115 protein-coding genes, 1 tRNA gene, 1 other RNA gene and 1 riboswitch (1 of these 118 cut by a window edge) are annotated in these 112,693 nt (G+C 56.0%); of the genes, 57 read left to right on the top strand and 60 right to left on the bottom strand.

Annotated features, from left to right (window positions below; translation table 11 throughout):
* From H7848_RS03610 to mdh, 3 genes are all read right to left on the bottom strand, one after another.
* Window positions 1-577 carry the 5' portion of a hypothetical protein gene (locus H7848_RS03610; RefSeq protein WP_208348044.1) on the bottom strand. Its footprint begins 14 nt before the window's first position, so only the first 577 of its 591 coding nucleotides appear in the window; the start codon lies at window positions 575-577; its stop codon lies off the left edge, out of view.
* A 34-nt stretch (window positions 578-611) separates the two neighbouring features.
* Window positions 612-1,805, bottom strand: coding sequence for an ADP-forming succinate--CoA ligase subunit beta (sucC, locus tag H7848_RS03605; protein ID WP_208348043.1), 1,194 nt, complete (start codon window positions 1,803-1,805; stop codon window positions 612-614).
* 292 nt (window positions 1,806-2,097) lie between these two features.
* Window positions 2,098-3,060, bottom strand: coding sequence for a malate dehydrogenase (gene mdh / locus H7848_RS03600; protein ID WP_208348042.1), 963 nt, complete (start codon window positions 3,058-3,060; stop codon window positions 2,098-2,100).
* Window positions 3,061-3,221: 161 nt separating this feature from the next.
* Between mdh and H7848_RS03595 the strand changes: the two genes are divergently transcribed.
* The 10 genes from H7848_RS03595 to moaE all read left to right on the top strand — a co-directional run bounded on the left by H7848_RS03595 (window position 3,222) and on the right by moaE (window position 12,117).
* Window positions 3,222-3,989 carry a sulfite exporter TauE/SafE family protein gene (locus H7848_RS03595; protein ID WP_208348041.1) on the top strand — a complete coding sequence of 256 codons (768 nt, stop codon included), beginning with the start codon at window positions 3,222-3,224 and terminating at the stop codon, window positions 3,987-3,989.
* A gap of 96 nt (window positions 3,990-4,085) precedes the next feature.
* Window positions 4,086-5,012, top strand: coding sequence for an ABC transporter ATP-binding protein (locus H7848_RS03590; protein WP_208348039.1), 927 nt, complete (start codon window positions 4,086-4,088; stop codon window positions 5,010-5,012).
* On the top strand, window positions 5,009-5,770 hold the full coding sequence (locus H7848_RS03585) for an ABC transporter permease (RefSeq protein ID WP_208348038.1): 762 nt from the start codon (window positions 5,009-5,011) through the stop codon (window positions 5,768-5,770). Before H7848_RS03590 ends, H7848_RS03585 begins: the two co-directional genes overlap by 4 nt.
* A gap of 108 nt (window positions 5,771-5,878) precedes the next feature.
* Window positions 5,879-6,673, top strand: a complete 795-nt coding sequence (locus tag H7848_RS03580) for a S49 family peptidase (protein WP_208348037.1) — start codon at window positions 5,879-5,881, stop codon at window positions 6,671-6,673.
* Between the two features lie 165 nt (window positions 6,674-6,838).
* On the top strand, window positions 6,839-7,804 hold the full coding sequence (locus H7848_RS03575; RefSeq protein WP_237072561.1) for a calcium/sodium antiporter: 966 nt from the start codon (window positions 6,839-6,841) through the stop codon (window positions 7,802-7,804).
* 11 nt (window positions 7,805-7,815) lie between these two features.
* Entirely contained in the window at window positions 7,816-8,592 is a 777-nt protein-coding gene (locus H7848_RS03570; RefSeq protein ID WP_208348036.1) for an SDR family oxidoreductase, read from the top strand.
* A gap of 287 nt (window positions 8,593-8,879) precedes the next feature.
* Window positions 8,880-10,742, top strand: coding sequence for an excinuclease ABC subunit UvrC (gene uvrC / locus H7848_RS03565; protein ID WP_208348260.1), 1,863 nt, complete (start codon window positions 8,880-8,882; stop codon window positions 10,740-10,742).
* A gap of 18 nt (window positions 10,743-10,760) precedes the next feature.
* The gene (pgsA, locus tag H7848_RS03560; protein WP_208348035.1) at window positions 10,761-11,426 is read left to right on the top strand and encodes a CDP-diacylglycerol--glycerol-3-phosphate 3-phosphatidyltransferase; all 666 of its coding nucleotides are present in this window, start codon (window positions 10,761-10,763) and stop codon (window positions 11,424-11,426) included.
* The gene (gene moaD, locus H7848_RS03555; RefSeq protein WP_208348034.1) at window positions 11,423-11,671 is read left to right on the top strand and encodes a molybdopterin converting factor subunit 1; all 249 of its coding nucleotides are present in this window, start codon (window positions 11,423-11,425) and stop codon (window positions 11,669-11,671) included. Before pgsA ends, moaD begins: the two co-directional genes overlap by 4 nt.
* A gap of 2 nt (window positions 11,672-11,673) precedes the next feature.
* A complete protein-coding gene (gene moaE / locus H7848_RS03550; RefSeq protein ID WP_208348032.1) occupies window positions 11,674-12,117 on the top strand; it encodes a molybdopterin synthase catalytic subunit MoaE in 444 nt (147 codons plus the stop codon).
* Here moaE and murJ read toward each other — a convergent pair whose 3' ends face one another.
* Genes murJ through H7848_RS03535 form a run of 3 tightly spaced genes read right to left on the bottom strand, consistent with a single transcriptional unit; the run spans window position 12,118 to window position 17,613 of the window.
* Window positions 12,118-13,668 (bottom strand): murein biosynthesis integral membrane protein MurJ, encoded by a 1,551-nt coding sequence (gene murJ / locus H7848_RS03545; protein ID WP_208348029.1) that lies wholly within the window; start codon window positions 13,666-13,668, stop codon window positions 12,118-12,120.
* Complete coding sequence (locus H7848_RS03540) at window positions 13,665-16,475, bottom strand: [protein-PII] uridylyltransferase (protein ID WP_208348026.1); 2,811 nt, start codon at window positions 16,473-16,475, stop codon at window positions 13,665-13,667. Before H7848_RS03540 ends, murJ begins: the two co-directional genes overlap by 4 nt.
* Window positions 16,435-17,613 (bottom strand): penicillin-binding protein activator, encoded by a 1,179-nt coding sequence (locus tag H7848_RS03535; protein WP_208348023.1) that lies wholly within the window; start codon window positions 17,611-17,613, stop codon window positions 16,435-16,437. Before H7848_RS03535 ends, H7848_RS03540 begins: the two co-directional genes overlap by 41 nt.
* Window positions 17,614-17,702: 89 nt before the next feature.
* Between H7848_RS03535 and rsmI the strand changes: the two genes are divergently transcribed.
* From rsmI to gshB, 3 genes are read left to right on the top strand one after another with little or no spacing between them, the layout of a single operon-like run.
* A complete protein-coding gene (gene rsmI, locus H7848_RS03530) occupies window positions 17,703-18,563 on the top strand; it encodes a 16S rRNA (cytidine(1402)-2'-O)-methyltransferase (protein WP_237072558.1) in 861 nt (286 codons plus the stop codon).
* Complete coding sequence (locus H7848_RS03525) at window positions 18,560-18,916, top strand: YraN family protein (protein ID WP_208348020.1); 357 nt, start codon at window positions 18,560-18,562, stop codon at window positions 18,914-18,916. The genes rsmI and H7848_RS03525 overlap by 4 nt, the downstream gene beginning before the upstream one ends.
* A 60-nt stretch (window positions 18,917-18,976) precedes the next feature.
* Window positions 18,977-19,918 (top strand): glutathione synthase, encoded by a 942-nt coding sequence (gene gshB, locus H7848_RS03520; RefSeq protein WP_208348018.1) that lies wholly within the window; start codon window positions 18,977-18,979, stop codon window positions 19,916-19,918.
* On the opposite strand, the gene recF is transcribed toward gshB, so the two are convergent.
* The 5 genes from recF to H7848_RS03495 form a co-directional block, all read right to left on the bottom strand.
* A complete protein-coding gene (recF, locus tag H7848_RS03515) occupies window positions 19,915-21,000 on the bottom strand; it encodes a DNA replication/repair protein RecF (RefSeq protein WP_208348016.1) in 1,086 nt (361 codons plus the stop codon). The genes gshB and recF overlap by 4 nt on opposite strands.
* A 25-nt stretch (window positions 21,001-21,025) precedes the next feature.
* On the bottom strand, window positions 21,026-22,144 hold the full coding sequence (gene dnaN / locus H7848_RS03510; protein WP_208348015.1) for a DNA polymerase III subunit beta: 1,119 nt from the start codon (window positions 22,142-22,144) through the stop codon (window positions 21,026-21,028).
* A gap of 116 nt (window positions 22,145-22,260) precedes the next feature.
* On the bottom strand, window positions 22,261-23,610 hold the full coding sequence (gene dnaA, locus H7848_RS03505; RefSeq protein WP_208348013.1) for a chromosomal replication initiator protein DnaA: 1,350 nt from the start codon (window positions 23,608-23,610) through the stop codon (window positions 22,261-22,263).
* 568 nt (window positions 23,611-24,178) lie between these two features.
* Window positions 24,179-24,442 carry a 30S ribosomal protein S20 gene (gene rpsT, locus H7848_RS03500; RefSeq protein WP_208348012.1) on the bottom strand — a complete coding sequence of 88 codons (264 nt, stop codon included), beginning with the start codon at window positions 24,440-24,442 and terminating at the stop codon, window positions 24,179-24,181.
* Between the two features lie 122 nt (window positions 24,443-24,564).
* Window positions 24,565-25,032 carry a hypothetical protein gene (locus H7848_RS03495; protein ID WP_208348011.1) on the bottom strand — a complete coding sequence of 156 codons (468 nt, stop codon included), beginning with the start codon at window positions 25,030-25,032 and terminating at the stop codon, window positions 24,565-24,567.
* A 235-nt stretch (window positions 25,033-25,267) separates the two neighbouring features.
* Between H7848_RS03495 and H7848_RS03490 the strand changes: the two genes are divergently transcribed.
* Window positions 25,268-26,233 carry a KpsF/GutQ family sugar-phosphate isomerase gene (locus H7848_RS03490; protein WP_208348010.1) on the top strand — a complete coding sequence of 322 codons (966 nt, stop codon included), beginning with the start codon at window positions 25,268-25,270 and terminating at the stop codon, window positions 26,231-26,233.
* A gap of 3 nt (window positions 26,234-26,236) precedes the next feature.
* Here H7848_RS03490 and H7848_RS03485 read toward each other — a convergent pair whose 3' ends face one another.
* The gene (locus tag H7848_RS03485; protein ID WP_208348009.1) at window positions 26,237-27,226 is read right to left on the bottom strand and encodes a TraB/GumN family protein; all 990 of its coding nucleotides are present in this window, start codon (window positions 27,224-27,226) and stop codon (window positions 26,237-26,239) included.
* Window positions 27,227-27,426: 200 nt separating this feature from the next.
* Between H7848_RS03485 and groES the strand changes: the two genes are divergently transcribed.
* The 6 genes from groES to lnt all read left to right on the top strand — a co-directional run bounded on the left by groES (window position 27,427) and on the right by lnt (window position 33,779).
* Window positions 27,427-27,738 carry a co-chaperone GroES gene (groES, locus tag H7848_RS03480; RefSeq protein ID WP_208348007.1) on the top strand — a complete coding sequence of 104 codons (312 nt, stop codon included), beginning with the start codon at window positions 27,427-27,429 and terminating at the stop codon, window positions 27,736-27,738.
* A gap of 33 nt (window positions 27,739-27,771) precedes the next feature.
* The gene (gene groL / locus H7848_RS03475) at window positions 27,772-29,415 is read left to right on the top strand and encodes a chaperonin GroEL (protein ID WP_208348005.1); all 1,644 of its coding nucleotides are present in this window, start codon (window positions 27,772-27,774) and stop codon (window positions 29,413-29,415) included.
* 182 nt (window positions 29,416-29,597) lie between these two features.
* A complete protein-coding gene (locus H7848_RS03470; RefSeq protein WP_237072557.1) occupies window positions 29,598-30,605 on the top strand; it encodes a PhoH family protein in 1,008 nt (335 codons plus the stop codon).
* A gap of 4 nt (window positions 30,606-30,609) precedes the next feature.
* The gene (gene ybeY, locus H7848_RS03465; RefSeq protein WP_208347999.1) at window positions 30,610-31,116 is read left to right on the top strand and encodes an rRNA maturation RNase YbeY; all 507 of its coding nucleotides are present in this window, start codon (window positions 30,610-30,612) and stop codon (window positions 31,114-31,116) included.
* Between the two features lie 285 nt (window positions 31,117-31,401).
* On the top strand, window positions 31,402-32,259 hold the full coding sequence (locus H7848_RS03460) for a hemolysin family protein (RefSeq protein WP_208347996.1): 858 nt from the start codon (window positions 31,402-31,404) through the stop codon (window positions 32,257-32,259).
* Window positions 32,256-33,779 (top strand): apolipoprotein N-acyltransferase, encoded by a 1,524-nt coding sequence (lnt, locus tag H7848_RS03455; RefSeq protein ID WP_208347994.1) that lies wholly within the window; start codon window positions 32,256-32,258, stop codon window positions 33,777-33,779. The genes H7848_RS03460 and lnt overlap by 4 nt, the downstream gene beginning before the upstream one ends.
* 75 nt (window positions 33,780-33,854) lie before the next feature.
* Here lnt and recR read toward each other — a convergent pair whose 3' ends face one another.
* The 5 genes from recR to H7848_RS03430 form a co-directional block, all read right to left on the bottom strand.
* Window positions 33,855-34,445: a recombination mediator RecR gene (gene recR, locus H7848_RS03450; protein WP_208347992.1), complete on the bottom strand. Its 591-nt coding sequence runs from the start codon at window positions 34,443-34,445 to the stop codon at window positions 33,855-33,857.
* Window positions 34,446-34,454: 9 nt separating this feature from the next.
* Window positions 34,455-34,799: a YbaB/EbfC family nucleoid-associated protein gene (locus tag H7848_RS03445; RefSeq protein WP_208347990.1), complete on the bottom strand. Its 345-nt coding sequence runs from the start codon at window positions 34,797-34,799 to the stop codon at window positions 34,455-34,457.
* A 3-nt stretch (window positions 34,800-34,802) separates the two neighbouring features.
* Window positions 34,803-36,578: a DNA polymerase III subunit gamma/tau gene (locus H7848_RS03440; RefSeq protein ID WP_208347988.1), complete on the bottom strand. Its 1,776-nt coding sequence runs from the start codon at window positions 36,576-36,578 to the stop codon at window positions 34,803-34,805.
* Between the two features lie 58 nt (window positions 36,579-36,636).
* Window positions 36,637-37,002 carry a DUF202 domain-containing protein gene (locus H7848_RS03435; protein ID WP_208347986.1) on the bottom strand — a complete coding sequence of 122 codons (366 nt, stop codon included), beginning with the start codon at window positions 37,000-37,002 and terminating at the stop codon, window positions 36,637-36,639.
* Between the two features lie 63 nt (window positions 37,003-37,065).
* On the bottom strand, window positions 37,066-37,731 hold the full coding sequence (locus H7848_RS03430) for a hypothetical protein (protein WP_208347984.1): 666 nt from the start codon (window positions 37,729-37,731) through the stop codon (window positions 37,066-37,068).
* A gap of 141 nt (window positions 37,732-37,872) precedes the next feature.
* Here H7848_RS03430 and H7848_RS03425 point away from each other — a divergent pair, with 141 nt between their 5' ends.
* On the top strand, window positions 37,873-38,622 hold the full coding sequence (locus H7848_RS03425) for a DUF6502 family protein (protein ID WP_208347982.1): 750 nt from the start codon (window positions 37,873-37,875) through the stop codon (window positions 38,620-38,622).
* Window positions 38,619-38,744, top strand: a complete 126-nt coding sequence (locus H7848_RS20130) for a hypothetical protein (RefSeq protein ID WP_272874373.1) — start codon at window positions 38,619-38,621, stop codon at window positions 38,742-38,744. The genes H7848_RS03425 and H7848_RS20130 overlap by 4 nt, the downstream gene beginning before the upstream one ends.
* Here the strand turns inward: H7848_RS20130 and ffs are convergent.
* An RNA gene (ffs, locus tag H7848_RS03420) (signal recognition particle sRNA small type) lies at window positions 38,745-38,841 on the bottom strand.
* A gap of 119 nt (window positions 38,842-38,960) precedes the next feature.
* Here ffs and H7848_RS03415 point away from each other — a divergent pair.
* The 7 genes from H7848_RS03415 (at window position 38,961) to H7848_RS03385 (ending at window position 46,994) form a co-directional block, all read left to right on the top strand.
* Complete coding sequence (locus H7848_RS03415) at window positions 38,961-39,638, top strand: SURF1 family protein (protein ID WP_208347980.1); 678 nt, start codon at window positions 38,961-38,963, stop codon at window positions 39,636-39,638.
* A gap of 10 nt (window positions 39,639-39,648) precedes the next feature.
* Window positions 39,649-41,040, top strand: a complete 1,392-nt coding sequence (gene thrC, locus H7848_RS03410; protein WP_208347978.1) for a threonine synthase — start codon at window positions 39,649-39,651, stop codon at window positions 41,038-41,040.
* Window positions 41,037-42,299 (top strand): M16 family metallopeptidase, encoded by a 1,263-nt coding sequence (locus H7848_RS03405; RefSeq protein WP_208347976.1) that lies wholly within the window; start codon window positions 41,037-41,039, stop codon window positions 42,297-42,299. The genes thrC and H7848_RS03405 overlap by 4 nt, the downstream gene beginning before the upstream one ends.
* Window positions 42,299-42,883 carry a GNAT family N-acetyltransferase gene (locus tag H7848_RS03400; RefSeq protein WP_208347973.1) on the top strand — a complete coding sequence of 195 codons (585 nt, stop codon included), beginning with the start codon at window positions 42,299-42,301 and terminating at the stop codon, window positions 42,881-42,883. The genes H7848_RS03405 and H7848_RS03400 overlap by 1 nt, the downstream gene beginning before the upstream one ends.
* Window positions 42,884-42,927: 44 nt before the next feature.
* Complete coding sequence (locus H7848_RS03395; RefSeq protein WP_208347970.1) at window positions 42,928-43,752, top strand: MBL fold metallo-hydrolase; 825 nt, start codon at window positions 42,928-42,930, stop codon at window positions 43,750-43,752.
* 6 nt (window positions 43,753-43,758) lie between these two features.
* Complete coding sequence (locus H7848_RS03390; protein WP_419555488.1) at window positions 43,759-45,180, top strand: FAD-binding oxidoreductase; 1,422 nt, start codon at window positions 43,759-43,761, stop codon at window positions 45,178-45,180.
* A gap of 101 nt (window positions 45,181-45,281) precedes the next feature.
* Complete coding sequence (locus H7848_RS03385) at window positions 45,282-46,994, top strand: PHA/PHB synthase family protein (RefSeq protein ID WP_208347967.1); 1,713 nt, start codon at window positions 45,282-45,284, stop codon at window positions 46,992-46,994.
* Between the two features lie 123 nt (window positions 46,995-47,117).
* On the opposite strand, the gene H7848_RS03380 is transcribed toward H7848_RS03385, so the two are convergent.
* Window positions 47,118-47,471, bottom strand: a complete 354-nt coding sequence (locus H7848_RS03380; RefSeq protein WP_208347964.1) for a phasin family protein — start codon at window positions 47,469-47,471, stop codon at window positions 47,118-47,120.
* A 197-nt stretch (window positions 47,472-47,668) separates the two neighbouring features.
* Between H7848_RS03380 and H7848_RS03375 the strand changes: the two genes are divergently transcribed.
* Window positions 47,669-48,310: a 50S ribosomal protein L25/general stress protein Ctc gene (locus H7848_RS03375; RefSeq protein WP_208347962.1), complete on the top strand. Its 642-nt coding sequence runs from the start codon at window positions 47,669-47,671 to the stop codon at window positions 48,308-48,310.
* Window positions 48,311-48,386: 76 nt separating this feature from the next.
* Here H7848_RS03375 and H7848_RS03370 read toward each other — a convergent pair whose 3' ends face one another.
* From H7848_RS03370 to carB, 3 genes are all read right to left on the bottom strand, one after another.
* The gene (locus H7848_RS03370; RefSeq protein ID WP_208347959.1) at window positions 48,387-49,319 is read right to left on the bottom strand and encodes a glycosyltransferase family 8 protein; all 933 of its coding nucleotides are present in this window, start codon (window positions 49,317-49,319) and stop codon (window positions 48,387-48,389) included.
* A gap of 231 nt (window positions 49,320-49,550) precedes the next feature.
* Window positions 49,551-49,724 (bottom strand): hypothetical protein, encoded by a 174-nt coding sequence (locus tag H7848_RS03365; RefSeq protein WP_208347957.1) that lies wholly within the window; start codon window positions 49,722-49,724, stop codon window positions 49,551-49,553.
* Between the two features lie 652 nt (window positions 49,725-50,376).
* Window positions 50,377-53,835 carry a carbamoyl-phosphate synthase large subunit gene (gene carB / locus H7848_RS03360; RefSeq protein ID WP_208347955.1) on the bottom strand — a complete coding sequence of 1,153 codons (3,459 nt, stop codon included), beginning with the start codon at window positions 53,833-53,835 and terminating at the stop codon, window positions 50,377-50,379.
* A gap of 172 nt (window positions 53,836-54,007) precedes the next feature.
* On the opposite strand from carB, the gene H7848_RS03355 reads away from it, so the two are divergent.
* The 3 genes from H7848_RS03355 to H7848_RS03345 all read left to right on the top strand — a co-directional run bounded on the left by H7848_RS03355 (window position 54,008) and on the right by H7848_RS03345 (window position 57,515).
* On the top strand, window positions 54,008-54,982 hold the full coding sequence (locus tag H7848_RS03355; protein ID WP_208347953.1) for a formylglycine-generating enzyme family protein: 975 nt from the start codon (window positions 54,008-54,010) through the stop codon (window positions 54,980-54,982).
* Window positions 54,983-55,149: 167 nt separating this feature from the next.
* Window positions 55,150-55,992 carry a hypothetical protein gene (locus H7848_RS03350; RefSeq protein ID WP_208347951.1) on the top strand — a complete coding sequence of 281 codons (843 nt, stop codon included), beginning with the start codon at window positions 55,150-55,152 and terminating at the stop codon, window positions 55,990-55,992.
* Window positions 55,962-57,515, top strand: a complete 1,554-nt coding sequence (locus H7848_RS03345; RefSeq protein WP_208347950.1) for a calcium-binding protein — start codon at window positions 55,962-55,964, stop codon at window positions 57,513-57,515. Before H7848_RS03350 ends, H7848_RS03345 begins: the two co-directional genes overlap by 31 nt.
* Window positions 57,516-57,519: 4 nt before the next feature.
* Here the strand turns inward: H7848_RS03345 and cobT are convergent, their stop codons facing one another.
* A complete protein-coding gene (cobT, locus tag H7848_RS03340) occupies window positions 57,520-58,536 on the bottom strand; it encodes a nicotinate-nucleotide--dimethylbenzimidazole phosphoribosyltransferase (RefSeq protein WP_208347949.1) in 1,017 nt (338 codons plus the stop codon).
* Window positions 58,537-58,609: 73 nt separating this feature from the next.
* On the opposite strand from cobT, the gene cobS reads away from it, so the two are divergent.
* The 3 genes from cobS to hemP all read left to right on the top strand — a co-directional run bounded on the left by cobS (window position 58,610) and on the right by hemP (window position 59,833).
* Complete coding sequence (cobS, locus tag H7848_RS03335; RefSeq protein WP_208347948.1) at window positions 58,610-59,380, top strand: adenosylcobinamide-GDP ribazoletransferase; 771 nt, start codon at window positions 58,610-58,612, stop codon at window positions 59,378-59,380.
* A 121-nt stretch (window positions 59,381-59,501) separates the two neighbouring features.
* On the top strand, window positions 59,502-59,660 hold the full coding sequence (locus tag H7848_RS03330; protein WP_208347947.1) for a hypothetical protein: 159 nt from the start codon (window positions 59,502-59,504) through the stop codon (window positions 59,658-59,660).
* Window positions 59,661-59,662: 2 nt separating this feature from the next.
* Window positions 59,663-59,833 (top strand): hemin uptake protein HemP, encoded by a 171-nt coding sequence (gene hemP / locus H7848_RS03325; protein WP_208348255.1) that lies wholly within the window; start codon window positions 59,663-59,665, stop codon window positions 59,831-59,833.
* 137 nt (window positions 59,834-59,970) lie between these two features.
* Here the strand turns inward: hemP and thiQ are convergent, their stop codons facing one another.
* The 3 genes from thiQ to H7848_RS03310 form a co-directional block, all read right to left on the bottom strand.
* Complete coding sequence (thiQ, locus tag H7848_RS03320; protein WP_208347946.1) at window positions 59,971-60,666, bottom strand: thiamine ABC transporter ATP-binding protein; 696 nt, start codon at window positions 60,664-60,666, stop codon at window positions 59,971-59,973.
* Window positions 60,653-62,182, bottom strand: a complete 1,530-nt coding sequence (locus H7848_RS03315) for a thiamine/thiamine pyrophosphate ABC transporter permease ThiP (protein ID WP_208347945.1) — start codon at window positions 62,180-62,182, stop codon at window positions 60,653-60,655. The genes thiQ and H7848_RS03315 overlap by 14 nt, the downstream gene beginning before the upstream one ends.
* A 128-nt stretch (window positions 62,183-62,310) precedes the next feature.
* Window positions 62,311-63,294, bottom strand: coding sequence for a thiamine ABC transporter substrate-binding protein (locus H7848_RS03310; protein WP_208347944.1), 984 nt, complete (start codon window positions 63,292-63,294; stop codon window positions 62,311-62,313).
* Window positions 63,295-63,334: 40 nt separating this feature from the next.
* Window positions 63,335-63,435, bottom strand: a riboswitch (TPP riboswitch).
* A 92-nt stretch (window positions 63,436-63,527) separates the two neighbouring features.
* Between H7848_RS03310 and aroC the strand changes: the two genes are divergently transcribed.
* The gene (aroC, locus tag H7848_RS03305) at window positions 63,528-64,628 is read left to right on the top strand and encodes a chorismate synthase (protein ID WP_208347943.1); all 1,101 of its coding nucleotides are present in this window, start codon (window positions 63,528-63,530) and stop codon (window positions 64,626-64,628) included.
* A gap of 419 nt (window positions 64,629-65,047) precedes the next feature.
* Here aroC and H7848_RS03300 read toward each other — a convergent pair whose 3' ends face one another.
* Genes H7848_RS03300 through H7848_RS03290 form a run of 3 tightly spaced genes read right to left on the bottom strand, consistent with a single transcriptional unit; the run spans window position 65,048 to window position 66,279 of the window.
* Window positions 65,048-65,545, bottom strand: a complete 498-nt coding sequence (locus tag H7848_RS03300) for a MarR family winged helix-turn-helix transcriptional regulator (protein WP_208347935.1) — start codon at window positions 65,543-65,545, stop codon at window positions 65,048-65,050.
* A 57-nt stretch (window positions 65,546-65,602) separates the two neighbouring features.
* Window positions 65,603-65,887: a succinate dehydrogenase assembly factor 2 gene (locus tag H7848_RS03295; protein ID WP_208347933.1), complete on the bottom strand. Its 285-nt coding sequence runs from the start codon at window positions 65,885-65,887 to the stop codon at window positions 65,603-65,605.
* Complete coding sequence (locus H7848_RS03290; RefSeq protein ID WP_208347928.1) at window positions 65,887-66,279, bottom strand: helix-turn-helix domain-containing protein; 393 nt, start codon at window positions 66,277-66,279, stop codon at window positions 65,887-65,889. The genes H7848_RS03295 and H7848_RS03290 overlap by 1 nt, the downstream gene beginning before the upstream one ends.
* Window positions 66,280-66,365: 86 nt before the next feature.
* Between H7848_RS03290 and H7848_RS03285 the strand changes: the two genes are divergently transcribed.
* A complete protein-coding gene (locus H7848_RS03285) occupies window positions 66,366-67,568 on the top strand; it encodes a pyridoxal phosphate-dependent aminotransferase (protein ID WP_208347926.1) in 1,203 nt (400 codons plus the stop codon).
* 20 nt (window positions 67,569-67,588) lie between these two features.
* Here the strand turns inward: H7848_RS03285 and H7848_RS03280 are convergent, their stop codons facing one another.
* Window positions 67,589-68,581 carry an SMI1/KNR4 family protein gene (locus tag H7848_RS03280; RefSeq protein WP_208347924.1) on the bottom strand — a complete coding sequence of 331 codons (993 nt, stop codon included), beginning with the start codon at window positions 68,579-68,581 and terminating at the stop codon, window positions 67,589-67,591.
* A gap of 134 nt (window positions 68,582-68,715) precedes the next feature.
* Between H7848_RS03280 and H7848_RS03275 the strand changes: the two genes are divergently transcribed.
* Window positions 68,716-69,126: a hypothetical protein gene (locus tag H7848_RS03275; RefSeq protein WP_208347922.1), complete on the top strand. Its 411-nt coding sequence runs from the start codon at window positions 68,716-68,718 to the stop codon at window positions 69,124-69,126.
* A 6-nt stretch (window positions 69,127-69,132) separates the two neighbouring features.
* Here the strand turns inward: H7848_RS03275 and H7848_RS03270 are convergent, their stop codons facing one another.
* From H7848_RS03270 to H7848_RS03240, 8 genes are all read right to left on the bottom strand, one after another.
* Entirely contained in the window at window positions 69,133-69,678 is a 546-nt protein-coding gene (locus H7848_RS03270) for a phosphotransferase (protein WP_336512059.1), read from the bottom strand.
* 56 nt (window positions 69,679-69,734) lie between these two features.
* A complete protein-coding gene (locus H7848_RS19715) occupies window positions 69,735-70,121 on the bottom strand; it encodes a hypothetical protein (RefSeq protein ID WP_237072556.1) in 387 nt (128 codons plus the stop codon).
* Between the two features lie 58 nt (window positions 70,122-70,179).
* Window positions 70,180-71,229 carry a permease gene (locus tag H7848_RS03265; protein WP_208347921.1) on the bottom strand — a complete coding sequence of 350 codons (1,050 nt, stop codon included), beginning with the start codon at window positions 71,227-71,229 and terminating at the stop codon, window positions 70,180-70,182.
* 45 nt (window positions 71,230-71,274) lie between these two features.
* A complete protein-coding gene (locus H7848_RS03260) occupies window positions 71,275-71,595 on the bottom strand; it encodes an ArsR/SmtB family transcription factor (RefSeq protein ID WP_208347920.1) in 321 nt (106 codons plus the stop codon).
* A gap of 210 nt (window positions 71,596-71,805) precedes the next feature.
* Window positions 71,806-72,570, bottom strand: coding sequence for an ABC transporter permease (locus H7848_RS03255; RefSeq protein ID WP_208347919.1), 765 nt, complete (start codon window positions 72,568-72,570; stop codon window positions 71,806-71,808).
* Window positions 72,567-73,361 carry an ABC transporter ATP-binding protein gene (locus tag H7848_RS03250; RefSeq protein ID WP_208347918.1) on the bottom strand — a complete coding sequence of 265 codons (795 nt, stop codon included), beginning with the start codon at window positions 73,359-73,361 and terminating at the stop codon, window positions 72,567-72,569. The genes H7848_RS03255 and H7848_RS03250 overlap by 4 nt, the downstream gene beginning before the upstream one ends.
* Window positions 73,362-74,369: an ABC transporter substrate-binding protein gene (locus tag H7848_RS03245; RefSeq protein WP_208347917.1), complete on the bottom strand. Its 1,008-nt coding sequence runs from the start codon at window positions 74,367-74,369 to the stop codon at window positions 73,362-73,364.
* 280 nt (window positions 74,370-74,649) lie between these two features.
* Window positions 74,650-76,626, bottom strand: coding sequence for a bifunctional 2',3'-cyclic-nucleotide 2'-phosphodiesterase/3'-nucleotidase (locus tag H7848_RS03240; RefSeq protein ID WP_208347915.1), 1,977 nt, complete (start codon window positions 76,624-76,626; stop codon window positions 74,650-74,652).
* 189 nt (window positions 76,627-76,815) lie between these two features.
* Here H7848_RS03240 and nudC point away from each other — a divergent pair, with 189 nt between their 5' ends.
* The 3 genes from nudC (at window position 76,816) to H7848_RS03225 (ending at window position 79,095) form a co-directional block, all read left to right on the top strand.
* A complete protein-coding gene (nudC, locus tag H7848_RS03235; RefSeq protein WP_208347914.1) occupies window positions 76,816-77,781 on the top strand; it encodes an NAD(+) diphosphatase in 966 nt (321 codons plus the stop codon).
* Window positions 77,782-77,786: 5 nt separating this feature from the next.
* Complete coding sequence (locus H7848_RS03230) at window positions 77,787-78,254, top strand: SRPBCC family protein (RefSeq protein WP_208347911.1); 468 nt, start codon at window positions 77,787-77,789, stop codon at window positions 78,252-78,254.
* 94 nt (window positions 78,255-78,348) lie between these two features.
* On the top strand, window positions 78,349-79,095 hold the full coding sequence (locus tag H7848_RS03225; RefSeq protein WP_208347908.1) for a YebC/PmpR family DNA-binding transcriptional regulator: 747 nt from the start codon (window positions 78,349-78,351) through the stop codon (window positions 79,093-79,095).
* A 15-nt stretch (window positions 79,096-79,110) separates the two neighbouring features.
* Here H7848_RS03225 and H7848_RS03220 read toward each other — a convergent pair whose 3' ends face one another.
* The 5 genes from H7848_RS03220 to H7848_RS03200 form a co-directional block, all read right to left on the bottom strand.
* Complete coding sequence (locus H7848_RS03220; RefSeq protein ID WP_208347905.1) at window positions 79,111-79,644, bottom strand: RNA 2'-phosphotransferase; 534 nt, start codon at window positions 79,642-79,644, stop codon at window positions 79,111-79,113.
* Window positions 79,644-81,641, bottom strand: coding sequence for an aspartate--tRNA ligase (aspS, locus tag H7848_RS03215; RefSeq protein WP_208347903.1), 1,998 nt, complete (start codon window positions 81,639-81,641; stop codon window positions 79,644-79,646). Before aspS ends, H7848_RS03220 begins: the two co-directional genes overlap by 1 nt.
* Before the next feature lie 118 nt (window positions 81,642-81,759).
* Window positions 81,760-82,434: an HAD-IA family hydrolase gene (locus tag H7848_RS03210; RefSeq protein WP_208347902.1), complete on the bottom strand. Its 675-nt coding sequence runs from the start codon at window positions 82,432-82,434 to the stop codon at window positions 81,760-81,762.
* A 56-nt stretch (window positions 82,435-82,490) separates the two neighbouring features.
* Complete coding sequence (locus tag H7848_RS03205; RefSeq protein ID WP_237072555.1) at window positions 82,491-83,153, bottom strand: CPBP family intramembrane glutamic endopeptidase; 663 nt, start codon at window positions 83,151-83,153, stop codon at window positions 82,491-82,493.
* 235 nt (window positions 83,154-83,388) lie between these two features.
* Window positions 83,389-83,694, bottom strand: a complete 306-nt coding sequence (locus H7848_RS03200) for a hypothetical protein (RefSeq protein WP_208347900.1) — start codon at window positions 83,692-83,694, stop codon at window positions 83,389-83,391.
* A 207-nt stretch (window positions 83,695-83,901) separates the two neighbouring features.
* Here H7848_RS03200 and H7848_RS03195 point away from each other — a divergent pair, with 207 nt between their 5' ends.
* The 3 genes from H7848_RS03195 to H7848_RS03185 all read left to right on the top strand — a co-directional run bounded on the left by H7848_RS03195 (window position 83,902) and on the right by H7848_RS03185 (window position 86,784).
* Entirely contained in the window at window positions 83,902-84,696 is a 795-nt protein-coding gene (locus tag H7848_RS03195) for a sterol desaturase family protein (RefSeq protein WP_208347899.1), read from the top strand.
* Window positions 84,663-85,337: a ferredoxin gene (locus tag H7848_RS03190; RefSeq protein ID WP_336512057.1), complete on the top strand. Its 675-nt coding sequence runs from the start codon at window positions 84,663-84,665 to the stop codon at window positions 85,335-85,337. The genes H7848_RS03195 and H7848_RS03190 overlap by 34 nt, the downstream gene beginning before the upstream one ends.
* A gap of 109 nt (window positions 85,338-85,446) precedes the next feature.
* Window positions 85,447-86,784 (top strand): lytic murein transglycosylase, encoded by a 1,338-nt coding sequence (locus tag H7848_RS03185; RefSeq protein WP_237072554.1) that lies wholly within the window; start codon window positions 85,447-85,449, stop codon window positions 86,782-86,784.
* A gap of 34 nt (window positions 86,785-86,818) precedes the next feature.
* Here the strand turns inward: H7848_RS03185 and H7848_RS03180 are convergent, their stop codons facing one another.
* Together H7848_RS03180 and H7848_RS03175 are read right to left on the bottom strand one after the other, a co-directional pair.
* Window positions 86,819-87,355, bottom strand: a complete 537-nt coding sequence (locus tag H7848_RS03180; protein ID WP_208347897.1) for a hypothetical protein — start codon at window positions 87,353-87,355, stop codon at window positions 86,819-86,821.
* A 90-nt stretch (window positions 87,356-87,445) separates the two neighbouring features.
* Complete coding sequence (locus H7848_RS03175; protein WP_208347895.1) at window positions 87,446-88,390, bottom strand: aspartate carbamoyltransferase catalytic subunit; 945 nt, start codon at window positions 88,388-88,390, stop codon at window positions 87,446-87,448.
* A gap of 314 nt (window positions 88,391-88,704) precedes the next feature.
* Here H7848_RS03175 and H7848_RS03170 point away from each other — a divergent pair, with 314 nt between their 5' ends.
* The 7 genes from H7848_RS03170 to moaB all read left to right on the top strand — a co-directional run bounded on the left by H7848_RS03170 (window position 88,705) and on the right by moaB (window position 93,051).
* Window positions 88,705-89,010 (top strand): antibiotic biosynthesis monooxygenase family protein, encoded by a 306-nt coding sequence (locus H7848_RS03170; protein WP_208347893.1) that lies wholly within the window; start codon window positions 88,705-88,707, stop codon window positions 89,008-89,010.
* A gap of 7 nt (window positions 89,011-89,017) precedes the next feature.
* Window positions 89,018-89,719 (top strand): helix-turn-helix transcriptional regulator, encoded by a 702-nt coding sequence (locus H7848_RS03165; protein WP_208347892.1) that lies wholly within the window; start codon window positions 89,018-89,020, stop codon window positions 89,717-89,719.
* Window positions 89,679-90,161: a DUF6194 family protein gene (locus H7848_RS03160; protein WP_208347891.1), complete on the top strand. Its 483-nt coding sequence runs from the start codon at window positions 89,679-89,681 to the stop codon at window positions 90,159-90,161. Before H7848_RS03165 ends, H7848_RS03160 begins: the two co-directional genes overlap by 41 nt.
* Window positions 90,162-90,343: 182 nt before the next feature.
* On the top strand, window positions 90,344-91,099 hold the full coding sequence (locus tag H7848_RS03155; protein ID WP_208347890.1) for a uracil-DNA glycosylase: 756 nt from the start codon (window positions 90,344-90,346) through the stop codon (window positions 91,097-91,099).
* Window positions 91,096-91,689: a metallophosphoesterase family protein gene (locus H7848_RS03150; protein WP_208347889.1), complete on the top strand. Its 594-nt coding sequence runs from the start codon at window positions 91,096-91,098 to the stop codon at window positions 91,687-91,689. The genes H7848_RS03155 and H7848_RS03150 overlap by 4 nt, the downstream gene beginning before the upstream one ends.
* Window positions 91,686-92,498: an ATP-grasp domain-containing protein gene (locus tag H7848_RS03145; protein WP_208347888.1), complete on the top strand. Its 813-nt coding sequence runs from the start codon at window positions 91,686-91,688 to the stop codon at window positions 92,496-92,498. Before H7848_RS03150 ends, H7848_RS03145 begins: the two co-directional genes overlap by 4 nt.
* Window positions 92,499-92,508: 10 nt before the next feature.
* Entirely contained in the window at window positions 92,509-93,051 is a 543-nt protein-coding gene (gene moaB, locus H7848_RS03140; RefSeq protein WP_208347887.1) for a molybdenum cofactor biosynthesis protein B, read from the top strand.
* A 4-nt stretch (window positions 93,052-93,055) separates the two neighbouring features.
* Here the strand turns inward: moaB and H7848_RS03135 are convergent, their stop codons facing one another.
* Window positions 93,056-93,379 carry a TraR/DksA family transcriptional regulator gene (locus tag H7848_RS03135; protein WP_208347886.1) on the bottom strand — a complete coding sequence of 108 codons (324 nt, stop codon included), beginning with the start codon at window positions 93,377-93,379 and terminating at the stop codon, window positions 93,056-93,058.
* A gap of 108 nt (window positions 93,380-93,487) precedes the next feature.
* On the opposite strand from H7848_RS03135, the gene hrpB reads away from it, so the two are divergent.
* On the top strand, window positions 93,488-95,902 hold the full coding sequence (gene hrpB / locus H7848_RS03130; RefSeq protein ID WP_208347885.1) for an ATP-dependent helicase HrpB: 2,415 nt from the start codon (window positions 93,488-93,490) through the stop codon (window positions 95,900-95,902).
* A gap of 264 nt (window positions 95,903-96,166) precedes the next feature.
* Here the strand turns inward: hrpB and H7848_RS03125 are convergent, their stop codons facing one another.
* From H7848_RS03125 to dapF, 5 genes are read right to left on the bottom strand one after another with little or no spacing between them, the layout of a single operon-like run.
* Complete coding sequence (locus H7848_RS03125; protein WP_208347883.1) at window positions 96,167-96,790, bottom strand: glutathione S-transferase; 624 nt, start codon at window positions 96,788-96,790, stop codon at window positions 96,167-96,169.
* Window positions 96,787-97,062: a hypothetical protein gene (locus H7848_RS03120; RefSeq protein WP_208347881.1), complete on the bottom strand. Its 276-nt coding sequence runs from the start codon at window positions 97,060-97,062 to the stop codon at window positions 96,787-96,789. The genes H7848_RS03125 and H7848_RS03120 overlap by 4 nt, the downstream gene beginning before the upstream one ends.
* Window positions 97,063-97,113: 51 nt before the next feature.
* The gene (locus H7848_RS03115; protein WP_208347879.1) at window positions 97,114-97,758 is read right to left on the bottom strand and encodes a glutathione S-transferase; all 645 of its coding nucleotides are present in this window, start codon (window positions 97,756-97,758) and stop codon (window positions 97,114-97,116) included.
* On the bottom strand, window positions 97,755-99,014 hold the full coding sequence (gene mtaB, locus H7848_RS03110) for a tRNA (N(6)-L-threonylcarbamoyladenosine(37)-C(2))-methylthiotransferase MtaB (protein ID WP_208347877.1): 1,260 nt from the start codon (window positions 99,012-99,014) through the stop codon (window positions 97,755-97,757). The genes H7848_RS03115 and mtaB overlap by 4 nt, the downstream gene beginning before the upstream one ends.
* Window positions 99,011-99,814 carry a diaminopimelate epimerase gene (gene dapF, locus H7848_RS03105; RefSeq protein WP_336512056.1) on the bottom strand — a complete coding sequence of 268 codons (804 nt, stop codon included), beginning with the start codon at window positions 99,812-99,814 and terminating at the stop codon, window positions 99,011-99,013. Before dapF ends, mtaB begins: the two co-directional genes overlap by 4 nt.
* 181 nt (window positions 99,815-99,995) lie before the next feature.
* Here dapF and H7848_RS03100 point away from each other — a divergent pair.
* Together H7848_RS03100 and H7848_RS03095 are read left to right on the top strand one after the other, a co-directional pair.
* Window positions 99,996-100,071: transfer RNA gene (locus H7848_RS03100), tRNA-Lys, on the top strand.
* Between the two features lie 298 nt (window positions 100,072-100,369).
* Window positions 100,370-100,711: a hypothetical protein gene (locus tag H7848_RS03095; RefSeq protein WP_208347873.1), complete on the top strand. Its 342-nt coding sequence runs from the start codon at window positions 100,370-100,372 to the stop codon at window positions 100,709-100,711.
* Between the two features lie 153 nt (window positions 100,712-100,864).
* Here the strand turns inward: H7848_RS03095 and H7848_RS03090 are convergent, their stop codons facing one another.
* From H7848_RS03090 to H7848_RS03055, 8 genes are all read right to left on the bottom strand, one after another.
* Complete coding sequence (locus tag H7848_RS03090) at window positions 100,865-104,011, bottom strand: calcium-binding protein (RefSeq protein WP_208347871.1); 3,147 nt, start codon at window positions 104,009-104,011, stop codon at window positions 100,865-100,867.
* A gap of 36 nt (window positions 104,012-104,047) precedes the next feature.
* Window positions 104,048-104,908 carry a hypothetical protein gene (locus H7848_RS03085; protein WP_208347870.1) on the bottom strand — a complete coding sequence of 287 codons (861 nt, stop codon included), beginning with the start codon at window positions 104,906-104,908 and terminating at the stop codon, window positions 104,048-104,050.
* Entirely contained in the window at window positions 104,905-105,810 is a 906-nt protein-coding gene (locus tag H7848_RS03080) for a hypothetical protein (RefSeq protein WP_208347869.1), read from the bottom strand. The genes H7848_RS03085 and H7848_RS03080 overlap by 4 nt, the downstream gene beginning before the upstream one ends.
* A complete protein-coding gene (locus tag H7848_RS03075) occupies window positions 105,807-106,688 on the bottom strand; it encodes a hypothetical protein (protein ID WP_208347868.1) in 882 nt (293 codons plus the stop codon). The genes H7848_RS03080 and H7848_RS03075 overlap by 4 nt, the downstream gene beginning before the upstream one ends.
* 441 nt (window positions 106,689-107,129) lie before the next feature.
* A complete protein-coding gene (locus H7848_RS03070) occupies window positions 107,130-107,789 on the bottom strand; it encodes a helix-turn-helix domain-containing protein (protein ID WP_208347867.1) in 660 nt (219 codons plus the stop codon).
* Window positions 107,782-108,018 carry a helix-turn-helix transcriptional regulator gene (locus H7848_RS03065; RefSeq protein WP_237072553.1) on the bottom strand — a complete coding sequence of 79 codons (237 nt, stop codon included), beginning with the start codon at window positions 108,016-108,018 and terminating at the stop codon, window positions 107,782-107,784. The genes H7848_RS03070 and H7848_RS03065 overlap by 8 nt, the downstream gene beginning before the upstream one ends.
* A gap of 189 nt (window positions 108,019-108,207) precedes the next feature.
* Window positions 108,208-109,008 carry a hypothetical protein gene (locus H7848_RS03060; protein ID WP_208347866.1) on the bottom strand — a complete coding sequence of 267 codons (801 nt, stop codon included), beginning with the start codon at window positions 109,006-109,008 and terminating at the stop codon, window positions 108,208-108,210.
* Between the two features lie 81 nt (window positions 109,009-109,089).
* Window positions 109,090-109,578, bottom strand: coding sequence for a site-specific integrase (locus H7848_RS03055; protein WP_237072566.1), 489 nt, complete (start codon window positions 109,576-109,578; stop codon window positions 109,090-109,092).
* A 913-nt stretch (window positions 109,579-110,491) separates the two neighbouring features.
* Here H7848_RS03055 and H7848_RS03050 point away from each other — a divergent pair.
* Complete coding sequence (locus H7848_RS03050) at window positions 110,492-111,217, top strand: hypothetical protein (protein WP_208347865.1); 726 nt, start codon at window positions 110,492-110,494, stop codon at window positions 111,215-111,217.
* A gap of 123 nt (window positions 111,218-111,340) precedes the next feature.
* On the opposite strand, the gene H7848_RS03045 is transcribed toward H7848_RS03050, so the two are convergent.
* Entirely contained in the window at window positions 111,341-111,718 is a 378-nt protein-coding gene (locus H7848_RS03045) for a Rap1a/Tai family immunity protein (RefSeq protein ID WP_208347863.1), read from the bottom strand.
* A 414-nt stretch (window positions 111,719-112,132) separates the two neighbouring features.
* Here H7848_RS03045 and H7848_RS19710 point away from each other — a divergent pair, with 414 nt between their 5' ends.
* Complete coding sequence (locus H7848_RS19710) at window positions 112,133-112,507, top strand: ATP-binding protein (RefSeq protein ID WP_208347861.1); 375 nt, start codon at window positions 112,133-112,135, stop codon at window positions 112,505-112,507.
* Window positions 112,508-112,693: the final 186 nt, after the last annotated feature.

Raw genomic sequence — 112,693 nt, 5'->3', positions numbered from 1 at the left:
TGATAACTGTGATGTTGGCCATGGGCAGCGACAGGCTTTCGCCGGTTTCGGCGCGCATGTCGATTTTGCCCTGGCCGACGACGATGGCGACATCCTGGAAGAAATAGCCGTTGCCGCCGTCATTCGGGGATTGCCCGACGCCGATCACCGCGGGCAAGCGACGTGTGTCACTGACCAGCCGGGGGGCCAGCACCTGGGCCACGATCTCATTCGCGTCCCGGACGGAAACGGCAGGCGATCCTACGGAACAGGCGCGCCCCTCGATACGGTTTGGGCGACCATCGTCGTTAAAGAAGGCTTCTTCTTTGGGCGACAGATTGGCGAAAACCAAAGAGTTCCCATCGTTATAGGTGAACCCGCCATTATCTGCGTTGCTGGTCGAAAAGCCCTGACCGTCCAGCACACGTTTTTGGCTGCGCGTGGTGCGTTCGTTGATGCAGGCCGCCTCAAGCAGAAACCGCATGCGTTGCTTGGCGATTTCATTCTGCGCCAGACTGACGCCCATGGGCGATGTCGAGCACGCCGTCAAAGAGGCGAGTAGCGTCAACGCGGTTACGATTTTTGTTGTTATTTTCATGTATGTCTCTGATCAGTGCGTCAGTCAGGCGCCTTTACCCCTTCACCGCTTTGACGATTTTCTCGGCCGCGTCGCTTAGGTCATCGGCGGCGATGACGTTCAGGTCGCTTTCGTTGATGATCTGTTTGCCTTTTTCGACATTCGTGCCTTCAAGACGCACGACCAGCGGGACCTGCAGGCCGACTTCGTTCACGGCGGCGATGACGCCTTCGGCGATGACATCGCAGCGCATGATGCCGCCGAAGATGTTGACCAGAATACCTTTGACGTTTTCGTCGGATGTGATGATCTTAAAGGCTTCGGTGACTTTTTCCTTCGTGGCGCCGCCGCCAACATCCAGAAAGTTCGCCGGTTCGGCGCCTTTCAACTTGATGATGTCCATGGTTGCCATAGCCAGGCCCGCGCCGTTGACCATGCAGCCGATTTCACCGTCCAGTGCGATATAGTTCAGGTCAAATTTCGACGCGGCGAGTTCCTTGGGGTCTTCTTCAGTCTCGTCTCGCAGGGCCATGATATCCTGCTGGCGATACAGTGCGTTGCCGTCGAAACTGATCTTGGCATCCAGGCATTTCAGGTCGCCCTTGTCCGTGACGATCAATGGGTTGATTTCTAGCATCTCCATGTCTTTTTCGACGAACATCTGATAGAGTGTGCCCATCAGTTTGACGCATTGTTTGACCTGCTGACCTTCCAGACCCAGCATGAAGGCAATGCGGCGGCCGTGAAATCCCTGATAGCCCGTGGCCGGATCAACGCTGAAGGACAGGATCTTTTCAGGTGTTTCGGCGGCGACTTCTTCGATGTCCATCCCGCCCTCGGTCGAGCAGACGAAGCTGATGCGGCTGGTCTGACGATCAACGAGTAGGGCCAGATACAGCTCGGTCTCAATGCCCGAGCCGTCTTCGATATAGATGCGGTTGACCTGCTTGCCGGCCGGGCCGGTCTGATGGGTCACAAGGGTGCGGCCCAGCATTTTCTTGGCTTCTTCGGCAGCTTCCTCAACCGATTTTGTCAGCCTGACGCCGCCCTTTTCACCGGCATCGGCTTCTTTAAAGCTGCCTTTGCCGCGGCCGCCTGCGTGAATCTGGGCTTTCACCACCCAAAGCGGGCCGTCCAGCTCGCCCGCCGCTGTTTTGGCCTCTTCCGCTTTCAGAACAGCGCGCCCGTCTGAAACAGGGGCCCCATAGCTGCGCAACAGTGCTTTTGCCTGATATTCATGGATATTCATCTGGGCTGTCCCTTTCGTCCGGTGTTCGCATAGCCTGCGTCTGATCGCGGCATGTTTCACCATGACTTAACGTCTCTGTTCGGCGTGATAAACGAATTTCGACCAAAATGCGACGAAAGACGTATTTTGTGATCACAGTATTTTTTAGCGTGATCACAAATTAGGTTGTATTGAGAATCAATTGATTAGCCGGTCCGTATCAGATCAGACAAACGGACTGTTGTAAGACAAAAAAGAAAGCGGGACCTGTTATGTCCCGCTTTCGAAATCCAGATCATTCAGATCGTAATCATCATGACAAGCTGTCGTCGATACCCTTACATGCCTCGACCAGGCCTTTGACGGCATCGACAGATTTGTCGAACATCACTTGCTCATCCTTGCTAAGCTTGATGTCGACAACCCGTTCGATACCACCTGCGCCTATGATCGTGGGCACGCCGACATACATACCGTTCAGACCAAACGCGTCGTCCACATAAGCCGCGCAAGGCAGCAGGCGTTTTTGGTCTTTCAGGTAAGCTTCGGCCATTTCGATCGCAGATGTGGCGGGGGCGTAATAGGCCGAACCTGTTTTCAGAAGGCCCACGATTTCGGCGCCGCCGTCGCGCGTGCGCTGAATGATGGCATCCAGTTTTTCTTGCGTTGTCCAGCCCATCTTCACCAGATCAGGCAAAGGAATACCTGCAACTGTTGAATAGCGCGCCAACGGAACCATGGTGTCTCCATGTCCGCCCAGGACAAAGGCCGTAACATCTTTCATGGATACATTGAATTCCAGCGACAGGAAGTGGCGAAAGCGGGCGCTGTCCAGAACGCCGGCCATGCCAACAACCTTTTCATGGGGCAGACCCGAAAACTCACGAAGCGCCCAGACCATTGCGTCCAGTGGGTTGGTGATACAGATAACAAACGCATTTGGCGCGTTATCGCGAATGCCTTCACCCACGGCTTTCATGACCTTAAGATTGATGCCCAACAGATCATCACGGCTCATCCCCGGTTTGCGGGGCACACCGGCGGTGACGATACAGACATCGGCGCCCGCGATATCGGCGTAGTCGGTCGTACCTTTCAGCGCGGCGTCAAAGCCTTCGGATGGGCCAGATTCAGCAATATCAAGGGCTTTGCCCTGTGGCGTGCCGTCTGCGATATCGAACAGAACAACGTCGCCCAGTTCTTTCAGTGCAATAAGATGGGCAAGCGTGCCACCGATCTGTCCTGCGCCAATAAGGGCGATCTTGGGTCTGGCCATGGTTTATCTCCGGTCAGTTGATGTTCGTCGCTGCCTAGACCCTGATGGCGCGACACGCAAGGCCGCACGGTCCGTCTTGCGTTAATCTGGTGATGGGTTTTCGATGCCAGATGGCGACTAAAGTATTTTCTGCAAAGAAAAATTTGCGTAAGGGTTGGGCCATGACGCTTGATGCAATGTTTTTCGCCTTTGCTGTCCCGGCGGTGCTTTTTGCGGCGATTTCGAAGGCAGGATTCGGCTCGGGCGCGGCTTTTGCGTCGGCCTCGATTCTTGCACTTATTTTAGAGCCAGCGCAGGCACTTGGCGTCATGCTGCCACTGCTTATGCTGATCGACGTCGCCAGCCTGCGACCCTATTGGCGAAAATGGGATTGGGCTGCGACGAAACTGCTGATCCTTGGGGCTGTTCCCGGTATTTTGGTGGCGATATGGCTCTATCAGGTGGCCAACGCAGATGTATTCCGGTTTCTGATCGGGGCGATTTCGCTGTTGTTTGTGGGCTATCAGGCGGCCGGGGCGTGGGGTCTGATGAAACCGCGTCAAACGCCGCTGGGTCCGGTTGCCGGTTTCATTTCAGGGATTGTCGCGGGTTTCACCAGTTTTGTCAGCCATGCGGGCGGACCAGCCGTAGCTATCTATATGCTGTCGCAAGGGGTCTCAAAAACCACGTATCAGGCGACAACTGTGATTGTTTTCTGGATCGTCAATATTCTAAAATTTGTTCCTTATGCGTTTTTGGGTATCTTCACGTGGAACACACTGTTGGCTGATCTGATTTTAGCGCCGGTGGCCCTGATCGGAACATGGTTGGGTGTGCGGGCGCATCATATGGTGCCAGAGCGTTTGTTCTTTGCCCTGACATACACGTTGCTTGTGGTGACGGGCAGCAAGTTGATCTGGGATTCGCTGGACCATCTTTGGCGGGCCTAGGTCCGCAAGACTTCACATGGGTCTGTGCGATAATAGACGTTTCCCTTTTCGCGCTTAACCACTAGCTTGCCTCTGACCAGCCAAAGGCCAGATGCAATGTCAGTGATATTATCAGTCGAAAACGTCACCAAGACCTATGATAGCGGATTTGAGGCGCTGAAAGGTGTCGATCTTCAGATCGATGAAGGCGAAATACTGGCTTTGCTTGGTCCGAATGGTGCGGGCAAGACAACCCTGATTTCCACCATTTGCGGGATTACAACGCCGTCATCCGGTCGCATTACCGTCGCGGGGCACGATATATTGTCAGATTACCGCCAGGCGCGTCGGATCATCGGACTGGTGCCCCAGGAATTGTCCCTTGAACCCTTTGAAAAGGTCATCAACACGGTGCGTTTGTCACGGGGCCTGTTCGGCAAGGGGCGGGATGAGGCTTATATTGAAAAGATTTTGCGGCAGTTATCGCTGTGGGACAAGCGCAATGCGAAGGTGATGGAGCTGTCGGGCGGCATGAAACGGCGCGTGCTGATCGCCAAGGCGCTTAGCCATGAACCCCGCGTTCTGTTCCTGGATGAACCAACCGCCGGCGTCGATGTCGAATTGCGCAAGGATATGTGGCAGGTCGTTGAAGAGCTGAAGTCAAATGGCGTGACGATCATTCTGACGACCCACTACATCGAAGAGGCCGAGGCGATTGCAGATCGTGTCGGCGTGATCAATCAGGGTCGCATTCTGCTGGTGGAACCCAAGGTTGATCTGATGCAGCGCATGGGTCGCAAACAGCTGACGATCGAGCTGCAAGATCCCGTGACCGACGTTCCTGACAGCCTGAAGGACTATGACTTGCGGGCGTCAGATGACGGAAATGCGCTGATCTATTGCTATGACAGTAACGGGCCGCGCACTGGCATCACCACACTGCTTGCAGATCTTCAGAAAGCGGGCCTGCACATGACAGACATTCAAACGCATCAAAGTTCGCTGGAAGAGATTTTTGTCGATCTGGTAAAGGAAACAGCATGAATTTTCAGGCCGTCAAAGCGATTTACCTATTTGAAATGGCGCGCTTTTTTCGCACGCTGGCACAAAGCTTTCTGTCGCCTGTTTTGTCGACCTCGCTATATTTTGTGGTATTCGGTGCCGCCATTGGCAGCCGGATCGATCAGGTCGAAGGTGTCAGCTATGGCGCATTCATCGTTCCGGGGCTGATCATGCTAAGCGTGATGACGCAGGCTACATCGAACGCCTCATTCGGGATATATTTTCCTAAATTCATCGGCACGATCTATGAACTGTTGTCAGCGCCCATCAGTTTTTTCGAAATCGTCATCGGCTATGTTGGCGCCGCCGCGACCAAGGCCCTTTTCGTAGGGCTGGTAATTCTGGGCACGGCTTACTTCTTCGTCGATCTTCAGATCGCTCACCCGCTGGCTATGTTTGCCTTTCTGATTCTGACCTGTCTATCGTTCAGTCTTTTGGGCTTTATCATTGGGATATGGGCGCAGAATTTTGAACAGCTGCAGTTGATCCCTCTGTTGGTTATCACACCGCTGGTATTCCTGGGGGGCAGTTTTTATTCGATCTCGATGCTTCCGCCGGTCTGGCAAACAATTACGTTGTTCAATCCGGTTGTCTATCTGATATCTGGCTTCCGTTGGTCATTCTTTGGCGCTGCAGATGTGGGTATTGGTGTCAGCCTGATCGCCATTGCGGCTTTCACGGCAATTTGTCTGGCGATCATCTGGTGGATTTTCAAGACAGGTTACCGCATTCGCAGTTGATCCCAAGGGCGATTGGGCACCATTCATCAAGTTGACTGCGCGCAACATAGCGTCCTGTTTTGAAACCCTGCCTTGTTCCTGGGGCAGTGACACTCTACATGGCCCTTCATGAAACGCTGGATACCCTTTATGAAATCCGACCCTGTGGTGTCGGTGGTGCGACTGAACGGTATGATTGCCTCGGGTCCGCGCGGTCTAAGTGACGATGGCATCGCCCCTGTGCTGGAAAAGGCTTTTTCCCGTGGCAAACCGAAAGCCGTTGCAATTGTCGTTAACTCACCCGGTGGGTCGCCCGTTCAAAGTTCGCTGATCGGTGCCCGGATACGGCGGCTGGCGCAGGAAAAGGAAATTCCCGTTTATGCGTTTGTCGAGGATGTCGCGGCCTCTGGTGGCTATTGGCTGGCCTCTGCCGCTGACGAAATCTGGTTGGATCAGGCGTCGGTCGTGGGATCGATCGGTGTCATATCGGCCGGTTTTGGTCTGCACGAACTGATCGAAAAGCATGGTATCCAGCGCCGGGTCTATACCGCTGGAAAATCAAAAAGCATGCTGGACCCCTTTCGCCCCGAAAAGACCGAAGATGTCGAGCGTTTGAAGCGTATTCTGGAACAGATCCATCAGGTCTTTATCGACCATGTCCAATCACGTCGGGCGAACAAACTGCCCGAGGATCAGGATATGTTTACAGGCGAAATCTGGGTTGGGGAAAAGGCTGTCGACGTGGGACTGGCAGAGGGCATTGGTCATCTGGTGCCTAAAATGAAAGAAGTTTTCGGCGATAAGGTCCGACTGGTCCCTTATGGCCCGCGTCGGTCGTTCCTGCAAAGGTTCGGCGCAAATGTCGTCGGTGACATGGTGCACGGTATCGAAGAACGGGCGCAGTTTGCCCGATTTGGTCTGTAGCGTGCTGATAAAGGCCGTTACTCTTTTTTTGGTCGTCATAATTATTCTGGCGATCTTTGGAAAGTTGCGTTTTCCGGGGCAGGACAGGCTTCGGTCTGCCAGATGCCCGTCTTGTGGCCGGTTTCGGATCGGAAAAGGGCCCTGTCCCTGCGGAAAAGGACGTAAATGATACTGCCATTCGTTTATACCGGACTTGGTCTGGTGATCCTTTTGCTGGCCGGCGACGCCTTGGTGAAAGGTGCAGTGAACCTGAGTTTGCGTCTTGGTATTCCGGCCCTGATTGTCAGTCTGACAATTGTTGCGTTTGGTACGTCCGCACCCGAACTGCTGATTGGTATCAAGGCTGTTTTAGACGATGCGCCCGGCATCGCGTTGGGCAATGTGGTGGGGTCAAATACGGCCAATGTGCTTTTGGTTCTGGGTATCCCCGCGATGATTTCGGTTCTGCACACCAGCACCTGCAACACGCGCAAAAGCTTTCTATACATGATTTTTGCGACCCTTCTTTTTATCGGCTTGGCTTTCTTGGGGCCCTTCACATGGTGGCACGGGTTGATCCTGTTGTTGGTTTTGTCGCTGATCCTGGGCGAGCAATTGATCGAGGCCCGCCGCCATCGGCGTCAATCCAAGGCCGAGGCTGCCGAGGCTGGCGAGGAAGAGGTCGAAGGCGCTGACCCGTCCATGCGCTGGTGGAAGATCATCATGTTTCTTCTGTTGGGTCTGATCGGGCTGCCCCTTGGTGCCGATCTGCTGGTCACAAATGCGGTGATCATCGCGACGTCCTTTGGTGTATCAGAAACCGTGATTGGCTTGACGTTGGTTGCGATCGGAACCTCGCTCCCTGAACTGGCAACAACCGTTATGGCGGCATTGCGACAGCAGGCGGCGGTGGCATTGGGCAATGTCATCGGGTCGAATATGTTCAATCTGCTTGCCATCATCGGCATTACCAGCCTTGTTGGCGCAATTCCCGTTGATGCGTCGTTTCTGCGTTTTGATTTGTGGGTGATGTTGGGGGCGTCACTTATCCTGATCCCGTTCGTCTTTTTCAGATTCGATATGGGGCGAAGAGTCGGTGCGCTGTTGACGGGCGCCTATGTCGTCTATCTTGTCGTTCTGTTGACCAATTAAGGCGAAGACTGATGAAAGCATTGGTAACGGGCGCGGGTAAACGGTTGGGCCGCGAAATGGCAGTCTATCTTGCTGGTCGCGGTTATGATGTGGCTGTCCATTATGCTGCGTCCCGATCCGATGCTGAAACGGCTGTTGAGCATATTAGATCGATGGGGCGCAAGGCGGTTGCCCTTGGGGCTGACTTGCTGGACGATGCACAAACCGAAAAGCTGGTGGAACAGGCTGTATCGCATCTGGGCGGGCCGTTGACGTGTCTGGTCAACAATGCCTCGATCTTTGAATACGACACGATTGAAACCGCGACTCGCGAAAGCTGGGATCGTCATATGCAATCCAACCTGCGCGCGCCTTTTATCCTGACGCAGGAGTTTCAACGGCAGGTGCCCGAGCCGGGCAAAGACGACATGGGCGAACCCGTTGCCGCGGGCCTGGTTGTGAACATGATTGATCAGCGTGTGCGCAAGCTGACCCCCGAATTCATGACCTATACCATTGCAAAGATGGGACTTTGGGCCTTTACCCAAACCGCGGCTCAGGCCCTGGCGCCCAGGGTGCGTGTCAACGCAATTGGTCCTGGGCCGACGTTACAAGGCGGTCGTCAATCCGCCGAACATTTCGCGCGCCAACGCGCCGCGACGGTGTTGAATCGGGGTGCCAATGTTTCTGATATAACGGCGGCTCTTGGCTATTTCGTTGACGCCCCTGCGGTCACGGGTCAATTGATCTGTGTTGATGGCGGTCAGCATCTGGCCTGGCAAACGCCAGATGTTCTAGGCGTAGAATAGAAAACGACCGAAGTTGTACACGCTGTAATAATATGGTCAAAAAAACGTTACAAAAAGTACAATGATATCAATGATTTGTTAACGAATAAAAAAATATCTTTTATTATCAGTGCCTTAAAATTAAGCCTAAAAATTAGGCAAATTACAGAAGCGCCCTTTAAACAAGGAAAAAATCCGTCTGTGGCAAAGTTATACGCCAAGTTATCCACAGAAATGGTGGACAGATTTTCTCTTGTAACCGGTTTAATAAGATTGCAGCCAGCGGTAGGAATCATATCTTGTCGCCCATGACCGATGCCAGCCAGATCACCAAAGGCCACGCCTGTATTCAGGAATATCTGAAGACACTTGATGCGTCGCCTGGCGTCTATCGGATGTTGGATGAACAGGCGCGTGTTCTTTATGTGGGCAAGGCCCGCAACCTAAGGGCGCGGGTTTCCAATTATGCCCGCCCATCGGGTCACAGCCCGCGCATCGCGCGCATGATCGGCGAAACCGCCAGCATGATGTTTCTGACGACCAAGACGGAAACCGAGGCGCTTTTGCTGGAACAGAACCTGATCAAGCAGTTGAAGCCACGCTATAACGTTCTGCTGCGCGATGACAAAAGTTTTCCGAATATTCTCGTCAGTGCCGAACATGGATTTCCGCAGATCAAAAAACACCGTGGGGCGAAAAAGGAAAAGGGATCTTACTATGGCCCTTTTGCCAGTGCAGGTGCTGTAAACAGGACGCTGAATCAATTGCAGAAGGTTTTTCTGCTGCGAAACTGCTCTGACTCGACTTTCGACAGTCGGACGCGGCCCTGTCTGCTGTATCAGATCAAGCGCTGCAGCGCGCCGTGTGTGGGTAAGATCAGCGAAGCGGACTATGCCGATGCGGTCCGTGATGCTGAACGCTTTCTGTCTGGCCGTACGACAAAAATTCAGGAACGGTTGGCTAAAGATATGGCCGCGGCATCAGACGCGATGGAATTCGAACGCGCAGCTGCCCTGCGTGATCGCATACGCGCGCTGACCCAAGTTCAAACAGCTCAGGGCATAAACCCTCGTGGTGTGGCCGAAGCCGACATCATCGCGCTGCATATGGAGGGCGGTCAGGCCTGTGTGCAGGTCTTTTTCATCCGGGCCAATCAGAATTGGGGCAACAAGGATTATTACCCGCGTGTCGGAACGGACGTTGATGTGCGCGAGGTGATGGAGGCTTTTGTTGGTCAGTTCTACGGGGACAAGGAACCACCGAAACTGATCCTGTTAAGTCATCCGGTCGAAAATGATGATCTGGTGACTGAAGCGTTGTCCCAAAAGGCGGCGCGCAAGGTGGAACTGGCAATACCCTTACGGGGCGAAAAGGCGGAATTGGTTGCAGGCGCTGCCCGAAATGCGCGTGAAAGCTTGGCGCGCAAGATGGCTGAAACCGCCACGCAGGGGAAACTACTGAAAGGTCTGGCAGAGGCTTTTGATCTGGACAGCGCACCGCAGCGGATCGAGGTTTACGATAACTCGCACATTCAGGGCACAAATGCCGTTGGTGCGATGATTGTCGCGGGCCCGGACGGTTTCGTGAAAAGCCAGTATCGCAAGTTCAATATCAAGGGCGATGATCTGACGCCCGGTGATGACTTCGGCATGATGAAAGAGGTTCTGACCCGCCGTTTCAAAAGACTGCTGAAGGAAGACCCGGATCGCGAACAGGATATGTGGCCGGATTTGCTGTTGATTGATGGCGGGGCAGGGCAGGTCAGTGCAGTGCGCGAGATTATGTTGGACATGGGGGTTGAGGATATTCCGATGGTCGGTGTGGCCAAGGGCGTTGACCGCGATGCGGGCAAGGAAGAGTTCCACAGAACCGGACAGCGACCTTTCGCGTTAAGACACAATGACCCTGTTCTCTATTTCGTTCAACGCCTGCGGGATGAAGCACACCGTTTTGCCATTGGAACACACCGCGCCAAACGCGCCAAGAGCATCGGCGCGACCCCGCTGGATGACGTGCCCGGCGTTGGGGCCACACGCAAACGTGCCTTGTTGGCGCATTTTGGATCGGCCAAGGCTGTATCCCGCGCAAATCTTGCAGATCTGAAGGCCGTCGATGGAATTTCCGATACTTTGGCAGAAACGATTTATGACTTCTTCCATGAACGCGGCTGACAGGCTAAGACACGCCTGATGAAATGGACCATACCCAATACCTTGACAGCGTTACGTCTGTTGGCCGCCCCGGGCGTTGCCATCATGTTTTTGTATTTCAACCGGCCTTGGGCAGACTGGTTTGCGCTGATTTTGTTTGTCAGCGCGGCTGTCACGGATTGGTTTGACGGCTATCTGGCAAGGCTTTGGAAGCAGGAAAGCAAATTCGGCGCGATGCTGGATCCAATTGCCGACAAGGCCATGGTGATCATCGCGCTTCTTGTGGTGACAGGCTTTTCCGGGATGGACCCGTGGATTTTGCTGCCAGCGACAGTGATTCTTTTTCGCGAGATCTTTATCGCCGGTTTGCGAGAGTTTTTGGGTGATAACGCAGGCACGCTGAAAGCAACCAAAATAGCGAAGTATAAGACAACTGCGCAGATGATCGCCTTGGCTGTCCTTTTTGCCCGCGGGATATTCGAACATCATCTCGAAATACGCATTCAGGGGATGAATGATGAAATGATCGCTGCGATTTTCGAAGGGCTTGTGCCGGATGAAGTCGGCCTTTTATGGCTGTATGACGGAATTCAGTACAGTTGGTACAGTGGGGTCGCGTTGTTGTGGCTGGCCGCGGCATTGACGCTGATTTCGGGATTGGACTACTTTCAAAAATCCTTGCCCTACCTGAAGGACGAAGCATGATTGATGTGATGTATTTCGCATGGGTGCGCGAACGGATCGGATTGCCGAGAGAGCAGATTGAGACTTCTGCCGGGACCGTTGCGGAACTCGTTGAAGAGTTGAAGGCGCGAGAAGACCGTTATGCAGCGGCCTTTGCCGACACTACAGCGCTGCGGGTTGCACTTGATCAGGAGCTTTCCGATTTCAGCGCACCGCTAGATGGCGTACGCGAGGTCGCGTTTTTTCCACCGATGACCGGCGGCTAGGTATGACGGTTCGCGTGCAGGAAGCCCCGTTTGATCTGGGGGCTGAGGTGTCACAGTTCACTAATACCAGTCATGATGTTGGGGCCGTGGTGACGTTTACCGGTATTGTCCGCGATCTGACGACCCGTGATTTGGCGGTGATGGAGATTGAACATTATCCGGGCATGACGGAAAAGGCGCTGCAAAAGATCGTCGATCAGGCGAACGAACGCTGGTCCTTGGCCGATGTTCTGGTGATCCACAGATACGGCAAGATGGCCCCCGGTGATCAGATCATGATGGTGGCCACGGCGTCGGCCCATAGGCAGGATGCGTTCGAGGCGGCGCAGTTTTTGATGGACTATTTGAAATCCCGTGCGCCGTTCTGGAAAAAAGAAATCACTCAGGATGGCGAAACATGGGTCGAAAGCAAAGCGCAGGATGAAGACGCGCTAAGCCGCTGGTGATCAGTTCTGTGGTGTCTTGCGCATGGCTGAGCGAAACTCGGCCAAACGAAAAGCGCCGATGATCTGACCGATCCCAAAATAGCTGACGATCCCGACAGCAACCAATCCAGCCAACGCCAGATAGCGCAGACCGCCGGTTTGCAACGCATCGGCCAAGACCCAGGCCATGCCCCACAGGATCAATCCCATCAAGACACTGGCAGCGACGATTTTCGGAAGGCGCGATTTGAATCGTTGGTCTAATTGCGCGGCTGGTCCCATTTGCCGCGCACCTCGCCAAAGCAGAAACACCATCGCCCATGCTGCCAGCGAAGTACCAATGGCGGCGGCAATAAAGCCGACTATGGGCGCCAATCCGATTGCCAAGACCGCATTTACGATCAGAGACCCCAAGGCATAATAGAAGGGGCGCTTGGTGTCCTCTCGCGCGAAGAATAGGGGTTGCAGAACCTTCTGCATAACAAATGCGGGCAACCCGACACCATAGACAGCAACGGCCAGGGCGGCTGCGGCGGCATCCTCGGGTCCGAAAGCACCACGTTGAAATAGCACACTGATCAGCGGCAAGGGAATTGCGATCAGGGCGACGGCAGCCGGTATCGTGAGCGCAAGCGACACTTCGGCGGCCCGGTTATAGGCGTTCTGGCCCCCTTCTGTATCGTTGGCCCGCAATCTGCGCGACAGATCGGGCAGCAGCACGACACCGATTGCAATGCCGACAACACCCAGTGGCAGTTGATAAAGCCGGTCCGCATAGTTCAGCCAGGCAATGGCCCCATCAAAGAAGCTGGCAACCTGCCTGCCGATCAAAAGATTCAACTGCACAACCCCACCTGCCAGCGCGGCCGGTGCTGCGATGATCGCAAGACGTTTCAGCTCGGGCGTCAGTCGCGGGCGTTTTAGGGTCAGTTTGAACCCGGCACGCTTTGCCGCAACCCAGACCAGCGCCATCTGTGCGATCCCGGCCAGTGGTACTGTCCAGGCCAGTGCATCGCCGATTGCGATGTCCATGGCCCCCGCAAAGACCATGGCCGAGATGAACAGGATATTCAGCAGAACTGGCGCAGCAGCTGCGGCCGCAAACCGCCCGGTGGCATTCAAAACGCCTGACAGCAAAGCGGCGAGTGAAATGAACAGGATATAGGGAAAAGCGATGCGGCCATAAAACACGGCCAGATCGAACCGTTCATCGCCCTGAAAGCCAGACGCCATCGCCAGCACCAGATAAGGCATAGTCAGAAGCGCAATGACGGTAAAGACAATCAGAACAGTTGCCAGCCCTGTAAACGCATCCCGTGCGAAACCTTCGGGATCATCGCCGCCTTCCAGTTTCTTCGAAAACATCGGGACGAAGGCCATGTTAAAGGCCCCTTCGGCGAAGAAACGACGAAACATATTAGGTAGTGAAAACGCGATCAGAAAGGCCTCGGCCACCGGCCCCGATCCCAGGTAGGCCGCGATCATGATATCGCGGATAAATCCCAGAATTCTGGACAGCAGGGTCCAGACACCAACCGTCAGAAATCCTGACATCAATCGGATTGGCTTCACGTGGCGGCCCTTTCGGCGCCTTCAAGGATCGCGGCGCGCAGCCGTTTTTCCAGCGCTTTCTGGCGCGCATCTGAGTGGAACTTCAGACCGAACATATCCTTGACATAAAACGTATCGACGACCTGTTCGCCATAGGTCGCGATCACAGCGCTTGCGATATAGACATTGGACGCGGCCAGGGTGCGTGACAGGTCGAACAAAAGGCCTGGGCGATCCCGCGTGTCGACCTCGATAATCGTGTAAATCTCGGACCCTTCATTATCGAAGGTGATCGATGTGGGCACGCGGAAAGCCCGCTCGCGCTTTTTCAGTTTATCTTTGGATTTCAAGGCATCTGCTGCAACGACATCGCCGCTTAGTGTCTTGTGGATCATCTTTGTCAGACGGGGCAGGCGGTCAAGTTCGTAAGGTGATCCGTTTGCATCCTGAATCCAGAACACAGCGGTCGCGTAACCGTCCTTGGTCGTGTAGGTCCGCGCATCGACGATATTTGCACCTACCAGGGCCAGTGCACCGGTCAACCGGCTGAAGATACCGGGGTGGTCGGACACCGCAAAGCAGGCCCGTGTTGCATCGCGATCTTCATCAGCGTTCAGGTCGATGCGGATTTCGTCATTGGCCAGTCCGTGCAGCAGACCGGCAAATACGACATGGGCACTTGTCGGCATACCTTGCCAATAAGGGCCGTAGTGACGCGATAGCTCGGCGCGAATGTCTTTGCCGCTCCAGTCTTGTAGGGCATCACGCAGGGCTGCTTTTGCCTCGGTTTCGCGTGTTTCACGGTTGACGTCTTCCAGACCGGTTTGCAGCGCCGCCGAGGTTTCACGATAAAGACCGCGCAGCAGCACAGCTTTCCAGTTGTTCCAGGTGCCCGGACCCACTCCGCGAATGTCACAAACTGTCAGTACAGTCAGCAGGTCCAGTCGCTTTATGGTCCGCACAGCCTTGGCAAAATCTCGAACCGTGGGTGGATCAGACAAATCACGCTTTTGCGCCATGTCAGACATCAGCAGATGATAGCGCACCAGCCATTCGACCGTTTCGCATTCTTCGCGGTTTAATCCAAGCCTGGGACAGACCTTGCGCGCGATTTTGGCACCAAGTATCGAGTGATCTTCGTCTTGGCCTTTACCAATATCGTGCAGAAGCAGGGCGATATAAAGAACACGCCGGTTTACGCCAGCCTTCAGGATGCCTGAGGCGATTGGCAGTTCTTCGACCAGTTCTTCCCGCTCAATCTGCGCCAGCGTGCTTATGCATTGGATCGTGTGTTCATCGACGGTGTAGTGGTGATACATATTGAATTGCATCATCGCCACGATCGGTTGGAATTCTGGAATAAAGGCTGCCAGCATCCCCAATTCGTTCATCCGCCGCAGTGATCGCTGCGGATTACCATGCTTTAGCAGCAGATCAATGAAAATGCGATTGGCTTCCTTGCTTTGCCGCATGTCGTCGTCCACAAGATGCAGGTTGGCCGCCAGCAAACGCATCGCATCTGGATGCAGCAGATAGCCCGTGCGCAGAGCTTCCTCAAATATCCGCAAAAGGTTCAGGTTGTCGGACAGGAACGCGTCTTCGTCTGCAACGCTTAGCCGGTTCTGCTTGACCTCATATTCGGGTTTGACCTTGCGCTTACGGCGGAAAAAACGTGTCAGCATCGGTTCTGACTTGACGTGATTTGCCTCAAGCGAGGTCAGGAAGATGCGGGTCAATTCCCCCACGCGGGTTGCATGCAAGAAGTAATCCTGCATGAAGTGCTCCACCGCACGTCGTCCGGCCTTGTCGACATATCCCATGCGATCGGCGACCTCGACCTGTAAATCAAACGTCAGTTGATCCATAGCGCGCCGGGTGATCAGATGCAGATGACAGCGGACGGCCCACAGAAAGTCTTCCGCCTTTACAAAGGTTTCGTATTCGTCCGGCGTGAACATGCCCAGATGAAACAGGTCCTGAGCCTTGTCGACGCCATGCAGATATTTTGCAATCCAGTATAGCGATTGCAGATCGCGCAGGCCGCCCTTGCCCTCTTTGACATTCGGTTCCACGACATAGCGCTGGCCGCCCTGTTTTTTGTGGCGGTCTGTGCGTTCCTCAAGCTTGGCTTCGATAAATTCTTTCGAGGTGCTTTTAAATAGATCGGTCCAAAGCCGCTCTTTCAATTCATCCGCCAGAGGTTCATGGCCGCCCAAAAAGCGCTGTTCGACCAGTGACGTGCGGATCGTATAATCATCGCGGGCCAGGCGGATGCAGTCTTTGACGGTTCGACTGGCATGCCCGACCTTTAGCCGCAGATCCCACAGCATATAAAGCATGCTTTCAATCACGCTTTCCGCCCAGGCGGTTACTTTGTAAGGTGTCAGAAACAACAGATCGACGTCAGAAAAGGGCGCCATTTCGTTGCGGCCATAGCCCCCGACAGCCAGAACGGCCATGCGTTCGCTTTCTGTGGGTGTCGGTAGCGGATGCAGATAGGTTTCCGCGATATAATGAACCGTGTTTACGATCCCATCTGTCAGATAGGCATAGGCCCTGACCGTGGCGCGGGCGTTGAACGGATCTGCCTGAAAAGCAGCTGCAATCTTTTCAAGGCTGGCTTTGCGGACTTTTGAAAGATGATGAACGGTTGCTGCGCGGATGTCCTTGGCGCTTTCGCACGTCGAAACAGTCTGATCCAAGACAGACAGGATCGCCGTTTGATCGAAAATCTCAGACGCCGACAGGATCAATGGGGTCGGCGTCTGATTATTTGCGGGCTCCGGCCTAGAAGCCGGCGCCGCTGAAGCTTTTTGGAGCAGGGTCAACGATAACTACCTGGTTGTTTTGGACCTGTGCAACGGCCAGTCCACGTTCATTCGTTCCATCCGCCCGCAAACGGAAGATACCCTGCGTGCCTGCAAAGCCAGCACTGCGTGTCAACTGCCGGGTTGTGATCGCGTCTGCTTCGCCAGTGCTGACCAGTGCGCCGATTGCGGCGATACCATCATAAGCCAGACCGGCCAGCGGGTGCGGGCTTGATCCATAGGCCGCACGATACCGGGCCTGGAAGCGCTGTTCCAAGGACTGATCGGGCAATGTGAAATATCCACCCTGCAGGCCCGGTAAGGACAGTGTCTGGGGTGGTGAATTCCATCGTGTCAGTCCCAGAAATCTGACCTCATCCGCGCGCAGACCCGCTTCGGGCAGTGACGTTGCGATAAACGGCAGGTCTGCTGCAGTGCCTGCCGTCAGGAAAACAGTGTCACTGCTGCCAAGCTGAGCATTCTGGGCAATGCGGCGCGATGCCTCGAAAATGCCCTGCTGTGAAAACGGATAGCTTTCAACCCCCGAAATTTGAACGCCGTGACGTTCAGCCGCGCGTATGATCGCGTCGCGTCCGACCTCACCTGCCACATCCTGGGCGTGGACCACCAGCATCCTGGCAGTTCCTTGCCGCTTTGAATAGCTGACTAGCCGGTTCGCTGTGTTTTCAAACGTCGCGCCCAGCACAAATACATTCCCGCCGGCGATTGACGTATTATTGGAAAATGCCAGGACATTGACGTTTCTGTTGGCAACCGAAACGCCAGCCGCATTTGCCGCAGCAGCATAAAGGGGTCCAATGATGATCTTTGCACCGTCATTCACCGCCTGCATCGCGACGCTAGAAGCCTGGGTCGGATTTGCGGCTGTATTGTAGACGCGCAAATCAATTTCGACACCATTCAGATCGGCAATCGCCAGACGCGCTGCATTTTCCAGATTTTGGGCCAGAACCTCATCTGTTGAGCTGCCGGATCCGCGCGGCACAAGCAGGGCCACGGGCACAGCGCGATTGGGATTGATATTCTGCCCACCCGTTCCACCGATCATCAGACCGTCACAACCGGCAAGCCATATGACCGATAAAACGGCGACACAGCGTGCAGCCAGCTGCTGAATTGACATTGAAAACAAAAACATAATGACGAATAACCCCCTGATCCTTATTTCGCACGATACCTCGTGTTTGTCATCTGCGATAATAAGCACAACGCCGAGGGGGTCGAGTCTTGAATCGTGAAATAAAGCCAATGTCCGCCGGGCTGTACTTTGTCGCAACACCTATCGGCACAGCTGATGATATCACTTTGCGAGCGCTGGACACTTTGAACTCGGTTGATGTCATTGCAGCCGAGGATACGCGAAACACCCGGCGTCTGATGGATATTCATGGCATTGCGCTGCGTGATCGCCCCCTGATCGCGTATCACGACCACAACGGGCCAAAGGTGCGCCCAAGACTGCTGGGCTTTATTGCGCAGGGCAAATCGGTCGCCTATGCCTCGGACGCCGGCACGCCGCTGGTTGCCGATCCTGGCTATGTGCTGGCGCGTGACGCCATTGCGGCGGGCTATCCGGTGACGTCCGTTCCGGGGGCCTCGGCCGTGCTATCGGCGTTGACACTATCCGGCCTGCCGACAGACCGTTTTATGTTCGTAGGGTTCGCCCCCAACGCAAAAGGGGCGCGCCGGTCGTTCCTGCGTGAGTTGCGCGATATCCCGGCCACGCTTGTCTTTTTTGAGTCGCCGAAGCGCGTTCAGGCCTTTTTAACCGATTGCGTGCAAGAACTTGGCGAAGACAGGCCCATGGCACTGTGCCGTGAGCTGACAAAACGCTTTGAGGAAGCGCGGCGTGGAACGATTGGTCAGGTCTTGCAAACGACCTGCGACCGTCCTGTGAAGGGCGAAGTGGTTTTGGTTGTCGGCGGACCGGTCAAACGTGAACTGAGCGAAGATGAGATACGTGAACACCTGATGCAGGCGATGGAAACTCTTTCAGTCAAGGACGCTGCGGCTCAGATTTCCACCCAGCTTGGGGTGCCACGACGGACGGCCTATCAACTGGCCCTGAAGATCGAGAGCGATGAATGAGCGGTGAGACATCTTACTATGCCGGGCTGAGCGCCGAAGATTCAGTGGCCCGCCGTTATCAACGCGACGGCTATGAAATCGCAGCGCGCCGTTGGCGTGGGCAGGGTGGCGAAATTGATCTGATTGCCCGCCGTCATGGTCAGGTCGTCTTTATCGAGGTCAAGAAAAGCCGCTCATTCGCGCAAGCCTCACTGGCGTTGTCTGAAAGACAGATGCGCAGACTTTACACCGCCGCGTCAGAATATCTTGCCGATGAACCACGGGGCCAGGATACCGACAGCCGATTTGATGCCGCATTGGTGAACCAGACGGGTGAGTTGAAGATCATCCAAAATGCCTTTGGCCAATTCTGATTGAACCTTCCCCTGCTCTGCGCCATGTATCGGTAGCTTGAAAGAAAAGGGGGCGGACCCGTGTCGCTTAAGGTTGCCATTCAAATGGACCCGATCGATCCGATCGACATCAACGCCGACAGCACATTTCGATTGGCCGAAGAGGCACAGGCGCGGGGACATTCGCTGTTCTACTACACGCCGGATCATTTGTCCTATGAAAGTGGCAGTATTATCGCCCGTGGCTGGCCGCTGACCGTGCGGCGCGAAAAGGGCAATCATTTCACGCTTGGCCAGATGAAAACGGTGAAGCTTTCGGATTTTGATGTCGTATGGCTGCGACAGGACCCGCCCTTTGACATGCACTACATCACGACCACGCATCTGCTGGATCGAATTCATCCCGAGACGCTTGTCGTGAACGACCCTTTCTGGGTTCGGAACTATCCTGAAAAGCTGTTGGTGCTGGATTTTCCCGACCTTATCCCGCCCACAACGATCGCCCGTGATCTGGACACGATCAAGGCGTTCAAGCATGAACACAGCGATATCATCCTGAAGCCGCTTTACGGAAACGGCGGCGCCGGCGTTTTCCGCCTGGATCCACAGGATCGCAATCTGTCGTCTCTGCATGAACTCTTTACCGGTTTCAGCCGGGAACCTTTGATCGCACAGAAGTTTTTGCCCGATGTATCCAACGGCGACAAACGCGTCATTCTGGTCAACGGTGAACCTGTTGGTGCCATCAACCGTGTGCCTGCTGCTGGCGAAACCCGATCTAATATGCATGTGGGCGGACGCCCCGAAAAGATTGGACTAACGGAACGCGATCTTGAGATCTGCGCGGCGATCGGCCCGACACTACGCGAAAAGGGTCAGATTTTCGTTGGTATCGATGTGATCGGCGACTATCTGACCGAGATTAACGTGACCTCGCCCACCGGCATTCAGGAGCTGGAACGCTTTGACGGTATAAATGTTGCGGGCCAGATCTGGCAGGTGATCGAAGACAAGCGGAATTAGGGCGCTACCTCGGTGATATCCAGATAGCGGGCCCGATCATCAAAGGCGCTGAACAGGCCTTTTTCAGTTCCTGTTAACCAGGCCTGCGCACCAAGGGCGACAATTTCGTCGTAAAGAGCGGCGCGGCGATCGATGTCCAAATGCGCTGCGACCTCATCAAGCAGCAAAATGGGTGTGGCGACCGATTGTGCGGCCAGCGCACGCGCGTTTGCCAGGATCAATGACACCAGCAACGCCTTTTGTTCGCCCGTCGAACAGTCTTTGGCGTTGACGTCTTTGGCCCGGTAGACGGCGTTCAAATCGGCACGATGGGGTCCGATCAGTGTGCGACCTGCCGCCATGTCCTGAAAACGGTTGCTTTGAAACGCGTCAAGCAAGCTGTCTTCATCTTCGGGCGCATCTGCGCCGCTGGCGTGAACCAGTGTAAGATCGGCAGTTGGAAAAAGTGTCTCGGCCTCTTCCTGTGCGGCCGATATCAACATCAGCGCCTCTTGCCGGTTTGCGTGGATGCTGCTGCCTGCCTTGGCCATCTGTGCCTCAAGCGCGCGGTACCACGCCGGGTCACGCACCTGATCTTTCAGCAAACGGTTGCGTTCGCGCATGGCTTTTTCATAGGTCAAGGTCGCTTCGGCATGGCCGGGTTCGAAGCTGAGGGTCATACGGTCCAGAAACCGGCGACGGCCCTCGGCCCCTTCAATCCAAAGCCGATCCATGGCAGGGATCAGCCACAGCACACGACAAATGCGCCCCAAAGCGACCTGTGTCGCCATCTTTTCATCGATCTTTACCTGACGTACGTTGCCGCCTTCGCTCCAGGTTTCAACCTCATGTATCTGATCGCCAGATGTCAGAACCGCCTTGATTTTCCACCCCAGACCTTCCGGGCGTCGCGTTATATCCTCGGTCGTGGCGCGCCTTAGCCCGCGACCGGGCGATAACATTGAAATCGCTTCCAGAATGTTTGTCTTGCCGGCCCCGTTGGGGCCAAAAATCGCAATGGGCCTATTGTCCAAAGACAATCGCAATGTCTTGTGCGACCGGAAATGCGACAGCGATAGATCGGTTATGGTCGACGTCGGCATTCACCGCCCCCGCAAGGCGGGCCGGTTAAACGCGCATCGGCATGACGACATAAACCGCCGACTGATCATTGCCTTCGCGCATCAATGTTGGATCAGCAGCCGAGTTGAACAGGAACACGGCATTTTCGCGATCAACCTGACTGGCGATTTCCAGCAAGTATTTGGCATTAAAGCCAATTTCCAGACGTTCGTCACCATAGGCGACGGCCAGTTCTTCTTCGGCAGCACCACTATCAGGGGCATTGACCGACAGGATCAGTCGATCTTCGTCAAGCGACAGTTTCACAGCACGCGACCGTTCCGACGAAACGGTTGCAACCCGATCCACGGCCCTTGCAAAATCTGCCGCATCAACTTCCATCTTGCGATTATTGCCCTGTGGAATGACGCGGGTGTAGTCGGGGAAGGTACCATCGATGACCTTCGACGTCAGGGTAATCGCCGGGGTCGCAAAACGCACTTTTGTTTCGCTGACCGATACGGCGATTTGTGCGTCATCGTCGTCAAGCAGCTTGCGCAATTCGCCCACAGTCTTGCGGGGCACGATCACCCCTGGCATTTCAGTTGCTCCTTCCGGCAATTCAGCGTCAATGCGGGCCAGTCTGTGACCATCGGTTGCAACGCAGCGCAATACCTTGCCACCATCGGCATCCGACACATGCATATAAACGCCGTTTAAGTAATAGCGTGTTTCTTCGGTCGAGATTGCGAACTTGGATTTATCGAAAAGGCGGCGCAGAACCGGGGCAGGGGCGCTGAAATTCGCCGTGTATTCGGAACTGGCCATGACGGGGAAGTCTTCTTTCGGCAGTGTGGCCAGCGAAAAGTTTGAACGCCCCGCCTCGACCGTCAACCGTCCTGACGATCCTTCTTCCGTCAGCGAAACCAATGCACCATCGGGCAATTTGCGAACGATTTCGTGCAAGGTTACTGCGGGAACGGTCGTGGCACCTGCGCGCTCGACCTTGGCGGGTGCTTTATCGACAACCTCGATATCCAGATCAGTAGCACGAAAGGTAACCGTATCATCCGCCGCTTCGATCAGTACATTTGCCAGAATAGGAATAGTGTTCCGCCGCTCAACAACTGATTGTGCCTGGGAAACCGCCTTTAGCAATGCGGCCCGTTCGATACTGACTTTCATCCCTCGCTCCTGTCGCTGCCGGGACGCAGAAATTACCCGTTTCCCATCTCGGCACAAGTCTTTTTATGAAGGTTATTTTTGACTGTCGGTAAGAATGCTGGGGGCGTCAAGCCCAGTTAGCCTTCCAACGCCCGGCGCAGCAGTTCAAGATCGTCTGCAAGTTGACCGTCTGTCGTGATCAGCTCTTCTATTTTGCGCACGCCGTGCATGACCGTTGTGTGATCACGTCCGCCAAACCGACGCCCGATTTCCGGCAGGGATCGGCTGGTCAGTTGCTTGCAAAGATACATCGCAATCTGACGGGGGCGGGCAAAGTTGCGGACGCGCTTGGGGCCGATCATATCCGACAGGCGGATATTGAAATGTTCGCTGACTTTTCGCTGAATTTCTTCGACCGACACTTTGCGATCACTGTCGCGCAGAATATCGGCCAGACAGTCCTGGGTCAGCTCCATCGTGACAGGTTTGCCCACAAGTGATGCAAAGGCAAACAGGCGCGTCAGGGCGCCTTCCAGCACACGAACGTTCTTTGAGATACGATGGGCCAGAAATTCCAACACACCATCGCGCAGTTCTACGTTTGGATACTGTCCACGATACTGTTCGACCTTCGATTGCAGGATGCCCAAGCGCAATTCATAATCAGTCGGGTGCAGATCAACCACCAGGCCACATTGCAGGCGGGATCTGATGCGGTCTTCAAGGTCCTTGATTTCACCCGGTGCGCGATCGGCCGAGATGATGATCTGTTTGTTCGCACTGACTAAGGCATTGAAAGTATGAAAGAATTCTTCCTGCGTTGAGTCTTTGCCAGCGATGAACTGCACATCGTCGACCATCAGGACGTCAACGGATCGGAACAGTTCTTTGAAGTCCATCATCTTGTTGACGCGCAGCGCCTGAATGAAACGGTACATGAACTGTTCGGCCGACAGATAGAGCACATTCAGTGCGGGTTTCTGGGCCTGAAGCTCATGGGCGATGGCGTGCATCAAGTGCGTTTTACCCAAGCCGACCCCACCGTATAGAAACAGCGGGTTGAACGTGACCGGTCCACCTTCGGCCACGCGCTTGGATGCAGCATGGGCCAGTTCGTTCGGTTTGCCGACGACGAAGCTGTCAAAGGTATAACGGGCATCAAGTGGGGCACCTGGCAGATCGTGCTGTGTTTCAGCCATTGCGGGCTTTTCCGAATGCTGCGCAGGCGCGGGGCGTCTTGGTGAATTCGCAGCAACCTGAAATGCAATGCGTTTCACCTCAGTCCCGGTCATATTCAGCTGAAATTTAATCTGATCGCCAAAATTCTGCGAAACATAATTGCCAATGAAACTGGTTGGGACGGTAAAGGTTACAACGCCGTCTGACAGATCACGGAACTCAAGCGGCTCAATCCATGTCGTATAATTGTTTTTGCCAACTGCCTTGATAAGTTCCTGACGGACCCGTCCCCATGTCTCATTTGTCATTTTTCGTTCGACCCATTCATTTTATCTACGCCGCAGACAGACCCCCGTCTGCCCGGAAACCGCGCGCACCAATACGCGATTTCTTTCCCAGTTGATCCAGATGTTGGCGTGAGTGCCAAGGCATTATGCCCGACGCCTCAAAAGCCGTATTGCACAGGAATATAGTCACCCAAATGGATGGTACTGTAACCCAACGCTCAACGACCTGGACCAAAGGCAATACGGGTCGTTTTGATAAACAAAACAAACCGCCCACGCCGGTTACATCGCGCCGATCAGTGTTTCGGCACTTCTGCAAATGCGTAGAGAGTCCGGCCTAGCTGTAGCTGCAGGAAAACATGGCCACACCATGCACTTCCGCCGGACTCTTTACCTTGTCCCCCCAGACAATGTGAATCGTGAGTAGTGTGTTAGCGTGTCGAACAGAGTCGTTTCAACAGAACTTCACGCTTGACTCACGCTTTTCCGAAAAGAATCTGTTTGCGGCATTTCTGATGCGCAGATCGCCGCCCAAAAACCAAAAAAGCGCCCGATTGGGCGCCTTAATCATCACGTCTGGATTTGGTGCTTAGCCTATCGCTTTTACGCGGGCCGACAAACGCGAAATCTTACGGGATGCTGTGTTCTTGTGATAAACACCTTTTGTCACACCGCGCATCAACTCAGGTTGGGCCGCACGCAGTGCAAATGTTGCTGCGTCCTTGTCACCAGATGCGATTGCCTCTTCTACTTTTCGCAGAAAGGTACGGATGCGCGAACGGCGCGCTTTATTGACCTGAAAGCGGCTTTCGTTCTGACGTGCGCGTTTTTTAGCCTGAGGCGAATTTGCCATGTCTCGTCGTTCCCTTGAGGGTTCGGTTAAATCTGAAGTCGCGTCCTTAGACCCGAGTCGCAGTTAAGTCAACAGTGTTGCGCCGCATGCCGTAAAGTTTTCTGGTGCCGCTGCGTTGTTTTTTACAATCGACAGCGGGGCACCCCCAGTTTGATCAGATCGCGCCCGCGTAATTCATAAAAGCCCATCGTCATATAACGCCCTTTTTCAAGATACCATTCACGAACCTCCGCTGGATAGTGGCGGGCCATCAGCCTGGACCATTTTTCGAAGTCCGGTGGCGGCAATCCGACACCATATATCCCCGACCTGGGGCCGTGAAATCCGAAAATCGTATGGGGTGATACACAGGTCTTTGGCAAACCCAGATATAATGTGCAGGCGGACATACAGTATCGACCGGTGATACGAACCGGTCGCCCACCCGCCCGCAGTTGCCGAATTTCCAAGGCACGCTGTTCCAGATTCCCCCCTGGATCATTGCCTATGATCAGCGGCTTTTCCGCAAGACAGGCCGAGGCAAGCAGCAGCATTGCCACGAAAGCAAGCTGCAATCGCCCGCCCGCGCGGCCCCAACCACGCAGTTTCATTTTCCACTCCACTCATACCCGCGAACGGGCCACCTTCGCACACCCACAGTGCGATACGCACACCAGTCAAACGGATACGGCTTCAGAAAAAGTTACTGCTGACGTATATTACGCTTATGATTTTACGATAGTTTTCGCAGTATTGTTCTTACTTTGTTCTTTTACCTGTCGGGGTGGACTTGGCGCAAGATGCCGTTTAACGGTCACCGACACGAATTCAAGCATAGGTAATCATATGACTTCATCCCCTGATGCTGTCAGATCATCCGCCCGGCGCGTCCTTAGGATCGAGGGCGACGCTCTGTTGCAGATGGCCGATAACATTCCTGATGCGCTGTCGGATGCCGTCGATCTGATTTTGCAGGCCCAGGGTCGTGTGATCCTGTCTGGCATGGGTAAATCGGGCCATGTGGCGCGCAAGATTGCGGCGACCCTGGCCAGTACGGGGACACCGGCCCAGTTTGTTCATCCGGGCGAGGCCAGTCATGGCGATCTGGGCATGATCACGTCGCAGGATGTTATTGTCGTGCTGTCAAACTCGGGCGAAACGACTGAATTGGCCGATCTGATCACCTATGCAAAACGGTTTTCCATACCGATGATCGCGATCACCAAGAAGCCTGACAGCACGATTGGCACGCAGTCAGAGATCGTCCTGCCGCTGCCCGATGCGCCCGAGGCCTGTTCGATCGGGATGGCGCCCACGACCTCGACCACGTGTTCGATGGCGTTGGGCGATGCGCTGGCCGTGGCCCTGATGGATCACCGCGGATTTCAGCGCGACGGATTTTTGTCATTTCACCCCGGCGGCAAGCTGGGCGCACAGTTGCTGACTGTCGAAAAACTGATGCATCAGGGGGATGCGCTGCCACTGGTTGGCCCCGATTGGCCCATGGGCGACGTACTGGTTCAGATGAGCGCGAAGGATTTCGGTATTGCTGTCATCGTCGACGATCAGCAGGCTATTCTGGGCATTGTCACCGATGGCGATCTGCGTCGCAATCTGACCAATCTGATGGCACGCAAAGCGATTGAGGTTGCCACTAAATCGCCGCGCACCATAGCCCAAAGCGCGCTTGCGTCCGAGGCGATGCACATCATGAATCAAAACAAGATCACAACCCTGCTGGTCGCCGACGACAAGAAGTATCTGCATGGCATCATTCGACTGCACGACTGCCTGCGCGCCGGTATTGCATAGGGCTTAGAACGGCTGGCGTTCTAACGCATAGCCTTCGTTTTCCAGCAGGTTCAGCACGCCTTTTTCTCCACCCAGATGCGCCGCGCCGGCCGCGACGATAATCATATCGTGCTGATCGGCAGCCCCCAGGATCACGGGCATCCAGGCGATGTTGCGACGGATCAGCAGCATATCTTCGACCTCGGCAAACATGCGTCGCATATCTTCGGCGGTATAACCGGGCACGGCTTGTGATCGCAGTCGGGAATATTCCCAGATTTCAACATGCATCTCGCGGAAGTAAGCCTCAATCAGGGTCGCATACATCGCGTCTGCGTCGTAGTTCATCGCCAATCCGGCTTCCAGCATTTCGATCTGTTCTTCGATCGGGTCAGACGAAAACATGCGCAGCAAGGTGGCCGAATCCTCAAGCGATTGCATCGGTGTACCGGTTTCAACTGCGTGCTCCATGATCATATGATCCAAACCACGTACACCGCGGGCCATATCAGCCATGGCGCAGGGCGGGATGCCAAGGATCATCGACAAATACCACGGCTGAAACTTGGCCGCCATGAACGCCGGAATTTGCCGTTCGCGCGCTGCATCCGCCAGGTTTTGCCAGCTTTCTTCCGACATCAGTTCGGGCAAAGTCGGGCCATCGGTCAGCATCAGCAGTTCCGGTTTGCGGGTCAGCCGTTCCTGCAAGGCGCGTTCATCGTCCAGCGTGATCTCAACCAGCAGCATTTCCGCATCGTCGATCAGTGGTTTTAACCGCTCAAGCGCCGGATCAAGGCGGGGGTCATAGGCATGAACGGTTCCGACCACATGGATGACGCTGTCGTCCTTTTGCGCACGCCAGTGATTGCCGACGGGATAGGGCGTCGCCGATACGGCATCGTTCAGTCTGGCGCGATCCTGGGTCGTCAGCCCGGCGAGTTCATCTGTACCTGTGCAAAAGGCCAGAACCGGCGATGCCAGCCAAATCAGAGTAAATATGAAAAAAGCGCGCATGACGTGGCCTCCAAAACGGTGATGGTTCGGACATTAGACTGACAGACCCTGCCCGACAACCAGATGAAAATTTCGACGCCGGGCTGTTGACACGGGTCCGTGATCTTCCTACCTGTGCGCCATTGGCACTCACTCGAGTCGAGTGCTAATGGCGCTGTTCGGCGCCGTTTGGGAGAAACTTTGGGTAAGGAGACTCAGAGATGGCATTTAAACCGCTTCATGACCGCGTGCTTGTGCGCCGCGTAGAGAGCGAAGAAAAAACAGCTGGCGGGCTGATCATCCCCGACAGCGCGAAAGAAAAACCAGCAGAAGGCGAAGTGATCGCCGTTGGTGCAGGCGCCCGTGACGAAGACGGCGACCGCATCGCAATGGACGTCAGCGTTGGCGACCGCATCCTGTTCGGCAAATGGTCCGGCACAGAGATCACCGTCGACGGTGAAGAGCTGTTGATCATGAAAGAAAGCGACATCCTTGGTATCCTCGAAGGTACCGCTGCCGCCAAAGCCGCCTAATCTAAACACTCTGATATCAGGAGAGTTCTGAAAATGTCTGCAAAAGACGTAAAATTCCATACCGACGCCCGCGACCGTATGCTGCGCGGCGTCAACACTCTGGCCGATGCTGTTAAGGTAACACTGGGCCCCAAAGGCCGCAACGTGGTCCTGGACAAATCGTTCGGCGCCCCACGCATCACGAAAGACGGTGTCTCTGTCGCCAAGGAAATCGAACTGGAAGACAAGTTCGAAAACATGGGCGCGCAGATGGTGAAAGAAGTCGCCAGCCGCACCAATGACGAAGCCGGTGACGGGACAACAACTGCGACCGTTCTGGCCCAGGCCATCGTGAAAGAAGGCATGAAAGCTGTTGCTGCGGGTATGAACCCAATGGACCTGAAGCGTGGCATCGACATTGCAACGTCGAAAGTGGTCGAACATGTCAAAGCAGCCGCCCGCGAAGTCAAAGACAGCGACGAAGTTGCGCAGGTCGGCACAATCTCGGCCAATGGTGAAGCCGAAATCGGCCGTCAGATCGCCGATGCGATGCAAAAAGTTGGCAACGAAGGGGTCATCACTGTTGAGGAAAACAAAGGCCTCGACACTGAAACTGATGTTGTCGAAGGTATGCAGTTCGACCGTGGATACCTGTCACCTTACTTCGTGACGAACCCCGACAAGATGACTGCAGATCTGGAAGACTGCATGATCCTGCTGCACGAAAAGAAACTGTCGTCGCTGCAGCCCATGGTGCCACTGCTTGAGTCGGTCATTCAGTCTGGTAAGCCGCTGCTGATCATTGCTGAAGACGTCGAAGGCGAAGCGCTTGCAACTTTGGTTGTCAACAAACTGCGCGGCGGCCTGAAGATTGCGGCCGTCAAGGCCCCTGGTTTCGGTGACCGCCGTAAAGCCATGCTGCAGGATATCGCGATCCTGACCGGTGGTCAGGTCATCAGCGAAGATCTGGGCATGAAGCTTGAGTCCGTTACAATGGACATGCTAGGCACAGCCAAGCGCATCTCGATCACCAAAGACGAAACGACAATTGTCGACGGTGCAGGCGAAAAAGCCGAAATCGAAGCCCGTGTCAGCCAGATCCGTCAGCAGATCGAAGAAACCACATCTGACTACGACCGCGAAAAGCTGCAGGAACGTGTGGCCAAACTGGCTGGCGGTGTTGCTGTTATCCGTGTCGGCGGCATGACTGAAGTCGAAGTGAAAGAGCGTAAGGACCGTGTCGATGACGCCCTGAACGCAACACGTGCGGCTGTTCAGGAAGGTATCGTCGTGGGTGGCGGTGTTGCTCTGGTCCAGGCCGGTAAAGTGCTGAACGATCTGGTGGGTGAAAACCCAGACCAGAACGCCGGTATTGCGATCGTGCGCAAAGCGATTGAAGCCCCTCTGCGTCAGATTGCCGAAAACTCGGGCGTTGACGGTGCTGTTGTCGCAGGCAAGATCCGCGAAAGCAATGATCCTGCCTTCGGCTTCAACGCGCAAACCGAAGAGTACGGCGATCTGTTCAAGTTCGGCGTTATCGACCCGGCCAAGGTTGTTCGGACAGCATTGGAAGACGCGGCATCTGTTGCAGGTCTTCTGATCACAACAGAAGCCATGGTTGCCGACAAACCCGAACCCAAAGGCGCTGCCGCCGGTGGCGGCATGCCCGACATGGGCGGCATGGGCGGCATGATGTAAGCTTGGCTTGCATATGATTTGAAAGGGGTCCGGTTTCGGGCCCCTTTTTTGATTCTGACGCCATGTTTTCGCGCAATATCTCTAAATTTTCTTATCATTTGCATGACAAAACAAAGGTCGCTCTTGCATCGCGGTCTTTGGCAGGGCTAGATCAAGCTAGGCCCCGACGACAGGAGATTTACTTGGCTCTGGAAACTGCGACCGTATCCGAAGATATTCAGGAAACGCTTCTGGAATTTCCGGACAATCGCATTCTGATTGATCTTTGCGGAGAGTTCGACCGCAATCTGGCCCAGATCGAACATGCCCTTGGATTGCAGATCCTGCGTCGTGGTAATCAGCTGGCGATCATTGGCGATAGTGAGGGGCGGGGTCACGCTGCTGCTGTTCTGCAGACGCTCTATCAGCGGCTTGAGGCCGGGCGCAGCATCGATGCAGGTGAAATCGACGGCGAATTGCGGATGAACGGGGCGGCGCAGGATACCGGCACGCGGGACGGCGACCAGATGGAGCTGTTCAAGGGCGGGCGTGTCGAAATCAAGACCCGCAAAAAGCTGGTTGAACCCCGGACCGAGGCGCAGAAAGCCTACGTCAAGGCGCTCTTTGAAAACGAATTGGCTTTCGGGATCGGCCCCGCTGGAACCGGCAAGACCTATCTGGCCGTGGCGGTCGGTGTATCCATGTTCGTTGGTGGTCATGTCGACCGCATCATCCTGTCGCGCCCCGCGGTGGAGGCGGGCGAACGGCTTGGCTTTCTGCCGGGCGACATGAAAGACAAGGTCGATCCCTACATGCAGCCGCTTTACGACGCGCTGAATGACTTTCTGCCGGGTAAACAGGTTGCCAAGCTGATTGAGGATAAGCGGATCGAAATCGCACCGCTGGCCTTCATGCGTGGTCGCACACTGTCGAATGCCTTCGTTGTTCTGGACGAGGCGCAGAATGCCACCACCATGCAGATGAAAATGTTCCTGACCCGCCTTGGCGAAGGATCCCGCATGGTCATCACCGGCGACCGCAGCCAGGTCGATCTGCCGCGCGGTGTCCAGTCCGGTTTGCGGGACGCGGAACGGTTGCTGAAAGACATCCCCAAGATTTCCTTCAACTATTTCACCGCCAAAGACGTCGTGCGCCATCCCCTTGTTGCCGCGATCATCGAGGCCTACGAGGCCGACGAAGCGACGTCCTGACACGATGTCCGCCGAGGTCGACGTTCTGATCGAAGATCCACGCTGGGCGACGCTCGACCTGACCGGACTGGCCCCGAAATGCGTGTCAGGAACTCTGGATCGTCTGGGCTTCGAGCCTTCGGTCTTTGAGGTCAGTCTGCTGGCCGCCGATGACAGCCGCATCGCTGACCTGAATGAAGCCTTCCGCAACAAGCCCCAGCCGACAAATGTGCTCAGCTGGCCGTCCCAGACCCTTTCAACCAGTCGCCCCGGTGAGGCCCCGATGTCGCCCGAAATACCCGCGGCCGGGCTGATTGAGCTGGGTGATATCGCATTGGCCTATGACACCTGCCACCGCGAAGCGATCGAAATGGACAAGCCTTTCGCCGAGCATGTGTCGCATCTTCTGGTTCATGCCACCCTTCATCTGCTTGGCTACGATCACCTGACCGACGCAGACGCAGAATTGATGGAGGGGTTAGAGACAGAAATACTTGCGCAATTTGGAATAGCTGATCCTTACAGATCATAGGTTTACTCAAATGTGTCCATGACATTTGCTGCAGAAAACAGATCATGCCAGCGAAACATCGCGCACCGCTGATCTTTTTACGATACAGTCATCCGAAAAAATCGAATAAACACCGAATGATCTTCTTTTTCGTTTCATCGACGATATATCCTGGAAGGTGAGTGTTTACATCGGCCAGCGCTGGCACTACCTTTTGGTCGAAATTCCAAAGGTGTGTGGCGCAACGGGCGTTTTCTCAGTCGAATTTCTGTGATAAGACACTGGCCTGTTACTTGGAAAGGACAAATGAGCGACACTTCCGAGGGCTCCTCTAACGCAGCGCAAAGCGCGCAGGAACCCGAAAACCAAAGCGGTTTATTAAGCCGTATTCTTGGCGCTTTCAGCTCTGGCGAAAGCGACACCGATCCATCAGAATCAAACGAATGGAAGAACGGCCCGAAAATGCCGTCGCTGCTGAACCTGCATCAGGTGCGGCTGGACGATGTCTATATTCCCAAGGCCGATATCGTTGCCGTGCCCGATGACATCAGCAAGGATGATCTGGTGCAGACCTTTCGCGAAAGTGGCCTGACGCGACTGCCTGTTTACGAAGGCACTTTGGACACGCCCATCGGCATGATCCACCTGAAAGATCTGGCGTTGAAACACGGCTTTAACGGCCACAGCGATTTTCAGATGCGCAAGATTTTGCGCCCCATGCTCTATGCTCCGCCGTCAATGCCCGTCGCGGTCTTGTTGCAGAAAATGCAAACCGATCGGACGCATATGGCTTTGGTGATTGACGAATACGGCGGCGTCGACGGGCTGGTTACCATCGAAGATCTGATCGAACAGATCATCGGCGAAATCGAAGATGAACACGACATCGCCGAGGGCCGCTTCTGGACCGAGGAAAAACCGGGGTGCTATCTGGCTCAGGCCAAAACCCCGCTTGAGGATTTTGAGGGGGCTATCGGACAATCCCTGACGGATCACGATGATATCGACGAAGAAGAAATCGACACGTTGGGTGGTCTGGTTTTCATGCTGACCGGCCGCGTGCCGGCCCGGGGCGAGGTCGTGGTCCACCCCGCTGGCCCCGAGTTCGAGGTTGTCGATGCTGACCCGCGTCGCATCAAACGTCTGCGCGTTCGTGTGCCGTGACTGTCTATACCTCAGACACTGACGACCGCAGCGTCGCGGGTTGGTACAGCCTGCGCCCCCTTTGGCAAAAGACAGCGATTGCATCGCTCTTGGGCGCTGTCGCAGCCCTGGGGCAGCCCCCCTTCGGTCTTGTGATCGCAACGCTGCTTGGCCTTTGGGCCTGTTTTGCGATTTTTCAGCAGACATCATCGGTGAAAGAGGCGGTCTGGCTGGGCTGGGCCTTTGGAACAGGCTTTTTTGTGCTTGGACTGCACTGGATTGTCGAACCCTTCATGGTCGATGCCGCACGACACGGCTGGTTGGCACCCTTTGCAATGTTCTTTCTGTGCTGCGGTTTGGCCCTGCTTTATGCGATTGCTTTTGGCGTGGGTCGCTGGTTGGGAACGGCCCCATTCATTTTGGCGATGGCGCTGACAGGCACCGAATTGCTGCGCACCTATCTGTTCACGGGCTTTCCCTGGGCGATGCAGCCCTATGCCTGGGTCGACAGCGTTGTGGGGCAGGCTGCGGCACTTTTGGGGCCCCACGGCCTGAACCTGATCATCTTTACCGCCATGGCTGCCCTGGTCTGGCTACAGGGGCGATCACAAAGACTGGCGTCAATCTTTGCGCTGGCTTTGGCCGCTGTTTCGGTCACACCGGTTCCGTGGCGTGCCAATATCGCAGCCGATGCACCCGTCGTTCGTCTGGTGCAACCCAATGCAGCACAGCATCTGAAATGGCGGGCCGATATGATGCCCGTGTTCTATAACCGTCAGATCGAATACACCGCCGCGGCTGAGCCCGTCGATCTGGTCGTCTGGCCCGAAATCGCCGTACCGTTCTGGCTGCACCAAGCTGATGAACCACTGAGGGAAATCGCCCGTGCTGCCCGGGGTGCAACAACGGTGATCGGTATTCAGCGCACGGAAAACCAGCGTTTTTATAATTCGCTGATTTCATTCGACGACCAGGGCAGCATCACTGGCCGCTACGATAAAGCCCATCTGGTTCCGTTTGGCGAGTACATGCCCGCCGCCCGTTTTCTGGCGCAGTTTGGAATCTATGGACTGGCGGCCAATCAGGACGGTGGCTTTGCCCATGGGGCAGGGCCAATGACATTGGATCTTGGCGATCTGGGCAAAGCCGTGCCATTGATCTGTTATGAAAGTATTTTCCCACATCTGGCCAATGCCGCCCCTGAACGGGGCGATATGCTGCTTTTGCTGACCAATGACGCCTGGTTCGGGCAGTTTTCAGGCCCCTATCAGCACCTGATGCAGGCCCGGATGCGCGCCATTGAACAGGGTCTGCCGATGGTGCGCGTGGCCAATACCGGTGTGTCTGCTGTCATTGATCCCTATGGTCATATCACGGGCAGCATCCCGCTGAATCAGGAAGGATATCTGGATCTGCCGCTGCCCGATAAACGCGCGGCGACGCTTTATACTGTGGTGGGGGATTGGCCGGTTATCTTGCTGGTGATTGTCGTTCTGGGCGCGTTGGTCACGCGTCGGCGCTTGTTGGCGCGTGCTGACTAAACGCCCGTTCCGGGCGTTGCCTTCGGCGAGAGTATTTTGGGAACAATAAAGGCGCAGTTTGTTTTGGGCAGGCAGTCAGAAGCTTTTGCGGGCCTTGAGGGCGGCCGTGATCGTGCCGTCATCCAGATAATCCAGCTCACCACCGATCGGCACGCCCTGGGCCAGTGATGTCACAGCCACATCCGGCAACTGGTCGGCGATGTAATGGGCCGTGGTTTGACCGTCGATGGTTGCGTTCAGCGCCAGGATCACTTCGCGTATGTTTTCGGCAACAATCCGGTCGACAAGCTGTGGGATGCGCAGCTCATCCGGTCCTATTGAGTCCAACGCAGACAGCGTTCCGCCCAGCACGTGATATCGGCCCTTGAAGACACCGGCGCGCTCCATCGCCCACAGATCAGCGACATCCTCGACCACACAGAGTTCGCCCGTTGCACGTTTGTCATCGCTGCAGATATCGCAAATGTCTTCGGTTCCGATATTCCCGCAGTTCAGGCATTCGCGTGCCGTCGCCGCGACGGTCTGCATGGCATCGGCCAGCGGTGCAAAGAGGATGCCGCGTTTTTTTATCAGATGCAGCACGGCCCGCCGCGCCGACCGAGGCCCAAGCCCAGGCAGTTTCGCCATCAGCTCGATCAGGGCGTCTATGTCTTTGGTCTTGCCCATTGAGGCTGCTTAAAACGGCAGTTTCATCCCTGGGGGCAGTCCCAGCCCTTCGGTGAGTTTGACCATTTCCTCTTGCGCGCGCTCGCTTGCCTTTTGCTGCGCGTCCTTGATCGCAGCAAGGATCAGATCCTCGACAACTTCCTTGTCATCGCCCGAGAAAATCGACGGATCGATATCCAGCCCCTTCAACTCACCCTTTGCCGTTGCTGTGGCCTTGACCAGCCCGGCGCCGCTTTCGCCCACGACCATGATATTGTGCAGTTCTTCCTGCATCTCGGTCATTTTGGTCTGCATTTCGGTCGCGGCTTTCATCATCTTGGCCATATCGCCCATACCGCCTAGTCCTTTAAACACTGCTCAATCCTCCTCAAAAGGGTCCCATTCTTCATCAACTTCGGGCAACGCGTCATGCGCGGCCTCTTCGGCAATTGCTTCCGGCGTCCTGATCTCGATGATTTCGGCGTCGGGAAAGGCTTGAAAGACTGCCTTGACCAGCGGATGCTCGGCGGCTTTCGCTTTCAGCGCATCGTCCTTGGCATCGCGCTCTTCTGCAATGGTTTGTGCACCGCCTTCGGCCACGACGCTAACCGCCCAACGGTTCCCGGTCCAGGCTTGCAGGCGCGACCCAAGCCGCTGCGCCAGATCCTGCGGCGCTGCCTCTGTCGGCTGAAATTCGATCCGTCCGGGGCTATAGCGGACCAGCCGAACGCAGGTTTCGACCTCGACCAGCAGTTTCACATCCCGGTTCGCGCGGATCAGATCGACAACCTGATCAAACCGGGCATAGCGCCCAAGCCCGCGGTCCGCATGTACCGCCAGTGCGGTTGCCGTTCCCCCAGCAGACCGGGCCGAGGCGTCAGCCCCCGAACCAACAGACGCCCCCCCGCCCGCCGCAGGCGATCGAGCCCCCACCGGGGCTGGCTGACCACCCCCACCATTGGGTGCTGGTGCCGGGGGCGGTGGCGTGTCCTGCAGCTTGCGAACCAAATCTTCGGGCGAAGGTAATTCGGCCACATGGGTCATGCGGATCACCGCCATTTCGGCGGCCATCATCGCGTTCGGGGCCATCGCGACCTCTTCCAGCGCTTTCAGCAGCATCTGCCACATCCGCGTCATCACGCGCATCGGCAGTTTGGCCGCCATATCCTGCCCGCGCATCCGTTCATCGGGGCCGATCGTGGGATCCTCTGCCGCCTCGGGCGTGATCTTGATCACGCTGATCCAATGGGTGATCTCGGCCAGATCGCGCAGCACGGCCATCGGATCGGCGCCATCGGCGTATTGTCCCGACAATTCCGTCAAGGCGGCCGCCGCATCACCGCGCATGATCATATCGAACAGGTCCAGCACGCGACCCCGATCCGCCAACCCCAGCATCGCGCGCACCTGATCTGCGGTCGTTTCACCTGCGCCATGGCTGATCGCTTGATCCAAAAGCGACTGCGCATCGCGGGCAGATCCTTCTGCCGCGCGTGTGATCAAGGCCAGTGCATCATCGCTGATCTCTGCGCCCTCGGCCGTCGCAATCCGGCGCAGCATCGCGATCATATCCTCGGGCTCGATCCGGCGCAGATCGAACCGCTGGCATCGCGATAGAACCGTCACAGGTACCTTGCGGATTTCAGTCGTCGCAAAGATGAACTTCACATGGGCGGGCGGTTCTTCCAGCGTCTTCAGCAGCGCATTGAACGCGCTGTTCGACAGCATGTGAACTTCGTCAATGATATAGATCTTGTAGCGCGCCGAAGCGGGTGCGTAATAGACGCTGTCCAGAACGTTGTTGCGAATATCGTCGATCTTGGTCTGGGACGCACCGTCCATCTCGATCACATCGACATGCTGACCGTGCATGATCGACACACAATGTTCGCACTGCCCGCAAGGGTCCGTCGTAGGCCCACCCGTGCCATCAGGGCCGATGCAATTCATCCCCTTGGCAATGATCCGTGCTGTCGTCGTCTTTCCCGTTCCGCGAATACCGGTCATTATGAACGCCTGCGCAATGCGATCGGCTTCAAACGCGTTTTTCAGCGTGCGCACCATCGCATCCTGACCCACCAGATCGGCAAAGGTTTCGGGCCGGTACTTTCGAGCCAGAACCTGATATCCGCTTTTCTGATCCGCCTTGGACATGCAACCTCACTGGATTCGATGCCTGACGACATTAGTCATGGCTGCAGACAACGTCCACCTAAAGCATCCAAAGAATAACACCCGTTGCCACTGCGCCAAACGTCAGGATGCTGGCCAGAACAGTCATCCGGGTCTTTGTCTGTGCCTTTGCATCATGGCTTGTAAAGCGTTCGTTGGCTTTGCAGGAATTCTGCTGCGCAGACCAGAAAATCGCAATGGCGGCTATGATGAAAATCGTGGCCACAGCCTTGGCGACCCAAGTGGGTTCGAACGCACCAAAAACAGCCCTCAATCCCAATGCCAGTGCAACGCAGGCCATTCCGGTTCGCATCCACCCTGCAAAGGTGCGTTCATTGGCCAAAAGCGTCCGATCCTCGGCCCAATCGGTCCGCTCCTCGGCCATTTCATTGCTGTCTTTTCCCATCGTGCCACTCTAGTTGACGGTCTGAAAAAGAAAAGGCGCAAAGATGTTGCGCCTTTCGGGATCTTACATCTGCGCCTTCAGCTGTGCGAACATCTCTTGCACCTGCGGCATCATGTATTCTGCCGCGTGATATGTCGCGCGATCCTTGAAGCTGGCACGATGTCCACCACCGCCCCAGCGTACTTTGTTGGCGCTCAGCGCCGCTTCGGTCGCGGCATAGGGGTACCCGTTGCGCACATCGATAAGGGCGACCTGCGTCATGATCGTATTGGCTGGAACGCGATTGCGATCCCACCGATTTGTCGCCCCGAATTTTCCATCAATCTTGTAGATCAGCACATAGTCAAAATGCTGCCGCGCTGCGATCACGCGGATTTGCGACAACGCAAAATTATTGTTCCTGTTTCCGGTGACCGTTTCCGCCACCAAGGCGCTAACTGTACCGAAACTGCCATAGGTTTTGTTGCGCTTGGCAAACTCTTCCATCAGTTTGCGCTCGGCGGGCGGTGCAATCTCAAGCCGTCCATTTATAATCCTCGCAACGCCAATTCGCGCCGGAAAATGCAGGTTCGATTCCACGTTCGCGATCTTCGCGATGTGATCATCGATCTGCATCTGCGTTCCATCGGGATTTTTTCTTTCAACAAAATCACGCCCCGAGGTCGTCTGGACCTGAGAGCACGCTGTCAGCGCCAAAGTCAGGATCATCGTTGCAATCAATCGTCTCATCTTCGCCTCCATAAAAAATGTGTAAATTACACATTTTTTGAAGCTGAAAACCTGCTAAGTCAAGAAAAATGTGCAAATTGCACATTTTTTCAGATGTGTTTTGGTTGCTTTTCAGGAAAAATGTGCATATTGCACATCTTTATGAGATCAATAATCGACACCTCTTTACGCGCGCTTGTCCGGCTTATGGTGGCCAAGGGGATTGGCTTCCCCGACGCGACAGAAGCGATGAAAAGGCTTTATATTCAAGCGGCTAAGGATTTGAGCGCGGGCGAAAAACTGACCGACAGCCGTCTTAGTATCATGACAGGCCTGCAGCGCCGCGATGTGGCGCGTCTGCGCGATGAGCCGACGGAAACTTCGGTCGCAACCAACCCTCAGGCCCGTCTGGTCACGCTGTGGCAAACCGACCAAGCCTATAAAAACAAAAAAGAATTACCGCGCAAAGGTCCCGCGCCATCGTTTGAGGCCCTGGCCCGCCAGGTCCGCAAAGACGTCCACCCCCGCACCGTTTTTGAATTGCTGCTGATGGCCGATACTGTCAGCTACGACGCTGAAAAAGATACCGTGAAACTGGAACAGTCATCTTATCAGCCGATGGCCGGTTCGGATGAGCAGTTAGAATATCTGGCCTACAACATCGGCGATCATGCAGAAGCTGCGGTACAAAATGTGTTGTCCGACAAGCCCGTTTTCTTTGAGCGCGCCCTGCATTACGACGGCCTGACCAAAGGTGATGCGTCTATACTTGAGCTAAAATTCCGTGCCCGGATCATGGAGTTGTTGATCACCCTGCGCGACGAGGCCGAAGAAATGCGCCAGGAAAACGAAGGCACGCATCGGTTCCGGGCGGGCGGATATGTTTACTATGTTGATCAGGAAGACGAATGAAACGCTTTATTATCATAGGCTTACTTTTGGCGCTGGCAGCCTGCGGACAACCTGTACAGAACGACGCTGGCCCAGATGGTGGTATCGGCGGAACCGGCACAAAATCAGCGGAAGTCAGATAGGGTGAGAGGCTGGACAACGACCCAAGCGGGGCTCGTTACGGCTGCTTCCTTCCGGACCTGACCGGGTTGGCGAGGCGCTCGCCCGCGCCAACCTCTCACGCCGTCATATAGGCTTTACATATGGGATTCGCAAGCGCTTCGGTCTTGCGACAACATTCGCGTTTCATCTGACAATCAGCCCCGTTATAGAGCCATTGGACGATGTTTGAGGGCCCTATGACGCGCAAGATGATCCTGCCATTGCTGTTTGGGATTTCCGGTACGGCAGTGCTGTTGTGGTTGGGGTTTTGGCAGCTGCAACGCCTTGAATGGAAACAGGAAATCCTGGCTGAGATTGATGCGAGAATTGGTGGCACAGCTGTTGTGCTACCGCAAAATCCTGATCCTGAAACAGATCGGTTTTTGCCCGTCACCGTCACCGGGCGCACAACGGCAGATGAACTTCACGTGCTGGTGTCCACCAAATCGCAAGGGGCCGGGTATCGTATTATATCTGCATTCGAAACGGATGATGGTCGCCAGATCATGGTGGATCGTGGGTTTGTCGTGGACGAAGAAAAGCTGACAGAGCGACCCACGGCAACGATGACCGTTCAGGGAAATCTGCATTGGCCGGATGAGGTTGATCTTTTCACGCCTGAACCAGATATGGAAAGCAATATCTGGTTTGCGCGCGACGTCCCGGTGATGGCCGACGCGTTGGGGACCGAGCCTGTGCTGGTCATTGCCCGTACAACGTCGGCAACGACCCCTGCCGTGACGCCTTTGCCTGTAGACAGCGCAGGCATTCCCAACGATCACTTTGAATACGCCGTCACCTGGTTTTTGCTGGCAGCGGTCTGGGTGGGGATGACAGGGGTGCTGCTGTGGCGTATCAGACGCGGAACCGAATAAAGGCTAGGACATGAAGTATATCTCAACCCGCGGCAAGGCGCCGGTTTTGACATTTGAACAGGCGATGCTGACGGGGCTGGCGCGCGATGGTGGCCTTTATGTGCCTGAGACTATTCCGCAAATGTCCCATGCGGATATCGCTGCGCTGGCTGGTGTTACCTATGAAGAGGCCGCCTTTCGCGTCATGCGCCCTTTTATCGGGGATACATTCACCGATACGGAATTTGCCGACCTGATCGCCAAGGCCTATGCCGGGTTCGGCCACGATGCCCGCGCGCCTTTGGTCCAGATGGGGCCAAACCATTTCCTGCTAGAGCTTTTCCATGGCCCCACGCTGGCCTTCAAGGATTTCGCCATGCAGCTGATCGGCCAGATGTTCGAATTTTCGCTGAAGCGGAACGGTCAGCGGGTGACGATCGTGGGGGCCACTAGTGGTGATACCGGGTCCGCCGCGATCGAAGCATTCCGGGGGCTGGACGCGGTCGATGTCTTTATCCTTTTCCCCCATGGTCGCGTCAGCGAAGTGCAGCGCCGCCAGATGACGACGCCAGTTGAGGATAACGTGCACGCGCTGGCCTTGAACGGTGATTTCGACCACTGTCAGGCGGCCGTCAAAGACATGTTCAACGATTTCGACTTCCGCGACAGTGTCCGGTTGGCGGGCGTCAATTCGATCAACTGGGCGCGGGTGCTGGCGCAGGTGGTCTATTATTTCACATCGGCTGTCACCCTTGGTGCGCCGCACAGGCCTGTCAGTTTTACCGTGCCCACGGGCAATTTCGGCGATATCTTCGCAGGCTACATTGCCAAGCGTATGGGCTTGCCGATTGAAAAGCTGGTCGTCGCGACAAACCAGAACGACATCCTGCACCGCGCGCTGGAAACGGGGGGGTATATTACCCAGGGCGTCACGCCCTCGATCAGTCCGTCGATGGATATTCAGGTCAGCTCGAACTTCGAACGGGCGCTGTTTGATGTCTATGACCGTGATGGCGCGGCGGTGGCGCAACAGATGGACCAGTTGAAAGCCGAAGGTGGGTTCAAGATCAGTCAGGGCGCGCTGGAACGGTTGCGCGACATCTTTGCCTCGGGCCGTGCATCCGAGGATCAGACCAGCGCCACGATCAAGACCGCTTTTGCCCACACAGGCGAAATTCTGTGCCCGCATTCGGCTGTCGGTGTAAAGGTCGCGGAAGAGCATATATCGGGTCAAACCCCGATGATCACGCTGGCAACCGCACACCCCGCCAAGTTCCCTGACGCAGTGGAAGCGGCCATTGGACACAGACCGGGGCTTCCATCACGCATGTCAGACCTTTATGAACGCGCAGAGCGGGTGACTCAGGTGGCCAATGACCTGACCGCGATTGAGGGGATCATAAAGGAGCGCATTTCAGCGTGAGCGTCCAGTTACATACGTTATCAAACGGGTTTCGCATTGTCACAGAACGGATGGAGGGGCTGAAGTCAGCCTCGCTTGGTATTTGGGTTCTGGCGGGCGGCCGTCACGAACGAGTCGAACAAAACGGCATCGCCCATTTTCTGGAACATATGGCGTTCAAGGGCACCAAACGTCGAACGCCCTTGCAGATTGCCGAGGCGATTGAGGATGTGGGCGGCTATATCAACGCCTATACCAGCCGGGAAATGACCGCCTATTATGCGCGTATCCTGGAAAACGATGTACCTTTGGCGCTGGATGTGATCGCCGATATCGTCCTGAACCCCGTGTTTGATCCCGCCGAGATTGAGATTGAGCGCGGCGTGATCCTGCAGGAAATCGGTCAGGCGCTGGATACGCCCGACGATATTGTCTTCGATTGGCTGCAAGAGGTCGCGTACCCCGATCAACCCATTGGGCGGTCTATCCTTGGACCCGCCGAGCGCGTCAGTGCATTCAGCCGCGATGATCTGTCGGGCTTTGTCAGTGAACATTATGGTCCCGGTCAGATGATTCTGTCGGCGGCAGGTGCTGTGGATCACGACGCACTGGTAACCGAGGCGGAAAAGCTGTTCGGCCACCTGCAACCTGTTCACGGACGCTTGGAACAGGTCGCCACCTTCCGCGGCGGTGAACGGCGCGAGGTGAAAGGCCTGGAGCAGGTGCATTTTGCTCTGGCGATCGAGGGGCCGAATTACCGTGATCCCGCGATCTATACGTCACAGATTTTCTCAACTGCGATGGGCGGTGGCATGTCTTCGCGGCTGTTCCAGGAAATCCGCGAAAAGCGGGGCTTATGCTATTCGATCTTCGCGCAGGCGGGTGCCTATGCTGACACCGGTCTGACAACGATCTACGCGGGCACAAGTGCGGATCAGATCGGCGAACTGGCCACGATCACGATGGACGAGCTAAAGCGCGCGGCCGACGATATGACGCCCGAGGAAGTCGCCCGTGCGCGTGCCCAGATGAAAGCCGGGTTGCTGATGGGGTTGGAAAGCCCGTCGAACCGCGCCGAACGTCTGGCGCGGCTTCTGGCGATTTGGGACCGTGTGCCTGATCTGGAAGAAACCGTCGCCATGATCGACGCCGTGACAACGGGTGATGTGAAAGACTTTGCCGCCCGCACCGCGCAAAGTGCGGGGACGGCCATGGCGCTTTACGGTCCAGTGTCAGCCGCCCCCAGCCTGGAGGTCCTGCGCGAAAGGCTTGCCGCCTGATGCTGATCACCCGGCGCAAGGTTCGGCTGGAAACGGAACGGATGTCTTTGCGTCCGCCGTCCCACGCCGATTTCCGCGCCTGGACGGCCCTGCGCCGCGAAAGCGCCGATTTCCTGAAACCCTGGGAACCGGCCTGGGCCGACGATCACCTGACGCGCAAGGCCTTCACCAATCGCGTCTATTGGGCACAGCGATCCATTGGCAGCGGGTCTGCTGTGCCGCTGTTCCTGACGCTGCGCGACGACGAACGTCTACTTGGTGCGATCACGCTGGATAATATCCGCCGCGGCCCAGCACAGGCAGGGACTTTGGGCTATTGGATCGGTGCCGCCCACGCCCGTCAGGGATACATGCGTGAGGCCATCGAAGCCGTTGTGCACTATGCCTTTCAACAGCTTGACCTTAGCCGGGTCGAGGCCGCCTGCCTGCCCGAAAACGCAGCATCGCGGGGCGTGCTGGAAAAATCGGGATTTAAATACGAAGGCGTCGCGCAAAGCTATCTGCAGATCAACGGCCGCTGGCGCAACCACGTGCTTTACGCAAATTTACGCGGTGACAGACGCGGCAAGACAGAAGTAGGATGACGCCAGCCAACCCGGCTCTATGTTCTATAGACGGAAGGTGACCGATGATCCGTTTTATCTGCTTTTTTCTTATCGCTTTTTCAGGTGCGGCAGCGGCGCAGGATCGCAGGCCCAGCCATTGCATTGCGATGGTCCAGAATGCCCCCGGCATCCAGTTTCTGCACAAAGCAAGCTATCTGGACCCCGTCGCTGAAGATAAAGTGCGTTTACGCTATGTTGATCACGCGATGTTTCTTTTGCAGACCCAGGGCGGGATTTCGATTGCGACCGATTTTACGGGTTTCCTGGGTGCGGTCGATTTCACGCCGACGGTTGTGACGATGAACCATGCCCACGGCAGTCACTTCACCGCCAACCCTGATCCTGAGATCCCGCATGTTCTGCGGGGCTGGGGCACAAACGGCGTCGCCGCTGACCATCACCTTGATCTGGGCGAAGTTCTGATCCGCAACGTGCCCACGGACATACGGTCGCGCTTCGGGGGGGATCCTGAACGCAACGGCAATTCCATATTTGTGTTCGAAGTGGCGGGCCTTTGCATTGGCCATCTGGGGCATCTGCATCACGAACCCTCGGCCCAGCAATACGCCGCACTTGGGCGTCTGGATATCGTCATGGCCGCGGTTGATGGCGGGCTGACGGTTGACCATGACACAATGGTGCGCATTCTGACCCGTTTGCGGTCGTCGATCATCATTCCGATGCATTGGTTCGGCGAATATAATCTGGAACAATTCCTGACCGAGATGCGCCGCGATTTCCCGGTTGAGCGTCTTGATGGATCATCGATTGAGGTATCGCTGGCCACGCTGCCGTCCCGGCCGACCATCATGGTGCTTGAACCCAGCTTCCTGCGCGAAAATGAGTAAACACCAGTGATCCAAACCCCCGTGACCAGCGAACATGAAGCGCAATTGCGTGCGCTGTTGCCCGACGCGGCCTTTCCGGACCTGTCCGAGGCCTATCTGCAGGAACCACGCGGCCGATATCAGGCTAAGGACGCTATTCTGATCACACCCCAGACCGCTGATCAGGTCTGTCAGATCGTGAAATACGCCCATAAGACGGGCATCGGCATTGTGCCTTATGGCGGTGGAACCGGGCTGGTCGGTGGGCAGATTGCCGAAAACGCCCCGCGCCACATTATTTTGTCGCTGGAAAAAATGCACGCGATCCGCGCGGTTTATCCGGACGAAAATGTCCTTGTGGCCGAGGCCGGTGCGATCCTGCATGACATTCAGACGGCGGCGGCTGACGTCAACCGGCTGTTTCCGCTTTCGCTGGCCTCGGAAGGATCGGCGCGGATCGGTGGGTGCCTTGCGGCGAACGCGGGCGGCGTCAATGTGCTGCGCTATGGGAACACGCGCGATCTGTGTTTGGGGCTTGAGGTTGTCTTGCCCGACGGTACGCTTTGGAATGGGCTGTCACGTCTGCGCAAGGACAATACCGGATATGATCTGCGCAATCTGATGATCGGGTCCGAAGGCACCCTGGGCATTATCACCGCCGCCGCCCTGCGCCTGTTTCCGATACCAGCGGGGCAGGGGACAGCCTTTCTGACGGTGCGCGATCCCGGCGCTGCGCTGGACCTGTTGGCGCTGGCGCGGGATCATATGGGCGAATGCATCTCGGCCTTTGAACTGATCCACCGTCAGGGATTGGATTTTATCACCGAAACCCTGCCCGACCTGCGGACCCCTTTTGAAAAGCCGCCGGAATGGTCTGTGCTGATCGAGGTCGGCCTGCCCCGCGGGCTTGACCCGCAAGATGCACTTGAAACGCTGTTCACCGCGGCCCATCAGCAGGGTTTGGTCGATGACGGTCTGATCGCACAATCCCAGACGCAGCGGGATCAGTTCTGGTCCGTCCGGGAACACATCCCCGAGGCCAACCGGCGCATCGGGTCGATCTCATCCCATGATATCTCGGTCCCGCTTGGGGCAATCCCCGAATTCATTGAACGCGGCCGCGAGGTCATCCGCGCCATCGGCAACTTTCGCATCAACTGCTTTGGCCACGTGGGTGACGGCAATCTGCATTACAACGTCTTCCCACAGCCCCGGCGCAGCCGCGCCGATCATCTGGCCGAACGTGATCAGATCAAAAGCGCTGTCCATCAACTGGTGCACGACATGGGCGGATCGGTCAGCGCCGAACATGGTGTCGGGCGCCTGAAGGTTGACGATCTGGAACGATTTTCGGATCCAGCAAAATTGGCGACGATGCGCGCCATTAAGCGCGCCCTTGATCCGGCGGGTATCATGAACCCCGGCGTAATCCTGCGTGATGTGACCTGAAACAACGGCCATTGCGAAAGTTTTGTGACATTTGATTGAACTCAAAGTCCGCGATCCCCAGCTCTGACACAGATCAGAAAACATGAACGTGGGGGACGGCGATGAAAGATTTGGCGGCTGAACAGAATGAGGCGACCGAACATGCGCGGGTGGATGTGGCGGTTCACTCGGCCATAGGTCAGTTCACCGGCGGTTTGTCGCCCTCGGCTTTGGCAACATCCTGTCTGGATTGGTGGATGCATCTGGCCGGGTCGCCTGCAAAACAGGCCGATCTGACATCGCTTGCACTGCAAAATGCTGCAACCATGATGATGGACCTGATGACACCCGCGCTGCGACACCAAAACGAAGATATAACCGACAAACGGTTTCGCGACGTGGAATGGCAGACCTATCCCTTCAGCCTGTACAGCAAGTGGTTCCTGATGCAGCAGGACTGGTGGCAGGCCGCCACGACCGGGCTGCACGGGGTCGAACCCGAACACGAACGCATTGTCAGCTTCGCCGCCCGGCAAGTGTTGGACACCTTGTCGCCGTCAAATTATCCAACCACCAATCCTGTGGTTCTAAAACGCACCTTGGAAGAACGTGGCGCCAATATTCAGCGCGGCTTCGAAAACTGGATCGAGGATTTCAACCACATCCTAAGCGGCGCGCCGAAACCGCAGACCGACTATATCGTGGGCGAAAGTATTGCCGTGACACCGGGGCAGGTGATCTATCGCAACCGGCTGATCGAACTGATCCGCTATACGCCGGCGACTGAAAAGCTGCACCCGGAACCCATTCTGATCGTCCCGGCCTGGATCATGAAATACTATATACTTGATCTGTCGCCGCAGAATTCGCTGATCAAATATCTGTGCGATCAGGGGTATGAGGTCTTTGCGATATCCTGGAAAAACCCTGATCAGGACGATGCTGACCTGGGCATGCAGGATTATGTTGATCTGGGCGTGCGCGCCGCCTTGGACCAGATCGCGCCTGCCGGATCAGACCGGCGCATTCATGCGGCGGGCTATTGCCTGGGCGGCACGCTTTTGTCGATCATGGCGGCGGCCATGGCGCGCGATGGCGATGATCGTCTGGCGACCGTGACGCTTATGGCGTCTCAGGTCGATTTTTCCGAAGCGGGCGAGCTGTCGTTGTTTATCAACGAAAGCCAGGTGTCCTTCCTGGAAGATATCATGAAAACACAAGGCTATCTGAGTGCCGATCAGATGTCGGGCGCCTTTCAGATGCTGCGATCCAATGACCTGATCTGGAGCCGCCTGATCCGCCATTACCTGTTGGGGGAACGCACCGCGATGAATGATCTGATGGCCTGGAACGCCGACACGACCCGCATGCCAGCCAAGATGCATTCACAATACCTGCGCAGCCTTTTCCTGCGCAATGCGCTGGCCAGGGGGCAATATAAAGTGGATCGCAAGACCATTGCCCTGACAGATATCAAGACACCGGTCTTTTCAGTGGCGACAGAAAAGGACCATGTATCGCCCTGGAAATCGGTCTATAAGATTTCCCGCCTGACCGACACGGAACTGACGTTTCTGCTAACAAACGGTGGGCATAACGGCGGTATCCTGTCCGAGCCCGGCCATCCACACCGGCACTACCGGCTGTCAAAACTGAACCATGGCCAGCCGCATCTGACGCCTGAGCAGTGGTTTGATCAGACAGAGCCGGAAAACGGATCATGGTGGCCGGTCTGGACGCAGTGGCTGGACAGCCATAGCTCAGCGGCTGGCATTCCCGACGCACGGATTTACCCCAATATGGCCGCGGCCCCGGGAACGTATGTTTTTGGGTGAAATTTATAAAAACCGGTAACGGTCGGATAATCCTGTGCGGCCCTGAACAGATGTCCAAGGCCGCGTACACCGGCGACAGTGTGTCTACGCCATGCACCCCAATTTCGCGGGATGCATCAGGACTCAGCCCGAGGCCTTCTTCCGGGCATCTGCCAGCATCTCGTTGCCCATTTCAACCAGTTTACCGGTTTCAGCGGTGTACTGATCAATGGCTTTCTGGATGAATTGCGCCTGGATATGGCGCATTTCTTCCACGTTCTTACAATGCAAAAGCGCATGCTGCGTTTTCACATCCTCTTGAACGCGTTCTGCAACGAAGCTTAACAGCTCGCTCCCGACGTCGCCCAGATTTTCCAGCCAGGCCGTTCCCATCCATGTCAATGATCCAAAACCGACCTTTTGCAGGTCTGCCATGGCATCCATCATTGAGGCTGCCGATGGTGCAGCGTCATTCTGGTCCTTTGACGTTTTAGGCATATCATCCTCCCTATGCCGAGTGTACGTGATTTACAGATCATAAATTAACGGGCGCCGCGTTGATCTGGCTCAATTTCTGCGTGTTTTGTTTTGTGGCTGGAAATCCCCCCTTTTCAAAACGAAAAAACCCGCTTATACGGCCCCCTTCATCAGGGCATACACCCTTGGAGGATGCCCATAATTCAAGGAGAATACCTATGGCTGGACAGATTCCAGATCTAGAAGCCCAGGTCCGCGCGGGAACAGGCAAGGGGGCCGCCCGCCAAGCCCGTCGTGACGGTATGGTACCTGGCGTTGTATATGGTGGCGGTGTTGACCCGTTGCCGATCAACATCCCCTTCAACGTGTTGTTCAAACGCCTGAAAGCCGGGCGTTTCATGTCGACCCTGTTCAACATGAAAGTCGAAGGTCAGGACGATGTCCGTGTGATCTGCCGCGCGGTTCAGCGGGATGTAGTCAAGGACCTGCCGACGCATGTGGACTTTCTGCGGCTGAAACGGACGACGAAAATCAACCTGTTCATTCCCGTTGAATTCGAAGGCGAAGGCGTTTCACCGGGTCTGAAAAAAGGCGGCGTTCTGAACGCAGTCCGCCCCGAGGTCGAACTGGTTGTGACAGCCGGCGACATCCCCGAAAAGATCGTGGCGGATGTATCGGAAATGCAAATCGGTGATACGTTGACGATTTCGTCAATCAACCTGCCTGCAGGCGCTAAGCCCACCATCGACCGTGATTTCGTGATCGCGAACATCCAAGCGCCATCTGGCCTGAAATCCCAGTCCGATGATAGCGAAGGCGAAGCCGAAGAAAGCACGGAAGAGGCTGCGACCGAAGAGTAATCTCTGACTGATCAGAGACACGGAAAAGGGGCCCTATAGTGGCCCCTTTTTTGTGTCTACCCTAAAAGGCGCTGTTTTATCCGTCGAATAGCGTGCGTCCCAGGATGACCTCACATTCGCGTCGGGCCATCTGGAACTCGGCCCAGTACTTGGCGCGATCTTTGCGTTGTTGCGGCTGATGGATCAGCCAAAACCGAAACGGCGGCTTTTCGTGAAGCCACGGCTTTTCAAACCCTGTGAAATGTAAAATCGCTGGCGCCTCACGCGACGCTTGCCAGGCTTTCCGGATATCGTCCGAGATATAGTGTTTGCAGGTCTTCGGGTTGCCCCATCCCGAATTCCAGATCGGGTCCAGATAGTGCACCTGATCGCGAAACACCATGTTCAGCCAATCCTGATCGCGTGAGGTATATTTGGCCGTCGCCTCAATATCCATCATGTGATCCGCCAGCCCAACCGCGTTGATCCGGTCCAGATCAAAGACCATAACACCAGAATTGAAATACCGCGACATATCGATGCCATCCAACCTAAGGCCACGCTTGCGCTGCTTGTCCGCACGCTTTTGGGCCGCCCGCGATCCAGTGTTCTGCGCCTTTTGCAGGTCTACCATAATACCAGGGGCCAGAACCGCGCCCACGCATTTCCCGGCCAGATCCTGATGCCAAAGCTCGGTCACATCCCGGCGGGCGATGCAGTCTCCATCGATATAAAGAACCCGGCCCTCATGCAGTTTCGGCAACAAAAGCCGCGCCCGCGCCGCCAGCGGCAAACGTCCCCGCGGCAGGTGGTCATAGTCTTCCAGGTTCAGGTGATCCAGAGTGATCGGCGTGTCAAAATGTGCCAACAGCTTTCGAACCAGACCGGGCAGATGATCAGACGGATCGGTCGCATGCAACGTCACCTGCAACGCCTGCGCCTTGGTCTTCAGCACCGTATAAAGCGACACCAAACTACAGGCCTCAAACCCGCGATCAAAGAAATAAACAATATGAGGCCGCCCGCCCATGCCTGCCCAAAACCCAGATTCGATGCCTGAGGTATCAGTGAGCCGACGCGAAGCGGATGTCTATATGATTTAGGGTGGTTTATCGGATGATGTTACCGGGCGAAATCAAGTTACCGGGCGAAATCAAAAAGATACACGACGTCCGGTCGATCCAGCTTCTAAAGATGTGATAAGAGGCCCCGGATCAAGTCCGGGACTATGGTGATTTGGGCGGGTGATCCGCCCAAATCATTACTTTTCTTTGCGAACACCTTTGAAGGGCGTTTTGCTGGATGTTTTGACATCCATAAAGCGCCCTGTATTGCTGTCGCGTTTTACATAGTGGCCAGATGGCGTCTTCGTTTGAGAACGACCTTTGACCGCACCTATCCGCTTGCCATCACTGTATGGTCTGTTTTTAGCCATTTTCGACCTCACGACGTATGGCAAGCATCACTACAATGCTTGCAACCGTTTGACTGACGATGATGAGACCGCTTGGCTTCTGCTACTGCACCATGGCAGCTTTCAAATAACCCTATATAACTCGTATCGTTAGCTATGCTCAACCAATAGCAACCTTGTTGATGTACTTCATGGTCACCATTAGACTGTGGTGTGTTATTAACGTAGTAAATGTAAGCCATAATCAGCCCTTTATTAAGATTTGCGAAGGCCGACTTGACAATACTCTACGAAATGAGATTCATTTCAATATGACAAAGAGGTTCCGCGTCGACCTTCTGGTTTAAGCGGTTCGCAGTCAAAGACGCCGTCTGGTTGCCGCCATGACGGCGTCACTGATTCTACGAAATGTCGATTAGAATTTTGGATCAGGTAGCACTGATGAGTCAAGTGCTACACCGCATAACGCGCCTCGAAAAGGCGTACCTACCACATATGGTGACACACCATATCAGCTGGGTCAATTACGTTTTCAGAGTTATCCACAGATTTATCCAACAAGATATAAGTGCAGTTATTTTGTTTTTGCATGATAGCCGCTACGAGGTCACGCTTCACCCTCCTCGAAAGCGGGCCATGTTTTAGGATTACATAACTTACACGGATTTGGCGCTTACCCCTGCAGCGCCATCACCTCAACATCACCCTCAACCCGTGCTTTCATCGCCAAAGCAGCCGCGTGAGATGCGGCGGCGGTGGTGAAGTAGGGGATTTTGTCGTAAAGCGCGACGGCGCGGATGTCGCGGCTGTCTTCGACCGCTTGGGCGCCCTCGGTTGTGTTCATCACCAAAACGATTTGCCCGTCCTTTAGCTGGTCAACCACGTTCGGGCGGCCTTCATAGACCTTATTCACCGTCTCGCACGCCACACCCTGATCGGTCAGCCAGCGGGCGGTGCCGCGGGTGGCGATGATGGGAAAGCCCAGATCGGTCAGCGTCTGCGCGGCTTCAACCATCATATCGGTTTTGTCGGCGTCGCGGATCGAGATAAAGACCTTGCCCGAACCACCCTGGGGCAGGTCTGTACCCGCGCCCATCTGTGCCTTCAGGAACGCGCGGTAAAAGTTCGGGTCGCTGCCCATGACCTCGCCTGTGGATCGCATTTCGGGGCCCAGGATCGTGTCGACGCCGGGGAAGCGGGCAAAGGGCAGGACGGCCTCTTTCACCGCGAAGGTGTCGATTTGCGGATCCTTTAAAACGGCCTCGCCTGCCGCGGACCGGCCCGGGCCAGCGGCACGGGCCACGCCCGACCTCCCCGTTTCGCTGGAAGCGAACCTTTGGTTCGACGAGAGGGCGTTCGCCCCCCCGAGGTCGGGCGCGTCCCTCTCGTCGGTTTGAAAGTTCGTCAGCGGTTCACCCGCCATCACACGGGCGGCGATGGTCGCGATGGGGCTGTTCACGGCCTTGGCCACGAAGGGCACGGTACGGCTGGCGCGGGGGTTGACCTCGATCAGGTAGATCTGGCCGTCCTTGACCGCGAATTGCACGTTCATCAGACCCACAACATTCAGGGCCAGCGCCAGGGCCTCGGTCTGCTTTTTCAGCTCGGCAATTGTGTCGGCATCCAGCGAATAGGGGGGCAGCGAACAGGCGCTGTCGCCTGAGTGCACGCCGGCTTCTTCGATATGCTGCATGATCCCCGCGACATGCACGCGGGTGCCGTCACACAGCGCGTCGACGTCAATCTCAACAGCGCCCGACAGATAGCTGTCGAGCAGCACGGGGCTGTCACCCGACACCACGACGGCCTCGGAAATATAGCGTTCCAGCTGCGCCGTATCCCGCACGATCTCCATCGCGCGGCCACCCAGAACGTAGGACGGGCGGATGACCAGCGGAAAGCCAACCTGACCCGCAATTTCCAGCGCCTCCGCATCGGAATGGGCGATGCCGTTTTGCGGCTGCTTCAGGCCCAGCTTCTGCACAAGCGCCTGAAAACGTTCGCGGTCCTCGGCCAGATCAATCGCATCGGGCGAGGTGCCCAATATCGGGATGCCCGCAGCCTCAAGCGCATTAGCCAGCTTAAGGGGCGTCTGGCCGCCGAACTGGACAATAACCCCATGCAGGGTGCCGTTTGACTGTTCGACCCGCAGGATTTCCATCACGTGTTCGAACGTCAACGGCTCAAAGTACAGCCGGTCCGAGGTGTCATAATCGGTGCTGACCGTTTCGGGGTTGCAGTTGATCATGATCGTCTCGTATCCCGCGTCAGTCAGGGCGAAACAGGCATGACAGCAGCAATAGTCGAACTCGATCCCTTGCCCGATACGGTTGGGACCGCCACCCAGAATGACAACCTTTTTGCGGTCGCTCGGGCGGGCCTCGCATTCGACATCACCCATCACAGGGGTCTCATAGGTCGAATACATATAGGGCGTCTGGGCCTCAAACTCGGCCGCACAGGTGTCGATGCGTTTGAAGACAGCCGTGACGCCCAGGTTCTGGCGCGCGCGGCGGACGTTGTCCTCGGTCCGGCCCGTCAGGTGGGCTAGGCGGGCGTCTGTGAAGCCCAGCATTTTCAGCGCGCGCAACTCTTCCGTCGTGGTGGGCAGGCCGTCTTTGGCCAGTTGCACCTCGGCCCCGATGATTTCGCGGATACGGGCCAGGAACCAGGGGTCGAATTTGGTCAGATCGTGGATTTCGTCATCGCTGAAGCCATAGCGCATCGCCTCGGCAATCACGCGCAACCGGTCTGGCGTTTGCTGCGCCAGCGCCCGCGTCAGGGCCTTGTCAATCGCGGTCTGCGCGTCGGCGTCCTTGCCCACGATGATGCGGCTGATGACCGGATCGTCACTGGCCCCAAAGGTGCGGGCGTCGGGGGCGGGCATGCCCTCAACCTCGATCTCGTCAAAGCCGGTCAGGCCGGTTTCCATCGAGGCCAGCGCCTTTTGCAGGGACTCGTGGATCGTACGGCCGATCGCCATCGCTTCGCCCACGGACTTCATCGCAGTGGTCAAATAGGGTTCTGAGCCTGGAAATTTTTCAAAGGCAAAGCGCGGGATTTTGGTGACGACGTAATCTATGGTCGGTTCAAAGCTGGCGGGTGTCACCTTGGTGATGTCGTTATCCAGCTCGTCCAGTGTGTACCCAACGGCTAGCTTTGCAGCGATTTTGGCGATGGGAAAGCCCGTGGCTTTGGACGCCAGCGCAGACGACCGACTGACGCGCGGGTTCATCTCGATCACGACCATCCGGCCATCTTCGGGGTTTACGGCCCACTGCACGTTTGACCCGCCGGTTTCCACCCCGATTTCACGCAGCACGGCGATGCTGCCGTTGCGCATGATCTGGTATTCCTTATCGGTCAGCGTCAGGGCCGGGGCCACAGTGATTGAATCACCCGTGTGCACGCCCATGGGGTCAACGTTTTCTATGGCACAAACGATAATCGCGTTGTCGGCCTTGTCACGCACGACCTCCATTTCGAATTCTTTCCAACCCAACAGGGATTCGTCGATCAGGATCTGATTGACGGGGCTGGCGTCCAGACCGGATTTGCAGAAATGTTCATAATCATCCCGATTATACGCCACGCCGCCGCCGGTGCCGCCCAAGGTAAAGGCCGGGCGAATGATCGCGGGCAGGCCAACATAATCAATGGCGGCCATGCATTCTTCCATGGTGTTGGCAATGGTGGCTTTGGGGTTTTCAAGCCCCAACCGATCCATCGCTTCACGAAACAGCTTGCGATCCTCGGCCATCTCGATCGCATCACGTTTGGCGCCGATCATCTCGACCCCGAATTTTTCCAGCACGCCCATCTCTTCCAGCGCAAGCGAGGTGTTCAGCCCCGTCTGTCCACCCATCGTTGGCAACAGCGCATCGGGGCGTTCCTTTTCGATGATCTTCGCGACGATCTCTGGGGTGATCGGTTCGATATAGGTCGCATCGGCCATATCCGGATCTGTCATGATCGTGGCGGGGTTCGAATTGACCAGGATTACGCGATAACCTTCCTCGCGCAGCGCCTTGCACGCCTGCGCGCCTGAGTAGTCAAATTCGCAGGCCTGCCCGATCACAATAGGCCCCGCTCCGATGATCATGATGGACGAGATATCGGTTCTTTTCGGCATGACGGACCCCGGTGTGCGCAAATTGTCGTGGGTTATAGGCAACACGCGCGCAGACGCAAGGGCAAACCACTGGCCAGCAGAACCAGACAGTATACCCATTGACACAATGTTGAGCATCTAGGGGGTATTTGTGGTGTCATTAACGCATCTGACGATAAACATATGCCGAGCAGTGCTTATTGCACTTGTTACGCTGTTGCCCATTTCAGCGGTCGCTCAGGACAATGTTTCCTACACACTTTCAGACGGCCGCACTGTCCAGCCTTTGGAAACATTTCGGGAATGTGATGTTTGTCCTGAAATGATCGTCATGCCGCTTGGATCTTTCATGATGGGTGCGATACCGGGTGAATCGCGCAACCCGTTTGATTTCTACGGCGACGGGGCGACCGGGCGGGTGCGAGCACCGGATGAAATAAACATCATTCCAAGTGAGCATCCGCGTCATCGGGTTCAGATTGACATCCCCTTTGCGATTGGACGGAATGAGGTCACGCACGCCGAATGGATGGCCTGTGTTGAGGGCGGCGGCTGTACGCATAATCCAGATCATACTCTTTTTGTATTTCGCCGGGGGGGTGTGGCACTTGGGCCCATGCATCCTGTGATTGACGTGTCTTATTGGGATATACAGGAGTATGTTACCTGGCTGAACACCCAGATCGGGGCTGATGTCTATCGCTTGCCTACTGAGGCTGAGTGGGAATATGCGGCGCGGGCCGGTACAGAAACACGATTTGCCCAGGGCGATGAGTTGTCGGCAGATCAGGCGAACTTTTCACGCGCCGCAACGGAACACGTTAGGCAAACCATCCAACAAGAGCCTATGACGCACCTGACAAACCGGCGCATGCCAGTACGTGTCGATGAACTCGACGCCTCAAATGCTTGGGGTTTGCGACATATGTCCGGAAATGTGCGCGAGTGGACCCAATCTTGCTCGACAGAAGCCCATGTCGGACTAGCGACAGCAAGCGCTTATCTGCAGCTTGCGCAATCACAAACAACGTGTCGTCGTACAGCCAAAGGCGGTGCATTCACAACTGCGATGGATGGCGTCCGCCTTGCGAGTAGTACACAGCCAAAAGAAAGCCGTCGTGATTACAATCTGGGTTTCCGCATTGTACGAGATTTGACGCAGCAGTAGGTAAGCTGGTTGACGCTCGTTTCGTCACACTCAAGCGATTTACTAACAGTGTAAGGGCAAACCAAAAACGTCAGCCGCGTCACCCTCGGGTGGACCGCCAGAGTTAACCGATCGTTAACCATTCAGACCTAGCCCGAGCGACAAGCAAAACGGGACAGGATCACAACATGTATAACGTCAGCATTTCTTTGGACACCAGCGGTGGGTTTGCCAGCGACTGGGTAACCGAGGCGCATTTTGGGACAAACATGCTGTTTCATACCGACCGCACGGCAGAGGGATCGGATTTTCGCAGTGTGATCGAAAGCACGGGCGTCAGCTACATCCGCTATCCCGGCGGCACGATTGCGGAACAGTTTTTCGACATCACCGACCCCGACGCGACCACCGGAACGAACGTTATTGATAACAACGGCGACACCAGAAACCTCGAAACGCTAAGTAATTTTGTAAACTACTGCGATGAGATCGATGCAAACCCCGTGATCGTCCTGCCGACCTATCGTTATTTCGATGAAACAACGCGCCAGGTCCGGCCCGAGGCGGAAGCTGAGTACAAGGACTTTATCCGCGCCCTTCTGACCGACGCATACGGCAATATCGATACCGTCACGCTGGAACTGGGCAATGAGTGGTACCAGACCAGATTTGACTGGACCGTCGAAGAGTTTGCCGAATTTCAGGCCACTGTCGCCGGTTGGATTGATGAGGTCGCGGCTGAGCTGGGGGAGCGCGGCAATGTCACGCTGCTGGCGCAGGCCGGTCGCAACGACACGACCGAAAGCAACGATATGCTGGCCGCGGCCTTTCAGGATGATCCATCCCTGATCGACGGGGTTATCACGCATATCTATGGCGTAAACAACTCGGGCGACCCATTGGGCATTGGTGGTGGTGCCGACCGCCGTCTGGATATGATTTCCGATGTCTGGTCGACCGCCCTGGCCGCGATGTCGATATCGCAGTCACCGAATGGAATGTGGGCGACGATGGCGCGGACAATACGCTGATCACCGGCCTTATGCGCAGCGCGCCGTTGATGCGGATTTTTGGCGAAATGATGGAAAACGGTGTCGATCTGTCGATGCTCTGGTCAACACAGACGAACCCCAGTCCTGGTGGCCTCAGCCCGCGTGAAGGCAATGGTGATCACTATACTCCGACCGGATACCTGTTTTCGATGCTGTCTGACGCTCTGGTCGGGTCACGCCTGCTGAGTGATGATATCTGGCTGCGGGATGGGACGACCCAGATCGGCTATAACTATAACTTCCAGGACGGCGACAATTACACCAGCTACTTCGTGTCCGGCGCCGATGGTGACATCGCGCTGGATATCGATCTGTCCGACTACTACGCCCAAGACGCCTATATCTATGCCACGGTGCTGGGCGCCGCCCCCGGGGACAGCGGCACCGAGTTTCTCTCTGACGCGTCCATTTCGCATATGACGGCGCTTGGTTTTGCGGGTCTGGGTGCACAGGACTGGAACTTCGACTACACCCTTGGCGCCTATGAGATGATCCAGATCCGGGTGATCGTCGGCACCGGTGTCGATATCGAAGGCGATCGTTTCAACGCGATTGCAGACCAACTGATCGGCAGCAACTATGGTGACACTCTGGCCGGACATCTGGGCAACGATCTGCTGAATGGCTTGGGCGGCGATGATATTCTGGAAGGTGGCGCGGGCAACGACACGATCAGCGGTGGCTGGGGCCACGATGTGCTGGCAGATACCGCCGGGGCCGACAGCCTTTGGGGCAACACGGGCAATGACTCGATCTACGCCGGTATCGGCAACGACGTCCTTGGCGGAGGGGATGGAAACGATCTGCTGTTCGCAGGCGGCGGAAACGACACCGTCTGGGGCGGAACGGGTGATGACGCCATTTACGGGCTAGATGGCGACGATTCGATGTTTGGCGGCGACGGGGCTGATCAGCTATGGGGCGGAAACGGTAATGACACGATCTTTGGCCAAGCCGGGAATGACCGGCTGGACGGTGGCGTCGGGCACGATTCAATAAGTGCCGGTGGTGGCGATGACCACGTTTTTGGCGGTGCAGGCAATGATACTTTGTCCGGCTTTGATGGAAATGATGTCCTTCACGGAGGCGATGGAGCAGACGGACTTTGGGGCGAAAACGGTAATGACAGTTTGTACGCCGGTGCGGGCAACGACGCCCTTGGCGGTGGGGCTGGCAATGACCTGATGTTCGGCGGCAGCGGCCAAGACATCCTTTATGACGCAGGTGGCAGCGACACGATGTACGGGGGTGCCGACGAAGATAGTTTCATCTTCACGCAAGCGCCGCAGAATGACGTTATCGGTGATTTTGAACTTGGGCTGGACAGCCTGACACTCAGGCAGGATTTCTGGGCAGGTACCCTGACAGCCAGTCAGGTGATCGAGCAATTCGCAAGCGTGGTTGGGAATGACGTGGTCTTCGACTTCGGCGGTGATCAGGTCATCACGCTGCGGGGGCTTGGGTCGACAAACGGTCTGGCAGACGATCTGGTCCTGGTCTAAGCACTTATGCCCCGCTGACGCCTGCCTCGGCAAAGGTCGCCATGCCCGAATGGCAGGCCAGCGCGGCTTTCAGGATGCCAAGGGCAACTGCGGCGCCTGATCCTTCGCCCAGCCTTAGGCCCAGTGACAGCAGCGGCTCTTTGCCAAGGGCCGCCAACAGGTCGGCATGCGCGGCCTCGGCGCTTTGGTGGCCTGCGATGGCATGATCCAATGCGCCGGGTTGGGCTTTTTCCAGCACGGCCGCGGCCGAGGTGCAGATAAACCCGTCCAGCATAACGGGGCAGCGTTCAGCGCGTGCGCGGGCAATGGCCCCTGCCATCGCCGTCAGTTCGCGCCCACCCAGACAGCGCAGCACCTGCAGCGGATCATCCAGATGCGCCCGATGTTGCGCAAGCCCCGCAGCTACAACGCGGGTCTTCAGCTGCAGCCCCGCATCATCAACGCCGGTGCCACGGCCCGTCCAACGCGCGGCATCGCGATCGAAAAGACCGGCAGCCACAGCAGCGGCAGCGGTCGTGTTGCCGATGCCCATTTCGCCCACGATCACCACATCGGCACCAGGGTCGACCGCAGTCCAACCGATGTTCAGGGCCTCGACCACCTCGGCCTCGTCCATTGCAGGGGCCTGTGTGAAATCCGCCGTCGGTCGATCCAACGACAGGGCGTGCACATCCATGCGGCACCCGTGCAGATCGGACAGCTGATTGATCGCCGCACCACCCTGTTCGAAATTCGCAACCATCTGGGCGGTGACTTCGGGCGGAAAGGCCGACACACCCTGCGCCGCGACCCCGTGATTGCCCGCAAAGACGATGACCTGAGGCGCATTTATCGTCGGCGCCGCCATGCCGCGCCAGCCCGCGTACCAGATCGCAAGCTCTTCCAACCGGCCCAAAGCACCCGGCGGTTTGGTCAGCTGAGTGTTCCGCAACGCCGCCTGCGCCTGCGCGTCCGTGTCGGCGTCTGGCAGCTCCGACAACAGGCGGCGAAAATCATCAAGGGTGGAAAAGGCGTCTGTCATGTGACCTCTCATTGCTGCCGCCGCGCGATGTGCTAAAGCTGTTCCGACCGTTTCATGCGATAGAAAGACGGCAATGTCACGCGATCAGGGGCCTTTGATCCAATTCATTGATATTCCTGCGGCTTTGGGCCTGTTGACACGGCTGCCCATCCGCGTCGATGCGGGTCGTGCAACGGCGCGTGGCGCGGCCTGCGCCTGGGCCTTTCCGCTGGTGGGTGCAATTGTCGGATGGCTGGTCATGGTCATGGCATTTGGCCTGATCGCCCTGGGTGTCGATGCCTCGGTCGCGGGGGGGCTGATTCTGTTTACCCAGGTGATACTGACCGGCGCCCTGCACGAAGACGGCTTGGCCGACAGCGCCGATGGCCTATGGGGCACGTGGGATCGTGACCGGCGGCTTGAGATCATGAAAGACAGCCATATCGGCACCTATGGCGTTATCGCGTTGATCCTGTCGTTTCTACTGCGGTGGATCGCGCTGATCCACGTTTTGCAACACAGTGTCGTGCTGTTGGTCGTCATCGCAACGCTCAGCCGTGTGCCGATGGTCATCCTGATGGGCTGGCTGCCAAATGCACGCGAAACCGGCCTGTCTGCGGGCGTGGGGCGGCCAAAGGCGGCGACCATGATGCTAGCAATTGCGGTGGCCCTTGGCGCGACCTTTCTGATGGCCACGCCCGATGTGGGGCTGATGCTGGGTGGCGTCACGGTCATTGCAACGCTGATCGTCGGGCAGATCGCGCGCCACAAAATCGGCGGGCAAACGGGCGACATCCTTGGCGCGTCGCAACAGGTCAGTGAAATCATGCTGCTGCTGACACTAGCATGGCATTTTACCGCCTGACGACCCAGGTGACCAAAGGGCAGTTGACAAGTCTTACTAAATTAGTCAGATATTAATACAGATCTCCCAGCCACCCCATTTCAGGGAAGCCCGGAACCAACGAAATCATTTGGAGGTTCATATGGACGCCCCACATCCGCACCCCCTGCGACGGAATGACAGTTTGGCACGGGATCTGAAACCCTGTTGGCGTGAGATCGCGAACGTGCTGTCCGAAGGCACCTATTCAAGCGAGCTGCGTGTCGAGTTGTTGCTGGATCGGATCGAGGGTCGGCCATGAATATGAAGCCCACGTCCTTTGTCCCGCAACCTACGGTCGACGCCCCCAAACAGTTGCCCACCTATGATGCCCGCATGCTGGTGCAAGATGGCGTGCAAGCTCAGATCGTGCTGGACAATCAGGTCTATGTCTTGCGGATTACACGGGCAGGCAAGCTGATCCTGACAAAGTGAAAATATATCTTTTGAAAGAGGTCTTTGCAAAACCTTCATCGCCCGGTGTAAACCACCGGGCAGCGCCCGACCTCCTGCCATGGGCGGGCGCTTCTCGCCCACCCGCGGACGGGCGCTGCCCTGCGGATATAGCACCTCTATAAACCAAGATAATCGCGCAGCGCTGCCGGGGGATGGGCCAACACCTTAGCCGCAGGCGCGGGCGGGTTAGCTTGCCCATCGGCAACCACGATGATCTGATCGGCAATGCGTTCTGCGTCTTTCGGATCATGGGTGATCATCAGCAGTGTCGCGTTGTTATCGCGGGCGGTCTGCTTCACCAGATCCAGCATCTCGGCTTTCAACGCGGGGCCAAGCGCGGCAAAGGGTTCGTCCAGCAGGATCAGAGGTTTGGCCTGCAGCATAACCCGTGCCAGCGCCACGCGGCTTTGTTGCCCACCGGACAATGCGCCGGGTTTGCGATCCTCAAACCCGCGCAGCCCGACCTTGTCCAGCGCCTGCATCACCTGATCCTTGTGTGCGGGCGTCAGATGCAGATCGGGGCGCAGACCAAGGGCCACATTCTGAAACGCCGTCAGATGGGGAAACAGGTTATTGTCCTGAAACAGCAACGCGATGGGCCGATCCGCGGGCGTGCGCGTTGTGATATCTGCGCCGTTCCACAGAATGCGGCCCGCTGACGGCTGCAAAAATCCGGCGATGGCGTTGAATAGCGTCGACTTGCCCGCCCCCGATGGTCCCATCACCGCGATGCTGTGCCCCTTCGCAACGGTCAGATCAGCGCCCAGATGAAAATCGCCCAGATCAATCCGCAGCCCCTCAAGCGTCAGCATTGGCGCGGCCCCCTTTGTCGAAGATCCAGAAGGCCAACAGGCTAAGCGCCAGCAGCAACAGCGCGGCCCCCGCCGCTGCCTCCAGCCGATAGGATTCCATCAGCCGATACATCTCAAGCGGCAGGGTCGCGCGGGTTGGGTCGGAAAACAGTGCGATGACCCCCAGATCGCCCATGGCCAGTGCGGCGGTCAATCCGGCCGAAAACCCGAGCGCCCGGCGCAAGCGCGGCAGGTAAAGGTAACGGAACCGTGCAAAGCCCCGCATCCCCAGCGCGTCGGCCAACCTGCCGAACTGCGCCTCGGTCTGTGCGACGGCCGGAACCAGCGCGCGCAGGGCAAAAGGCAGCGCCATGGCGGCATTCACCAGCGCCGTGATCGGCAGGACCACGCGGGTGGGATCGACAAACGGGAACAGCAAAATGAACATGCCCGTCCCAATGACTAGGGGCGAGGCCGCGATGGCCAGCAGGCTGATCCCCTCGACCCATAGGCGCCCCCTGTTCAGCGTGTTCAGCCAAAACGCCAGTGCCAGCGCCATGGCCATGCACAGGGTGGTGGCAATGATGGCCACGAAAACGGACCGGCCTGCAGCCTGCCAAACGGTCGCTGGCATCTCGAACGCGCCCGCTGCGCCGCGCAGGATCACCATGGTCAGGGGGGTCAGCAGGAACAGCGCCCCTAAGGCGATGATCGCGGCGTCCTGCGCCCTCAGCCACGGATTTCGCGCATCCCATCGTTCGACGGCACGGTCCAGCCCGCCGCTCGTGACCTGAGGCAACGCGAGCTTCAAGGCCACCGCCCCCGCGATGCCACAGACCAGAAATTGAAGCGCGGCCAGTTGCGCGGCTTTGCCCAGGTCGAAGTCGAACCGGAACGCTTGGTAAATGGCCAATTCGATCGTCGTCGCTGCCGGTCCGCCCCCCAAGGCCAGCGCGACGGCAAAGCTGGTCAGGCAGATCAGGAAAATCACCAGAAAAGCCCCCGGCACCGTTTCGCGCAGCATGGGCCATTCGATCTGGCGGGCAATGTCGGTGGGACGGAAGCCGAGGCTAGCGGCCAGCCGAAAGCGCTCGGCCGGAATGGCCAGCCACCCCTGCAGGATCAGGCGCGTGGCCAGCGGCAGGTTGAAGAACACATGCGCCAACAGAATGCCCTGCAAGCCGTAGATCTGGATCGGAAGCCCCGTGATGGTGGCGATCAGTCCGTTTCGTCCGAAAATGGCAAGCAGCCCCAGAATGGCGACGATCACCGGCAAGATAAAGGGTGCACCCATCAGCGTGATCAACAGACCGCGCCCCCGGAATTGTCGGCGGGCCAGGGCGCGGGCCAGCGGGATGGCCAAGATCACGCTAATCACGGCGCTAAGGCTGGCTTGCCAGAGCGTAAACCGCAGAACGCGCCAGTCATCGCTACTGATGGCCGTTAGCCCCTCGGCCCGCGACAGCACGGCGGCGAGGGTGCCGAAGCTGAGGAGTAACAGGACGGCGATTGATGTCCAGCCGGTGAGCTTCGACATAATTTTAGTCTCGCGAACATCTGAAAACTAAGTGACGAGGGCAGCGACCGGCCCGAGGGTGGGTGCTGAAAGCGCCCGCCCTGGGGGGCGGGTCGGGCGCTGCCCGGTGGTGCCCACCGGGCGGGACTTTACCGCGATAACGCACGCCGCCACTCTTCCAGTGCAGGACCGCGCAGGGCCTCTGCCTCTTCCTCGCTGTAAAACAAAACCTTTTCCGGCAGCTTCAGTTGCTCAAACCCTTCGGGCAGTTTGTCGGCCTCAAGTTTCGCAGGGAATGACCAATTGCCCTCAGGGATGATCGACTGAAACGCCTCACTCAGGATAAAATCCATAAACGCCTGCGCCAGTTCGGGCTGATCGGTGCCTGCAACCTGCGCGGCCAGTTCGACCATGAAATAATGCCCCTCATCAAAAATCGCGGCCTGTTTCGTATCATCCCCTTCGGCAATGATGTGATAGGCCGGGCTGGTCGTGTAGCTGAGCACCATATCAGCCTCACCATCGGTAAACATGCCATAGCTTTCCGACCACCCCTTGGTCACGGTCAGGATATTGGGCTGCAACTGTTCCCAGGCCTCTTCCGCGCCGTCGCCATAGATCGCCTTGACCCACAACATCAGCGCCAGACCCGAGATTGAGCTGCGCGGGTCCTGAATGACGATCTTCAGATCATCAGGCGCGGCCAGCAGGTCATCAAAGCTAGCGGGCGGCTGATCCATGCGCGTCGTGTCATAGATAAACGCCGTGTGACCCCAGTTGAACGGCAGAAAAACCTCGTCCGTCCAGTCGATCGGCATCGTCAGATCGCTGGTGTCCTGACCGTGGGGCGCAAACAATCCGGTGGCGCGCGCGCGTGCAGTGACGTCAGTGTTCAACCCGATCACGGCATCGGCGCGGGTGCGTTCGCCCTCAAGCAGCAGCCGGGGCAGCACGTCGCCCGTGACAAACTGCAGATCGCAGGCGCAGGTTGCCTCAAACGCCTGCTCAATCGCGGGGCCGGGGCCCCACTCGGACGCAAAATAGTCAGGCGCGTAAACTGTCAGAACAGGGGTTTCGGCCATCGCGACGCTGGCGGTGGCACAAAATCCTGCGGCATATATCAAAGATCTCATCTCGCTCTCCATCATTGCCACAGGCGGAAGTGGGGCTGGAGGCGTGTCCAGTAACCTTCCCTCCGCCGGTGTTAACCGGTTCAGGTTCAACGGGTTCGCTTTGCGCATCTCAGCCTTTGATCGGCACCCCGAGGTATCGTCAGATGTAACATCTGGCCCGGCGGGGGCAAGTCGAAACCGCTTGAGCGTCCGGGCCCGCGCCGTTAGATGCGTGAAGTTAAGGAGCGTTTGCGATGAGTATGAACAGTTTCGGCCACCTTTTTCGTGTGACGACATGGGGCGAAAGCCACGGGCCCGCCTTGGGTGCGACGGTGGATGGCTGCCCGCCCGGTGTGCCGGTGGATGCCGCGATGCTGCAGCAGTGGCTGGACCGCCGGAAACCGGGGCAAAACAAATACACCACGCAGCGCCGCGAACCTGATGAGGTCGAAATTCTGTCGGGTGTGTTTGAGGGGCAGACGACCGGTACGCCGGTGCAACTGATGATCCGCAACACCGATCAGCGGTCCAAGGATTATTCCGAGATCATGGATAAGTTTCGTCCGGGTCATGCTGATATCACGTACTGGCAGAAATACGGGATCCGTGATTATCGGGGTGGCGGGCGATCCTCGGCCCGGGAAACGGCGGCACGGGTGGCTGCGGGCGGTCTGGCGCGGGCGGCTTTGGCGGTGCTGGTGCCGGGGGTGCAGATCAAGGGCTATATGACCTGCATGGGCGCGCATGAAATTGACCGCGGGCGGTTCGATTGGGATCAGATTGACGAAAATCCGTTCTGGACGCCTGATGCGCAGGCGGCGCAGGATTGGGCGGTGTATCTGGATGATTTGCGGAAATCCGGCAATTCGGTCGGGGCGGTGATTGAGGTTGTCGCACGTGGCGTTCCCGCGGGGCTGGGTGCACCTGTTTATGGCAAGATCGACACCGATCTGGCCGCGGCCATGATGTCGATCAACGCGGTCAAAGGGGTTGAGATTGGCGAAGGCATGTCTGCGGCGATGCTGACGGGTGACCATAACGCTGATGAGATCACGATGGGGCCGGACGGGCCGGAATACAGCAGCAATCACGCGGGCGGTGTGCTGGGCGGGATCACCACTGGTCAGGATGTCGTGGTGCGTTTTGCGGTCAAACCGACGTCGTCGATTCTGACCCCGCGCAAGACGATTACCAAATCGGGTGAGGCGACCGAAATCGTAACAAAAGGTCGTCATGATCCCTGTGTTGGTATCCGCGCGGTTCCCGTGGGCGAGGCGATGATGGTTTGTGTGATTCTGGATCATCTACTGCTGCATCGCGGGCAGGTCGGGGAAAACCGCGGGCAGATTGGCTGACAACGCCCATGGCCCCGCGACCGGATCGGTAGCGGGGTGGGTCTATCTGATCTGATAAAGAAAGGCGGCGCCGCCCGCTTTAGGCTGGTTGACCGGATCGGGGATGTCAGTCCCCCACCTTCGTTGATCTCATGCATGATTTTCGTACAGGTGGCCTGTGATCTGGGGTGTCAGTCCAAAACACAAGGTCTGGAAAACCAATTTATTGTCCGACGTCGTGGGACGCGTTTTAGGCCAGAGATACTAACAGCGGCTTATAGCAGCGTACGGCGGGATTTGAGTATTTTTGCCAAGAAGAAGACATTTATTGCGTATCATATCTTCTTCTTGGTGAAAATACTCCGGGGGAGCGCCGATAGGCGCGGGGGCAGAGCCCCCCAAACAGTCACGAAGATAAGGCAGGCGGATAATGTCGGCCATCAGTAGATATAGCGAATCTGATCGGTCCAGTACCGCTCAATCCGGCGCAGCGAATTGGTGATCGTGTCCATTCCATCCACATCAATCACGTCTTTGCCGATAAGCCCGTCGGCGTGGCGTTCGAACAGTTCGCGCACAACGCCATGAATGTAACGGCCCCGGTCTGTCAGGCGAACACGCACAGAACGGCGGTCGATTTCGCAACGCTGATGGTGCATGTAGTCCATGTCGACCAGTTTTTTCAGGTTATAGCTGACGTTCGAGCCCTGATAATAACCGCGAGATTTCAGTTCGCCGGCCGTTACCTCATTATCGCCGATATTGAACAGCAAAAGCGCCTGTACCGCGTTGATGTCCAGTATGTTCAGCCGTTCAAATTCATCCTTGATCACATCCAGCAAAAGCCGGTGCAGACGTTCCACCAGCGCCAGTGTGTCAAGATATGTACCAATGAAGTCGCGCTGCGTCGTCGTCTCCATCTGTGAATGAATGCTCATCGTGCTCTCCGCCTTTTCTTTAGAATCAGCTTTAACGGCGAAGTCGCTACCATCTGGTTAAGAGGGTTCTGTTTTTGTCCCCTGCATTTCGGCGGTAAAGGCGGAAATCCCGGTGATCAGGTCCAGATATTGCAGCGGTGTGGGCTGCTGACCGCTGACCCACTGGTAAAGATCATGATCGTTTTCCGACAGCATCGCATCGTAAAGATCCAGTTCGACCGATGTCATCTGATCAAGGCGCGCGTCGGAATAGTGGCCCAGAATCAGGTCCATTTCCTTGATCCCGCGCCGCCAGCTGCGCATGCGCAGCCGTTTCAAGCGGGCCTCATGTGGTTCAGTCATCACTGGGCCTTCAACGTCGTCCGCAGGCGCTTTTCGACCAGCGCCAGGCGGTCAGCCGATTTGCTGAACTGCGCCTTAAGTTGCCGGATTTCCAACAGCAGATCGTTCAGATCTGCAGGCAGTTCGATATCATCGACCGGAGCGTCGACGCCGTCCCCTTCGCCATTCAGCAACCAGGTCAGTGATACATTCAACACACCCGACAACATCTGAAGCTTGTTGGCGCGGGGTTCTGACAGATCTTCTTCCCATCCGCGCAGGGTGGTCAGTTTGACACCAAGCCGCTTAGCCAATTGGGCTTGTGTCATTCCTGCGCTTTCCCGTGCGCCTGCCACGCGATCCCCAAAGGTTGATGTTTCGGGGCTGTACCAATCGTCTGCTGCGTTCGACATGCTGTCCTTTCCGGGTCATCCTGCTTGATCGCATTCGCGTTGCAACCTAAGACAGCTGGGCTGGAACATCAAATCAGGAGTGTCAGATGGCCTTTTTGTCAGCGACTTTGGACCGGGTGAAGCCTTCGCCGACAATTGCGGTGACCAATAAGGCGCGTGAGTTGAAAGCCGAGGGCAAGGATGTCATCGGTTTGGGTGCGGGTGAACCTGACTTTGACACGCCGCAGAATATCAAGGATGCAGCGGTTGCGGCGATTGCAGCGGGTAAGACGAAATATACAGCCCCCGATGGGATACCTGAGTTAAAGCAGGCGATTTGCGATAAGTTCAAGCGTGATAACGGGTTGGATTATGCGCCTGCCCAGATCAGTGTCGGCACAGGTGGCAAGCAGATCCTTTATAACGCCCTGATGGCCACGCTGAACCCGGGCGATCAGGTGATCATCCCCGCGCCCTATTGGGTCAGCTATCCCGATATGGTGCTGCTGGCGGGTGGTGAACCAGTGGCGATTGAGGCGACGCTGGAAAACAGTTTCAAGATCACCCCTGATCAGCTTGAGGCCGCGATCACGCCCAAGACCAAATGGTTCATCTTCAACTCGCCCTCGAACCCCACCGGCGCTGGCTATACCTGGGACGAGCTGAAGGCGCTAACAGATGTTCTGATGCGGCACCCGCATGTTTGGGTGATGACGGACGATATGTACGAACATCTGGTCTATGACGGTTTCGAATTCTGCACCCCTGCGCAGGTGGAACCGGGGCTTTACGACCGTACGCTGACCTGCAACGGGGTCAGCAAGGCCTATGCGATGACCGGCTGGCGGATTGGGTATGCGGGCGGGCCGGAACAGCTGATTGCGGCGATGCGCAAGGTGCAGTCGCAAAGCACCTCGAACCCCTGCTCGATCAGCCAGTGGGCCGCGGTCGAGGCGCTGAACGGTACGCAGGATTACATCCCCGGCAACAACGACATCTTCAAACGCCGCCGTGATCTGGTGGTCGGGATGCTGAACGAGGCACCCGGCATCACCTGCCCCACACCCGAAGGCGCGTTTTATGTCTATCCGTCGATTGCAGGCTGTATCGGCAAGACGACCCCGGCAGGTACAGTCATTGAAAATGACGAGGTCTTCGCGACCGCCCTTCTGGAAGAAAAGGGCGTGGCGGTTGTGTTTGGGGCCGCCTTCGGATTATCGCCCAACTTCCGGGTCAGCTACGCCACATATGATGAGACTTTGAAAGAGGCCTGCACCCGCATCCAGGCCTTCTGCGCTGCACTGAGCTAACGACACACCATGCTGCAACATCAGATATTACGATATCCTGCCAGTTTGTTCATGAACTCGGTGTGAAGCGTTTCAAGCTTTGACGTCATTTCTGAGAAGTTTTTTGCGCACGGCAAAAGCGCTTCTTCCTCCATGATATTCCAGAACATCTCGGGACCATCTTTTTCAACGGCCTTTCGGACCTCATCAGCCATTCCATAGTGGTATTCATGATCGTAGAAAAAGATACGACCGCGCCGTTCGCCCGAGAGCGCCTGCACGATCAGGTTTCCCCCGGCATCCACACCGACGGGAATAACATAATCCAGAAACCATTTTTCAAAAAAGCCCATCTCGCCAAGCCGCTCTGGGTAACCAAGACCGGGTATATCAGTTCCAAGGCCGAAAATATCTGTGATATCGCGAAGCAAACCGATATCACCTGCCTCTGCTTCTTCACTTAAATCGGCTAATTCCTCATAAAATGGATCATCTGTCTTCCACTCAGGGCTTTGCCACCAAACATAGGATTGGCCGTTTACTTGCCGTAGATATGCAAGATGGTCGTCACAAAGCGCATGTGGAACTTGTGCTTGCAAATCGGCAATCTGTGCGTCTGTCGCCGGGTGAGCAGCCATATCTGTGCCAAATTTTGCATACTCACCGCAATAAAGTTCCAGCAGCAATTCAGTTGAGTTGCCGGGGTTGTCCACCTGTTGCGCCTTGACCGTCACCTTGTGAATGCGCGCCGGGTCAGTAAAGCTGAACCCAAAGTCATAGATACACGCCTGACCAGGACGAAATGTAACGTTTGCTCCGTTGGTTTGTGGTGTCCCGTCCGGGCGGAAAGCCTGCACCGTAAGGGTCATCGGATCATTGGTTTCATCGTCATCACTTTTCAATACGATCGAAACGGCCGGATGTTCGCCGGTGCAAATGGGCATGGGGCGACCCTTCCAATTTCCGGTCAGTTGAAAAAGTCCATCGCTGTCTTGTCTAGCGGGGCTGGCTCGGCGAATTTCGGGGTGTGGCATGAAAATCCTCTTGAAATAGCAATTAAAGGTATTGGTTAAATCACACTCGATTGATTGTTCAATTGTGGGCAGTTGTCAAACCGCGCCATTCACTGCATGGTCGCCCAAAAGTCCGGCCCGCTGCAGGTAAAAAAATGAACGAACTGCCAGAATTCTACTTTCGGATACGCGAAAACGGGGCTGCGGTGTTTCGGGTTGATACCGAAAATCGCCAGCGCCGGATTGAGTTGGACCAGATCGCCGTCGTCAACGTGAAGAACGGCGAAATCAAGCCTCAGGGCAAGCATGTGCTGACGGACCATGAAATGGCGGCCATTCAGGACTGGCTTGCGAAACGGATTGTCTTGCTGGCCGAACGCGATGTGGACGACATTCTGCGGACGGTCGATCACCTGAACCTGACAACGCAGTGGGCGCAGTCCAAGGCGACGTCCGATCAGCTTGAGGCCGTCACCGATGCACTTTTGCTGGCGATGCACGACCTGCGATCCGTTCTGGTGCGCAAGAAGGCAGACCGGTTGTTGAAGGATAAACCGCAGTCTTAGGCGGCGTCAGCCCATCAGATCGGCTGCGCCAAGGCGTCTTTCCAGCCGGTGGTATTTCGCGCGCTTGTTGGCCGATCTTTCATAGGCCTCGACCGAAACCGTCAGCCAACTGATCAGAAGATGGGCCTGCATGCAAAATTCAAAAACCTCGCGGTTGATGGCATGGTGATAGGCGCTGAAGAATGATGCCTCAGTATCGCGCGACAACCCGCTTGGGCCGATATTACCCGCGTCATGGTCCAGACGGAAATCCATCTTGATCAGATCGACAATGTCATAGACTGCCAGCTTGCGGGTCAGTTCGGTGAAATCGACGCCATAGGTCTTATCCCCCCCGATCAACAGGTTATTTCCGTGAAAATCGCCATGGGCCTCAAGCTTTAGATCGGGCGTGCCGCGCAGACGATTGACCCCTTGCTTTATGCGATGCAGCGGCGCGTTATAAAGCGACGCAGGCGCTTTGGGGTTTTCTTCGGCCACAAGGCTGTCGATCTTGGTCAGCATCCATTTGGGCCAGAAGGGCACCTGTTCACCGGGGCCAATAGTGTGCAGATGGTTCAGCCATTCGCCGGCCTGCCGAAAGATCTGGTTTATCTGATCCGGGTCGGTCAGCCGCCTGATCTGTCTATTGGCGGTGGGGCCTGAATAAACTCGGTCACCAGAAAGCGGCCGTCCTGGGCCAGATAAACGGGGCGCGGCACAGCAAACGTGGCGCAGTCTTTGAAGTGCTGATGAACCCGCTGCAGGTTGGAATATTCGCTGCGCAAACGCCCGCTCTGATCTGCCGTCGTGTCGGTTTTCAGGGCAAAATCCTGGGTGCCGTTGGACAGTTTGAACACATGCCGCTCACGCGGGTAATCCTTGGCCTGATAGATACGCTCGACCTCAAGCCGGGTGCCCGGAAACTGCGCATCCCGAAATTCCCGCACGCAGGCATTCAGAAACCGGCGATCGTACTGCGCCTTGTCCCAGTCAAACAGTTTGTATGGTTTCATTGCCTTGTCTATAGCGCCATCTTGTGAACGGACCGTTATCGGTCTGGCGATCAAGCGGTCAAATGACGCTCCAACCCTGGAACAACAGCCCGACGGCAAAGGCGCCGGTCAGCGACAGCGCGATATAAAGTGCAAAGACCGGGGGCCGTGCCAGGGCCCAAACGGCCATTGCTGCGGGGATCGAGGTCACGCCGCCGGCCACCAGAAAGGCCAGTCCTGCCCCCGGCGCCATGCCCTGATCGATCAGGCCGCCGACCAGTGGCAATGCAGCGTAGCCGTTCAGATAGGCGGGCACACCCACCAGCGTTGCCACAAAGATCGGCATCAGCCCTTCGCCACCCAATGCGGCTGTGACGGTTTCGGCGGGGACCCAGGCCAGCATCAGGCTTTCCAACACAAAGGCCAGCGTCAGCCATTTGGAAAGAAACAGCGTGGTCTTCAGGGCATCCCGCGCGAAACGCGCGCGCCGTTCGGGTTGCGTCCAGAACTGCCAGACAACAGGTTTTGGTGATCGAACGGCCGACGCGCCACAGCCGCCATTCCCGACACCCTCGCGCAGTGGATTGGCCAATATGGCGCTGCCGGACAAGGCATGAATGGTCAGACCGCCGAACAACCCCAACCCGATAGCCGCCAGCGTCTTGGCAATCGCAAATTCCAGATCAAGCATACCAGCCGTCAGGAAAAACATCGACGGGTCCATGATGGGCGAGGCCAGCCAGAACGCCATTACCGCAGACAACGGCACGCGCATCGCCAGAAGCGCTGCGATCAGGGGAATAACGCCGCAGGAACAAAAGGGCGACAGCCCGCCCGCCAAAGCGCCCATCAGGATCATCAGCAATGGCGCGCCAGTGAAGGCCCGCGCGATCAGGTTGTCTGCACCAGTGGCCCCCGCCCAGGCCGCGATACTGATCGACAGGATCAGGTAGGGTGCCGTATGCAATAGCGCCTTGCCTGCGAAAACCGTGCTGCTTGCGGCCTGTCCTGGATCGAAAATTGCCAGCAAGGCCAGGATCAGGACGGTGACAATCCAGACGCGCTCATGCCGCCACAGATACTGTATCCAGGATATCGGGCCTTTTGCGGAAATCGTGGCGTCTGACATTTCGATACCTCTAGGTTTATAGTTGTTTTAGGGCAAAAGAAGGCCCTAAGCAGTGTCTTCGGCCACGGCGATCACTTTGACCCCGGTGCAGCATTCCGAGGTCAGAAAATCGACCAGTTGATGCATGGCGGGATAGTCGATGCGATTGAACACCTCGCGCCCCCGCTTTTGCTGAGTGACCAGACCGGCATCGACCAGCATCGACAGGTGATGCGCCAGGGTCGAGGGGCTGATGTTCAGGTGCTGACCAATATCCATGATCCTCAACCCATCTTCACCGGCCTTCACCAACAGGCGGAAGATCGATAGACGGGCGTCATGTCCAAGGGCGGCAAGGGCGCGGGCGTTTGGGCTGGTCATTGTCATAGGGCTAAAATAACTATAATTCTAGTTTTGTAAATATCTTATTGAATCCACTTCTGCGACCGGGCGTTGAGAATACCGATATCGACCTTTTGGCTTTCGTTTTTTTCATATCTGGCCATTTGACGGAATGTGCCGACTTCGGGGTCACACGCCTGTTGTCGGGGGCCGGAACCCTAATTTATTGCACGATAATCCGATGTTTAACGACGCCTAGTGCGCTGTTCGTTCGGCCCAACCGGCAAAAACCTTTTCCAGCGCGACGACGATATAGAACAGCAAAATCCCCAGCACGGCCAGCGCGATCAGGACGGCGAACATTAGTGGGTAGTCTGCGTTGATCTTGCCGCTGTCGAACAGGTGGCCCAGGCCTTTGCCGTGGGGTTCGACGATCTCCATCAGGTTGGTGCCGATAAAGGCCAGCGTGACGGCCACCTTCAGCGCTCCAAAGAACTCGGGCAGTGTTTTCGGCAGGGCGATTTTCCAGAAGACGATGAATTGCGATGCGCCGAGCGACCGCAGGATGTCGCGGTATTCGGGTTCCAGCGTGGACAGACCGATGGAAACCGACACCGCGATTGGGAAAAAGCTGATCATAAAGGCGATCAAGATGGTGTTCATGTCGTGTTGGCCCACGAAGATCAGCGCGATGACCGGCACAACGGTCGCCTTGGGGATCGCGTTAAAGCCGACCAGCAGGGGGTAAAGGCCTTCGCGCACCGTGCGGGAAAAACCCATGACCATGCCGATCAAGGTGCCCACGACGACCGCCAGACCCAGACCCGCGACCGTGCGCCACAGCGTCTGCCAGCCGTATTCCAAAAACAGCCACCGGAACCGCCAGAAGGCTGGCCAAAGATCAGAAGGCGAAGCCATTTTGTAGTTCGGCCAGTTATTGAACCAGACCAGCCATTCCCAGAGCGCCAGGAAAATCAGGATGGCCAGGATGGGCACGGCGATTTTGCGAAAGATTTTCATTCAGCAGCCTCCGCCGGGGCACGGCCCTGGGCAACTTCGATCTGATGACGCAGCGTGGCCAGCATGTCGACTGCCTTGGCGGTATACAGATCATCGATTTTGCGATTGTCCCCCAAATCGACGGTCAGTTTATACTGTGCTGTGGCGGGGCGACCCGACAGTACCACGACCTCATCGGCCAGAAACACGCTTTCGCGCAGATCGTGGGTGATCAATAGGCAGGTAAAGGGTTCTTCGGACCGCAAATCATGCATCGTTTGCCATAGGTCTTCGCGGGTAAAGGCATCAAGCGCGCCAAAGGGTTCGTCCAAAATCAAAACCTGCGGGCGATGGACAATGGATCGACACAAGGATGCGCGTTGACGCATGCCGCCTGACAGCTCGGACGGGCGTTTGTCTTCGAAACCCTCAAGACCCACCAGCGCCAGCAACTGACGCGCGCGGTCCTCGCGTTGGGACTTGCTGAGTTTGTTCTTCACGATCTCAAGCGGCAGCATGACGTTCTGTAAAATCGACCGCCATTCCAGCAGGACCGGGTTCTGAAACGCCATACCAACCGTCGCACGGGGGGATGTGACGATTTCACCGCCCAGCCAAACCTGACCTTCGTCCGGGCGCATCAGGCCCGCAATCAGTCGCGTCAGCGTCGATTTCCCGCACCCCGACGGGCCGACAACAGCGGTAAAACTGCCCTCGGCCATCTTGATGTTAAGATCCCGCAAGACCGGCAACGGGCCGCTGTCGGTCTTGTAGGCGTGGCTGACGGCACGTAGCTCGATTGGAACAGGCATTTATTGCAGCATCAGCAACTCTGCCGCGGGCAGGTAATCATTGGTGAAATACTGCGGCGCGTCGGTGGTGTTCTGGAATTCATAGGTCGTGGCCAGTTGCACCAGCGCCCTTGCAAAACGATCCGCATCGATCCGCCCCATGCCATTTTCAGCGGTATGTTCGGTCAGAACATTCGCCCCAATGGCCAGTTGCAGCCGGACCGTTTCCAGTTCGACGTCACCGGCGGGATTACGGGCAATAACGGCAGCCGCCCCCGCCTGAGGATCGGCAATCGCATCGCGCCATCCGGCGGCTACGGCTGTCAGGAAGTCAGTGACGGTTTCGGGGTTGGCCTCGGCAAAATCGGTGTTGACGATGATCGCATTGCCGTAAAGTTCCACCCCGTGATCGGCCATCAGGATGGTGGTGATGTCATCTTCGGGCACGCCAAGACGGACAAGGTTCAGATACGACGAAAAGGAAAAACCGGTCACGCTGTCGACCTCGCCCGCGGCCAGCATCGGTTCGCGTGTGGGAAAGCCCACCGGTTCGACGGTGATGGTACTGACGTCGATGTCATTTTCCTGGGCAAAGATCGGAAACTGCGCCCAGGCGCCATCGGGGGGCGGTGCACCCAGGACAGAGCCTTCCAGGTCTTCGATGCCGTTGATCCCCTGACTTTTGCGCCCAATGACGGCAAAGGGTGGTTTGTCATAGACCATCATCACGGCGGTCACCGGTGCGCCCGGGTTTTGGTCCAGGAATTTGATCAGCGAATTGATATCGGCAAAGCCGAACGGAAACGCGCCCGTGGCGACCTTGGGAATGGCATCCAGCGACCCCTGTCCGGCCGAAATTTCAACGCTTAGACCCTGTTCGGCGAAATGACCGTTGTCGATGGCCAGAAAGTAAGCGGCGGCGGGGCCTTCGAATTTCCAGTCCAGGGCAAAGGGTATTTCGGTGTCGGCTATTGCAGCTGTTGCCAGCGACATCGCGGTGACGATGCCTGTCAAAGTCGCTTTGATCATGGGGACCTCCTGTTTTTCTTGGCTGACGCAAGGCTTAGCAGCGCAGCGCGTGGCGGATAGCCCAGGGCCTTTGTTTGCCACCAAATGAGGCAACCGCCGATTGTTTGGGCTAAAATACTGTGCAAACTGCCTGTTCTTTAGGCAAGAGAAAAGTCGGGGGTGATGCGATACCCTTGTAATATACCGCCCGGTGCGCACCACCGGGCAGCGCCCGACCGCCCCCATGGGCGGGCGCTTCACGCCCACCCGCGGACGGTCGCTGCCCTAAGTCGTCGTACCTTTAAAGCGTGATGCGGAAGCGGGCAAAACCATCGGGGCCTTCCCCAGCCTGTTCGATGGTCACGCTTTCAAGATCGCCCAGATATTCAACCGCTTTCGGTCCGCTGTCGAAAAGCACGCTGGTATCTGCCAATGGGGCAAAGCGCCAGTTGCCGTCGGCACTGGGCTGAACCGTGCCCTGTTCGACGATATAGCGGACGATCACGTCGCGGTTGGTATCGGGGGCCTCGAACACAATCGTGTCGCCCATCGCGCCGGGGAAACTGCCGCCGCCGCCCGCGCGATAGTTGTTGGTGGCGATGATGAATTCCTGATCATCCGTGATAGGTGCGCCGTTATAAGTCAGGTTGATAATCCGGTTGGCATCCGCGTTAATCAGCCCGCCCTTTGGGTCAAACTTCGACGGTTGGCTAATGTCGATCTGATAGGTCACACCGTCGATCACATCGAAATTATAGCTGGGAAACTCCGGGTTCAGCAGTACCTGATCGGCCTGACCGGGCGTGATCTGATTGAACATACCCGCGCTGCGTTCCAGCCAGTCTTTCACCTGCGCGCCGGTCACTTTCACCGCACGCACGGTATTGGGATAAAGGTACAGATCGGCCACATTCTTGATCGCCACATCGCCCGCGGCGACGTCGGTGTAATTCTCGGGCCCACCGCGCCCACCGGCCTTGAACGGGGCCGCGGCCGACAATAGCGGCAGGTCGGCGTATTCCGTACCCGCCAGCATCTGTTCCAGGTACCAGTGCTGCGCGTTCGAGACGATCTGGACCGATGGATCATCGGCCACCAGCGCGAAATAACTGTGCAGGGGCGCGGCCGTCTTGCCCACCGCGCGACGGATATAGGCCAGCGTTGCATCGTGATCGGCGGCAACGGCATCCAGCACCTTTTGATCACTTTCGACCAGCGCGGTGATCGAGCGATCCTCGTTCCGCTGCGAAATCGGGCGCGTTTCCACACTGTGCGTCATCACTCGCCACGCGCCGCCCTCATAAGCCAGCATCAGGTCGATGACCCCAAGGTGGCTGCCCCAGAATCCGCCCATCACGGCGGGTTTGCCATGCAGGGTGCCTGCGGCGGGATCGATGACCTCATTCGCCTCATAATCCGGACCGGGGAAGGTGCGGTGGTGGTGGCCGGTCAGCACCACGTCAATCCCGTCAAGCGCGGCCAGCGGGACGGATGCGTTTTCCATCCCTTCAATCGCGTTCACCTCGCCAATACCAGAATGGCTGAGCGCGATGATAATATCGGCGCCCTGTTCCTTCATCTGGGGCACATAGGCGCGGGCGGTTTCGACGATATCGCGGGCGATCACGTTGCCTTCCAGATGGCGGCGGTCCCAGATCATGACCTGCGGCGGCACAAAGCCGATCAGACCGACCTTGATGGGTCGGGTTTCCCCGCTGCCGTCTGTCACCATCCGGTCCAGGATCACATAGGGTTCAATCAGTGTTTTATCCGCAGTGGGCGATGCACCTGCCTGAAGCGCGATGTTCGATGTGACCACGGGAAAATCGCTGCCCGCCAGTGACTTCATCAGGAAATCAAGACCATAGTTGAATTCGTGATTGCCAAGCGTCATCGCGTCAAAGCCAAGCGTGTTCATCGCGGTGATGACCGGATGCATGTCGCCCTCCTTCATGCCGCGTTCATAGGCGATATAATCGCCCATCGGGTTGCCCTGCAGAAAATCACCGTTGTCAATCAGCAGACTGTTCGTCGCCTCGGCCCGGATATCATTGATGATCGATGCGGTGCGCGCCAGCCCGACAGTATCGCGCGGGCGGTCGGCGTAGTAGTCATAAGTATAGACATGCACGTGCAGGTCGGTCGTCTCCATAATCCGCAGATGCGCCTGATTGGTGCTGGCGCGCGCAGAAAAAGGATGCAGCGCGATCAAGGCGCCACCTGCTGCGGTTGTTGCAATAAACTGTCTTCGGCTGAATTGATCACGGTGCTGGCTCATCGTTTTTCCCCCGGTTGCGGTGAGTCCCAAGGGTAAGCTTAGCATGACGCAGGCGGAACGCACGACCCTTGCGCGTTGTTTTGCCAAGATCGGCACTTTGATCGTCACGAACCATCTGCACGTTATACGTGTGTAATCCGAATTTGCCATCCGTTTCTGCCCATGGCATTGGGGCAGAAAGGAAAAAGAATGAAGATTGCTGAGACAGTGACATTCGGCGGCTCGGGCCTGGATCGGGCGGCGCAGCTTCGGATCAAGACCGACGTTCTGGCAGGATACATCGAAAACGATGCGCCTGTTCTGATGATGTGGCGCGGCAAGCCACTGGTTCGTGGTGAAAAGCGGGATGCCTTGGCGTGGGTGACCAAAAGCCATCCGTTGGTCGCGGATCGGGCGGATCGGCATGTGTTTCTGGGGCTGGATGGGGATCAGGCCTGGTTTGCGGTGGACGTATCCCATTGGGAACCGCAGGAACTGGATCGCGAAAGCCTGGGGTTGTTTCTGGACCCAAGCGAACAGCATCCGCCCGATGTGCCCACTGATCACGTCTTTGCCGAACTGCGTATGGTCATGACCCGCCTTAGTGCGCGCGACGCCGAATTGGCGGCTACGGCCAAGGCGGTGTTGGGCTGGCACCGCACACACCGCTTTTGCGCGGCGTGCGGCGCGGAAAGCCAGATGACCCAGGCCGGGTGGCAACGTACCTGCGGCACCTGCGGCGCGCATCATTTTCCACGCACGGACCCCGTGGTGATCATGCTGATCACATATGGCAACAAGGTGCTGTTGGGTCGGTCACCCGGATGGCCGGACCGTATGTATTCTCTGCTGGCGGGCTTTGTCGAACCGGGTGAAACCATCGAGGCCGCCGTGCGCCGCGAGGTTTATGAGGAAACACATATCAAGGTAGGTCGCGTCGGTTATCTGACGTCGCAACCCTGGCCCTTTCCGGCTTCGTTAATGTTTGGGTGTTATGGCGAGGCATTGAATCAGAATATCAAGGTCGACCCGACCGAGATTGAGGATGCCATTTGGGTGACGCGGGAACAGATGATGGATATTTTCGCAGGTCAGCATGATCGCGTTCTGCCGCCACGCAAGGGGGCGATTGCCGGTTTCCTTCTGGAAAACTGGATCGCGGATCGATTGGACTGACGCTAATGAAGTTTTCCGCCAAAGAAGATATCGCCGCCCCTGCCGATTTTGTGTTCGACCAGATCGTCGATTTTGACAGTTTCGAAGAACAGGCCCAAAGGCGCGGGGCCGAGATCGAACGGATCAGCCCGCCGGGTCACGTGGGTCAGGGCATGAAATGGGACATCCGGTTCAATTTCCGCGGCAGGCAGCGCAAGATGAAAACCGAGCTGCAAAATTTCGACGCGCCAAACGAACTGACATTCTATTCCCGTGTGGGCGGGCTGCAGATCACGACCCAGATCGATGTCATCCCCTTGGCGCAAAGCAAAACGCGTATTGCCATGTCTTTTGACCTGAAGCCCACGTCGCTGTCCGCGCGGCTTTTGTTGCAGTCGATGCGGCTGATCAAGGGCAATCTGACCAAGCGCTACAAGGCCCGCGTTCAGGACTATGCGACCGAGCTGCAGGGCAGATATCAAAACCAGCGATAGGCCCGTTTTGCGGGCCGCAGTCCGGGTTGCACCCCATGGCGGGCATGGCTTATAGAAGTGCAGATTTCGACAAGACCGAGACAGGAGAAGACCCATGGCAGGGCATTCCAAATGGGCAAATATCCAGCATCGCAAAGGGCGCCAGGATGCGGCGCGCTCTAAGCTGTTTTCCAAGCTGTCCCGCGAAATTACCGTGGCCGCCAAGATGGGTGACCCTGATCCGGAAAAGAACCCCAGGCTGCGTCTGGCGGTGAAAGAGGCCAAAGCGCAGTCGGTCCCAAAGGATGTGATCGAACGCGCGATCAAGAAATCCCAGGGCGGTGATGCCGAAACCTATGACGAAATCCGCTACGAAGGCTACGGTCCGGGCGGCGTGGCCGTGATTGTCGAGGCGATGACCGACAATAAAAACCGCACCGCCAGCACCGTGCGATCCACCTTTTCCAAGAATGGCGGCAATCTGGGGGAAACGGGCTCTGTCGGTTTCATGTTCGACCGCAAGGGCGAGGTAACCTATCCGCCCGAGGTTGGCGATGCCGACACCGTCATGATGGCCGCGATTGAGGCCGGCGCTGAAGACGTCGAAAGCAGCGAAGACGGTCATATCATCTATTGCGCGGACACCGACCTGAACGCCGTCGCAACGGCGCTTGAGGAACAATTGGGCGAAAGCACCTCGACCAAGCTGATCTGGAAACCCACCACCACGACCGAGCTTGACCTGGACGGGATGCAGAAACTGATGAAACTGATCGACGCCCTGGAAGACGACGACGACATCCAGCGCGTGACCGCGAATTTCGAAGTCTCAGACGACATTCTGGAACAGCTTGAGGCGTGATCTGCGGTTAATATCTCAGGCGATGGTCACATATTCTGCTGGCACATGATCGGTCAGCCAGACACCGTTTTCTGACAGCCAAAAGACATGGCCAGCCGCGTGCATCTTTCCTGCGGCGACGGTCAGGATAACGGGTTTGCCGTGGCGGGTGCCGACCTTATGGGCCGTTTCGGTATCAGGCGACAGGTGAACGTGTTGACGCGACATGGGGCGCAGGCCTTCGGTCATGATCGCGGGCACGTTTTTGTCGGCGGTGCCGTGGTACAGGACCTCGGGCGGCACGCGGGGTTCAAGGCCCAGGTCAACGGTGACCGAATGCCCCTGATTGGCGCGGATGCGGGTGCCATCGGGGTTAAGAGCAAAGCGTTGCTTGTCGCTTTGCGCAACGATCCGGGTCAACGCATCGCGGTCCAGACCATCGGGCGCCGCGGTCAGCAAAGCATCGACATCCACCCAGCCCCCGGCATCCAGCGTCACCCCCGCCACCCCCGGATCATGACGCAGCACCAGCGACATCCATTTGCTGTGGCTGCGGTCGGATTTTGGCATCAGTCCTCGGTCACCACCCGCAGCGACAGCTCCATCAGCTGTTCCGGCATCGGATCGCTTGGCGCGCCCATCATCAGATCTTCGGCGCGCTGGTTCATGGGGAACATGATGACCTCGCGAATATTCGCCTCGTCCGCCAGCAGCATCACGATCCGGTCGATCCCGGCGGCACATCCCCCGTGGGGTGGCGCGCCGTATTGGAAGGCATTGACCAGGCCGCCAAACCGCTTGCGCACCTCATCTTCGCCATAACCGGCAATCTCAAAGGCCTTGAACATGATTTCGGGCTTATGGTTCCGGATCGCGCCGCTGACCAGTTCATAGCCGTTGCACGCCAGATCGTACTGATAACCCAGCACGTCCAGCGGATCGCCGTTCAAAGCCTCCATCCCGCCCTGAGGCATGGAAAACGGGTTGTGTTCAAAATCGACCTTGCCGGTTTCGTCGTCTTTTTCATAGATCGGGAAATCCACGATCCAGGCAAAGGCAAAACGGTCCTGGTCGGTCAGACCCAGCTCATTCCCGATCTCAACCCGCGCCTTGGCAGCGACCGCCTCAAAGCTTTCAGGCTTCCCACCCAGGAAAAAGGCCGCATCACCAACGCCAAGGTTAAGTTGCTGACGAATGGCTTCGGTTCGCTCGGGGCCGATGTTTTTGGCGAGGGGGCCTGCGGCCTCGAATTCAATAAGAGTTGGTCCAAAATGGTTCTCTATAATACTTTCTGCCGCCTGAATTTTTTCGATATGGCCACTATCGATATTTTCTTTAATTCTTTCAATTACTTCTTGTTTTTCACTCTGTGCTTTCATTTTCTCATAAGTAAATTCCTCATCGTCGACCTTCCGCGTCACGACCCAATTTGTCATACGCTCGTAAGTTTGTTCATCGAAATCAGGGTTGGGATTGCCATCGACCTCACGCCAGAAAATATACCCCATCCCCGGCAGACCCTCTTTCTGGGCAAAGGCGTTCATCCGGTCACAGAATTTGCGTGAGCCGCCGCCCGGCGCTGGAATGGCGCGGATTTGGGTGCCGTCTTGCTCCAACAGTTTCGCGAAAATCGCGAAACCGCTATCACGAAAGTGGTCAGAGACCACTTGCATTTTAATAGGATTTCGCAGGTCAGGCTTGTCGGTGCCGTACCAGAGCGTCGCGTCACGGTAGCTGATCTGGGGCCAGTCGGTATCAACCTTGCGCCCGCCGCCGAATTCCTCGAACACGCCCTGCAGAACGGGCTGGATCGTGTCGAAAACGTCCTGCTGCTCGACAAAGCTCATCTCCATATCCAACTGGTAAAAGTCGGTGGGTGACCGGTCGGCGCGCGGGTCTTCGTCGCGGAAACAGGGCGCGATCTGGAAATACTTGTCAAAGCCCGACATCATGATCAGCTGCTTGAATTGCTGCGGGGCCTGGGGAAGCGCGTAGAATTTGCCCGGATGCAGGCGCGAGGGCACAAGGAAATCGCGCGCGCCCTCGGGGCTGCTGGCGGTGATGATCGGCGTCTGGTATTCGCGAAATCCGATATCCCACATGCGCTTGCGGATGCTGGCCACAACGTCCGACCGCAGCTTCATGTTTTCCTGAAGTTTTTCCCGGCGCAGGTCCAGGTAACGATAGCGCAGGCGGGTTTCTTCGGGATATTCCTGATCGCCGAAAACCAGCAATGGCAGTTCCTCGGCCGCGCCCAGAACTTCCATATCGCGGATAAAGACCTCAACTTCGCCCGTCGGAATTTTCGGGTTGATCAGGCTTTCGTCGCGCGCCTTGACCTCTCCATCGATCCGAATACACCATTCGCTGCGCACCTTTTCAATCTCAGCAAACACCGGGCTGTCGGGATCGGCCAGAACCTGTGTCACGCCATAGTGATCCCGCAGGTCGATGAACAAAAGCCCCCCATGATCGCGGATGCGGTGGACCCAGCCCGCAAGGCGGACGGTCTGCCCCACATGGGATTTGTTCAGTGCGGCACAGGTGTGACTGCGATAGGCGTGCATTTTGGCGTCCCTTCGGCGGCGTTCAGCGTTGCGCCGATACACAGTGAGACGCGCGTGATGTCAAGGGACGACGGGGTGTCAATCCCGCCCGGTCCAGTTTAATGTGGTGAAAGAGCGATTAGGCCGCCTTCGCAGTCAGGCCAAAAAGGTCGGGTTTCAGCACATTGAACTTTTCACAAGTGTCAGGAAATGCGCGCCCTTTGGCGGCCTGACCAGGGAAAGCGATGCATTGAATGCCTGCGCTTACGGCCGCTTCGGCGCTTTCGGGCGTGTCTTCTATTGCAATGGCCTGAGTTGGCCGTATGTCGAAATGCTGCAGGGCATGGTGATAAATATCGCTGGCGGGTTTTGGGGCGTTGACCTTGTCACGCGCGCCGATATAGCTGAAGTCGCTGCGCAGAATATGGGGCGACAGACCACTGAAAATCAGTGAAACGGTGTCTGCGCCGGTCGTTGTCACAAAACCGATGGGGATGCCTGCGGATCGCGCAGCGGCGATGGTTTCACTGACGCCGGGGCGCGGCAAAAGCCCTTCGGTCCCAGCCAGTTCTGCGAAATATGACACCTTGGCCCGGTGCAGCGCGCTTGCATCCACATCGACGCCCATTTCCTCGGCATAGCGGGCAATGCGGGCCTGACCGCCGGGTTTGTGCAGCAGTTTGAAATAGGTCTGCTGGTCCCAGACCCAATCCAGACCCGCGTCCTGAAACGCCATATTGAATGCGCGTCGCTGCAGATCGGATGTTTCGGTCAAGGTGCCAATGGCACCGAAGAAGATGGCTTGGGGCGTCATGGGCGGATACTCCTTATCTGTCAGGGCCTAACCGCCCACATCGGTGAAGGTTCCACCTAGAACGGCTTTTGCACATTGCCAGAATAGAAAAACATGCCCAGCCCGAAGGCAAAAACGATGATGCCAGCGAGTGAATGCAGGATCACAGCCATCGTAAAGCTGCCGCGGTGCTGATAGGCCCAGGCAAAGGCCAGACCGCCGAAAAATGTCATGGCGATGACGATCCAGTTCCAATACATCAGGTGGGCAAAGGCAAAGAGTGTGGCGTTCAGAATGATGGGCGGCCAGTGCCCGTCTGGCAGAATCTCGGCATAGCGGCGGAAAAACAGAGGGCGAAAGACCAGTTCCTGCGGCAGGGCGCTGAGTACCGGGTAAAGCAGCGCGATCATGATCAGCAATGCTGGGTTTTGCCGGACCAGAATGAACAGATCGCCCGGCGCCGTCAGTTGCATGACGATATAAGCCGTCAGCGCCGTCGCCCCCGACATCAGCAAAACCGCGCCCCAGTCGACCCGGCGCGGCACCAAAAGGCTGCGCCAGTCAAAGCCGGGCGTGATGTGCAGCAAAACAATGCCAAGCGCTGTGAAAGAAAACAGTAGCGGAAACAGTGCGCTTGGCGGGAAGGCCACCGCGATGATCAAAGGGATGACACAGAAAAAGGCCACGAATTCGGCCCAAAGCCGCCTGTTGCGCCTGCGCGCGTGTATCTGCCCCTGCATCGTCATTGCAGGCTGTAGGTAGTCCCGAGACGGTCGTTCGACCAGTTGCGGTCACCAAAACGTTTTTTAGAGCATCGTCCTAAAATCTGAAATGTGTTTGATGAGAGCTAAGGGCAGCGACCGGCCCGAGGGTGGGCGAGAAGCGCCCGCCCTTGGGGGGGCGGGCCGGGCGCTGCCCGGTGGTTCCACCGGGCGAGTTAGTTGAGCCAAGCGTTCTCGACTATCAGAATGTTTTTTAGCTGCCACCAAGCATCGGTTCCTGCGGCACCAGCGGCGTGATCACGTTACGAAAACTTTTCCATTCTGCTGACAACCGCTGATACCTTGGGTCGGTCCGGGCAATGGGTTTGCCGAAATCGCCATGCATACGGTCTTTGTGTTGCATGTAAAACGCCAGATTGGTCAGCTTGTCGGCATCGCGCACACCGCTTTTGATCGCCTCATCAATGCAGGTCGGCCAGAAGTTTGAGGATTTCGTAAAAGCCTCACGTACGGATTTCGAAAATTCACTTAGATTGAACATGGGGATCGTATCCTTCATCAAATGTAGTTCCTTAAAATAGGGGTTGCCCACGGAATAAAATGCGGGCCAAACGATAAAATAATCGCCCCATAATTATCGCCTTTTACCGATTTTGAGTCAATCTTTGGTTGCGACCGGGATCTGTCTGCTTGCAGGCCGGGCGACATTTCATCACGTCTTTGTGCCCGCCCTTGCGCCAGATCTCTGGCACGATAGCTTTGGTCCATGGAAAACGAAGCTATCATTCGACTGGGTATCTTTATCGGTCTTTTCGCCGTTCTGGCACTGCTTGAGACCCTATTGCCGCGCCGCGCCCGACGGGACCGCACATCGCGGCGCTGGATGACAAACTGGGCGATCGTGCTGCTGGACACGCTTACGCTGCGGCTGCTGGCATTAGCCTTGCCGCTGTTGGCCGTCGGCGCGGCCATCGACGCGCAGCGGCTGGGATGGGGTTTGTTTAACCAGATTGATCTGCCCCTGGTGGTCGAGGTCATCGCGACCATCCTGATCCTGGATTTCGCCATCTGGGCGCAGCATCTGATCACCCATAAGGTGCCGTTCCTGTGGCGCATCCACCGCGTGCACCATGCCGACCGCGATATGGATGTGACGACCGCCATCCGGTTTCATCCGGTCGAAATCGCCCTGTCGATGGTGCTGAAAATCGGGCTGGTCTATCTGTTGGGGCCAGTTGCCTGGGCCGTTGTGGCGTTCGAGATCTTGTTAAACGGCACTGCCATGTTCAACCACGCCAACCTAAGGCTGCCCCTTTGGCTGGACCGCGCGCTGCGGCTGGTTCTGGTGACGCCCGATATGCACCGCGTGCACCATTCCGTGGACCGGGTCGAACATGACAGCAACTATGGGTTCGCGCTTAGCTGGTGGGACAGGCTGTTTCGCACCTATCGTCCGCAACCGCTGCAGGGTCATGACGATATGACCGTCGGGCTGGAATGGCAGGATGATCGGCCCTCGACCCTGGGGTGGAGCCTGGCTTTGCCGTTTCGCCGCAAATGACGGTGGATCAGATCGACAGCCTTGCACGGGCGCGGGGTTTGACCGTTTTGGGCGCGTTTCATCCGACCCCGGACGATCAAGTACCCCATGATCCGGGCACTTTGGTCATGCTGGGGCCACATGAACCGGATTTCTGGTCGATTTTTGCGACATCGGTGGAATACGCCGATGACGGTGCCGATCCTTTGGACCGATGGTCGCGGCGCATCATTGGCACCATGGCCTGCGATCTGGGGGCCAAGGCGTTCTTTCCCTTTGGCGGGCCGCCCTTCCACCCATTCATCACATGGGCCAAACGCACCGGGCGGGCATGGGCGTCACCTGTGCACTTGTTAGTGCATGACACTGCGGGTCTCTGGGTGTCATACCGTGGCGCGCTGGCATTAAAAGACCAGTTGCCTCTGCCGCCCGCACACAAACAACCCTGTGAAACCTGCCGGGATAAACCCTGCCTGACGGCCTGTCCGGTTGGCGCATTGACCAAGGATGGATACGACGTGCCAGCCTGCAAAGCCTACGTCTCGGGCCCCGGTCACACATGCCGGGAAACAGGCTGCATCGTCCGCGCGGCTTGTCCTGTCAGCCAGACCCATGGACGCAAAGCCGAACAGGCCGCCTTCCACATGGCGGCCTTTCTGTGACAGGCGCAGGGTATCGATCACAAAACCGCGCAGCAAAGCACATGATCCCTTTGCCTGCGGGTATTTTCGCGGTATGCTTGTCCAAATAGACAAAGCAGATGAGCAGGCAATGATAGCGTCTTGGGGAAAAGCCTTCGCACTGGCAATGATGCTGGTGCCCGCGGTTACTTTGGCAAACGCACCGGATCGATCGATCCGGCCCGAGGCACGGGTTGTGCAGCCATCCTATGAACCGGTGCGGTTTCTGGGCGGCTCATCGCTGCGCCCGCAGTTACGGCCCGATCTGGTGGCGTCACGTCAGGATCAGCAGGTGCAGCTGTCGACCTCAAACCGGGCGTTCCAGCGCTGGATTGACCAGTTCAAACGCCGCGCCCGAGGGCAGGGTATTTCGCAAAGCACGCTTGATGCAGCTTTTCAGGGTGTCAGTTACAACACCGACGTCATAAGCCGTGACCGCAATCAGGCAGAGTTTACCAAGACAATCTGGCAGTATCTTGAAACCGCCGTATCCCAGACCCGCATCCGCAACGGGCGCGAGGCCTTGCGCAAACATGCCCGTGTTCTGGATCAGATTGAAGCGCGCTATGGCGTTGATAAAGAGGTCGTCGTCGCCGTCTGGGGCCTGGAAAGCGCCTATGGCAGTTTTCGCGGTGACACCCCGATTATAGAGGCGCTGGCGACGCTGGCTTTTGACGGGCGGCGGGGCGCGTTTTTTGAAGAACAACTGATTGCCGCGCTGAAAATCATCCAGAATGGCGATACCGATGCGCGTAACATGACCGGCAGTTGGGCCGGTGCCATGGGGCACACGCAGTTTATTCCGACATCCTATCTGGCCTATGCCGTTGATTTCCGCGGTGATGGTAAGCGCGATATCTGGTCCGAAGACCCCACGGATGCACTTGCGTCGACCGCCGCTTATCTGGCGAATTTTGGCTGGCAGAAGGATCGCCCCTGGGGGGTCGAGGTCAAGCTGCCCCGCGGTTTCAACTATGCGCAAGCCAATCGCCGGACCAAGAAATCGCCCGCCCAGTGGGGGCGACTGGGTGTTGTCGGTTTGGATGGCAAACCGGTGCCCAACTATGGTCAGGCTTCAATCCTGTTGCCCGCTGGGGCGCAGGGCGCGGCGTTCATGATTTTCAAGAATTTTGAGGTCATCGAACGCTATAACTCCGCCGACGCCTATGTGATTGGGGTGGGCCACCTAAGCGACCGCCTCAAAGGCCGCCCCGCCATTCAGGCCAGCTGGCCCACAGATGACCGCGCCCTGACCCGCGCCGAACGCCGCGAACTGCAAGAACGGCTGACACGCGCGGGCTTTAGCACCCAGGGCGTCGATGGCCGCATTGGCCCAAACACCATCTCTGCCATCCGTGCGTTTCAAAGGTCAAAAGGCCTGGTGCCCGATGGCTATGCATCGTTGGAGTTGCTACAGCAGCTTAGATAAGCTGAACTAATCCACATAGGATTTCAAAGAGCCTTTAGTCACAATTCGTACGCTGAATGGCCTGCATGAGATTGAAAACTTTACGAGCATCTTTGATGAATTCAAAACCGACTGGAAACGTGACATTGTATCCAAGTCCGGAATGGCGTCCCTTGTGCGTATCTACTGCAAAATAGACTGATAGTTCTTTACGGCCGACAAGTTTGAGTTCTGTATCTTGGTTAATATGGTAGACTTTAAGAATAGGGTCGCCGAACAGATTTATAAAGCCAATAAAAGCTCGCCGATTAGTCAAAAGATAGCTTGTTTTTCTGCGCTGTTTAAAATCAATGACTGCCGGACCAAATACAAATAGAAGACCGATTGAAATAAAAAATAACCCAGCAAACAATCCGTCTGTCGTAGAAAAACGCTCATCTACTAAAAGTGCATATATAGTTACTGCAATAATACCTAATCCAAAAACTGAGGTAAACTTGAACAGTTTACGCTGATCGAAATTATAGCCAGGATGCCCACGCCAAAGCACTTCTTCATCATCCTGAAGATCAAGTTTCCATGTTTTTGGCATGAAAGATCACCTAACAAAATCCTGGATATAGCTTGGATATCCATCGATGATCTAAGTACGCGATGCTGGTATCTCAAGCCCCAATATCAATCAAACCAAAACACCCTTCGGCTGGCGCGCCTGGATCAATAGTTCCATCGCGGCCATGCGGACGGCGACGCCCATTTCGACCTGTTCCTGGATCACACTGCGGTTGATGTCGTCGGCAAGTGTCCCGTCAATTTCGACCCCGCGATTCATGGGCCCAGGGTGCATGACGATGGCATCGGGTTTGGCGTAGGCCAGTTTTTCCGCATCAAGGCCGTAGCGGTGATAGTATTCCCGCTCGCTCGGGATAAACCCGCCGTCCATCCGTTCGCGCTGAAGCCGCAGCATCATGACGACATCGACGTCCTGCAGGCCTTCGCGCATGTCTTCGAACACTTCGACCCCGAACTCAGCCACCTGCGAGGGCATCAGCGTGGGCGGGCCGATCAGGCGGATACGGTTTTCCATCTTGCCCAGCAGCAGGATATTCGATCGCGCCACGCGGGAATGGGCGATGTCACCGCAAATCGCGATGCTCAGCCGGTGCAGCCGCCCCTTGGCCCGGCGGATCGTCAGTGCATCCAGCAGCGCCTGTGTCGGGTGTTCGTGACGTCCGTCGCCTGCGTTCAACACCGCGCAGTTCACCTTATCGGCCAGCAGGTTCACCGCACCTGAATGCGGGTGCCGCACGACCAGCAGATCGGGATGCATCGCGTTCAGCGTCATGGCCGTATCAATCAGCGTCTCGCCCTTTTTGATCGAGGACGCCTGCATCGCCATATTCATCACATCGGCCCCCAGACGCTTGCCTGCCAGTTCGAAACTGGCCTGCGTGCGGGTCGAATTTTCGAAGAACATATTGATCTGCGTCAGCCCGGCCAAAGTATCGCGGTGCTTGATCTGTTGGCGGTTCAGCGACACATACTGATCGGCCAGATCCAGCAGGGTGGTGATTTCGTCGGGGCCCAGATGTTCGATCCCCAAAAGATGTTTGGCCCGCCAGTTCATTGCATCCCCTTGATGTGTTGGGTGTTCTATAAAGGAACCAATGGAAACTCTGCAACAGAGCACTTTCGCAAGGAGGCGCGCGATCCCCATTCGCTATCTGCCGAGATTTTAGAATTTATGTAATGCCACAAAGCAAAGCCTCATGCAGTTCTGACGAAATGTCAGCTGTGCGGTCCAACCGAACCTATGCAGTGTTAGGATCAGTATCCGCATTCTACGCCACGCTTTAAATGGGCGATCTCAACTGACATATTTTGGCAGTTGGTATGGATTAACAGGGACGGATCGCGTACCAAGACAAACAGGAGCATCCAATGTCCAAGACCGTTATCGAAACCGTCACCTTCAAGCTGAATGAGGGTGTAAGCCGCGAAGACTTTGTTACGGCTGCCAAGGGGATGAGTTCATGGGTCGAAGCCCGTCCCGGCTTTGTCCACCGTCGGCTGTCCTGCACAGAAGACGGAACATGGATCGAACATATCCAGTGGGACAACATGAACGCCGCAAAGGCCGCCGCGGCCGAGATTGGCAAAGTACCCGGGAACGCCGATTTCCTTGCCGCCATCAACGGACCGACTGTCCAGCTCATGCATTCCGAGCTGGAAGTGGCCCTCAACTGACCGGTCGATGCAGCGCAGCGCGCGACTTGCGGAAATCGTGGAGATCGTCCGGGACGGGCGGCTCCACCTTGCCCGCGACATCGCGGATGCGCTCGAGGTTTCCATTCGCACCATCTACCGGGACATCGACACGCTGGTCGCGTCCGGCGTCCCGATAGAGGGGGAACGCGGGGTTGGCTATTTGCTGCGCGAAGCGGTCTTTCTTCCGCCCATGGCCTTGTCGCTGACTGAGCTGGAGGCGCTGACCCTTGGCATGGCCATCGTGCAAGAGGCCGCCGACGAAGACCTGCAAGCCGCTGCGCGTGCCGTGATGCGCAAGGTAGGAGAGCACGCGTCGAACCGGCGCCAGGCCCCGAAGTCATGGGGCTTCGGTGTCTATGCGTTCGAACGCGCGCGCGATGGCTTCAGGCATATGCCGCTGATCCGCCGGGCGATCCGCGAGGGTCTCAAGCTTCGGATCGCGTATCGGTCGCTGGATGATCGGAATTCGACCCGCGTGATCCGCCCGCTGCAGACCGAATACTGGGGCCGCGTCTGGACCTGCTCGGCATGGTGCGAGCTACGCCAAGATTTCCGGGCGTTTCGGATCGATCGGATGCAAAGCTGCGAGCCGACCGGAGCACGTTTTCAGCCAGAAGCGGGCAAGACAATCGAGGATTACCTGAAACATGTTGCAGACCAAATGGACCCGGATCGAGACGGTGCATGAGTTCATTACGAAAGAGCTTAACGGCGTTTTTGCCAAAGACGCCTGGGGCGAGACCTCATATTTCTATAACCCCGGCCATGTGTTTGAGCGGGGGACATATTTCGCCACGATCAAGCAGAAGGATGGCGAGAATGACAAAGCCTCTAGCCTGGATCGGGACGGCGTTTGGCGCTTGAATATGGGCGTCAGCAAGGGTGCGTATTTCAAGCTGTTCGGCCCGCCGCCGCCCCGACCGGGTAAGGGCGGTATCGTCGATGGCGGGTGGGATTTCACCGCAAAAGACCAACTGACGCCACACCCGGTTTATGGATGGATGTCATGGCTGTCCGTGCTTAATCCATCAAACGAGACCTGGGATAAATGCACCGCGTTGATGGCAGATGCGCACACGCGCGCGCAGAAGAACTTTGAAAAAAGACTGGCGAAGCTCGGACAGTCGTAGAAGCACCAACACAGACATTCATCCGCCGCGCAGCATTCGGCAATCTAGCGGCTTCTAATCGACATAGGTTTAAGTATTCGCGAAATGGTTGGAACCGTCTGATATTCAGTTGAACTGCACTACGTAATTCAGAAAGTGTTTACCTTTGCACGTTCCGGCCCTAGCTTTGGCACGTGGAAGACATGGATTTTCATACAGCGAAAGCCTTGCTGGATTGGCAGGTTGAAATGGGCGCGACCGAGGCGATATCGGAAACGCCTATCAACCGATACGACGTGCCTGCGCAAAAGCCGAAACCAAAGCCGATCTCGGTTCAGAAGCCGCTATTGGACGAAGTTGATCCTGTTGCGGTGGCACAAGCGGCGGCCGATGCGGCCAGCGATCTGGACGGGCTTCAGGCAGCCATCGCCGCCTTTGAATATTGCGAGCTGAAAAAAGGTGCCAAAAACCTGGTTTTCAGTGATGGCAACCCCGCCGCGCGCCTGATGATCATTGGCGAGGCCCCGGGGCGGGATGAGGATCTTCAGGGTCGCCCCTTCGTTGGTAAGGCCGGGCAGCTGCTGGACAAAATGCTGGCCGCCATCCAGATCTGGCGCGAAACGCCGGATGCGACGGCCTCAGTCTATATCGCCAATGTCCTGCCCTGGCGCCCGCCGCAGAACCGTGACCCCAAACCCGAAGAAATCGCGATGATGCTGCCGTTCGTGAAAAAGCATGTCGAACTGATCGATCCCGATGTGATTGTCCTGATGGGCAATATCTCGTGTCAGGCGATGCTGGGGCGCAAGGGCATCACCCGTCTGCGCGGCCAATGGACCGAAGCCGTGGGCAAGCCCGTCCTGCCCATGTTCCACCCCGCCTATCTGTTGCGCAGCCCCGAAAAAAAGCGCGAAGCGTGGCACGATCTGTTGATGCTGCAAAAAAGGCTGACCGCATGAAGATACTCGCGTTTTCCGACCTGCATCTTGCCGCAAACCGCGCCCGTGATCTGGTGTCTGCCAGTGCAGAAGCTGACCTGGTGATCGGGGCAGGCGATTTCTGCAATCACCGCATGGGTCTGGACGAAGCGATGGAACTTTTAGGCGGCATTAAACGCCCCTTTGTCGCGGTTCCCGGCAACGCCGAAAGCGCCGATGAACTGCGCGATGCAGCGCTGGACGGCATGACGGTTTTGCATGGTGAGGGCACCGCAATCGACGGCATCGCGATCTTTGGCATCGGCTATGCGATCCCGGTCACGCCCTTCGGATCATGGTCCTGCGACCTGAGCGAAGACGCCGCCGAGGCGATGTTGGACACCTGTGACAGCGCAGACATCCTGATTACACATTCCCCACCCAAGGGCATCGCAGACAAGACCTCGGCAGGACTATCCGTTGGGTCAACCGCAGTTCATTCCGCGGTCGAACGCGTGCAGCCCAAGCTGGTGTTTTGCGGCCATATCCACGACAGCTGGGGAAAATCGGGCAAGATTGGCGAAACCACCGTCCACAACCTGGGTCCCAAGGTGAATTGGTTTGAGGTATGAGTCAGATCACCTGGGTGCTTCAGGAAAAGTCTATAAAACCGGATGATTTCCAAGGGCTGCGTCAGGCGGTCCTTGCGCATGATCATAGACTTGAGATCATGAACGTCGTGCCATTTGCCCATGAACCGGACGGTCCCATTCCGCACCTTAACGGCCCGGTTGTTGTTTACGGGTCCGAGGGGCTGTTGAACGTCGCCCGTCATCAAGGTTGGGCGCCCGCTGGGTGGGACGGCGATTGTCTGAACCAAAGCGCGGTTCTTGGCCATCATGGGACCCATGCCCTGAATACCGGGGCCGCCGTCGTTCCGCATACTGATATCGCTGACCATATGCGCAACCATGGGATGCACCGCGCTTTTCTGCGCCCTGATAGCGAAGGCAAGGCGTTTCCGGGGCAGGTGATGACACTGGACGAAGTCGAAAGCTGGCTGACCCGCCTGCACGACGCAGATTATTTTGCAGAAAGCGTCTATCCTGTGGTTGTTGCCCCCGTTCAAAAGATCGGACGGGAATGGCGCAGCGTTATCGTCGACGGCCAGATCGCGGCCATTTCGCAATATGCCAATCACGGCGAAAATGACCGCCAACCGGGTGCACCTGCTGATGTCGTTCAAGCACTGCAGGCGGCCGTTACGCACTATGCCCCTTTGCCCGTTTTTGTTGCAGACATCGCAGAGTGCCTGCAGGACAACCGGATAAGCTATAAGATCATCGAATATAATTCGTTTAATTCTGCTGGCCTCTATGCCTGCGATAAAATGACAGTTGTTGCAGCGGTCTCGGGCCATGTCGCCGCGCAGTTCGTATGAAGGAGGTCGGATGTCCCGCATAGATGAAAGCATGGAGTTTATTCCGGTTCGAATCGCGGTTCTGACGGTGTCGGACACGCGGTTGTTGGATCAGGATCGGTCGGGTCAGACGCTGGTCGATCGGATCGAAGGGGCGGGGCACACTGTGGCCGCGCGTCAGATCCTGCCGGATGAGCGGGATCAGATCGCGGCTCAGCTACGCGCCTGGTGCGCTGATCCGGAGATTGATGTTGTGATATCGACCGGGGGCACCGGCCTGACCGGTCGTGATGTGACTGTCGAGGCGCACCGGGATGTTTATGAAAAGGAAATCGACGCCTTTGGCACGGTGTTCACGATTGTCTCGATGAACAAGATCGGGACGTCCGCCGTGCAAAGCCGTGCGACGGGCGGGGTGGCCAATGGCACATATCTGTTCGCTCTGCCCGGCAGCCCCGGCGCCTGCAAGGATGCCTGGGATGAAATTCTGGCCAAGCAACTGGATTACCGTCACCGCCCCTGTAACTTTGTCGAGATTTTCCCGCGGCTGGATGAACACCACCGCAGGAAGTGATCTTTTAGACCGCTGCAGCGCATTTGCGGCAAAACGGGGTAAAGGGGACAACATCCAGCCGTTCCTGGCTGATTTCAGCCCCGCAGACCGTGCAAAAGCCATATTCGCCCTCGTCCATCCGCTTTAACGCGGCATCAATGCGGATGATTTCGTCGCCCGCAGAGTTGCCCATCTGCTCCAGCACCTCATCAGTTTCACGCTCAACCGCCCGTTCTTCCCAGTCTTGGGAGTTGTGTGAGTCCAACTCTTCCTCCACCTCATCGCCGCGCTGAACCAGTTCCGCCCGGCGGGCCAGCAGTTGTTGCTTGCGATCCTCAAGTGTGCCCATGGCGTGTCCTCCTTTTTTCAGCAAACCTATGGCACACGTGACGCGCGGGCTTTGATCCGGATCAAGCCCCCTAGCCATGGGCGCGCGCCTGCCGCATAACGCGTTGTCATGACCCTGCCGATTGAAGCGATCCTGCCTGATCTGACCGATGCCCTGAAACAGCAGGGGTGCGCCGTTTTGCAGGCACCGCCGGGGGCGGGGAAAACCACGCGCGTGCCCTTGGCGCTGCTGCAGGCGGGCCTGACCCAAGGGCGGATCATTATGCTGGAACCGCGCCGTCTGGCCACGCGGGCCGCCGCCGAACGCATGGCGCATACACTGGGTGAAAAGGTGGGGCAAACCGTGGGTTACCGTATGCGTGGCGAAACCCGCGTGTCGAAAGACACCCGGATCGAGGTCGTCACCGAAGGCATTCTGACCCGTATGCTGCAAAACGATCCCGAACTGACCGGGATCGGCGCTGTGATCTTTGATGAATTCCACGAACGATCCCTGAATGCCGATCTTGGTCTGGCGCTGTGTCATGAGGTGCGCGAGGCCCTGCGCGACGATCTGATCATCCTTGTGATGTCGGCCACGCTGGACGCAGAGCCAGTGGCCAGAATGCTGGACGCGCCCATTATCACATCGCAGGGCCGCGCGTTTCCCGTCGATATCCGCTGGCTGGACCGGCCCGTCCCCAAGACCACGTGTTTTGAGGCGGCCATGGCGGACCTGATCACGCAAGCGGCCCATGAAACCGACGGCAGTATCCTGGCCTTTTTACCGGGCGAAGGGGAAATTCGCAGAACACAGGTCGCGTTGCAGGGGCGTCTGCCCGATGATTGCCAGATTCACCCCCTGTTCGGCGCGATGGCGTTTCAGGCCCAACGCGCTGCCATTGCCCCGGTGAAGACGGGTCGTAAGGTCGTGCTGGCCACGTCGATCGCCGAAACCTCGCTGACCATCGATGGCATTACCGTTGTTGTCGACGGCGGCAAATCCCGGCGCGCGCGGTTTGATCCGTCATCGGGCATGTCGCGGCTGGTCACTGAACCTGTTACCCGGGCCGAGGCCACTCAGCGCACCGGTCGGGCCGGGCGTCTTGCGCCGGGCACGTGTTTCAGGCTTTGGACCAAGGGGCAGGACGGTGGGCTGCACCCCTTTCCACCGGCCGAAATTGAGGCCGCTGATCTGTCAGGTCTGGCGTTGGAATTGGCGCTGTGGGGTGCCGCGCCCGATGATTTGGCGTTTCTGACGCCGCCCCCTGCGGGCACTTGGGCCGAGGCAACGGCGCTGCTGCACATGCTGAATGCCCTGAAAGACAATCGTATCACCAACCACGGTCGCGCCCTGGCCGCGCTGCCCCTGCACCCACGGCTTGGGCATATGCTGGTGACGGCCGGACAGTCCGCCGCGCCGCTGGCGGCTTTGCTGGCGGATCGTGATCCTTTGCGGGGGACCGATGCTGATCTGACACTGCGTTTGAAGGCGCTGAAAAACGGTAAAGATGCGCCCGCGTCGGCCAGTCCCGCGACGCTGGACCGCATCCGGCAAGAGGCAAAACGCCTGCGCCAGATGGTCGATCATAACGCGGGCCTTGGCCCCGCTGCGATGGCGGCTTTGGCCTATCCCGACCGGATCGGTCTGCGGCGCAAAGGGGATCAGCCGCGCTTCATTCTGTCTGGCGGAAAAGGCGCGGTTTTGGATGCCGCCGATCCTTTGGCCACGCAGCGTCTGATCGTAGCGACCGATCTGGATGGTGACCCGAAAGAGGCCAGGATCAGACAGGCGATTGCCATATCCGAGGTCGAACTGCGCGATCTTTTTGCCGATCAGATTGTCTGGACTGATGTCTGCGAATGGTCGCGCCGTGACCGCCGCGTTGTCGCCCGTCAGCAGGAACGGTTTGGCGCAGTGGCGCTGAATGATCGCATCTGGAAAGACGCGCCTGACGATGCAGTTGCCCTGGCCATGCTGGACGGTGTCCGGCAGTTGGGCTTGCGTCTAGGCGATGCCGCGCGGCGTTTTCAGGCGCGGGTCGAACTGGTGCGGGCATCGGGTGTCGGTGTGCCCGACTGTTCGGATGAAGGGTTGCTGGACGACCTTGCGGACTGGCTGTTGCCGCATCTGACAGGCGTACGAACGGCCGAGGATTGGGATCGTTTCGATGCGACCGATGTATTACGCGGGCGGTTGACGTGGGACCAGCACCAACAGGTTGATGCATTGGCACCGGCTCATTTTGAAACGCCCATGGGGCGCCGGGTGCCCATTGACTATGGTAGTGACCATCCAACGATCCAGGTCCGTCTACAGGAAATGTTTGGCGTCACGCAGCACCCGATTGTTGCAGGGCAGCCCCTGCGCATCAGCCTTCTGTCACCCGCGCAGCGCCCCGTTCAGGTGACGATGGACCTGCCGGGGTTCTGGGCCAGCAGCTATGCCGACGTGCGCAAAGATATGCGCGGCCGTTACCCCAAACACCCCTGGCCCGAAGACCCGACACAGGCCGAACCAACGCTGCGCGCAAAACGGCGCTAAAGTGTCGTCCGCCGTCCCGGACTTGATCCGGGACCTCAGGAAAACTGCGATTGTTTTCAGATGAATTTACAGAATATCAATATATCTTAACACCCCGAACAATCTTAACAGACGACATCATCACCGTCCGCATTGACAGCCCAAGTTTTGTACAAAAAGCACGCATTTAATCGTACAAATCTGAGTCTTGATCGTACAAAACCTGTGTACGAAACGTACAAATTGTCGCAAACGCGACGCATCGCTTGGGGTGCGAACGGTTCTTTAACTGACAAGCGTGTCCAGTTTTTCTGCTGTTGTGGCTTTCATGCTGTCCCGGTCGGCAAAACGCGCGTACCAGTCGGTCAGCGCATCATTCCCATGCCGCCAGCTGCGGTCATCGTGCCGAAAATCCAGATAGGCCAAGGCGCAGGCAATCGCGATATGGGCGGCATCCAGCGACCCGGAAAGATGGCTCATCCAGCGGGTATTCACCACCGACACAGCGCGTGACACTTTCGCCCACTGCGCCTCAAGCCATTCTTCTGACTGGATTTTTTCGGGGCGGAAACGCTTTTCATAGACCATCAGAACGGCGGCCTCCATGATGGCATCTGCCGTCGCTTCCAGCGTCAGCGTTTCCCAAAGATGGGTTTCAGGATAAAGCCCCGCATGCACCCGCGCGTCCAGATAGCGGCAAATGACGCGACTGTCATAGATCGCAGGCCCATCGTCGCGCACCAAAGCCGGGATTTTGCCGATCGGATTGACAGCCGTCAGATTGGGGTCAGGATCGGCCGGATTGGCCGCAACCTTCTGCAGCTCAACATCCCCCATTTGGCCGGTTTCATGTAATAAAACCAACACCTTACGCACAAAGGGCGATGGCCCCGCCAGCAATAATTTCATTCTTTTTCGATCCGTTTGATCCGAAGCCGCGCCAGAAAGGCTGCGTCAATCTCAAACCCCAGGGCCTGACCGGTCGGAAAATAACGGCGCTTGATCCGCCCTGAGGCATTTACCTGATCCTCATCCCGCGCCAGTCCGATGCCTTCGTCGACGACGTCCAGGGCATCTTCAACCCTTTGATTTCGCGGCAATTTCGGAAAGTTGCGCGCCATAACATATGTCGCTGCAATCAGCAGGCCATAGCTGGCAATCGGTGCAAGGGGTAGGGCCATATCCAAGTCCTCCTAACCTTAATGTAGGCAGTCGGGCGGTGTCTGTCCATGCTATGGGAAAATCGTTATGTCATCACCCGCTTTCCAGACGGGATACTTCTGCATAATACTTTGAAATTGCTGAGAATTTATAAAGCGATCCAGCCAATCCCGCAGCGCCAACCACGGCTGATCGTCAAACCAGCCTTTATCCGTATTCGCAAATTGACGGACAAACGGGGCAATCGCCATATCAGCGAGCGTCGGGCTGGTGCCGTAAAGATAAGGCTGATCAGCCAGCATCCCATTGATTTCAAAAAGAAATTCTGCCCCCGTGGCGCGTTCGTCCAGCGCGTCGCTGCCATACCGGGTGCTGTATTTGTAGCGGTCAAGGGCGGTTTTGAACGGCCCGTCGCTTTCGGCAATAAGGTCAAATCCGTCTTGCGGCATCCTCAACAAGTTTTCCGGGTCGTTTTCCCCAAGCGCCCACAGCATGATGTCCAGACTTTCATCGATCACCCTGTCCCCCAAATCAAGGCAGGGCACCGTCGCGCTTGGTGATTTTTCCAGAAATTCCGGGGCCTTATCGCGCAACAGGATTTCGCGCAGTTCGCATTTTATGCCCGCCGACTGAACCGCCAGCCGCGCGCGCATGGCATAGGGGCACCGCCGGAATGAATACAGCACCGGCAGGGACGACTGCGTCGCATCGATCATGCGCGCAGTTCGCCTTCCACGTAGCGCTTGATTTGCACTGGCACGATCTGGCCCTCGGGCTGCGGGGCGTCAAAATGCACCTCGGCGAACTGAGGCGTGCGGCCCATATGAGGGTTCTCCATCAGAACCTGATGCATCTGACTGACCTGCGCTTTCAGATGCTTTTCAACCTGCGCCTCGCCCGACATCCGCAACCGTCGCGCACGGTCCTTGATCGTGTTTCCATCGACCTGAGGCATCTTTGCTGCAGGCGTCCCCGGCCGGATGGAATAGGGGAAAACATGCAGCCACGTCAGATCGCATTCCTCAACCAGCTTTAACGAATTTTCGAACATCGCATCTGTTTCAGTAGGGAAACCTGCAATAATATCAGCGCCATAGGTCATGTCGGGCCGCAGCTTGCGGGCGTCTTCACAAAACCGAATTGCATCGTCCCGCAGGTGGCGGCGCTTCATGCGTTTCAGGATCATATCGTCGCCCGCCTGCAGTGACAGATGCAGGTGTGGCATCAGGCGCGGTTCGGTTGCAACCGCTTCCATCAACGCCTCATCCACCTCGATCGAGTCAATCGAACTGATCCGCAGACGCGGCAAATCGGGCACCAGCCTGAGGATCCGCATCACCAGATCCCCCAGCTTGGGCTGCATCGGCAAATCGGCGCCCCAACTGGTCATGTCGACCCCGGTCAGCACGACCTCATTATACCCGCGATCTACAAGGCGTTTGATCTGATCCACCACTACACCTGCCGGAACCGACCGCGAGTTGCCACGGCCGTAGGGAATAATGCAAAAGGTGCAGCGGTGGTCACAGCCGTTCTGAACCTGCACATAGGCACGTGACCGGGTGCCAAAACCGTCAATCAGGTGACCGGCTGTCTCGGTTACGGACATGATGTCATTGACCTGAACCGCCTCGGTCTCGCCAATGAAATCAGCCGCAAGATCCGCCCAGGTGTCGGGCTGCATCTTTTCGCTATTACCAACGACGACGTCCACCTCGGCCATCTCGGCAAAGCGTGCCGGTTCAGTCTGTGCCGCACAACCGGTGACGATCAGCTTGGCATCCGGGTGGGCGCGCCGCAGCTTGCGGATATCCTGGCGGGCTTTGCGCACGGCCTCGGCGGTGACGGCGCAAGTATTGACAATCACGGCGTTTTCCAGACCGGACGCGCTGGCAAGTTCCTTCATCGCCTCGGTCTCATAGGCGTTCAGACGACAGCCGTGGTTGGAAAAAACGGGCGGTCTTGTGGTCATGGCAGACTGTCCAGAAAACCGGCCGTCAGCACACCGTCGAACACATGCATCGTCGGTCCGGTCATCCAGACCCCATCATCGCGCCAGTCGATATCGATCTGGCCTCCATCCAGATCAATCCGCACAGTCCGGCTGGTCAGACCCCGCCGCGCCGCCGCTACGGCCACCGCGCAGGACGATGAGCCCGAGGCCAGAGTGATGCCCGTCCCCCGTTCCCAGACCCGCATACGCAGGTGATCCGACCCGATGCGCTGAACGATCTGGACATTGGTTCGTTTAGGAAAAAGCGGATGTGTTTCGTATTCGAGGCCAAAAACGTTAAGGTCAATCGCGGCAACATCATCGACAAAAAAAGTACAATGCGGATTGCCCATACCTGTGGCGACCGGGTCGCCGTCCATTGGCAGCTTCAGGGTATCCATGGGCTGAGACAGCGGAATATCTTCCCAATTCGTCTGCGGATGCCCCATGTTGACGCGAGTCAAGCCATCGCCAGCATCCTCGGCTGCAAGAACGCCATGATCCGTTTCTATGGTCAGATGCGAACGGCCGCGCAAATCCATCTCGCGCCGCGCAATGCAGCGTGTTGCGTTACCACAGGCGGCCGACAGTGACCCATCCGCATTGAAGAACACCAGTCGCAGATCAGCCTTTTCAGATCGCCCAATCACGGCAAGCTGGTCAAAGCCAACACCCCGGTGCCGGTCAGCCACAGCGCGTGCCAGATCGGCCGTGATAACATCATCGTTCTCACGCGCATCAATCACCACGAAATCATTGCCCAGCCCATGCATTTTCATGAATGGCAGGCCTGCCCGAGTCGCATTGTCCATCATGTGCTGGCATATAACGCGCTGATCCTGTTTTTGAAAGCAATGGCGACGAAAAGCGCCCATTTTAGGGTTGACCGCCGGACGACCCCCACCTAATTAGGCGTCTCGTAATGACTCGGGACTGTGTCTGAGTTACGCGATATGAAGTGGGCCGTTAGCTCAGTTGGTAGAGCAACTGACTTTTAATCAGTGGGTCACAGGTTCGAATCCTGTACGGCTCACCACTTTTACATTTTATAACAGTAGGTTAAGATATACTCTGCGTGTTGAATTTTGGGCGTCCTGTCATCCGGAAGCAATACGGAAGCAGCATGATTGAAATTCCAAGTGTTGTAACGCTGCACTACGCTGACCGGCCAGAAATGTACTGACCATCTAAACTGCCCTGACGTAACCGCGAATCTGCGTGCTATTGTGAGCAAGGAACCGTTCATCTGAACGGTTCAAGCAGCCTTCAAATCGCTGCTTAAAAGTCGAAAACCTCGCAATTTGATCTGAGGTGAACTTAGAAGGAACAAGTATATGGAAAGAGCAGGATTGGCTATTTTAGTACCGTCCGTATTGGTACCGGTCTTGGGTCCAGTTGTTTGTATCAGCTTGGTTGGTATCGCACTCTTCAAATTACTAAAGGATGATAACATCGACACAGAGACTGAGAATGGAGACCATTCAGCTGGGCAAAACGTTTTGGTCGATGCTCGCACTTCATGCTCAAGTGACAATGAAAATATTGATGATGATAGCCCCCGCTGTCAAACTACTGAAACCGTCGCTGAGTTGCCAAAACAAGAGATGATCCGCCAAGTGATGTCTGAACTGGGAAAGCGCAGCGGCGCCGCACGGGCTAAGAAGGCCAAAACATGAACTAAGCACCTTGCGGCCCAAAATTGACATTGGGCCGAACCACCTACAATGCTGGGTGCTTTCCGAAAGCTGAGATCCGTGCAAACAAGGAGGGCACCCGAAGGTGCCCAACTGTTTCCTGTGTATCAGCGCAGATTATTGCACCTATCCTGATCACGCGAAGGCAAAATCGCTTTCCTTTAGATCTTCGAGTGTCAGGCCTTCTAACATCAGTGTCGTCCCGGCTAAATCGTCGACGGCAACACCCTCTGCTGTTTCACTTACGTGATTGGTCATTAAGTCCTGATAATTGTCGATGCCGGGCAAGCCACTCAGATCAATAGCGTCATCTGCATTACTCTCAGCAAAGATAAATGCGTCATTTCCCTGATCGAGTTGCGCCATTGTGGAGGCGACAGAACTGCTGGAACTATTGGTAGAATTCGTTGCAAAGGTGAGATTTGCGGTACTGCTGAAACCCGTTTCGATATCCGGCATTGTGACTGTATAAGAGCCATCAGCAATCAAGCTGGTACCACTAAACACTCCGCCAACAACAAACCAGTCCCGTGGTGTAGAATTGTTGGCACTTGCTGCCCCAGAGAATGATGCAGAATACTCTCGAATTACCTCCATTTCTATGGGATCCCATACACTGTCATGGTTCCAATACCGTAATGCAACATAAAATTTAGCAGTGCTGGAACTTTGAAGAGCTCCATCGTAGTATAATTCTTCTGTATACGTAACCAGGCTACCACCTGAACCACTCTCTGCACTTTTAAAGTGACATGAGCCGCCCATTGTGGCAAAAACGTCACCGAAGAGGTCTGTATTTATTACTCCGACTTGAGCTCTATCATCGTCCCCGGTTTTAGTTGCGACTGATACGGTTCGCGTATTTGAGAAGGCAATTTCTGGAGGGGCGGCTTCTAAAATAGTGTTACCTTCATCCTCGTCATTTGGATCTGCAATGATATTGATCCATGGAGTATATTCTATTGTATATGTGTAGGACTGAGTACCTGTCTTTATTGTGTATTCAGGCACACTTCCGCTGTCTGGCCGATCTTTAGACTTGAAGATGTCACTTGCCTCAGGATTCAAAACAATCGCATCGATTGCTGCGAGCTGCGCATCCGAAAAACCAAGTTCCGCGACATCGAACAAGTGAAAATTGTCTTCCGTCAGACCTTCAACGGTCACAGCGACAATGCCCTCATCGGTTCCTGTGATGGTATCCTGACCGGCACCGCCCCAGATAACGGCGACATTATTCTCACTCCAATGTTCGTCCAAGTGGAAGGTATCGTTACCAGCCCCACCTGCAAAATACTGAATACCTGCACCTGACGCGATGAACACATCATTATGGTCGGTGCCAACAGCCCCTTCGATATTTGTGTACCGATCCCCGGCCGCTTCGCCGCGTGACCCAGTGCCAGCGGCCAGATCGACCGTGACGCCGCCCAGGCTTCCATCAAAGTAGACCAGATCAACGCCATCTCGGCCATCGATAATGTCAGCGCCCTTGCCACCTTCGAACAGATTGGCTTCGTCGTTACCGTTCAAAATGTCACCTTGTGCGCTGCCAACCACGGCTTCGAAGTTGTCTATGGTGATTGATGTGCCACCGGATGCGATCTGGCCTGGCCCGCCCGTTGCGCTTGCCAGATCAACCTGCACGCGCGCGGTCAGGCCAGATATATCAATCGTATCCAGGCCAGGCGTGGTGTCATCTGGCAAAGTGACGATATCGATATTCTCTTGCCCATCGATCTGAACTTCCCGCGATGAGCCACCAAGGATATCGACGATCTGCGAGAAGTTGCCCTGAAGATAAACTGTATCTGACTCATTCGACCCGACAATGCGTTCAATCGATACAAGCGTGTCGACCGAACCATCCTCTTCGCTGGCAAAGAAAACGCGATCCCCCTCAATGCCTGCCTGATCGGAGTCAAAGTCGGAATTCAGGAAGATATCGACACCGCCATTTATGACACCATCAGAACCTGTCAAATAAACCGCGACATCAATGCCGCTGCCCCCAGCCAGCGTGTCGCTGCCCTGACCGCCATTGAGAATGTCGTTATCATCGTCCCCGCGCAGGAGGTCGTTGTCGATGCCCCCTTCAAGATTGTCATCGCCGTTCTGGCCATAGAGGAAATCGTTACCCTGGTTGCCATAAAGAAAGTCTGTGCCACCCGCGCCGAAGATCATGTCGTCGCCGTCAAGACCAGCGGCAAGATCACCTTCCGCAAACAGGATATCATTCCCGTCTGTCGCCTCAGACGACATGCGATGGGTGACATCGGTGTAAACAGGTGAAGGCTGGTCATCACCGTCATCGGGCGAGGGGTCGTCTAATTGCGTCCAATCAGTTGGAGTATGGCGCTGAAAGACCTGGTCAAGCACAGAGTCAATCAGACCCTGAACGCCGCCCATGAATGGCCGTGTCAACGTGGCGGCAGCTATGGCAGCATTGAGTGCAACTTCAAATCCCGTTTGAACGGATGGCAATATCCCACTGTCATCAACGGCCACAACCTTTCCAGTTTCGTTCGAGATAATAACGTCAAGCGGTCCGTCAAATGGGCTACTTGCACCATAGGGTAAACTGAGCCGATCATAGCCAGCACCTGAATAATCTGAAATTTGCTTACCACCGAAACTGCCATCATCATCGATAATAACCGCTAAGCCAGCCAGCGCTGACGCCTTTGCACCCGGTGATAACTCTGGATCACTAGGTGGGGCTCTTAGCCATTCGATAATACTGTCGCGGCTCACCGCTCCTGTGGCATTGTATTCATCAACGACAATGCTGACGAGTTCGCTTACAACTGAATTTACCACCCGAATAGACTGCTCAAACGGACTTGCTAGAATATTGCCAGGGAAGTAATCAACATTATCGCCCCAACCTATAAATGTACTATCAAAAACTGCATCATCATTGATAAAACCATTGCCACCTAACTCTAAATCAATAGTCGCCGCACTCAGTGCAGCAATCGCAACATCTTGAGATAACTTGTAAATCCCATCATAAGTCTCTGGAAAGCCGGTGGCTGGCGTTTGAAAAGCTTCCTGCACCAAACGATTAGCTAGAAATGCGCTTGCACCAATAGGATCACTGAAGGTTGATATTTTCGCTTGCAGCGCGAGTTGCGAGCTGCCGTTATCATCTTTGTAGGCCATCATGCTGCCGTATGTCAGGTAAAATCCACCCCGGTCACCTGACGCAAGAATACTATCGAGAAAATCTAGTTCCTGAGCTGTGATGCTCAACTCGCCATTTATTGATCTGGAACTCATTGTCGTCTCCTTAAGTACAATACTGGGTTGAGGTGATTAGTTTTGCGCAACAACGCGCGCCTTAAGAAATTCTTGGTGCGCTGTGATAAAGGCGGGCAGGTTACAAAGGTGCCGTCCTTCAAATCTAATAGACTTGACGATATAGCTATTGAACTGAGCGTCCGCTAAACAGGACGTTCGCCCTGTCTTGAGATCTCGAACCTCACATTCCGCTACTACAGAATAGTCGCCACTATCGTTTGGTAATCCAAAGATACGCGCACGAGTAAAAGGTTCAGCAACCGTTTGGGGAGCTGTTCGAGTAAGGTCATGAGGTTCACCGACATGCCATAGTCTGGCCTCGGTGTTCTCAAACATCTCATACCCGCAATAGCTATCCCGCAGGTCATAGATATCACCCCGGGTTGCACCTGGTGCGTAGCCAGAGAAGCTCTGATTTCGCATTTTCGCTTCTCTAAGACGGTTATTCCAAAAAGGCAGAGAGAAGCCCCTAGTGACGCTGATGTTCGATACGAATTTGTTGTCAATGGCTACCGAAGCAGAATATCCATCAATGCTATTCCCAGCTCTAATCTGATCTGGTCGATTTTCATCCCATTCAGTAATGGTCAAGAAAAATGCGATATCCTCTTCGTGAGCAATCGTTGCCGCTCGACCGAGATACTTCATTTCAATTCCGAAAGTCGTAAAGTGGCCTGTTGTCTTATGCCTAATTCCACTTAACCGATCATACTCATGCAGCGTCATCTCAATCACGCGGTCTGCTTCATAGCGCGGCGCTACCCCGATAGAATAAAATGGGGGGTGGATATTCTCATCCGTGTCTGACTGGTTTTGTGCAAAAAGAACGAATGACAGTGCAGTCAGCGCAACTGCAGCGAATGCGAACTTTTTCATTGGATGCCACTCTGGAATTCGTTTTGGGCGACTACTTTGCTCTCTAAGAACTGCTGATGTGCAGCGATTAAAGCTGGGGCGTGGCAAAGCATTTTACCTTCGAAACCATAGCGTACCATGATGTAGTCATTAAATTCGGTCTCGATCTGGCAATGATTTTCACCGTTTTCAAAAACGACACTTGTTTGGCATTGCGCAATTATAGAATAGTCGCCTTCGTCATTTGGTAGTGCAAATATACGCGCGCGATCGAATGGCTCTGGTACTGCTGTGGGTGCAGGTCGTGTTAGATCGGCAGGTTCGCTAAGCTGCCAGCGTCTGGCCCCTCTATGTTCGAATAGTTCGAATCCACAATAGGTCTCACGAAGATCGTATATTTCACGAGCAAGATATATCTGGCCAAGCCCTGCACCTGGAGCATATCCGGGAAATTTTTGATAGTTCAGTTTTGATTGCCTCAATTCTTGATTCAAAATAGGAAGATTAGGCTTATGGCCAGCCCAGAGCGAAGCACTCATAATATAACGGATCGATGGATCCAAAGCTTCCGGCTCAAATCTGATACCGGGCCATATCTTATCAGGTTCATTCGGGTCCCATTGAAAAACAGTCAGGAAAAAGCGAACGTCACGGCCGTCTGCTATTGTCGCAGCATTGCTTAGATACTTTCTTTCAATCCCAAAGGTTGTGAAGCGACCTGAGGTTTCAAACTGACGCCTTTCGGGGGAACGAATGTAGTCATGTAATGTCATTTCAATCACACGATCGGCATCGTATGGCGGCGATATCCCAATTGAATAATATGGCGGATGGATGTTTTCGTCGTTTTCAGACTGATTTTGTGCAAAAATGACGACCGACAGAGAAGCCAGCGCCACCGCTGCGAATACGAACTTTTTCATTGTATGCCTCTCTGAAATTCGTCTTGTGCGACAACTCTCGCTTCCAAGAATTTTTGATGTGCCTCTAGAAATTTTGGAAGTCCACAAAGATGCTGACCATCGAACCTGACTCTCTTGCCGATGTAATCATTGAAGGCGAATCTAGCTTCACAATAGGTGCGACCTGTATCAAGATCTTTGACCTCACATTCAGCAACTAAAGAATAGTCACCGTCATCGTTTGGTAGGCCAAAAATACGTGCACGGTTAAAGGGTTCTGCAATGGTTTGCGGAGCTGTTTCGGTAAGATCATGAGGTTCACCTAGATGCCATCGTCTGGCTTCGGTATGCTCGAATAACTCAAATCCGCAGTAACTATCACGAAGATCATATATCTCGCCACGCATGGCTCCTGGTGCGTACCCTGAGAAGCTTTGATTTTTCGCCTTTGCTTCTCTAAGTTCTCTATTCCATCGGATAAGGTTTGGTTGGTCATTTGTGGCGATTATAGCGCTCATATTATTCTCAAACGCCATCGCACCCGTGTATCTATCTGGACCATTGCCAGGTGCTATCTGATCAGGTTTTTTAGAATCCCATTCAAACACCGTTAGAAAAAAGGATACATCTTTACCGTCGGCAATCGTTGCAGCTTGACCGAGGTACTTCATCTCAATCCCGAACGTCGTAAAACGTCCAGTTGTATCATGCAGTGTTCCACTTAACCGATCATATTCATGCAGTGTCATCTCAATCACGCGGTCTGCTTCATATCGGGGGGCCATGCCGGTTGAGTAAATTGGCGGGTGGATATTATCGTTATTTTTGGATTGATTTTGCGCGAAAATGACCAGTGACAAGGCACCAAGCGCGAGGACGGCGTAGAGAATTCTTTTCATCAATCTTCACCAGAATCCATGTGTCAACTTAAGCTTACACACGGTCACCTTACGGTTGAAGTGACATTTGTGACGCACATCTGATCGTCGCCGATGTTAGCGAACAACATGCGTGGCTCTCAGCAGATTTTGGCCGAAGTTGCATGATGTGCTCAGCTTTAAGTGAAAGGGCAAAGAACGCACTGAAGCGAGTTCTTAGGCGGATTATCACCTATGGGTAAGAAGTAAGAAAAATCTAGATTTTAGCGTCTTCAATTTCCGACATGTTGCGCAGTTAGATTATATCGAACCTTAGGGGCCTTGTTGGGATTGACCAGAAACTGCAGCACCAACGTGGTTTGGTTCTGAGTTGACGTTGGATATCTTGCAAACGTCAGCATTTCAGCGTGCAATTTGCTGAATTAGTCTCTGCGGGGAAAGATTGCTTTCCGCCGTTCCAACTCAGCGCTGAAGCCCGCCGTATTGGTTTAAGCATTTCGGTCCAAACGTTTCTTTCATAATTCTCTCGGCATCTTCTTTTGTGACTCGGTTCTCAGCTTCAATGCCTTCGTTGCTTCTATCAACGATCTCATCGCTATCAGTCTGCTTGAAGCCTGTTCCTTTATTTGTTTCTTTAATTGTTTGTCTGAACGTATGTTCTTGTACTTTCGGAACGCGCGTTCGGATCAATGCTGAACGCTCGTTCGGGTACTCTTTAGCCTTCGCATTAGATAGGGAATGTTCGTTCGGTATTTCAGCTTCGGGCGTTTCCATCTTGTAAATGTTTGTGCCGCCATAGCCCTTTCGTCCCTGTTTTTTCGATAAGTGGCCTCGGTCTACCAGCATGGAAACCGCATTTGAGACCGCGCGTTCGGTGAGACCCAATTCCCTTGCAATTGTTCCTTGGGACGGGAAGGCTTCCTCAGTCTTTGAATTCAACCACTTCGGCAGAAGCAAGACAATTCGAAGTGCTGTAGGCGACAAGCCTTTGTCCTTTGATACTCTTATCTGCCAAACTGTCTTCCGAGCTGCGAAATCCCGCCCAGACTGAAATTCGCGTCGATAGGGAACTTGACCAACTGTGACCTTCTTTCCTTGTGGCCGCGCTTCATCTTCAGCCATTGAACTGTGACGTGCTGGTGATTGTCTTGCCATCGATCCAGTCAAGTAGATCACGCCGCCGGTAACGGATGGACCGCCCGGAAACTTTGACAAATCGTGGCCCGCCGCCGCGATGCCGCCAGTTTTGCAGTGCACGCATAGAATAGCAGAGTAAATTTGCCGCCTCGCGTTCATCCATCAATCGGTCAAGGTCGCTGTCCGCCAGCATAGTTTGTATACGTTTATTCATTTCAGGTCCGCCTATTTTCGATGAGCGTTGTTGCCCGCCCTTAGACGTACGATGGCGGAAATGATGTGGTTAGACGGCACGAAATACTAAGTTCGCAACATCCAGCGTACCGAATTAAATACAATGATATCAGTTTCTTAAAGGGAGTGCTGCGCTGCCACTAATAGTTCGGAACACTGACGTTACGAATTACTTCCGAAATGGGCCAGATACTTTCCAGCTGTCTGGTGTTTCATCCGCCCAGCAACGATCAAATTGACGTCGGCTGAGACCCGGTATCTGATCCATCATCTCTGCTCGATACTGGTCTTTGGTCTTGCGTTTCTGACCTTTTGCAACCTCGGCACGCAACCGGTTCGTGCACTGTGCCTTTGCTGTGAGGCCACCGTCGCCCTCTGGAACGACGCCGAACCGTTTGATCCACTCGTCAAACTCAACCCGATTGATGAGCGCTGCAGCTCGTCTTGTTCCGAAGAGTTGGTTCTTGGGTGCGCGGATCATGGACAGGCAGAAATAGACTCGGAAATCTGTGCTGTTGGCCCAACGCTTCCAATCGACGATGGTCGATGGTCCGAAAAGCAGGGTTAATTCACCCTGCTTGAATGCATCGCGAAGTTCAGCTTCAACCCTAGAACGCCGTTGAAACGCTTTGTGGTCTTTGATCCAATTATCTTGCACTTGGGGCAACTCATGCAATTCTAGCTTCAGACGTTCCTGCTCTTTATAGATAGCCTGAAATTTGTGGTTCTGTATTGCGGCTGCTTCCTTGTCACTTTGATCAACGAAGACTTGCGTGAGAGCGTTCTCGCGCCCCACCAACACATTAAGCGCATCAAAAATGGCCCGTCTCTTCTGCCTGGTCTCGTCTGGATCGCCGTAGTCGCGTGCCCAAGCTTCCCAACTTGTCCATTCGCTTCGGAACATCGCACGCCCGGTTTCGTCGAAGGCGTGCAGTAGCGGATAAAACAGGCTGAGCGTAAAGGTAGACATATGTGACCATTAGCAAGAATGAGGGGTGTCTCTACCCAACCGCATACCGAGCCGAATGCAAGGGCACGGCCGTATGTATGGTTACCTAACGATACGTAGGGGCTGAACCGTTGCCGAACGGTTACGAACCGCCATTGCCAACCGTGATGCAACGGTTCCGGCTGCGCTTTGAACTGCATCATCTGCGAGGTGTGCATAGCGCAGGGTCGTCTGGAGATTCTTATGACCGAGAATTTCCTTCAGCGTAAACGGATCAATCCCCTGTTTCATGGCAACTGAAGCGTAGGTGTGACGTAGGTCATGGATACGCACATCTGGAATGCCAGCCCGCTTGCGAATACGGTTCCAAGGCTTCTGCAGGTTGATCAACCGTTCACCAGCTACGTCTCCGACAATGACAAAGGGGTTTCCCTCTTCGCGGGGGAGTTCTGTAAGAATGTCGTGGGCTTCCCTTGGAAGCGGAATGCGGCGGCGCCCGGTTTTGCTGTCGGGAAGTTCCAGGTGGTGGGACGTAACATAGTCCCACCGCAGCGTCAGGATTTCACTATGTCTGCATCCTGTGTAGATCAGCAGCAGGATCGCTGAGACCGCATAGATGCTTTCTGAGCCATCTTCGAGTACGGCAGCAAGCGTCGCGCCAAGCCTGACCTGTTCCGCGTCTGACAGATAGCGTTTCTTTTCTTTTAATCAGTGGGTCACAGGTTCGAATCCTGTACGGCTCACCACTTTACCTTTATTTTTCAAGTACTTAATGGAATGTCTGTGTTTAACAACGCTACATGATTGCTGCATGGAAGCATTACGGAAGCAGCGTAAAGAACAATACAGTGCGATGTATTTTAGCAACACACCAAGCACTCTGAAGCATTTATCTTTCCGGCCAATTAAAGCAAAGGTCAAACCAGCCCAATGCCGACGTCCGCTTGGGATCTTGGTTTCTGCGCTAGCAGCCCACATTCCTACCATTCGCGGCGGGCGCAAAATAGTTCGATAACCGAACTTACCAAATGCAGATATAGCGCCCTTTCGCTGCGGCTGCGCCAAGGTCTGCTTTCTTCAACGGAAGCGGAGTGCTTTTGTAGTCTAAGTTTTCGGACAACGATCATAAAAGATGTGGTTTCGAGCTAGACGGCAGCTGCATCATAGGTCCCCGGTAGAAGTGTGATTGACGTACTTGGTGCCACAAGATCGTAACCAATTCCAGCAGCCTGTATGACCCGCAGCTCACCGAATTCGTCCACACCTAGCCATTGAACGAAGTAGCCGCGTTCTAGCTCATCTGTGTTGATCCACGAAACAGACCAGATGTCTCCTCAAGAACGTCACCTGTTAAGATAATAGTCATTATATACAAACTATACTGACCTATCTTGTTAATAGTCTGGTGTTAAAACCGTGCTCCTTCTATCTACATTGTATGGAAGCCAAATCTGATCAGAACACACAATGTGTATCGTGCTTTAGAGACATAGATCACCGCGCGATGATCTGCCCGAATTGTGGCACTCAGCAGAACTGGCGCAGGTATTTGCCTTTTGGAGAATCCACTTTAGCACTTGCTCTTTCAGCTATAGCTCTTGTTACTGTTCTCCTTCCTGATCCAAGGGCAGTCATAAAAGAGGTTTTAGACTATTTTTCTGGGACTAATTTCGCCATCAAGGCGGTTTTAGTTGATATTGATATCGACGATATTTCGATACTTGTGAAGAACGAACAGAACAGCGAAGCCGCGATCAACAGCATTGTTTGTCTGCTGAATATCCCGCTCGACCCGAGCCTCAACATCGATAAAATTTTGAGGCAACTTGCGGAAGGACGTGTTGAACGCCCCTCCCCCCTAACGGTCGGCGAAACTATGGGAGTGTTTCAAATGGCTTTCGAGCTAGAAAACCCTGCTATGGTGCCCAAATATGAGTCAGCGGTTATAACCCTACCCAATGTCGAAATCTCTGCTCCACTTGGAACAAGAAGGCATAAAGCTCCTAACGATACTGTGGTCAATTTTTGCGCAACCATGGGCGTCAACTTTGAAGATGATTTTGCTATCGGAGCCATCATGTTAAAACCCGAAGAACTGATCGGCATTGACCTTCTAGAAGTCCTTGAACGTGCAGATTATGCAGAAACGAACGAACACAAACGGCAGGTTGATATGTCAATCGTAACCAATGCTCGGGCTAAGAACTCCGAGCAACAGAAACAGCCGTAATTTCCGTAAGATATATTATCACGCATGTTTTCTTAGTCCGATCTCGATAGGCACAACGGCCTCGCACTTTCAAAACTTTTGTCTGTGACCGAAGCTGACATCGGCTTGGGATAAATGCCTGTCTCACCGACAGGGAAATGCTTCCGTCATTGCCTGTGTAAACAAGATTTGTGCAGGTCTGTGACGTACCTGAGGATTGTCTTCAAGATAGGAGACAAAAACGTCGACCATTTGCTGCGCGGCAACTGTGTTTGGCGTGCAGTAACCCAAGACTGTAGTAAGATCTTGCACGGTGTTTTGGAGTGGTTCTTGGCCGCCATCGGCTTGCTGCACCACGTTAAGCGCAGTGTACATGCCTCCATCGTTCACTCCAAAAACGTAGCCAAAGCAAAATCCGTTGTCACCTAAGTTCGAACTACTACAAAAGTCCAAAATGGTGTTACCATCAAGGCTTTGCGGCGATGCGCTGCTTGGTCCAAGCATCATGAGTGTTGCAAGCATTAGAGTTCTCATAGTCCTAATATGTCTCGTAAGGCCGTCTTGAATCAAGGGAGTCTTGTTCACGACTAGCGTCAATGCGTTTTGGGCTCACTGTGCTGGCAGTGGTCCTAGTGTTCGCGTGTCCACTTCGGTTCGTGTCTACATCTGGCGGATTTGTTAGGCAGACCGACTCCAGACTAAAGCGGACATAGTATAGCTCGGCACGCCAAACGAAGTTCAAATACTTGGATTGCGTACGATCCAGTCGGCCACATTAGGGACTCAATATAAACAATCTGTATTTCTAACAGGCTGTGCCACTTACCCCATTGCCGCGCATCAGATTTTCTTTGGCTCGCAAGGCTGCTAATGGTTTGCTTGTCTGGTTCGCCCGGTTAAGTTCACAGCATATGTTTTTCAGGTGAGGGATAAGAAGTGTCTGAAGTCTCAGGGTTTGATCCACTGGTGTCAGAGAACGCTTTAAGCGGCCTCAACCACTCAATTGCGTCCGAGGCTATCCGGTGCGAAGTCCTGAACGTTCTAAAAAGCTACACCGGTTACTTTGATATCTTTTCAGAGCTGCTTCAAAACGCACTAGATGCAGTCGACGCTCGGAGGACCAGCGAAGGGGCAGAATATTCTCCCCAGATTGACGTTGAGATCGATCTGCAACGGAACGTCGTTCGAGTAAGCGATAATGGCTGCGGTATGACACTTGACGAGTTCAAGTTCTGTTTCCGCCCGAATGTCAGCTTCTTGCCGATTCTGTTGAAAAACAACGTGTTTCTGGCGCAGAAAGTAGTTTGTTGAACGGGGTGCGAGCACCTTTCTGATCATGCTTTTCGCGTTTGCAGCGGTGCAGGAAAGATCTTTGCGAGTTTGCGGAGGTTCTGGGCGGTGGCGGCGAGGATGGAGTGAGAATGGACCGTGGCCCCAGTGGGGCCGCGTAAGCCGTTCGAACCGTTTGCGCCGCATGGGCCACGTAATCGGAGGCGA

Origin of the sequence: Pseudaestuariivita rosea (assembly GCF_017592335.1) — a bacterium.
Classification (GTDB): domain Bacteria; phylum Pseudomonadota; class Alphaproteobacteria; order Rhodobacterales; family Rhodobacteraceae; genus Parasulfitobacter; species Parasulfitobacter rosea.
This window is presented reverse-complemented; position numbering and strand designations above follow the sequence as displayed.

Excerpts from the sequence above, each read along its gene's own strand:
- sucC (WP_208348043.1), bottom strand. The coding sequence starts at position 1,805 with ATGAATATCCATGAATATCAGGCAAAAGCACTGTTGCGCAGCTATGGG.
- mdh (WP_208348042.1), bottom strand. The coding sequence starts at position 3,060 with ATGGCCAGACCCAAGATCGCCCTTATTGGCGCAGGACAGATCGGTGGC.
- H7848_RS03595 (WP_208348041.1), top strand. The coding sequence starts at position 3,222 with ATGACGCTTGATGCAATGTTTTTCGCCTTTGCTGTCCCGGCGGTGCTT.
- H7848_RS03590 (WP_208348039.1), top strand. The coding sequence starts at position 4,086 with ATGTCAGTGATATTATCAGTCGAAAACGTCACCAAGACCTATGATAGC.
- H7848_RS03585 (WP_208348038.1), top strand. The coding sequence starts at position 5,009 with ATGAATTTTCAGGCCGTCAAAGCGATTTACCTATTTGAAATGGCGCGC.
- H7848_RS03580 (WP_208348037.1), top strand. The coding sequence starts at position 5,879 with ATGAAACGCTGGATACCCTTTATGAAATCCGACCCTGTGGTGTCGGTG.
- H7848_RS03575 (WP_237072561.1), top strand. The coding sequence starts at position 6,839 with ATGATACTGCCATTCGTTTATACCGGACTTGGTCTGGTGATCCTTTTG.
- H7848_RS03570 (WP_208348036.1), top strand. The coding sequence starts at position 7,816 with ATGAAAGCATTGGTAACGGGCGCGGGTAAACGGTTGGGCCGCGAAATG.
- uvrC (WP_208348260.1), top strand. The coding sequence starts at position 8,880 with ATGACCGATGCCAGCCAGATCACCAAAGGCCACGCCTGTATTCAGGAA.
- pgsA (WP_208348035.1), top strand. The coding sequence starts at position 10,761 with ATGAAATGGACCATACCCAATACCTTGACAGCGTTACGTCTGTTGGCC.
- moaD (WP_208348034.1), top strand. The coding sequence starts at position 11,423 with ATGATTGATGTGATGTATTTCGCATGGGTGCGCGAACGGATCGGATTG.
- moaE (WP_208348032.1), top strand. The coding sequence starts at position 11,674 with ATGACGGTTCGCGTGCAGGAAGCCCCGTTTGATCTGGGGGCTGAGGTG.
- H7848_RS03535 (WP_208348023.1), bottom strand. The coding sequence starts at position 17,613 with ATGTTTTTGTTTTCAATGTCAATTCAGCAGCTGGCTGCACGCTGTGTC.
- H7848_RS03525 (WP_208348020.1), top strand. The coding sequence starts at position 18,560 with ATGAGCGGTGAGACATCTTACTATGCCGGGCTGAGCGCCGAAGATTCA.
- recF (WP_208348016.1), bottom strand. The coding sequence starts at position 21,000 with ATGCCGACGTCGACCATAACCGATCTATCGCTGTCGCATTTCCGGTCG.
- dnaN (WP_208348015.1), bottom strand. The coding sequence starts at position 22,144 with ATGAAAGTCAGTATCGAACGGGCCGCATTGCTAAAGGCGGTTTCCCAG.
- dnaA (WP_208348013.1), bottom strand. The coding sequence starts at position 23,610 with ATGACAAATGAGACATGGGGACGGGTCCGTCAGGAACTTATCAAGGCA.
- rpsT (WP_208348012.1), bottom strand. The coding sequence starts at position 24,442 with ATGGCAAATTCGCCTCAGGCTAAAAAACGCGCACGTCAGAACGAAAGC.
- H7848_RS03495 (WP_208348011.1), bottom strand. The coding sequence starts at position 25,032 with ATGAAACTGCGTGGTTGGGGCCGCGCGGGCGGGCGATTGCAGCTTGCT.
- H7848_RS03490 (WP_208348010.1), top strand. The coding sequence starts at position 25,268 with ATGACTTCATCCCCTGATGCTGTCAGATCATCCGCCCGGCGCGTCCTT.
- H7848_RS03485 (WP_208348009.1), bottom strand. The coding sequence starts at position 27,226 with ATGCGCGCTTTTTTCATATTTACTCTGATTTGGCTGGCATCGCCGGTT.
- groES (WP_208348007.1), top strand. The coding sequence starts at position 27,427 with ATGGCATTTAAACCGCTTCATGACCGCGTGCTTGTGCGCCGCGTAGAG.
- groL (WP_208348005.1), top strand. The coding sequence starts at position 27,772 with ATGTCTGCAAAAGACGTAAAATTCCATACCGACGCCCGCGACCGTATG.
- ybeY (WP_208347999.1), top strand. The coding sequence starts at position 30,610 with ATGTCCGCCGAGGTCGACGTTCTGATCGAAGATCCACGCTGGGCGACG.
- H7848_RS03460 (WP_208347996.1), top strand. The coding sequence starts at position 31,402 with ATGAGCGACACTTCCGAGGGCTCCTCTAACGCAGCGCAAAGCGCGCAG.
- recR (WP_208347992.1), bottom strand. The coding sequence starts at position 34,445 with ATGGGCAAGACCAAAGACATAGACGCCCTGATCGAGCTGATGGCGAAA.
- H7848_RS03440 (WP_208347988.1), bottom strand. The coding sequence starts at position 36,578 with ATGTCCAAGGCGGATCAGAAAAGCGGATATCAGGTTCTGGCTCGAAAG.
- H7848_RS03435 (WP_208347986.1), bottom strand. The coding sequence starts at position 37,002 with ATGGGAAAAGACAGCAATGAAATGGCCGAGGAGCGGACCGATTGGGCC.
- H7848_RS03430 (WP_208347984.1), bottom strand. The coding sequence starts at position 37,731 with ATGAGACGATTGATTGCAACGATGATCCTGACTTTGGCGCTGACAGCG.
- H7848_RS03425 (WP_208347982.1), top strand. The coding sequence starts at position 37,873 with ATGAGATCAATAATCGACACCTCTTTACGCGCGCTTGTCCGGCTTATG.
- H7848_RS20130 (WP_272874373.1), top strand. The coding sequence starts at position 38,619 with ATGAAACGCTTTATTATCATAGGCTTACTTTTGGCGCTGGCAGCCTGC.
- H7848_RS03415 (WP_208347980.1), top strand. The coding sequence starts at position 38,961 with ATGACGCGCAAGATGATCCTGCCATTGCTGTTTGGGATTTCCGGTACG.
- thrC (WP_208347978.1), top strand. The coding sequence starts at position 39,649 with ATGAAGTATATCTCAACCCGCGGCAAGGCGCCGGTTTTGACATTTGAA.
- H7848_RS03400 (WP_208347973.1), top strand. The coding sequence starts at position 42,299 with ATGCTGATCACCCGGCGCAAGGTTCGGCTGGAAACGGAACGGATGTCT.
- H7848_RS03395 (WP_208347970.1), top strand. The coding sequence starts at position 42,928 with ATGATCCGTTTTATCTGCTTTTTTCTTATCGCTTTTTCAGGTGCGGCA.
- H7848_RS03385 (WP_208347967.1), top strand. The coding sequence starts at position 45,282 with ATGAAAGATTTGGCGGCTGAACAGAATGAGGCGACCGAACATGCGCGG.
- H7848_RS03380 (WP_208347964.1), bottom strand. The coding sequence starts at position 47,471 with ATGCCTAAAACGTCAAAGGACCAGAATGACGCTGCACCATCGGCAGCC.
- H7848_RS03375 (WP_208347962.1), top strand. The coding sequence starts at position 47,669 with ATGGCTGGACAGATTCCAGATCTAGAAGCCCAGGTCCGCGCGGGAACA.
- H7848_RS03370 (WP_208347959.1), bottom strand. The coding sequence starts at position 49,319 with ATGGGCGGGCGGCCTCATATTGTTTATTTCTTTGATCGCGGGTTTGAG.
- H7848_RS03365 (WP_208347957.1), bottom strand. The coding sequence starts at position 49,724 with ATGGCTAAAAACAGACCATACAGTGATGGCAAGCGGATAGGTGCGGTC.
- carB (WP_208347955.1), bottom strand. The coding sequence starts at position 53,835 with ATGCCGAAAAGAACCGATATCTCGTCCATCATGATCATCGGAGCGGGG.
- H7848_RS03350 (WP_208347951.1), top strand. The coding sequence starts at position 55,150 with ATGTATAACGTCAGCATTTCTTTGGACACCAGCGGTGGGTTTGCCAGC.
- cobT (WP_208347949.1), bottom strand. The coding sequence starts at position 58,536 with ATGACAGACGCCTTTTCCACCCTTGATGATTTTCGCCGCCTGTTGTCG.
- cobS (WP_208347948.1), top strand. The coding sequence starts at position 58,610 with ATGTCACGCGATCAGGGGCCTTTGATCCAATTCATTGATATTCCTGCG.
- H7848_RS03330 (WP_208347947.1), top strand. The coding sequence starts at position 59,502 with ATGGACGCCCCACATCCGCACCCCCTGCGACGGAATGACAGTTTGGCA.
- hemP (WP_208348255.1), top strand. The coding sequence starts at position 59,663 with ATGAAGCCCACGTCCTTTGTCCCGCAACCTACGGTCGACGCCCCCAAA.
- thiQ (WP_208347946.1), bottom strand. The coding sequence starts at position 60,666 with ATGCTGACGCTTGAGGGGCTGCGGATTGATCTGGGCGATTTTCATCTG.
- H7848_RS03315 (WP_208347945.1), bottom strand. The coding sequence starts at position 62,182 with ATGTCGAAGCTCACCGGCTGGACATCAATCGCCGTCCTGTTACTCCTC.
- H7848_RS03310 (WP_208347944.1), bottom strand. The coding sequence starts at position 63,294 with ATGAGATCTTTGATATATGCCGCAGGATTTTGTGCCACCGCCAGCGTC.
- aroC (WP_208347943.1), top strand. The coding sequence starts at position 63,528 with ATGAGTATGAACAGTTTCGGCCACCTTTTTCGTGTGACGACATGGGGC.
- H7848_RS03300 (WP_208347935.1), bottom strand. The coding sequence starts at position 65,545 with ATGAGCATTCATTCACAGATGGAGACGACGACGCAGCGCGACTTCATT.
- H7848_RS03295 (WP_208347933.1), bottom strand. The coding sequence starts at position 65,887 with ATGACTGAACCACATGAGGCCCGCTTGAAACGGCTGCGCATGCGCAGC.
- H7848_RS03290 (WP_208347928.1), bottom strand. The coding sequence starts at position 66,279 with ATGTCGAACGCAGCAGACGATTGGTACAGCCCCGAAACATCAACCTTT.
- H7848_RS03285 (WP_208347926.1), top strand. The coding sequence starts at position 66,366 with ATGGCCTTTTTGTCAGCGACTTTGGACCGGGTGAAGCCTTCGCCGACA.
- H7848_RS03280 (WP_208347924.1), bottom strand. The coding sequence starts at position 68,581 with ATGCCACACCCCGAAATTCGCCGAGCCAGCCCCGCTAGACAAGACAGC.
- H7848_RS03275 (WP_208347922.1), top strand. The coding sequence starts at position 68,716 with ATGAACGAACTGCCAGAATTCTACTTTCGGATACGCGAAAACGGGGCT.
- H7848_RS19715 (WP_237072556.1), bottom strand. The coding sequence starts at position 70,121 with ATGAAACCATACAAACTGTTTGACTGGGACAAGGCGCAGTACGATCGC.
- H7848_RS03265 (WP_208347921.1), bottom strand. The coding sequence starts at position 71,229 with ATGTCAGACGCCACGATTTCCGCAAAAGGCCCGATATCCTGGATACAG.
- H7848_RS03260 (WP_208347920.1), bottom strand. The coding sequence starts at position 71,595 with ATGACAATGACCAGCCCAAACGCCCGCGCCCTTGCCGCCCTTGGACAT.
- H7848_RS03255 (WP_208347919.1), bottom strand. The coding sequence starts at position 72,570 with ATGAAAATCTTTCGCAAAATCGCCGTGCCCATCCTGGCCATCCTGATT.
- H7848_RS03250 (WP_208347918.1), bottom strand. The coding sequence starts at position 73,361 with ATGCCTGTTCCAATCGAGCTACGTGCCGTCAGCCACGCCTACAAGACC.
- H7848_RS03245 (WP_208347917.1), bottom strand. The coding sequence starts at position 74,369 with ATGATCAAAGCGACTTTGACAGGCATCGTCACCGCGATGTCGCTGGCA.
- H7848_RS03240 (WP_208347915.1), bottom strand. The coding sequence starts at position 76,626 with ATGAGCCAGCACCGTGATCAATTCAGCCGAAGACAGTTTATTGCAACA.
- nudC (WP_208347914.1), top strand. The coding sequence starts at position 76,816 with ATGAAGATTGCTGAGACAGTGACATTCGGCGGCTCGGGCCTGGATCGG.
- H7848_RS03230 (WP_208347911.1), top strand. The coding sequence starts at position 77,787 with ATGAAGTTTTCCGCCAAAGAAGATATCGCCGCCCCTGCCGATTTTGTG.
- H7848_RS03225 (WP_208347908.1), top strand. The coding sequence starts at position 78,349 with ATGGCAGGGCATTCCAAATGGGCAAATATCCAGCATCGCAAAGGGCGC.
- H7848_RS03220 (WP_208347905.1), bottom strand. The coding sequence starts at position 79,644 with ATGCCAAAATCCGACCGCAGCCACAGCAAATGGATGTCGCTGGTGCTG.
- aspS (WP_208347903.1), bottom strand. The coding sequence starts at position 81,641 with ATGCACGCCTATCGCAGTCACACCTGTGCCGCACTGAACAAATCCCAT.
- H7848_RS03210 (WP_208347902.1), bottom strand. The coding sequence starts at position 82,434 with ATGACGCCCCAAGCCATCTTCTTCGGTGCCATTGGCACCTTGACCGAA.
- H7848_RS03205 (WP_237072555.1), bottom strand. The coding sequence starts at position 83,153 with ATGCAGGGGCAGATACACGCGCGCAGGCGCAACAGGCGGCTTTGGGCC.
- H7848_RS03200 (WP_208347900.1), bottom strand. The coding sequence starts at position 83,694 with ATGAAGGATACGATCCCCATGTTCAATCTAAGTGAATTTTCGAAATCC.
- H7848_RS03195 (WP_208347899.1), top strand. The coding sequence starts at position 83,902 with ATGGAAAACGAAGCTATCATTCGACTGGGTATCTTTATCGGTCTTTTC.
- H7848_RS03185 (WP_237072554.1), top strand. The coding sequence starts at position 85,447 with ATGATAGCGTCTTGGGGAAAAGCCTTCGCACTGGCAATGATGCTGGTG.
- H7848_RS03180 (WP_208347897.1), bottom strand. The coding sequence starts at position 87,355 with ATGCCAAAAACATGGAAACTTGATCTTCAGGATGATGAAGAAGTGCTT.
- H7848_RS03175 (WP_208347895.1), bottom strand. The coding sequence starts at position 88,390 with ATGAACTGGCGGGCCAAACATCTTTTGGGGATCGAACATCTGGGCCCC.
- H7848_RS03170 (WP_208347893.1), top strand. The coding sequence starts at position 88,705 with ATGTCCAAGACCGTTATCGAAACCGTCACCTTCAAGCTGAATGAGGGT.
- H7848_RS03165 (WP_208347892.1), top strand. The coding sequence starts at position 89,018 with ATGCAGCGCAGCGCGCGACTTGCGGAAATCGTGGAGATCGTCCGGGAC.
- H7848_RS03160 (WP_208347891.1), top strand. The coding sequence starts at position 89,679 with ATGTTGCAGACCAAATGGACCCGGATCGAGACGGTGCATGAGTTCATT.
- H7848_RS03155 (WP_208347890.1), top strand. The coding sequence starts at position 90,344 with ATGGATTTTCATACAGCGAAAGCCTTGCTGGATTGGCAGGTTGAAATG.
- H7848_RS03150 (WP_208347889.1), top strand. The coding sequence starts at position 91,096 with ATGAAGATACTCGCGTTTTCCGACCTGCATCTTGCCGCAAACCGCGCC.
- H7848_RS03145 (WP_208347888.1), top strand. The coding sequence starts at position 91,686 with ATGAGTCAGATCACCTGGGTGCTTCAGGAAAAGTCTATAAAACCGGAT.
- moaB (WP_208347887.1), top strand. The coding sequence starts at position 92,509 with ATGTCCCGCATAGATGAAAGCATGGAGTTTATTCCGGTTCGAATCGCG.
- H7848_RS03135 (WP_208347886.1), bottom strand. The coding sequence starts at position 93,379 with ATGGGCACACTTGAGGATCGCAAGCAACAACTGCTGGCCCGCCGGGCG.
- hrpB (WP_208347885.1), top strand. The coding sequence starts at position 93,488 with ATGACCCTGCCGATTGAAGCGATCCTGCCTGATCTGACCGATGCCCTG.
- H7848_RS03125 (WP_208347883.1), bottom strand. The coding sequence starts at position 96,790 with ATGAAATTATTGCTGGCGGGGCCATCGCCCTTTGTGCGTAAGGTGTTG.
- H7848_RS03120 (WP_208347881.1), bottom strand. The coding sequence starts at position 97,062 with ATGGCCCTACCCCTTGCACCGATTGCCAGCTATGGCCTGCTGATTGCA.
- H7848_RS03115 (WP_208347879.1), bottom strand. The coding sequence starts at position 97,758 with ATGATCGATGCGACGCAGTCGTCCCTGCCGGTGCTGTATTCATTCCGG.
- mtaB (WP_208347877.1), bottom strand. The coding sequence starts at position 99,014 with ATGACCACAAGACCGCCCGTTTTTTCCAACCACGGCTGTCGTCTGAAC.
- dapF (WP_336512056.1), bottom strand. The coding sequence starts at position 99,814 with ATGAAAATGCATGGGCTGGGCAATGATTTCGTGGTGATTGATGCGCGT.
- H7848_RS03095 (WP_208347873.1), top strand. The coding sequence starts at position 100,370 with ATGGAAAGAGCAGGATTGGCTATTTTAGTACCGTCCGTATTGGTACCG.
- H7848_RS03090 (WP_208347871.1), bottom strand. The coding sequence starts at position 104,011 with ATGAGTTCCAGATCAATAAATGGCGAGTTGAGCATCACAGCTCAGGAA.
- H7848_RS03085 (WP_208347870.1), bottom strand. The coding sequence starts at position 104,908 with ATGAAAAAGTTCGCATTCGCTGCAGTTGCGCTGACTGCACTGTCATTC.
- H7848_RS03080 (WP_208347869.1), bottom strand. The coding sequence starts at position 105,810 with ATGAAAAAGTTCGTATTCGCAGCGGTGGCGCTGGCTTCTCTGTCGGTC.
- H7848_RS03075 (WP_208347868.1), bottom strand. The coding sequence starts at position 106,688 with ATGAAAAGAATTCTCTACGCCGTCCTCGCGCTTGGTGCCTTGTCACTG.
- H7848_RS03070 (WP_208347867.1), bottom strand. The coding sequence starts at position 107,789 with ATGGCTGAAGATGAAGCGCGGCCACAAGGAAAGAAGGTCACAGTTGGT.
- H7848_RS03065 (WP_237072553.1), bottom strand. The coding sequence starts at position 108,018 with ATGAATAAACGTATACAAACTATGCTGGCGGACAGCGACCTTGACCGA.
- H7848_RS03060 (WP_208347866.1), bottom strand. The coding sequence starts at position 109,008 with ATGTCTACCTTTACGCTCAGCCTGTTTTATCCGCTACTGCACGCCTTC.
- H7848_RS03050 (WP_208347865.1), top strand. The coding sequence starts at position 110,492 with ATGATCTGCCCGAATTGTGGCACTCAGCAGAACTGGCGCAGGTATTTG.
- H7848_RS03045 (WP_208347863.1), bottom strand. The coding sequence starts at position 111,718 with ATGCTTGCAACACTCATGATGCTTGGACCAAGCAGCGCATCGCCGCAA.